Annotated in this window: 117 protein-coding genes and 5 tRNA genes (1 of these 122 cut by a window edge); 60 read left to right on the top strand and 62 right to left on the bottom strand. The window is 67.4% G+C overall.

Features of this window, described 5'->3' with window-relative positions:
• The first annotated feature begins 87 nt into the window (after positions 1–87).
• Positions 88–2,004, top strand: coding sequence for a methyl-accepting chemotaxis protein (locus MUG96_RS03250; protein WP_246986445.1), 1,917 nt, complete (start codon positions 88–90; stop codon positions 2,002–2,004).
• Between the two features lie 11 nt (positions 2,005–2,015).
• On the opposite strand, the gene MUG96_RS03245 is transcribed toward MUG96_RS03250, so the two are convergent.
• From MUG96_RS03245 to MUG96_RS03235, 3 genes are all read right to left on the bottom strand, one after another.
• A complete protein-coding gene (locus MUG96_RS03245; RefSeq protein ID WP_256465425.1) occupies positions 2,016–2,363 on the bottom strand; it encodes a fluoride efflux transporter FluC in 348 nt (115 codons plus the stop codon).
• The gene (locus MUG96_RS03240; protein WP_246986443.1) at positions 2,360–2,767 is read right to left on the bottom strand and encodes a fluoride efflux transporter FluC; all 408 of its coding nucleotides are present in this window, start codon (positions 2,765–2,767) and stop codon (positions 2,360–2,362) included. Before MUG96_RS03240 ends, MUG96_RS03245 begins: the two co-directional genes overlap by 4 nt.
• A 76-nt stretch (positions 2,768–2,843) precedes the next feature.
• Positions 2,844–4,022 carry an acyl-CoA dehydrogenase family protein gene (locus MUG96_RS03235; RefSeq protein ID WP_246986440.1) on the bottom strand — a complete coding sequence of 393 codons (1,179 nt, stop codon included), beginning with the start codon at positions 4,020–4,022 and terminating at the stop codon, positions 2,844–2,846.
• A 91-nt stretch (positions 4,023–4,113) separates the two neighbouring features.
• Here MUG96_RS03235 and MUG96_RS03230 point away from each other — a divergent pair, with 91 nt between their 5' ends.
• On the top strand, positions 4,114–4,548 hold the full coding sequence (locus MUG96_RS03230; protein ID WP_246986438.1) for a DUF7382 domain-containing protein: 435 nt from the start codon (positions 4,114–4,116) through the stop codon (positions 4,546–4,548).
• A 1-nt stretch (position 4,549) separates the two neighbouring features.
• On the opposite strand, the gene MUG96_RS03225 is transcribed toward MUG96_RS03230, so the two are convergent.
• The 4 genes from MUG96_RS03225 to MUG96_RS03210 all read right to left on the bottom strand — a co-directional run bounded on the left by MUG96_RS03225 (position 4,550) and on the right by MUG96_RS03210 (position 7,649).
• A complete protein-coding gene (locus tag MUG96_RS03225; protein WP_246986436.1) occupies positions 4,550–5,290 on the bottom strand; it encodes a protein-L-isoaspartate O-methyltransferase family protein in 741 nt (246 codons plus the stop codon).
• A 38-nt stretch (positions 5,291–5,328) separates the two neighbouring features.
• Positions 5,329–5,955 carry a protein-L-isoaspartate(D-aspartate) O-methyltransferase gene (locus MUG96_RS03220; RefSeq protein ID WP_246986434.1) on the bottom strand — a complete coding sequence of 209 codons (627 nt, stop codon included), beginning with the start codon at positions 5,953–5,955 and terminating at the stop codon, positions 5,329–5,331.
• A 1-nt stretch (position 5,956) separates the two neighbouring features.
• Positions 5,957–6,616: an HVO_0476 family zinc finger protein gene (locus MUG96_RS03215; protein ID WP_246986432.1), complete on the bottom strand. Its 660-nt coding sequence runs from the start codon at positions 6,614–6,616 to the stop codon at positions 5,957–5,959.
• A 79-nt stretch (positions 6,617–6,695) separates the two neighbouring features.
• The gene (locus tag MUG96_RS03210; RefSeq protein WP_246986430.1) at positions 6,696–7,649 is read right to left on the bottom strand and encodes an aminopeptidase; all 954 of its coding nucleotides are present in this window, start codon (positions 7,647–7,649) and stop codon (positions 6,696–6,698) included.
• A 100-nt stretch (positions 7,650–7,749) separates the two neighbouring features.
• Here MUG96_RS03210 and MUG96_RS03205 point away from each other — a divergent pair, with 100 nt between their 5' ends.
• Complete coding sequence (locus MUG96_RS03205; RefSeq protein ID WP_246986429.1) at positions 7,750–9,060, top strand: outer membrane protein assembly factor BamB family protein; 1,311 nt, start codon at positions 7,750–7,752, stop codon at positions 9,058–9,060.
• 9 nt (positions 9,061–9,069) lie between these two features.
• Here MUG96_RS03205 and MUG96_RS03200 read toward each other — a convergent pair whose 3' ends face one another.
• A complete protein-coding gene (locus tag MUG96_RS03200) occupies positions 9,070–10,605 on the bottom strand; it encodes a long-chain-fatty-acid--CoA ligase (RefSeq protein WP_246986427.1) in 1,536 nt (511 codons plus the stop codon).
• A gap of 145 nt (positions 10,606–10,750) precedes the next feature.
• Between MUG96_RS03200 and MUG96_RS03195 the strand changes: the two genes are divergently transcribed.
• The gene (locus tag MUG96_RS03195) at positions 10,751–11,773 is read left to right on the top strand and encodes a type II glyceraldehyde-3-phosphate dehydrogenase (RefSeq protein ID WP_246986425.1); all 1,023 of its coding nucleotides are present in this window, start codon (positions 10,751–10,753) and stop codon (positions 11,771–11,773) included.
• A gap of 97 nt (positions 11,774–11,870) precedes the next feature.
• Positions 11,871–12,257, top strand: coding sequence for an Hsp20/alpha crystallin family protein (locus MUG96_RS03190; RefSeq protein WP_246986423.1), 387 nt, complete (start codon positions 11,871–11,873; stop codon positions 12,255–12,257).
• A 220-nt stretch (positions 12,258–12,477) separates the two neighbouring features.
• Here MUG96_RS03190 and MUG96_RS03185 read toward each other — a convergent pair whose 3' ends face one another.
• The 3 genes from MUG96_RS03185 to MUG96_RS03175 all read right to left on the bottom strand — a co-directional run bounded on the left by MUG96_RS03185 (position 12,478) and on the right by MUG96_RS03175 (position 14,404).
• Complete coding sequence (locus MUG96_RS03185) at positions 12,478–12,843, bottom strand: hypothetical protein (protein ID WP_246986421.1); 366 nt, start codon at positions 12,841–12,843, stop codon at positions 12,478–12,480.
• Between the two features lie 118 nt (positions 12,844–12,961).
• A complete protein-coding gene (locus MUG96_RS03180; protein WP_246986419.1) occupies positions 12,962–13,828 on the bottom strand; it encodes an ATP-grasp domain-containing protein in 867 nt (288 codons plus the stop codon).
• Positions 13,829–13,873: 45 nt separating this feature from the next.
• Complete coding sequence (locus tag MUG96_RS03175; RefSeq protein WP_246986417.1) at positions 13,874–14,404, bottom strand: 50S ribosomal protein L16; 531 nt, start codon at positions 14,402–14,404, stop codon at positions 13,874–13,876.
• 162 nt (positions 14,405–14,566) lie between these two features.
• Here MUG96_RS03175 and MUG96_RS03170 point away from each other — a divergent pair, with 162 nt between their 5' ends.
• Entirely contained in the window at positions 14,567–15,565 is a 999-nt protein-coding gene (locus tag MUG96_RS03170; RefSeq protein ID WP_246986415.1) for a glutathione S-transferase family protein, read from the top strand.
• A gap of 311 nt (positions 15,566–15,876) precedes the next feature.
• Here the strand turns inward: MUG96_RS03170 and MUG96_RS24095 are convergent, their stop codons facing one another.
• Entirely contained in the window at positions 15,877–16,005 is a 129-nt protein-coding gene (locus MUG96_RS24095; RefSeq protein WP_256465424.1) for a hypothetical protein, read from the bottom strand.
• 202 nt (positions 16,006–16,207) lie between these two features.
• On the opposite strand from MUG96_RS24095, the gene MUG96_RS03165 reads away from it, so the two are divergent.
• Genes MUG96_RS03165 through MUG96_RS03155 form a run of 3 tightly spaced genes read left to right on the top strand, consistent with a single transcriptional unit; the run spans position 16,208 to position 17,810 of the window.
• On the top strand, positions 16,208–16,720 hold the full coding sequence (locus tag MUG96_RS03165; RefSeq protein ID WP_246986413.1) for a hypothetical protein: 513 nt from the start codon (positions 16,208–16,210) through the stop codon (positions 16,718–16,720).
• Between the two features lie 47 nt (positions 16,721–16,767).
• Positions 16,768–16,929 (top strand): hypothetical protein, encoded by a 162-nt coding sequence (locus MUG96_RS03160; RefSeq protein WP_246986411.1) that lies wholly within the window; start codon positions 16,768–16,770, stop codon positions 16,927–16,929.
• 41 nt (positions 16,930–16,970) lie between these two features.
• A complete protein-coding gene (locus tag MUG96_RS03155) occupies positions 16,971–17,810 on the top strand; it encodes an aldo/keto reductase (RefSeq protein ID WP_246986409.1) in 840 nt (279 codons plus the stop codon).
• 2 nt (positions 17,811–17,812) lie between these two features.
• Here MUG96_RS03155 and MUG96_RS03150 read toward each other — a convergent pair whose 3' ends face one another.
• The gene (locus tag MUG96_RS03150) at positions 17,813–18,217 is read right to left on the bottom strand and encodes a hypothetical protein (protein ID WP_246986407.1); all 405 of its coding nucleotides are present in this window, start codon (positions 18,215–18,217) and stop codon (positions 17,813–17,815) included.
• Between the two features lie 99 nt (positions 18,218–18,316).
• Between MUG96_RS03150 and MUG96_RS03145 the strand changes: the two genes are divergently transcribed.
• A complete protein-coding gene (locus MUG96_RS03145) occupies positions 18,317–18,502 on the top strand; it encodes a hypothetical protein (protein WP_246986405.1) in 186 nt (61 codons plus the stop codon).
• A gap of 56 nt (positions 18,503–18,558) precedes the next feature.
• Here the strand turns inward: MUG96_RS03145 and MUG96_RS03140 are convergent, their stop codons facing one another.
• Positions 18,559–18,906 (bottom strand): cupin domain-containing protein, encoded by a 348-nt coding sequence (locus MUG96_RS03140; protein ID WP_246986403.1) that lies wholly within the window; start codon positions 18,904–18,906, stop codon positions 18,559–18,561.
• 155 nt (positions 18,907–19,061) lie between these two features.
• Between MUG96_RS03140 and MUG96_RS03135 the strand changes: the two genes are divergently transcribed.
• Positions 19,062–19,802 (top strand): DUF429 domain-containing protein, encoded by a 741-nt coding sequence (locus MUG96_RS03135; RefSeq protein ID WP_246986401.1) that lies wholly within the window; start codon positions 19,062–19,064, stop codon positions 19,800–19,802.
• A gap of 233 nt (positions 19,803–20,035) precedes the next feature.
• On the opposite strand, the gene MUG96_RS03130 is transcribed toward MUG96_RS03135, so the two are convergent.
• Positions 20,036–20,109, bottom strand: a tRNA-Phe gene (locus tag MUG96_RS03130).
• Positions 20,110–20,176: 67 nt separating this feature from the next.
• The gene (locus MUG96_RS03125) at positions 20,177–20,911 is read right to left on the bottom strand and encodes a sporulation protein (protein WP_246986399.1); all 735 of its coding nucleotides are present in this window, start codon (positions 20,909–20,911) and stop codon (positions 20,177–20,179) included.
• Between the two features lie 82 nt (positions 20,912–20,993).
• On the opposite strand from MUG96_RS03125, the gene MUG96_RS03120 reads away from it, so the two are divergent.
• On the top strand, positions 20,994–21,311 hold the full coding sequence (locus tag MUG96_RS03120; protein ID WP_246986397.1) for a DUF8152 family protein: 318 nt from the start codon (positions 20,994–20,996) through the stop codon (positions 21,309–21,311).
• A gap of 292 nt (positions 21,312–21,603) precedes the next feature.
• Here the strand turns inward: MUG96_RS03120 and MUG96_RS03115 are convergent.
• Positions 21,604–21,677 (bottom strand) — tRNA-Val (locus MUG96_RS03115).
• An 83-nt stretch (positions 21,678–21,760) separates the two neighbouring features.
• Here MUG96_RS03115 and MUG96_RS03110 point away from each other — a divergent pair.
• Both MUG96_RS03110 and MUG96_RS03105 read left to right on the top strand, forming a co-directional pair.
• Positions 21,761–22,270: a DUF192 domain-containing protein gene (locus MUG96_RS03110; protein ID WP_246986395.1), complete on the top strand. Its 510-nt coding sequence runs from the start codon at positions 21,761–21,763 to the stop codon at positions 22,268–22,270.
• A gap of 63 nt (positions 22,271–22,333) precedes the next feature.
• Positions 22,334–24,280, top strand: a complete 1,947-nt coding sequence (locus MUG96_RS03105; RefSeq protein WP_246986392.1) for an ABC transporter ATP-binding protein — start codon at positions 22,334–22,336, stop codon at positions 24,278–24,280.
• A gap of 156 nt (positions 24,281–24,436) precedes the next feature.
• On the opposite strand, the gene MUG96_RS03100 is transcribed toward MUG96_RS03105, so the two are convergent.
• Positions 24,437–24,637 (bottom strand): DUF7511 domain-containing protein, encoded by a 201-nt coding sequence (locus MUG96_RS03100; RefSeq protein WP_246986390.1) that lies wholly within the window; start codon positions 24,635–24,637, stop codon positions 24,437–24,439.
• A gap of 100 nt (positions 24,638–24,737) precedes the next feature.
• Entirely contained in the window at positions 24,738–25,088 is a 351-nt protein-coding gene (locus MUG96_RS03095; protein WP_246986388.1) for a hypothetical protein, read from the bottom strand.
• 82 nt (positions 25,089–25,170) lie between these two features.
• On the opposite strand from MUG96_RS03095, the gene MUG96_RS03090 reads away from it, so the two are divergent.
• On the top strand, positions 25,171–25,917 hold the full coding sequence (locus MUG96_RS03090) for a creatininase family protein (RefSeq protein ID WP_246986386.1): 747 nt from the start codon (positions 25,171–25,173) through the stop codon (positions 25,915–25,917).
• On the opposite strand, the gene MUG96_RS03085 is transcribed toward MUG96_RS03090, so the two are convergent.
• The 3 genes from MUG96_RS03085 to MUG96_RS03075 form a co-directional block, all read right to left on the bottom strand.
• A complete protein-coding gene (locus tag MUG96_RS03085) occupies positions 25,918–26,367 on the bottom strand; it encodes a DUF5790 family protein (RefSeq protein ID WP_246986384.1) in 450 nt (149 codons plus the stop codon).
• 138 nt (positions 26,368–26,505) lie between these two features.
• The gene (locus tag MUG96_RS03080; RefSeq protein WP_246986382.1) at positions 26,506–27,567 is read right to left on the bottom strand and encodes a DUF7544 domain-containing protein; all 1,062 of its coding nucleotides are present in this window, start codon (positions 27,565–27,567) and stop codon (positions 26,506–26,508) included.
• A gap of 56 nt (positions 27,568–27,623) precedes the next feature.
• The gene (locus tag MUG96_RS03075) at positions 27,624–27,971 is read right to left on the bottom strand and encodes a dihydroneopterin aldolase family protein (RefSeq protein WP_246986380.1); all 348 of its coding nucleotides are present in this window, start codon (positions 27,969–27,971) and stop codon (positions 27,624–27,626) included.
• Positions 27,972–28,059: 88 nt separating this feature from the next.
• Here MUG96_RS03075 and MUG96_RS03070 point away from each other — a divergent pair, with 88 nt between their 5' ends.
• Together MUG96_RS03070 and azf are read left to right on the top strand one after the other, a co-directional pair.
• Positions 28,060–28,677, top strand: a complete 618-nt coding sequence (locus tag MUG96_RS03070) for a translation initiation factor IF-2 subunit beta (RefSeq protein WP_246986378.1) — start codon at positions 28,060–28,062, stop codon at positions 28,675–28,677.
• A gap of 102 nt (positions 28,678–28,779) precedes the next feature.
• Positions 28,780–29,562 (top strand): NAD-dependent glucose-6-phosphate dehydrogenase Azf, encoded by a 783-nt coding sequence (gene azf, locus MUG96_RS03065; protein ID WP_246986376.1) that lies wholly within the window; start codon positions 28,780–28,782, stop codon positions 29,560–29,562.
• Between the two features lies 1 nt (position 29,563).
• On the opposite strand, the gene MUG96_RS03060 is transcribed toward azf, so the two are convergent.
• From MUG96_RS03060 to MUG96_RS03040, 5 genes are all read right to left on the bottom strand, one after another.
• Positions 29,564–30,181, bottom strand: coding sequence for a DUF309 domain-containing protein (locus MUG96_RS03060; protein WP_246986374.1), 618 nt, complete (start codon positions 30,179–30,181; stop codon positions 29,564–29,566).
• Positions 30,182–30,286: 105 nt separating this feature from the next.
• Entirely contained in the window at positions 30,287–30,976 is a 690-nt protein-coding gene (locus tag MUG96_RS03055) for a DUF7260 family protein (protein ID WP_246986372.1), read from the bottom strand.
• Entirely contained in the window at positions 30,976–31,956 is a 981-nt protein-coding gene (locus MUG96_RS03050; RefSeq protein WP_246986370.1) for a metallophosphoesterase family protein, read from the bottom strand. Before MUG96_RS03050 ends, MUG96_RS03055 begins: the two co-directional genes overlap by 1 nt.
• Positions 31,957–32,058: 102 nt before the next feature.
• Positions 32,059–32,889, bottom strand: a complete 831-nt coding sequence (locus MUG96_RS03045; protein WP_246986368.1) for a YihY/virulence factor BrkB family protein — start codon at positions 32,887–32,889, stop codon at positions 32,059–32,061.
• The gene (locus MUG96_RS03040; RefSeq protein ID WP_246986366.1) at positions 32,886–33,098 is read right to left on the bottom strand and encodes a hypothetical protein; all 213 of its coding nucleotides are present in this window, start codon (positions 33,096–33,098) and stop codon (positions 32,886–32,888) included. Before MUG96_RS03040 ends, MUG96_RS03045 begins: the two co-directional genes overlap by 4 nt.
• A gap of 241 nt (positions 33,099–33,339) precedes the next feature.
• On the opposite strand from MUG96_RS03040, the gene MUG96_RS03035 reads away from it, so the two are divergent.
• Together MUG96_RS03035 and MUG96_RS03030 are read left to right on the top strand one after the other, a co-directional pair.
• Positions 33,340–33,546 (top strand): pro-sigmaK processing inhibitor BofA family protein, encoded by a 207-nt coding sequence (locus MUG96_RS03035; RefSeq protein ID WP_246986364.1) that lies wholly within the window; start codon positions 33,340–33,342, stop codon positions 33,544–33,546.
• Between the two features lie 662 nt (positions 33,547–34,208).
• Positions 34,209–35,294 (top strand): type I restriction enzyme HsdR N-terminal domain-containing protein, encoded by a 1,086-nt coding sequence (locus tag MUG96_RS03030; RefSeq protein WP_246986362.1) that lies wholly within the window; start codon positions 34,209–34,211, stop codon positions 35,292–35,294.
• 13 nt (positions 35,295–35,307) lie between these two features.
• Here MUG96_RS03030 and MUG96_RS03025 read toward each other — a convergent pair whose 3' ends face one another.
• Positions 35,308–38,337 carry an Eco57I restriction-modification methylase domain-containing protein gene (locus MUG96_RS03025; protein WP_246986360.1) on the bottom strand — a complete coding sequence of 1,010 codons (3,030 nt, stop codon included), beginning with the start codon at positions 38,335–38,337 and terminating at the stop codon, positions 35,308–35,310.
• An 89-nt stretch (positions 38,338–38,426) separates the two neighbouring features.
• The gene (locus MUG96_RS03020) at positions 38,427–38,900 is read right to left on the bottom strand and encodes a hypothetical protein (protein WP_246986358.1); all 474 of its coding nucleotides are present in this window, start codon (positions 38,898–38,900) and stop codon (positions 38,427–38,429) included.
• 175 nt (positions 38,901–39,075) lie between these two features.
• On the opposite strand from MUG96_RS03020, the gene MUG96_RS03015 reads away from it, so the two are divergent.
• A complete protein-coding gene (locus MUG96_RS03015) occupies positions 39,076–39,342 on the top strand; it encodes a helix-turn-helix domain-containing protein (protein ID WP_246986356.1) in 267 nt (88 codons plus the stop codon).
• 2,909 nt (positions 39,343–42,251) lie between these two features.
• On the opposite strand, the gene MUG96_RS03010 is transcribed toward MUG96_RS03015, so the two are convergent.
• From MUG96_RS03010 to MUG96_RS03000, 3 genes are all read right to left on the bottom strand, one after another.
• Positions 42,252–42,512, bottom strand: a complete 261-nt coding sequence (locus tag MUG96_RS03010) for a hypothetical protein (protein ID WP_246986354.1) — start codon at positions 42,510–42,512, stop codon at positions 42,252–42,254.
• 10 nt (positions 42,513–42,522) lie between these two features.
• Complete coding sequence (locus MUG96_RS03005) at positions 42,523–43,629, bottom strand: tyrosine-type recombinase/integrase (protein WP_246986352.1); 1,107 nt, start codon at positions 43,627–43,629, stop codon at positions 42,523–42,525.
• Positions 43,630–43,841: 212 nt separating this feature from the next.
• Positions 43,842–43,914 (bottom strand) — tRNA-Arg (locus tag MUG96_RS03000).
• Between the two features lie 152 nt (positions 43,915–44,066).
• Here MUG96_RS03000 and MUG96_RS02995 point away from each other — a divergent pair.
• The 5 genes from MUG96_RS02995 to MUG96_RS02975 all read left to right on the top strand — a co-directional run bounded on the left by MUG96_RS02995 (position 44,067) and on the right by MUG96_RS02975 (position 48,564).
• Complete coding sequence (locus tag MUG96_RS02995) at positions 44,067–44,687, top strand: DUF7504 family protein (RefSeq protein WP_246986350.1); 621 nt, start codon at positions 44,067–44,069, stop codon at positions 44,685–44,687.
• Positions 44,688–44,746: 59 nt separating this feature from the next.
• Positions 44,747–45,415: a hypothetical protein gene (locus MUG96_RS02990; protein WP_246986348.1), complete on the top strand. Its 669-nt coding sequence runs from the start codon at positions 44,747–44,749 to the stop codon at positions 45,413–45,415.
• A gap of 147 nt (positions 45,416–45,562) precedes the next feature.
• Positions 45,563–47,014: a single-stranded DNA binding protein gene (locus tag MUG96_RS02985; RefSeq protein ID WP_246986346.1), complete on the top strand. Its 1,452-nt coding sequence runs from the start codon at positions 45,563–45,565 to the stop codon at positions 47,012–47,014.
• Positions 47,015–47,110: 96 nt separating this feature from the next.
• On the top strand, positions 47,111–47,551 hold the full coding sequence (locus tag MUG96_RS02980; protein WP_246986344.1) for a histone: 441 nt from the start codon (positions 47,111–47,113) through the stop codon (positions 47,549–47,551).
• Positions 47,548–48,564, top strand: coding sequence for a histone deacetylase family protein (locus MUG96_RS02975; protein WP_246986342.1), 1,017 nt, complete (start codon positions 47,548–47,550; stop codon positions 48,562–48,564). The genes MUG96_RS02980 and MUG96_RS02975 overlap by 4 nt, the downstream gene beginning before the upstream one ends.
• Positions 48,565–48,582: 18 nt before the next feature.
• On the opposite strand, the gene cca is transcribed toward MUG96_RS02975, so the two are convergent.
• The gene (gene cca, locus MUG96_RS02970; RefSeq protein WP_246986341.1) at positions 48,583–49,938 is read right to left on the bottom strand and encodes a CCA tRNA nucleotidyltransferase; all 1,356 of its coding nucleotides are present in this window, start codon (positions 49,936–49,938) and stop codon (positions 48,583–48,585) included.
• A 100-nt stretch (positions 49,939–50,038) separates the two neighbouring features.
• Here cca and MUG96_RS02965 point away from each other — a divergent pair.
• From MUG96_RS02965 to MUG96_RS02955, 3 genes are all read left to right on the top strand, one after another.
• A tRNA-Asn gene (locus MUG96_RS02965) sits at positions 50,039–50,143 on the top strand.
• A gap of 64 nt (positions 50,144–50,207) precedes the next feature.
• Positions 50,208–50,315 (top strand) — tRNA-Ile (locus MUG96_RS02960).
• A 429-nt stretch (positions 50,316–50,744) separates the two neighbouring features.
• The gene (locus MUG96_RS02955) at positions 50,745–51,836 is read left to right on the top strand and encodes a bactofilin family protein (RefSeq protein ID WP_246988605.1); all 1,092 of its coding nucleotides are present in this window, start codon (positions 50,745–50,747) and stop codon (positions 51,834–51,836) included.
• Positions 51,837–51,930: 94 nt separating this feature from the next.
• Here the strand turns inward: MUG96_RS02955 and MUG96_RS02950 are convergent, their stop codons facing one another.
• A complete protein-coding gene (locus MUG96_RS02950) occupies positions 51,931–52,245 on the bottom strand; it encodes an ArsR/SmtB family transcription factor (RefSeq protein ID WP_246986340.1) in 315 nt (104 codons plus the stop codon).
• A 153-nt stretch (positions 52,246–52,398) separates the two neighbouring features.
• Here MUG96_RS02950 and MUG96_RS02945 point away from each other — a divergent pair, with 153 nt between their 5' ends.
• Positions 52,399–52,608, top strand: coding sequence for a hypothetical protein (locus MUG96_RS02945; RefSeq protein WP_246986339.1), 210 nt, complete (start codon positions 52,399–52,401; stop codon positions 52,606–52,608).
• 181 nt (positions 52,609–52,789) lie between these two features.
• On the opposite strand, the gene MUG96_RS02940 is transcribed toward MUG96_RS02945, so the two are convergent.
• Together MUG96_RS02940 and MUG96_RS02935 are read right to left on the bottom strand one after the other, a co-directional pair.
• Positions 52,790–53,521: a putative universal stress family protein gene (locus tag MUG96_RS02940; protein ID WP_246986338.1), complete on the bottom strand. Its 732-nt coding sequence runs from the start codon at positions 53,519–53,521 to the stop codon at positions 52,790–52,792.
• Positions 53,522–53,523: 2 nt separating this feature from the next.
• Entirely contained in the window at positions 53,524–54,954 is a 1,431-nt protein-coding gene (locus MUG96_RS02935; RefSeq protein ID WP_246986337.1) for an APC family permease, read from the bottom strand.
• 804 nt (positions 54,955–55,758) lie between these two features.
• Here MUG96_RS02935 and MUG96_RS02930 point away from each other — a divergent pair.
• From MUG96_RS02930 to MUG96_RS02910, 5 genes are all read left to right on the top strand, one after another.
• Positions 55,759–56,160 (top strand): ArsR/SmtB family transcription factor, encoded by a 402-nt coding sequence (locus MUG96_RS02930; RefSeq protein ID WP_246986336.1) that lies wholly within the window; start codon positions 55,759–55,761, stop codon positions 56,158–56,160.
• Positions 56,153–57,349, top strand: coding sequence for an ACR3 family arsenite efflux transporter (gene arsB, locus MUG96_RS02925; protein WP_308220115.1), 1,197 nt, complete (start codon positions 56,153–56,155; stop codon positions 57,347–57,349). Before MUG96_RS02930 ends, arsB begins: the two co-directional genes overlap by 8 nt.
• A gap of 208 nt (positions 57,350–57,557) precedes the next feature.
• Positions 57,558–57,920: a hypothetical protein gene (locus MUG96_RS02920; RefSeq protein WP_246986335.1), complete on the top strand. Its 363-nt coding sequence runs from the start codon at positions 57,558–57,560 to the stop codon at positions 57,918–57,920.
• A gap of 57 nt (positions 57,921–57,977) precedes the next feature.
• Positions 57,978–58,556: a hypothetical protein gene (locus tag MUG96_RS02915; protein ID WP_246986333.1), complete on the top strand. Its 579-nt coding sequence runs from the start codon at positions 57,978–57,980 to the stop codon at positions 58,554–58,556.
• A 79-nt stretch (positions 58,557–58,635) separates the two neighbouring features.
• On the top strand, positions 58,636–60,426 hold the full coding sequence (locus MUG96_RS02910) for an L-aspartate oxidase (protein WP_246986331.1): 1,791 nt from the start codon (positions 58,636–58,638) through the stop codon (positions 60,424–60,426).
• Positions 60,427–60,631: 205 nt separating this feature from the next.
• Here MUG96_RS02910 and MUG96_RS02905 read toward each other — a convergent pair whose 3' ends face one another.
• A complete protein-coding gene (locus MUG96_RS02905) occupies positions 60,632–62,176 on the bottom strand; it encodes an alkaline phosphatase family protein (protein ID WP_246986329.1) in 1,545 nt (514 codons plus the stop codon).
• Between the two features lie 82 nt (positions 62,177–62,258).
• Between MUG96_RS02905 and MUG96_RS02900 the strand changes: the two genes are divergently transcribed.
• From MUG96_RS02900 to MUG96_RS02885, 4 genes are read left to right on the top strand one after another with little or no spacing between them, the layout of a single operon-like run.
• Complete coding sequence (locus tag MUG96_RS02900) at positions 62,259–62,933, top strand: glycosyltransferase family 2 protein (RefSeq protein WP_246986327.1); 675 nt, start codon at positions 62,259–62,261, stop codon at positions 62,931–62,933.
• A 2-nt stretch (positions 62,934–62,935) separates the two neighbouring features.
• Complete coding sequence (locus MUG96_RS02895; protein WP_246986325.1) at positions 62,936–63,286, top strand: DUF2304 domain-containing protein; 351 nt, start codon at positions 62,936–62,938, stop codon at positions 63,284–63,286.
• A complete protein-coding gene (locus tag MUG96_RS02890; RefSeq protein WP_246986323.1) occupies positions 63,279–64,202 on the top strand; it encodes a polysaccharide deacetylase family protein in 924 nt (307 codons plus the stop codon). The genes MUG96_RS02895 and MUG96_RS02890 overlap by 8 nt, the downstream gene beginning before the upstream one ends.
• Positions 64,202–65,227, top strand: coding sequence for a lysylphosphatidylglycerol synthase transmembrane domain-containing protein (locus MUG96_RS02885; protein ID WP_246986321.1), 1,026 nt, complete (start codon positions 64,202–64,204; stop codon positions 65,225–65,227). Before MUG96_RS02890 ends, MUG96_RS02885 begins: the two co-directional genes overlap by 1 nt.
• Before the next feature lie 47 nt (positions 65,228–65,274).
• On the opposite strand, the gene agl22 is transcribed toward MUG96_RS02885, so the two are convergent.
• Positions 65,275–67,059, bottom strand: coding sequence for a glycosyltransferase family 39 protein (agl22, locus tag MUG96_RS02880; protein WP_246986320.1), 1,785 nt, complete (start codon positions 67,057–67,059; stop codon positions 65,275–65,277).
• Positions 67,060–67,200: 141 nt separating this feature from the next.
• Between agl22 and msrA the strand changes: the two genes are divergently transcribed.
• Positions 67,201–67,731: a peptide-methionine (S)-S-oxide reductase MsrA gene (gene msrA / locus MUG96_RS02875; RefSeq protein WP_246986319.1), complete on the top strand. Its 531-nt coding sequence runs from the start codon at positions 67,201–67,203 to the stop codon at positions 67,729–67,731.
• 32 nt (positions 67,732–67,763) lie between these two features.
• Here the strand turns inward: msrA and MUG96_RS02870 are convergent, their stop codons facing one another.
• The 4 genes from MUG96_RS02870 to MUG96_RS02855 form a co-directional block, all read right to left on the bottom strand.
• Positions 67,764–69,389 (bottom strand): DUF7282 domain-containing protein, encoded by a 1,626-nt coding sequence (locus MUG96_RS02870; RefSeq protein WP_246986318.1) that lies wholly within the window; start codon positions 69,387–69,389, stop codon positions 67,764–67,766.
• A 120-nt stretch (positions 69,390–69,509) separates the two neighbouring features.
• Positions 69,510–70,466 carry a hypothetical protein gene (locus MUG96_RS02865; RefSeq protein ID WP_246986317.1) on the bottom strand — a complete coding sequence of 319 codons (957 nt, stop codon included), beginning with the start codon at positions 70,464–70,466 and terminating at the stop codon, positions 69,510–69,512.
• A 127-nt stretch (positions 70,467–70,593) separates the two neighbouring features.
• Complete coding sequence (locus MUG96_RS02860) at positions 70,594–73,236, bottom strand: PAS domain S-box protein (RefSeq protein WP_246986316.1); 2,643 nt, start codon at positions 73,234–73,236, stop codon at positions 70,594–70,596.
• A 44-nt stretch (positions 73,237–73,280) separates the two neighbouring features.
• Positions 73,281–73,790: a deoxyuridine 5'-triphosphate nucleotidohydrolase gene (locus MUG96_RS02855; RefSeq protein ID WP_256465422.1), complete on the bottom strand. Its 510-nt coding sequence runs from the start codon at positions 73,788–73,790 to the stop codon at positions 73,281–73,283.
• A gap of 155 nt (positions 73,791–73,945) precedes the next feature.
• Between MUG96_RS02855 and MUG96_RS02850 the strand changes: the two genes are divergently transcribed.
• The gene (locus tag MUG96_RS02850; RefSeq protein ID WP_246986313.1) at positions 73,946–75,919 is read left to right on the top strand and encodes an aconitate hydratase; all 1,974 of its coding nucleotides are present in this window, start codon (positions 73,946–73,948) and stop codon (positions 75,917–75,919) included.
• Positions 75,920–76,140: 221 nt separating this feature from the next.
• Entirely contained in the window at positions 76,141–76,578 is a 438-nt protein-coding gene (locus MUG96_RS02845; RefSeq protein ID WP_246986311.1) for a hypothetical protein, read from the top strand.
• A 9-nt stretch (positions 76,579–76,587) separates the two neighbouring features.
• Here MUG96_RS02845 and MUG96_RS02840 read toward each other — a convergent pair whose 3' ends face one another.
• The 8 genes from MUG96_RS02840 to MUG96_RS02805 form a co-directional block, all read right to left on the bottom strand.
• The gene (locus MUG96_RS02840) at positions 76,588–77,430 is read right to left on the bottom strand and encodes a DUF3179 domain-containing (seleno)protein (RefSeq protein ID WP_246986309.1); all 843 of its coding nucleotides are present in this window, start codon (positions 77,428–77,430) and stop codon (positions 76,588–76,590) included.
• Positions 77,431–77,539: 109 nt separating this feature from the next.
• A complete protein-coding gene (locus MUG96_RS02835) occupies positions 77,540–77,698 on the bottom strand; it encodes a hypothetical protein (protein WP_246986307.1) in 159 nt (52 codons plus the stop codon).
• Between the two features lie 316 nt (positions 77,699–78,014).
• On the bottom strand, positions 78,015–78,713 hold the full coding sequence (locus MUG96_RS02830; RefSeq protein WP_246986305.1) for an ABC transporter ATP-binding protein: 699 nt from the start codon (positions 78,711–78,713) through the stop codon (positions 78,015–78,017).
• The gene (locus tag MUG96_RS02825; protein WP_246986303.1) at positions 78,713–79,501 is read right to left on the bottom strand and encodes an ABC transporter ATP-binding protein; all 789 of its coding nucleotides are present in this window, start codon (positions 79,499–79,501) and stop codon (positions 78,713–78,715) included. Before MUG96_RS02825 ends, MUG96_RS02830 begins: the two co-directional genes overlap by 1 nt.
• Complete coding sequence (locus tag MUG96_RS02820) at positions 79,498–80,625, bottom strand: ABC transporter permease subunit (RefSeq protein ID WP_246986302.1); 1,128 nt, start codon at positions 80,623–80,625, stop codon at positions 79,498–79,500. Before MUG96_RS02820 ends, MUG96_RS02825 begins: the two co-directional genes overlap by 4 nt.
• Positions 80,625–81,599 (bottom strand): urea ABC transporter, permease protein UrtB, encoded by a 975-nt coding sequence (gene urtB, locus MUG96_RS02815; protein ID WP_246986300.1) that lies wholly within the window; start codon positions 81,597–81,599, stop codon positions 80,625–80,627. The genes MUG96_RS02820 and urtB overlap by 1 nt, the downstream gene beginning before the upstream one ends.
• 1 nt (position 81,600) lies before the next feature.
• Positions 81,601–82,875: an urea ABC transporter substrate-binding protein gene (locus MUG96_RS02810; RefSeq protein ID WP_246986298.1), complete on the bottom strand. Its 1,275-nt coding sequence runs from the start codon at positions 82,873–82,875 to the stop codon at positions 81,601–81,603.
• A 486-nt stretch (positions 82,876–83,361) separates the two neighbouring features.
• Positions 83,362–84,105, bottom strand: a complete 744-nt coding sequence (locus tag MUG96_RS02805) for a hypothetical protein (RefSeq protein ID WP_246986296.1) — start codon at positions 84,103–84,105, stop codon at positions 83,362–83,364.
• A 203-nt stretch (positions 84,106–84,308) separates the two neighbouring features.
• On the opposite strand from MUG96_RS02805, the gene MUG96_RS02800 reads away from it, so the two are divergent.
• From MUG96_RS02800 to MUG96_RS02765, 8 genes are all read left to right on the top strand, one after another.
• Entirely contained in the window at positions 84,309–84,746 is a 438-nt protein-coding gene (locus MUG96_RS02800; protein WP_246986294.1) for an urease subunit beta, read from the top strand.
• On the top strand, positions 84,743–86,446 hold the full coding sequence (gene ureC / locus MUG96_RS02795; RefSeq protein WP_246986292.1) for an urease subunit alpha: 1,704 nt from the start codon (positions 84,743–84,745) through the stop codon (positions 86,444–86,446). The genes MUG96_RS02800 and ureC overlap by 4 nt, the downstream gene beginning before the upstream one ends.
• Complete coding sequence (locus MUG96_RS02790) at positions 86,443–86,811, top strand: urease subunit gamma (protein ID WP_246986290.1); 369 nt, start codon at positions 86,443–86,445, stop codon at positions 86,809–86,811. The genes ureC and MUG96_RS02790 overlap by 4 nt, the downstream gene beginning before the upstream one ends.
• The gene (gene ureG / locus MUG96_RS02785; protein ID WP_246986288.1) at positions 86,808–87,419 is read left to right on the top strand and encodes an urease accessory protein UreG; all 612 of its coding nucleotides are present in this window, start codon (positions 86,808–86,810) and stop codon (positions 87,417–87,419) included. Before MUG96_RS02790 ends, ureG begins: the two co-directional genes overlap by 4 nt.
• Entirely contained in the window at positions 87,420–88,391 is a 972-nt protein-coding gene (locus MUG96_RS02780) for an urease accessory protein UreD (RefSeq protein ID WP_246986286.1), read from the top strand.
• Positions 88,391–89,035 (top strand): urease accessory protein UreE, encoded by a 645-nt coding sequence (locus MUG96_RS02775; RefSeq protein ID WP_246986284.1) that lies wholly within the window; start codon positions 88,391–88,393, stop codon positions 89,033–89,035. Before MUG96_RS02780 ends, MUG96_RS02775 begins: the two co-directional genes overlap by 1 nt.
• Before the next feature lie 86 nt (positions 89,036–89,121).
• Complete coding sequence (locus MUG96_RS02770; protein WP_246988601.1) at positions 89,122–89,784, top strand: urease accessory protein UreF; 663 nt, start codon at positions 89,122–89,124, stop codon at positions 89,782–89,784.
• Positions 89,785–89,830: 46 nt separating this feature from the next.
• Complete coding sequence (locus MUG96_RS02765) at positions 89,831–90,580, top strand: MBL fold metallo-hydrolase (protein ID WP_246986282.1); 750 nt, start codon at positions 89,831–89,833, stop codon at positions 90,578–90,580.
• Between the two features lie 15 nt (positions 90,581–90,595).
• Here the strand turns inward: MUG96_RS02765 and MUG96_RS02760 are convergent, their stop codons facing one another.
• Positions 90,596–91,879 carry an eIF2B alpha/beta/delta subunit family protein gene (locus tag MUG96_RS02760; RefSeq protein ID WP_246986280.1) on the bottom strand — a complete coding sequence of 428 codons (1,284 nt, stop codon included), beginning with the start codon at positions 91,877–91,879 and terminating at the stop codon, positions 90,596–90,598.
• Between the two features lie 72 nt (positions 91,880–91,951).
• Here MUG96_RS02760 and MUG96_RS02755 point away from each other — a divergent pair, with 72 nt between their 5' ends.
• A complete protein-coding gene (locus tag MUG96_RS02755; RefSeq protein WP_246986278.1) occupies positions 91,952–92,446 on the top strand; it encodes a metallophosphoesterase family protein in 495 nt (164 codons plus the stop codon).
• A gap of 75 nt (positions 92,447–92,521) precedes the next feature.
• Here MUG96_RS02755 and MUG96_RS02750 read toward each other — a convergent pair whose 3' ends face one another.
• Positions 92,522–92,899: a hypothetical protein gene (locus MUG96_RS02750; RefSeq protein ID WP_246986276.1), complete on the bottom strand. Its 378-nt coding sequence runs from the start codon at positions 92,897–92,899 to the stop codon at positions 92,522–92,524.
• A 333-nt stretch (positions 92,900–93,232) separates the two neighbouring features.
• On the opposite strand from MUG96_RS02750, the gene MUG96_RS02745 reads away from it, so the two are divergent.
• Complete coding sequence (locus MUG96_RS02745; RefSeq protein ID WP_246986274.1) at positions 93,233–93,982, top strand: coenzyme F420-0:L-glutamate ligase; 750 nt, start codon at positions 93,233–93,235, stop codon at positions 93,980–93,982.
• Positions 93,979–94,950 carry a 5,10-methylenetetrahydromethanopterin reductase gene (locus MUG96_RS02740; protein WP_246986272.1) on the top strand — a complete coding sequence of 324 codons (972 nt, stop codon included), beginning with the start codon at positions 93,979–93,981 and terminating at the stop codon, positions 94,948–94,950. The genes MUG96_RS02745 and MUG96_RS02740 overlap by 4 nt, the downstream gene beginning before the upstream one ends.
• Here the strand turns inward: MUG96_RS02740 and MUG96_RS02735 are convergent.
• Positions 94,916–95,125: a DUF8024 family protein gene (locus MUG96_RS02735; RefSeq protein WP_246986270.1), complete on the bottom strand. Its 210-nt coding sequence runs from the start codon at positions 95,123–95,125 to the stop codon at positions 94,916–94,918. The two genes, MUG96_RS02740 and MUG96_RS02735, sit on opposite strands and share 35 nt — an antisense overlap.
• 82 nt (positions 95,126–95,207) lie before the next feature.
• On the opposite strand from MUG96_RS02735, the gene MUG96_RS02730 reads away from it, so the two are divergent.
• The 5 genes from MUG96_RS02730 (at position 95,208) to yciH (ending at position 100,485) form a co-directional block, all read left to right on the top strand.
• Complete coding sequence (locus MUG96_RS02730) at positions 95,208–95,558, top strand: DUF7573 domain-containing protein (RefSeq protein WP_246986268.1); 351 nt, start codon at positions 95,208–95,210, stop codon at positions 95,556–95,558.
• Between the two features lie 197 nt (positions 95,559–95,755).
• Complete coding sequence (locus MUG96_RS02725; RefSeq protein ID WP_246986266.1) at positions 95,756–96,715, top strand: AAA family ATPase; 960 nt, start codon at positions 95,756–95,758, stop codon at positions 96,713–96,715.
• Positions 96,712–97,848 (top strand): DUF58 domain-containing protein, encoded by a 1,137-nt coding sequence (locus MUG96_RS02720; RefSeq protein WP_246986264.1) that lies wholly within the window; start codon positions 96,712–96,714, stop codon positions 97,846–97,848. Before MUG96_RS02725 ends, MUG96_RS02720 begins: the two co-directional genes overlap by 4 nt.
• Positions 97,845–100,088, top strand: coding sequence for a transglutaminase TgpA family protein (locus MUG96_RS02715; RefSeq protein WP_246986263.1), 2,244 nt, complete (start codon positions 97,845–97,847; stop codon positions 100,086–100,088). The genes MUG96_RS02720 and MUG96_RS02715 overlap by 4 nt, the downstream gene beginning before the upstream one ends.
• 103 nt (positions 100,089–100,191) lie before the next feature.
• Positions 100,192–100,485, top strand: coding sequence for a stress response translation initiation inhibitor YciH (yciH, locus tag MUG96_RS02710; RefSeq protein WP_246986261.1), 294 nt, complete (start codon positions 100,192–100,194; stop codon positions 100,483–100,485).
• A gap of 50 nt (positions 100,486–100,535) precedes the next feature.
• Here the strand turns inward: yciH and MUG96_RS02705 are convergent, their stop codons facing one another.
• The 7 genes from MUG96_RS02705 to engB all read right to left on the bottom strand — a co-directional run bounded on the left by MUG96_RS02705 (position 100,536) and on the right by engB (position 104,546).
• Positions 100,536–100,898 carry a rhodanese-like domain-containing protein gene (locus MUG96_RS02705; RefSeq protein ID WP_246986260.1) on the bottom strand — a complete coding sequence of 121 codons (363 nt, stop codon included), beginning with the start codon at positions 100,896–100,898 and terminating at the stop codon, positions 100,536–100,538.
• 65 nt (positions 100,899–100,963) lie between these two features.
• Positions 100,964–101,614, bottom strand: coding sequence for an NUDIX hydrolase (locus tag MUG96_RS02700; RefSeq protein ID WP_246986258.1), 651 nt, complete (start codon positions 101,612–101,614; stop codon positions 100,964–100,966).
• Positions 101,611–102,036 carry a hypothetical protein gene (locus MUG96_RS02695; protein WP_246986256.1) on the bottom strand — a complete coding sequence of 142 codons (426 nt, stop codon included), beginning with the start codon at positions 102,034–102,036 and terminating at the stop codon, positions 101,611–101,613. The genes MUG96_RS02700 and MUG96_RS02695 overlap by 4 nt, the downstream gene beginning before the upstream one ends.
• Before the next feature lie 102 nt (positions 102,037–102,138).
• Complete coding sequence (locus MUG96_RS02690; protein WP_246986254.1) at positions 102,139–102,561, bottom strand: DUF5809 family protein; 423 nt, start codon at positions 102,559–102,561, stop codon at positions 102,139–102,141.
• A 24-nt stretch (positions 102,562–102,585) separates the two neighbouring features.
• Complete coding sequence (locus MUG96_RS02685) at positions 102,586–103,065, bottom strand: DUF5810 domain-containing protein (RefSeq protein ID WP_246986252.1); 480 nt, start codon at positions 103,063–103,065, stop codon at positions 102,586–102,588.
• A gap of 31 nt (positions 103,066–103,096) precedes the next feature.
• Complete coding sequence (rimI, locus tag MUG96_RS02680; protein WP_246986250.1) at positions 103,097–103,603, bottom strand: ribosomal protein S18-alanine N-acetyltransferase; 507 nt, start codon at positions 103,601–103,603, stop codon at positions 103,097–103,099.
• Positions 103,604–103,928: 325 nt separating this feature from the next.
• The gene (engB, locus tag MUG96_RS02675; RefSeq protein WP_246986249.1) at positions 103,929–104,546 is read right to left on the bottom strand and encodes a GTP-binding protein EngB; all 618 of its coding nucleotides are present in this window, start codon (positions 104,544–104,546) and stop codon (positions 103,929–103,931) included.
• 257 nt (positions 104,547–104,803) lie between these two features.
• Between engB and MUG96_RS02670 the strand changes: the two genes are divergently transcribed.
• The gene (locus MUG96_RS02670) at positions 104,804–106,093 is read left to right on the top strand and encodes a TIGR00341 family protein (RefSeq protein WP_246986247.1); all 1,290 of its coding nucleotides are present in this window, start codon (positions 104,804–104,806) and stop codon (positions 106,091–106,093) included.
• Positions 106,094–106,192: 99 nt separating this feature from the next.
• Positions 106,193–106,927, top strand: coding sequence for an SIMPL domain-containing protein (locus MUG96_RS02665; protein ID WP_246986246.1), 735 nt, complete (start codon positions 106,193–106,195; stop codon positions 106,925–106,927).
• A 10-nt stretch (positions 106,928–106,937) separates the two neighbouring features.
• On the opposite strand, the gene MUG96_RS02660 is transcribed toward MUG96_RS02665, so the two are convergent.
• Positions 106,938–107,903 (bottom strand): NOG1 family protein, encoded by a 966-nt coding sequence (locus MUG96_RS02660; protein WP_246986244.1) that lies wholly within the window; start codon positions 107,901–107,903, stop codon positions 106,938–106,940.
• 131 nt (positions 107,904–108,034) lie between these two features.
• Here MUG96_RS02660 and MUG96_RS02655 point away from each other — a divergent pair, with 131 nt between their 5' ends.
• Positions 108,035–108,397, top strand: a complete 363-nt coding sequence (locus MUG96_RS02655; protein WP_246986242.1) for a DUF5518 domain-containing protein — start codon at positions 108,035–108,037, stop codon at positions 108,395–108,397.
• Positions 108,398–108,615: 218 nt separating this feature from the next.
• Here the strand turns inward: MUG96_RS02655 and hisE are convergent, their stop codons facing one another.
• Positions 108,616–108,718, bottom strand: partial view of a phosphoribosyl-ATP diphosphatase gene (hisE, locus tag MUG96_RS02650; RefSeq protein WP_246986240.1) — the 3' end only. Its footprint extends 191 nt past the window's final position; the window shows 103 of its 294 coding nt (coding positions 192–294); its start codon lies beyond the right edge, outside the window; it ends in the stop codon at positions 108,616–108,618.

Here is a 108,718-nt window from a genome sequence, read left to right as displayed (position 1 = left end):
GCGGCCCGTATAGTTTTGCCCACTGCCCGACTTCCATTTTTGATAATGCGCGGAAATATTCAACCCACATCAGCGTGACCGCGACATATGGACCTCGGACAGTTCGCTGCACTCACCGCGAGCGTTGGAGGGAGAGACGGAGAAACCGACGCCGCGACCGGGAGCCTCGGACCGGTCACGGTCGAGCCAGCGGCCGTCGGGGCCGCGACCGAGGAGCTAGATGCACGCCATCGGAGCGAACTCGCGACGACGCTATCGGCGTTGCCCGACGACGGACTCGGCTCCGACCGGGCCGAGCGTGTGACGGCGACCGCCTCGACGCTCGCCGCCGACGGCGTGGCGCCGTCGACGTTCGTCGCGGCGTACGCCCCGCTGCTGGACGAACTCGTCGACGCGGCCCTCGACGACGTGGAAGACGGCGACGACGCCGCGGCGGAACTCAAGCGAAATCTGCGAGCGGCACTCGAAGACGTGACGTACGGCGTCGACGCGGTCGCGGGCGGCGCTGACGCGACCGCCGACGAGGGCGCGACCGGCGACGCCGCGCCGGTCGAGAGCGGGTTCGACGTCATGGACCTCGTCGGTGCCATGCCGTTCTCGACGTTCCTCCTCGACGACGAACACACCGTCCTCGCCTACAACGAGGCGACCGCCGACCAGCTCGGGATCGACGAGACCGATGCGCTCGGTGAGGACTGTCGGGAGAGCATCGCAGCCGCGACGTACTCCGACGGACGGCGTCACGACACGCTGGCGGACAAGGTCGTGGAAGCGCCCCGGACTGCCCACGAGGAGTACGACGTGGCACGGATCGACGACGAGTTCAACTTCGGCTCACGGATCGTCTACGAGGACCGGAGCGTGATGCACAACACCGAGGGCGAGGAACTGCACATCTCCTTCCAGGCGATACCGCTGTTCGACGACGCGGGCGGCTGCACGGGCGTGCTCGAACTCGTCGAGGACCAGTCCGAGGAGATCAAGCGCCAACAGAGCATGGCAGCACTCGTCGAGGAAGTCTGTTCGACCCTCGAAGCGCTCGGCGACGGCGACGTCACTGCCCGGGCCGAGTTCGAGGACGACGAGGGCATCATCGACACCGAACTGCTCCGGATCGTCGCCGAGGTGAACGAGACGATAGAGGACTTCGGCGCGCTGGTGCGCCAAGTGAGCGAACAGGCCGAGACGCTGTCGGACTCGATCGACGAGACGGCCGCGGCCGCGGGCGACATCGACGAACAGGTAACCGAGCAAAACGAGGCCCTGACGCGGGTCGCCACCGAAATGGAGGACTTCAGCGCGACGATGGAGGAGGTCGCGGCGAGCGCAGACCAGGTGGCCGATGCGGCCAACGAGGCGCTCTCGGAGGCCGACGACGGTAAGCATGCCGGCATCGAGGCCCGGGACTCGACCGAGGACGTACTGGAGACGAGCCAGAAACTCGTCGAGACGGTCGCCGAACTCGACGAGTACATGGACGAGATCGAAGCGGTGACCGACGTCATCGCCGACATCGCGGACCAGACGAACATCCTCGCGCTCAACGCGAACATCGAGGCCGCCCGCGCGGGCGAGGACGGGGAGGGGTTCGCCGTCGTCGCCAACGAGGTCAAGCAACTGGCCGACGAGACGCAGTCCCACACCGAGGACATCGCCCGGCAGGTGGGGACCGTCCAGGAACAGACGGCCACCACCGTCCGGGAGGTCGAGGAGAGCTACGAGCGCATCATGGAGGCCGACGAGCGCATCGAGGCGGCCGTCGAGTCGCTCCGGCGGATCGCCGACGCGGTCGAGGAGGCGACGAACGGCATCGACGAGGTCGCCGACGCCAACGACCAGCAGGCGGCGACCGTCGAGGAGGTCCTCTCGGTGGTCGAGGAGACCAGAGAGACCGCCGAAACCGTCGAATCGACCGCCGAGCGAATCGTCACCGAGACCGACCGCCAGCAGGACGCGGTCGCCGACCTCTCCCAGCACGTCGACTCGCTGACCGACGAGCGGTGAGCGCCGACCGGTCACGCGAGCGCGGCGAGTGCCCCCCCGAGCGCGACCGCCGCCAGCGCGGCCACGAGATTGACCGCCGCGTTGACCGCGGCCCGCCGGCGCTCGCCGGTCTCGAACAGCCGCACCGTCTCGAAGGCGAACGAGGAGAACGTCGTGAACGCGCCACAGAAGCCCGTCCCGACGACGAGCGCGAGGCCGCCGTCGACGGGCGCGGCGACGAGGGCGCCGAGAACGAAGCTCCCGAGGACGTTCACCGCGAGCGTGCCGTGGACGCCATCCTCGAAGCGCGCGCCGACGAGATGCCGGGCGAGCGCGCCCGCCATTCCGCCGAGGCCGACGAGCAGGGCGGGGCTGGTCACGGCGCCATCACCCGGGCGACCCAGCGCCCGCAGACGACCGCGGCGAACCCGAGGACGTAGTTCGCGGCGACGTTCGCGGCCGCGAACCCGGGCGCCAGTCCCGCCGTCTCGACCGCGAACGTGCTGTAGGTGGTGAACGAGGAGAGGAAGCCGGTACCGACGACGAGCCGCGTCTCCGGCGAGAGGACGCCCGAAAGCCGCGCCTCGTAGAGCAGGACCCCGAGCGCGAAGGCACCGAGGACGTTCGCGGCGAGCGTGCCCCACGGGAGCGTCGCAGTCGGCAGCGAGACGGCGAGGACGTGGCGTGCGATGGCGCCGACGAAGCCGCCGACGGCGATGAGTACCAGTGGTTCCGCGCGTTCCAGCGGCCGCGACCGCGCGTCCTCGGTGGTGTCCGACCCCATCCGTCGTGCGGAGGGAGTCGGAGCGACCACTCGGTCCTTTCGATGGCGTCGGCCCTGCTCGACCCGAAACGGGGGGTCAGTCCCCGACGACTTCGGCCGCGAGCGTGTCGCGGTGGCCCTCGTTGGGGCCGCCGGCGAGGGTCAGCAGGCGGGCATCCCGGAGGTACCGCTCGACGTCGTGTTCGCGGGTGTAGCCGACGCCGCCGTGGAACTGCATCGCCTCGTTTGCGTTCTCGACGGCCGCCTCCGTGGCGTGGACCTTCGCCATGCTGTGTTCGCGGGCGTTCGACAGTCCCCGGTCGGCGCGGTCGGCCGCCCGGAGCGTCAGGAGGCGGGCGGTGTCGACCCGCTCGGCCATCTCGCCGATGCGCCAGCGCACGCCCTGGAAGTCGCCGATGTGCTGCCCGAACTGTTCGCGGCCGCTCGTGTAGGCCACCGTGTCTTCGAGCGCGGCGCGGGCGATGCCGACCGCGCGGGCGGGGACGTTCACGCCCGTCGCCACCTCGCCGCGCTCGACGTAGGCCTCGCCCTCCTCGCCGACCATCGCGTCGTCCGGTACGCGGGCGTTCGAGATGGTCACGCGGGGCGACTTGACGCTCCGCGCGCCCAGCGTGTCCCAGACCCGCTCCACCTCGAAGGCCTCGGTCGGGACGAGGAAGGCGCTCACGTTGTGTGGCGCCGCCTCGTCGGGGCCGGTCTTGGCGTATGTCAGCACCACGTCGGCGTGTTTGAAGTTCGTCACCCACTGCTTGTGGCCGTCGATGACCCACTCGTCGCCATCGCGTTCGGCGGTGGTCTCGCGAGCCTGCGAGCGGGACGTCGCCGAGCTCCGCTCGGCGGTAGTCTCCATCGCCAGTTTGTCGCTGCCGGCGTCGGCCTCGCTGAGGCCGAGCGCGCCCACCGTCTCGAAGCGGGCCATCTCGGGGACGTATGCCTCGCGCTGAGCCTCGGTGCCGAACCGCTCGATCACCGTGGCGACGCCGAGGTTGAGCGCGAGCGCGCTCGCGACGGGCATCATCGCCGCCGCCAGTTCCTCGATGGCGATCACGAGTTCGACCAGTCCCTCGCCGCGCCCGCCCACGTCCTCGGGCAGGGTCAGGCCGGTGATGCCGCGCTCGCCCAGGTCGGCGAGGATCTCGCCGGGGTAGGTCTCCGTCCGGTCCAGTTCGCCCGCGACCGGTTCGATCCGCTCGCTCGCGAACTCGCGGACCTCCTCGCGAAGCGCCTGCTGTGAGTCGGTCGGCTGGAAGCGCATACGGTCCCCTCGCGGCCGGAACCCTTCAAACGCCGGGCGACCGGTCACCTGCGACGAAGGTTTATGACCCAGACCGGGGCCACCGGGGACCGTGTTCCGAACCGACGAACGCGGGATCGAAGGACTGCCAGTCAGACTCGTCATCGCCCTCGTCGTGGGCGTCGCCAGCCTCTCAGTGATGATGAACACCCTCTCGGGGTTGAGCACGCTCGGCGTGAGCGAACTGAACACCCAGCCCGAGCCGGAGGTGATCGAGCCGGGCGAGCAGGACGTCACCGTTCGCGTCGTCGACCCCGACGGCGAGCCGGTCTCGAACGCCACGGTCGTCGCACAGGGCGGCACGGCGACGCTTTCGGAGATGCGAACCGCGACCACCGGCGAGAACGGGCGGGCCGAGTTGACGCTCGACCCGAGCCTCGGCCCGAATCAGGACGAGGGGACGGTCACGCTCGACATCAAGCCGCCGGCTAGCGGGGGCTACACGGACGAACGCGAGAACACGGAGATACTGGTGGTCGCCGAGTAGCTCAGAGCTGGTCGTCCCAGTCGATCCAGTCCTGTTGCCAGCCGCGGCGCCGTTCCGACTCCCGGCGCGCGAACTCGCGGTCCTCGCGGCGGGTCCGGTTGCGCTCGACGGTGTCGGCCTGTTCGCCCTCGACGAGCATCGGCCGGAAGGCGACGCTCCCGAGCCGGTCGGCGACCGCGCCGTCCTCGACGGTCACGAGCGTCTGCTCGCGGCCGCCGAGGGGCAGGACCAGCCGGCCGCCGTCGGCGAGCTGGTCGACGAGCGCCCGCGGCGGGTCGATGGCCGCGGCCTCGACGAGGATGCGGTCGTAGGGCGCGTACTCCGGGAGGCCGTCGGCGCCGTCCCGGCAGTCGACGAGTACCGCCTCGTGATCCGTGCTGGCGAGGTTCTGCCGGGCGTCGTAGACGAGCCGGCGGGTGATGTCGATGGCGTGGACGTTCCGGGGACCGACGATCTCGGCGAGGACGGCGACGGTGTAGCCGACGCCGGCGCCGACGACGAGCACGGAGTCGTCCTCGCGCGGCGCGAGGGCTTCGAGCAGCCGTGCGGCAGTGCTGGGTGCGAGGACGCGCGTCCCGAGTCGCTCGAAGGCGCGGTCGGCGTAGGCGGCGCGGTCGTCCTCGACGAACTCGTGTCGGGGGACGGACCGCATCGCCTCGCTGACGGCGTCGCTGTGGACACAGCCTTTGCTCTCGTGTTGCAGGCTGTCGACCATGTCGTCCCGCAGCACCGCCGGTTCCATATCGGAGCGACGACGCGCAGACTATTGAATGGCGCGCCTCACTGCAGTTCGACGAACCGGACGCCGCCGTGGTCCTCGCGGTCGAGCGAGCCGTCGGCGCGGCGGCGGGCGCGGATCAGCGTCTGCCGGCCGGTACCGATGGGCGCGAGAAGCAAGCCGCCGGGCCGGACCTGCTCGACGACCGCGTCGGGGAAGTCCGGCGCGGCACAGGTGAGATACGCCCGGTCGTAGGGGGCGTTCTCGGGCCAGCCCTCCTTGCCGTCGCCGGTTCGCACCGAGACGTCGCCGTAGCCCAGTTCGTCGAGCCGGCGGCGGGCGTCGCGGGCCAGCGACTCCTGGTACTCGACGCTGTAGACGTGGTCGGCACCGACGACCTCGGCGGTGACGGCGGCGTGGTAGCCACAGCCGGTGCCGATCTCCAGCACGTCGTCGCCGGGTTCGAGGTCGAGGAGGTCGGTCATGATGCCGACCATGTGGGGGGCGCTGATGGTCTGGCCCTCGCCGATGGGGAGCGGGCGGTCCTCGTAGGCCGACCCGCGTTTGGATTCGGGGACGAACTCGTGGCGGGGGACGGCCCGGAGCGCGTCGAGGGTAGCCTCGTCTGTGACGCGGCCGTGGGTTTCGAGCCGGTCGATCAGCTCCTCGCGCCGGGCATCCAGGTCCATCCTACCACGCCGACCAGGCGGTGGTCGACTCGTCGCGCACCAGCAGGCGTTTGACGTCCTTGGCGACGGCGCGGTCCCCGTCGTAGTCGAGTTTGTCGAAGTCGTAACCCGACGCGTCGTCGCGGATGTGGATGCCCTCGACGGTGAACTCGTACTCGCCGAGCGCGTCGGTCTCGCCGACCTCGAACTCGTAGTCGCCGGGCACCTGGAACTGGACGGCTTTCGTCTCGTCGCGGCGGCCGTCCTTCGGGTGGACGGTCGCGTCGACGGTGACGTTGCCGACGGCGCGGGTCCAGGCGGTCGCCACGTCCTCGGCGGGGGCCGAGTCGACGCGTTCGCCGTCGTCGAGTTCGAGGCTCGTGATGCGGACGGTCATGATGGCGTCGTCGGTCTCGGCGACGAACTCCTCGCCGACCGACAGCGCCTCCTCGGCGGGCGCGTCGACGCTCGCGTTGAACGAGTCGCCGTCCTGCGAGATGACGGTGCGCATGTCGACGGTTCGCTCCTCGGGCAGCGTCGTCTTGTGGACGTGGTCACACTCGGTACAGCGGACGGTCACCTGCCCGCCACCGGTACTCAGCGTCTCGTGGACGGTCTCGAACGCGGGCGAACAGGAGGGACAGGCGAGCGCCACCCGGTCCGGGACCTGCGTATCACTCATACCGAAGGATATTCGGTGCGAACGTAAAAGAGCGCCGTCCGCCGGGGCCGCACGCGGCCTGCGAACGGTGCTCGGGAACTCAGACCCCCGAGGGCAGGTCCAGTTCCTCCCCCTCCACGTAGACGGTCGGGTCGCGGAGCACGCCGTCGAGGTGGATCGGCGCCTCCACGTCGCCGCCGATGGCGTGGTCGTCGCCGATGGCGATGTGGACGGTCCCGGCGGCCTTCTCGTCGAGCAGGACCGACCCGACGAGGTCGGTCACGCCGACGTTGGTCCCGATGCCGAGTTCCGCGAGGTTGTAGGCGGCGTCGCCGACCGACTCGGCGGCGGCCTCGATCTCCTCGCGGACGGCGTCGTCGCCGATCTCGACCACCTGGCCGTCTTCCACCTCGAAGTCGAGGGTCTGTCCGTCGTCGAGCAGGCCGTGGGGCATCATCGTGCCGTCGACGACGAAGGTGCCGTCGGCGGTTTCCGGACTCAGGAACACCTCGCCCGCGGGGAGGTTCGACATCTCGCCGGCCTCGTGGACGATACCGGTGTCCTGGCGCCACTCCCGGTCGCCGGGGCGGAACACGATGTCGGTCCCCCGGTCCGTCTGCACGCGGACGTGCTCGGCGCCGCTGACCGCCGAGTGGATGCGCTTACAGTGTTTCTTGATATCGGAGTAGTTGGCGTCGAGGCCGGTGACGAACACCGCCTCGGTGATGCCCGGGAGGGTCGCGACGCGGGCGCCGGCGGCGTTGGCCTCCGAGCGGGCCTTGGTGTGACTGAGGCTCTTGGTCGTCGGCGCGAGGACGACGTCGTGGGCCCCCATCGCGGCGGCGACCTGCTGGGGCGGCTCCTCGCCGTGCTGGTCGCCGGGCGGGTACTGCATCAACAGGGCGTCGTCGGTGCGTTCGGCGGCGACCTCGTAGAGGGCCTCGCCGATGGCCTTGCGCTTGTCGTCGGTGACGATCAGGCAGGACTCGCCGGCCTGCAGTCGCATGCACTTCCGGACGGCCGTTTCCGCCGGCGCGCGGAGGCGGTCTGTCATACCGAAGTCTGGGGCCGGCGGCGGAATAGTCGTTGCGCCGGACACCTCACGCGCTCACATCGAGCGGAGAACTAATTTCACCCCGTCCGAACGTCCGCGCATGACGCGGCGGACGCGGCGCGAGTGGTTGCGGACGGTCGCCGTCGCCGGCGGTGCCGGTCTCGCGGGCTGTACGGGCGGTGAGGACGGCGGCGACGGAGACGGTGCCACCCCGAAATCGGAAACGACGGGCGCAATGACACCGGACGGCGCGACGGGGACGACGGAAAGCGACCGAACGGCGGCCGAGGAGCGCGCGACGGACGACGGCGGTGGGACCGCCGAGAGCGGGACGTTCGCGGACCTGTCGGGGTTCCCGATGTTCAGCCGGGACCGGGCGAACAGCGGCCACGTTCCGGACGCCACCGGGCCGGTCGATGGCGCAACGGCGGCGTGGTCCTACCAGACCGGCGACGAAATCCGCGGCCCGGTCGTCGCGACCGGCGGGACGGTCTACTTCGGGTCGTGGGACGACACGCTGTACGCCCTCGACGCGGCGACCGGTGACGAGCAGTGGACGGTCGATATCGATGCCGGCGACACAGCGCCGGCAGTCGTCGACGGGACCGTCTACTTCGGCGGCGCGAACGGACTGTACGCCTTCGACGCCGCGACCGGGGAGCGCGAATGGGCGCTCGAAACCGGCTACACCACGAACTCCGCAGTCGTCGGCGGTGGCGTGGTCTACGTCAGCGATTTCGAGGGGTGGGTGCGGGCCGTGGACGCGGCCACCGGCGAGGAGATCTGGAAAGACGAGCGCGGGTTCCGGATGACATCCGACCCAGCGCTCGTCGACGATACGATCTACGTCGGCACGGGGTACGTGGGTAACGTGCAGGCGCTCGACGCGGCCACCGGCGAGGTCCGCTGGGAACACGACGCCAACGGCGACGTGGAATCGTCACCGGCCGTGGTCGACGGCACGGTCTACTACGGGACGACGGACGGCGACCTCGCCGCGGTCGACGCGAGCGACGGCACCGAGGAGTGGGTCTTCGAGGCTGACGACGCCTACGTGAGTTCGCCGGCGGTGGCCGACGGCACCGTGTACGCCCTGGGTAACTACGGCACCGTCGCGTCCGGCGGTGAGACGCTCAGCGCGGTCGACGCGGCCGATGGGACCAGAGCGTGGGGCGTGCAGATCGAATCGTCCGACGTCTCCCCGACGGTCGCGGGGGACACGGTGTACGCCTGCGGTAATGGGACTGTCATGGGGTTCGACACGGCGACCGGCGAGGAGCGATGGCGCTTCGAGACGGCCGAAGAGCGACCGGTCACGTCACAGCCCGCCGTGGTCGACGGGACCCTGTACGTGGGGACCCACGGGACGGCCACCGAAGGCGGGCGCGTCTACGCGCTGACGGAGCCGTGAGCGGGCGCCCTACTCCTCCCGGAGCTTGAACTTCTGGACTTTGCCGGAGGGGTTCTTCGGGAGTTCCTCGACGAAGTGGTACTCCCGGGGCCGTTTGAAGTCTGCCAGGGCGTCGCTGTCGCGGACGTACGCCTCCAGCGTCTCCGCGTCGGTGTCGCCGACGACGTAGGCGACGACGGCCTGGCCCCACTCCTCGTGATCTTCGCCGACGACGGCCGCCTCGACCACGTCGGGATGGGCGAAGAGCACGTCCTCGACCTCCGTGGGGTAGATGTTCTCCCCGCCGGAGATGATCATGTCGTCCTTCCGGTCGACGACCCACAGGAAGCTATCGTCGTCGAGATAGCCAAGGTCGCCGGTGTAGTACCACTCCGTCCCGCCGTCCTCGCGGAGCGAGTCGGCGGTCGCCTCCGGCCGGTTCCAGTACTCCCGCATCGTACAGGGGCCGGCGATGAGGATTTCGCCGATTTCACCGGTGTCGACCTCGTCGTCGGGAGCGCCGTCGGGTTCGACCACCCGGAGGTCGTGGTTGAGCGCGGCGACGCCGGCCGAGCCCTGCTTTGGGATCTGTTCCTCGGGGTGCTGGAAGACCCCGCAGGGACCGATCTCGGTCATGCCGTAGGCCTGGAGGTAGTCGTCGCAGAACTGCTCCATGCAGGCGTCCAGGACCTCCTCGGGCATCGGCGAGGCGCCGTACATCCCGAGCCGGAGCGAGGACACGTCGGCGTCGACCTCCCGTGCGGCGTGGGCCATCCCGTTCCACGCGGTCGGCGCGGCGAACATCACCGACACGTCGTGCTCTTCGATGGCCTGCAGGACGGCGGCGGGGTCGAACTCGTGGTGGATGACGCTCGTGGCGCCGACCTGAATCCGCGGGAACAGCGCGGCGTGCAACTCGGCGCAGTGATACAGTGGGAGCGCCGATAGCCCCACGTCGTTCTTCCGGAGGCCCCCTTCCGCGACGCAGATCAGGTTGTGCTCGACCATGTCACGGTGCTCGTGGACGACGCCTTTCGGCCGGCCGGTCGTCCCCGACGTGTAGATGAAGGCGTACACGTCGTCCTCCTCGACGACGGTGTCGGGCCGCTCCGGCGAAGCCGCATCGAGCAGGCCGTAGAAGTCGTGGGCGACGTCCGGCACGTCGTCGTCGATATAGATGTACTCCTCGACGGTATCGAGGGCGTCACGGGCGCCGTGGACCGCGTCTCGGGTGTCGTCCTCGTAGAGCAAGACCCGCGATTCGGCGTCGTTCAGGATGTACTCGACTTCGCCGGCCGGGAGGCGGTAGTTCAGGGGGTTGAACACCGCACCGAGTTTCGCGCAGGCGAACACCGTGAGGACGATCTCGGAGCCGTTGTACAGCATCGTCGAGACGCGGTCGCCCTTCTCGACGCCGAGGTCCGCCAGCGCGTTCGCCAGGCGGTTGGCCTTCCGGTCGAACTCCGCGTAGGTCCACCGCTGGTCGCGGCGTGGATACACGATTGCGTCCCGCTCCGGGTACTTTTCGGCGGTGAGTTCGAGCGTCTCCCGCAGTGTGGGATACATACCCGCGTGAACTCCCCACCCGTACTTAATTTTGTGTGTTATGTACACACACAGTGGAAGGAATCCGGCGGGGGAACTCGGTGGCGAGTAAATCCGAGCGGCGAACCTCGAAACCGTTATCCCCGTCGCTGTGGCATTCCCGAACATGACAATTCGGGTCGGAATCAACGGCTACGGAACCATCGGCAAGCGGGTGGCGGACGCGGTCCGCGCGCAACCGGACATGGAAGTCCTCGGGGTGGCGAAGACCCGCCCGAACTTCGAGGCCGAGCGCGCGGTCGCGGAGGGCTATCCCCTCTATGCCGCCGTCGAGGAGCGGGTCGACCAGTTCGCCGAGGCCGGCATCGACCTCGCCGGCGAGGTCGAGGAACTGGTCGACGCGGCCGACGTGGTCGTCGACGCCTGCCCCTCGGGCATCGGCGCCGAGAACAAGTCGATGTACGAGGCCCACGACACGCCCGCGCTCTACCAGGGCGGCGAGGACGCCGACCTCGTGGACGTGAGTTTCAACGCCCGCTCGAACTTCAGTGACGCCGAGGGCGCCGACCACGTCCGTGTCGTCTCCTGTAACACGACCGGTCTCTCGCGACTGCTCGCGCCCCTCCGCGAGGAGTACGGCGTCGAGAAGGTCCGCGCGACGCTCGTCCGCCGCGGCGGCGACCCCGCCCAGTCCTCGCGTGGCCCCATCAACGACACCCTCCCGGACCCAGTGACCATCCCCTCCCACCACGGCCCCGACGTGAACACCATCTTCCCCGACCTCGACATCGACACGCTCGGGATGAAGGTGCCCGCGACGCTGACCCACACCCACAGCGTCAACGTCGAACTCGCATCCGACGCCGACACCGAAGGCGTCCGCGAACTGCTCGAAGCCGAGTCGCGGCTGTTCGTCGTCCCCGAGCGCCTGGCTATCGACGGCTCCGGGAAGCTCAAGGAGTTCGCGCTGGACGCGGGCCGTCCCCGCGGCGACGTGTGGGAGAACGCGATCTGGGGCGAGTCGATTACCGTCGAAGGAAACGATCTCTACCTGTTCCAGGCGATCCACCAGGAGTCCGACGTGGTGCCCGAGAACGTCGACGCCATCCGGGCCGTCACCGGCGCCGCCGACCGCGCGGAGAGCACGGCGACGACCGACGAGTCGATGGGCGTCGGCTTCGATATCTGACCGTCGAGGGAATCGGCCGCTGTCGCCCGCCTTCGGCCCGTTACGAGAACTGACGAGGTGGGAAACCTTTTCCGACGGCCACACCTTACCGGCAGGTATGAAGGACGACCGCGACGACCACGACCCCATCGACGACATCCTGCGGGAGATCGAGCGGGTGATGAACGAGATGATGGGCGAGGACGTGCACATGGACCGTGGTGGTCCCGCGGGGTTCGGGTCCGACCTCCACCTCGACGTTCACGAGGACGACGAGGAGATCCGTGTCGTCGCGGACATGCCCGGCGTCGAGAAGGAAGCCATCGACCTCAAGTGCGACGGCGAAATCCTCACCGTCAGCGCCGCCTCCGACCGCCGCGACTACGAGGAACGGGTCCGCCTCCCCGTCCGCGTCGACGAACACTCCGCCGCCGCCACCTACAACAACGGCGTCCTCGAGGTCTCGTTCGACCGCGCCGACGACTCCGCGGACATCGACCTCTAACCACCTTTTTATTTCGCGGGTGCGCTCTGCGCACCCCGTCTGCTCACGGGCACGGAGTGCCCGTTCACATGGTATGCGGGACCTCCGGTCCCGCACTAGTCGCAAAAACGTGGGCGAAAAACGTCTGCTGGCTCACTTCGTTCGCCAGCAGTGAACCGCGCTCACTCCGTTCGCACGGATGCTTGGTCAACGAAACCGCAACAGCGCCGCCGCGAAACCGTTACGACGCCGCCCCGCGCCAAACACCGCTCCCGAACTTGTACAGTTCGTGGCAGAAGGCGAGCAGCGCGATGCCGAAGAGGCCGAGCGTCAGGACCGGGGCCCGACCGGTCTGCTGGTAGTGAAACAGGGCGAACAGCATCAGAAACGCCGCACTCAGTAGCTGGCCGATCCCGGACTCCCGGAGCGGCCGATAGCTGTACGCGAGCGCGAACGCGACCAGGAGGCCACCGTACGCGACCGCCAGTTGCCGGTCGACGCCGAGCGTCGCCGGGTAGACGACGTACCCGATGGCGACGGCAGCGGCGAGGACGAGAGCCAACCCCAGGAACGGCCAGCTCACGTCATCTCGCTGTGACGCGGACATACTCTCCGCGTTTGCCGATCCCCTTATATATAGATTCGTGTCGTTTCGGGTGAGAATGCGCCGTCCGTCCGACGTCCCCGGGGTCGAATCGGTCATTCGTGGGAATCCGCGACCGACGCTAGTCCGCCGTCCGTCGGACCAGCCCCGCCACCTCGTCCCAGAAGCCGTCCTCGTACTTCGTCGCGCTATCGATCGTCGGGCGGGCGTTCGTCTCGTTGACGACCGCCCGGTCCTCGGTGACGAGGAGATCGACGCCGAGCCAGGGCACGCCGAGCGCGTCGGCCGCTCGCTCGGCCAGGTCGCGGAGGCCGTCGGGGAGGTCGACGCCGGTTGCCTCGGCCCCGCGGTGGACGTTGTGCTTCCACTGGCCGGCGGCCAGGGCGTCGTCGGGGAGGCGGCGCTGGACGGCCCCGACGTACTCGCCGTCGACGACCATCACCCGGTAGTCGCGGGCGTCGGGCAGGTACTCCTGGACGAGAAACGAGCGGTCCCCCGTGGCCCGGTAGTCGTGCACCAGGTCGAGGTAGTCGACGATGCCGAGAAAGGAGTCGAGATCGGTCGCCTTGGCGACGCCGACCCCGCGGGTCGCCGAGTTGGGTTTGACGACGACCGGCGGCTCGAACCGCTCGAAAGCGTCGATCAGGTCGGCCTCGTCGGCGGGATTGGAGACGACGACCGTGTCGGGCACGGGCAGGTCCGCGCGGCCGAGACGGGCGAGGGCACCGCCCTTGTTCCGGGAGCGGAGGACGGCCTCGCGGTCGTTGACCCAGGGGACGGCGAGCAGGGCGTCGGCGACGCCACCCTCCATCAGCCGCGAGGGGAAGACGAAGCCGGCGTCGAACCCGTCCCACTCCTCGCCGGCGTCGGCGATGGGAACGGTTCGCCGTGCGGTTTGCACGTACTCGGCGTCGATCCCGCGGTCGGCGAGCGGCCCCTGCATGCGCTCGTAGGTCTCGGCGTCGGTCGCGACCGCGAGCCGGAGCATACGCTCGGGGTAGGAGCGCGGAACCAAAAAAGCGTGGAGAGCGGTCTACGCGATCAGCAGTTCCTGCCCGCGTTCGACCGTGATCCGGCAGGGCGGGGAGATCTTGTTGTAGGCGCGGCGGAACGCTTCCTTGACGGCCTCGGCCTGGTCGACCTCGCAGTAGGCGGTAAAGAGGCGCTCGCCCTTCTGGATGCGGGCGGCGGTGCCGACGATCTTCCCGAAGGACTGGCGCATCCCGTCGGAGACACGGTCGGCGCCGGCCCCGGTCGCCTGCTTGTTCTCCCGGATGACGTGGTGGGGGAACTTCCGCAGGACCATCTTGTAGTTGTTCTCGCCGAGTTCCTTGATGAGGTGGCGGTTGGCCGACAGGCGGGAGGCCTCCATCGAGCCGTGCCGGAGCTGGACCTCCTCCTCGACGAGGAGGCTGATCTGGACCGGGTAGTCTTCGGGCTCTCTGTGCTTGTCGCCCATCTTGTGCTGTGCGATCTTCGAACCGGGGATCCCCGTGATGTACTCGCGTCGCGTGTACGCGGGCTTGGAGATCTGCCGGTACATCGAGGCAGGCTTGTCCGACATGGGAGTCTCTTGGCGAAAGCGTGGCCGAGCGCGTACAAAAACCCGTCGAACCGTCGCGGGGGCGCCGTCGGCGAGCGAATCCGCGGTCCAGTGACCGTCCCACCAGTCGGTGACACCCGTGTCACTGCCCACCTTTTGGGTGTGGCGCTCCAACGTAATGATATGAATCAACTCGTCGACGGCGAGTGGCGGACCGACACCTACGAATCGACCAACGAGGACGGCGAGTTCGAGCGCCAGTCCACCACCTTCCGGAACGAAATCGAGGACGACCCCGATGCGGAGTTCCCCGCGGAGGCGGGCCGCTATCACCTCTACGTCTGTTACGCCTGTCCGTGGGCCCACCGGACGTTGCTCGTCCGCGCGCTGAAGGGCCTCGAGGACGCCATCACCGTCGACTACGTCGACCCCTACCGCGGCGAGGACGGCTGGCAGTTCACCCCCGAGAAGGAGGGCTGTACCCCCGACTCCGTCAACGGCTTCGACTACCTCCGGGAAGCCTACGTCGCGGCCGATCCCGACGCCACCTGCCGCGTGACCGTCCCCGTGCTGTGGGACAAGAAGCAGGACACCGTCGTCAACAACGAGTCGGCGGAGATCATCCGGATGCTCGATACCGAGATGGATTCGGTGGCCGAGCGCGACGTGGACCTCTACCCCGAGGGCTACCAGGAGGAGGTCGACCGCATCATCGAGGACATCTACGAGCCCATCAACAACGGCGTCTACCGCGCCGGCTTCGCCACGAGCCAGGAGGCATACGACCAGGCCATCGACGACCTGTTCGGCGCGCTCGACCACTGGGACGAGGTGCTCGAAGACCAGCGCTACCTCGCCGGCGACCGCCTGACCGAGGCCGATATCTGCATGTACACCACGCTGGTCCGGTTCGACCAGGTGTACCACACCCACTTCATGTGCAACGTCAGGCAGATTCAGCAGTACGACAACCTCTGGCCGTACCTGCGTGACCTCTTCCAGACGCCGGGTGTCGCCGGGACGGTGAACATGGACCACATCAAGGAACACTACTACACGACCCACCCGGACGTGACGCCCTCGCGCATCGTCGCCCGCGGACCCGACCTGGACTTCGAGGCGCCCCACGACCGCGACGACCTCCCCGGTGAACCGCCAGAGGACCTGCTCGCGCTGGCCTGACCAAACGTCGGTCGGAATCGCGGTCGGCGGCCGGACGGCCACTCACTCGGTGACGACCGGGGGCGTCGACCGCCGGCCCGTCGCACGCCTGCGCTCGACCATTCGTTCTCTGTACTCCCGGCAGCGCTCGACCGACAGGTCCGCGTCGATGGCGTCGATCCGGTCCCGGCGCGCGGCCCGCTCGTCGTCGGCGAGCGTGCACCCGTAGACCGTCCCGAGTGCCGCGTCGTCCCGGCCGGCGACCGTGTCGGCGAGGGCGGCGAGCCGGTGGCGCCGCTCTGGGCGGGAGTATCGAACCGAAAAGACGGGCGTTATACTTCGCTACGGTGGCTGTAGACCTGCTCGTCGAGGTCGACAGCCGGGTCCGCGGTGGTTCGTCCCGACAGCATCGGAACGACCGGCACGCCCGTGTTCTCCGCGTCGGTGTAGCGTCGTCTCATGTGTGTTCGCGGCGAACTGCAAGGCGATCCCCTCACCCCTGCGAACGCTCGCCGTAATCTATCACGGTCGTTCATCCCATATAAACGCTACTCTTCGTGCCCGCCGGGGACCGGACGAGCGGCGGCGTGTGGCGGTTTCGATCAGACACACGGACGAGTCAGTCCCGGAATACCTTTTAGCAGCGATGTGTGGAACATAGGTATGCGTCGACGTGCAGTCCTCGCGACACTGGGGACGGGGGTATTCGCTGGGTGTAGTTCGATAAACGCGCTCGGTGGGCAGAAATTCGAGAAGGCACCACGGGGCGAGGCGGTCTCGAACGTCAAAGAGCTCAACCTCAACGACGAGACCGCAGGGGGACAGAGCGCAAGGGTCACGCTGGAGAAAGGGCAGTACCTGGCCGCCGGCTTCGCCTGGGATACGCCCTTCACCATGGAAATCACGGGCCAGGTCGTCGAGAACGGCCCGATAGACCTGTACGTCATGACGACCGGCCAGCTCAACAAGTTCCAGCGGGAGCCGAACCTCATCAACGCAGCACACGAGGCGCCCCGCGTCGAGAGCCTCGACGTGAACACCGATATGCAACCGGGGCAGTACCACATCGTGTTCGACAACACGCACCTCGGCGACACCGAGCCGTCGGGCACCGCCGAGATCGATTTCAGCGCCGAGTTCATCGGGCAAGAGCCGACGCCGACCCCGAGCGAGTAGGAGTCCCGCGCGGTCGGTTTTTGTGCCTTCGGCGCCGAGAGCGGAGTGTGAGCGACGACACCCTCCACTGTGAACTGTGCGAGCGGGCCGTCGACCGCGAGGCGGCGATTCGGACGGAGACGATGGGGGACCTCGACCCGACGACGTGGCAGACGCTGTGCTGTCCGTCCTGTGGCCGCCGGCTCAAGACCGTCCTCGTCCGGGACTGAGTCCACCCAAGGGCTATCCGTCGGCCGGCCGATGCCCGGCTATGGGCACGGACGCCAGTGACACATTCGACATCGGCGGCGAACTGACGGTCCACCGACTCGGGTTCGGCGCGATGCGGCTCTGTGGCCCCGACATCGTCGGCCCGCCCGACGACGAGGCCGAGGCCCGCGGGGTCCTCCAGCGTGCGGTCGAACTGGGCGTCGACCTCGTCGACACCGCGGACTCCTACGGCCCGGGCGTGAGCGAGCGCCTGATCCGGGAGGCCATCGACCCCTCGGAGATCGTCGTCGCGACGAAGGGGGGCCTCCTCCGGAACCGCGACGGCGACTGGCTGCCCCACGGCGACCCCGACTACATCCGCAATCAGGCGCTGGTCAGCCGCGACCGTCTCGGCGTCGACAGCATCGACCTCTACCAGTTCCACCGCCCCGACCCCGACACGCCCTTCGAGGACTCCGTGACCGCCTTCGCGGAGCTGAAAGACGAGGGGCTGGTCGACCACGTCGGCCTCAGCAACGTGAGCGTCGAGCAACTGGAAACCGCTCGCGAGATCGTCGAGGTCGCGACGGTCCAGAACCAGTACCACCCCGCCGACCGGGACGCCGCCGACGTGCTGGCGGCCTGTGAGGAGTACGACATCGGTTTCATCCCGTGGTTCCCGCTCGGCGCCGGCGACCTCGGGGGGAAAGCCGGGGTCATCGACGAGATCGCCGAGCACCACGACGCGACGCCACAGCAGGTGACGCTAGCCTGGCACCTCCAGCACTCGCCGGTGACGCTCCCCATTCCGGGCACGTCCAGCGTCGCCCACCTCGAAGCGAACGTGGCGGCCGCCGATCTCGACCTGACTGACGAGGAACTCGCGCGCATCGGGGAGTGAAGTCAGAGCCGGTCGAGTCGCGCGGCCGCGGCCCGACGCCGGCGTCCGAGGCGGTCGCGACAGACGGTCGCGACGGCGAGGACAGCACCCGCGAGCACCGATATCCCGAGATTGAACGCGGCCACCAGCGACGGGTCGGCGGCGACGGCGGCCACGAACAGCCAGGTCAGGCCGAGTCGTCCGGCCAGCAGGGCACCGAGGACCGCGAGGAGCGCTGCCGCGGCCCGCGTCAGCCGGTAGGCCCGGCGCATATCGCCGCGGTCGTAGTGGACCGGCGAGACGCCGACGAGCAGTCGCCAGGGGGCCGCCCGACAGCACCCCAGCCACTCGCGCACTCGCTGTCCCGGTGACCGACCGTAGCCGCCGGACAGCGACCGCGGGTCCCGGCGACCGACACGCCTGCCCATGGAGTGTCAACCTTTGCCACGGGTAGGCTTGAAACCCCGTCAGACGGGCGACCGACGGCGGCAGGAAGGGTTAGGAGGGTGGAATCACGTCTTTCGAGCATGGAAGGCGAGGCCTGGCGATCCATCGACGTGATCCGGAACAAGGAGGGGAAACCGCACGTCCTCCAGCAGAAAGTCGAGGTCTACACCGCGGGGATGGACGAGGAGTCGGCGGGCTACACGAAGCCGACGGTCCAGCACCGACTCGTCCCGCTGGCGGAGTTGACGAAGTTCGGCTCGTCCTGAGGGGTCGTCGGGATCGACAGCCCGGCGTCTGCCCGTGACCGTCGCCCCGGCCCCAGTCACTCCTCGCGGTCGGTCCAGAAGTCGAACGAGCGCCCGGGGACGAAGATGTCGAGGCCGACGGCGGTCTCGTCGCCGGTGTTCTCGACGCGGTGGGACTCCCAGGGAGCGAGCCACACGGAGTCGTACTGGCCGAGCGTCTCGCTGTCGCCCTCGGTGTGGACGGTGAGTTCGCCGTCGAGGACGAGACAGACCTGGCCGTTCTCGTGGTCGTGCATCGGGGAGGAGTGGCCCGGCGGCTTCTCGAACCACTCCAGGCTCGCGTCCTCGCTGCCGGCCAGCGCGACCCGGCGCCAGCCCGCGTCCGGTTCGTAGCTCTCGGCGTCGTCGAAGGAGACGCGTTCCATGCGGGCACCGTGGCGCGCCCCGCCGAAGAAGCTCCCGTTTCGGCGTGCGCGGCCGGACTGATGTGGGCGCCGACGGTGAAGTACCGGACGAGACCGCCACGGCGTCACGCGGGCGTCGGACGAGGGTTTTTGTCCGGGGGGACGTAGCGTTCCGTATGAGCGAAGAACCCCTGTTCGTCGGCGTCTCGAAGGGGAACGGGGGGTGGGTCGCGGTGCTGTTCACCGCGGACGGCTTCGAGGGCGCCGAGGTGTTCGACGGAATCGGCGGCGTCTGGGCAGCCTACGAGGAGGTCGCCGAGCGGATTCTCGTCGACGTCCCAATCGGGCTGCTCGAAGAGGGCGAGGACGAACGACCCTGCGACGAGGCGGCGCGGGCCGTCCTCGGGCCGCGTGCGCCGGCGGTGATTACGCCGCCGACCCGGGAAGCGGCCCGGAAGCGGCGCTTCCCAGCAGCGACACGGGCCCAGCAGCGCAATACCGGGCGCGAACTCTCGCGGGAGGCCTTCGAGCGCAGCGACAGCATCGTCACCGTCGACGAACTCCTCCAGGAGGTGACGGAAGCGCGGCCGGTGTTCGCGGAGGCCCACCCCGAAGTCTGTTTCAGGGCGTTCGCGGGGACGACGCTCGACCACGAGCCGGCCCTCGCGGCGGGCTACGCCGAGCGGATGCGAGCGCTCGCCACCTTCGACCGGGACGCACCGCCGGTCGTCCAGGAGTGTGCGGAAGCGACCGCGGGCCATACCGTCGCGGTCCACACCGTCGTCGACGCGGTGGCGCTCGGATACACCGCCCGCCCCGGTCCTGGCGAACTCCACACGCTCCCGCGGGAGCCGCCGACCGACGCGACCGGGCTCCCGATGGAGATGGTCTACCGCGCGCCGGAACCGCTGGCGTGAGCGTTACTCCGTGTCGTCGTGGTCGGGCCCGGTCGTAGTGCAGTCACCATCGGACGTTGGAGCCACCCGCGAGGAACCAGAGGGCGACGCACGAAACAACGAACGGTGTCAGCGTACCGCGACGAGCGAAGCGAGTCGCGGTTTCACCGGACGCGAGCGGGAGCGAGCGTCCGGCTTTTTCGCCCACGTCCGCGAGTGGTGCGCGGAGCGCACCCGAGCGGAAAAAGGTGGTATGCCGCCTCCCGGATTTGAACCGGGGACAGCTCGATCTTCAGTCGAGTGCTCTCCCAGTCTGAGCTAAGGCGGCGCGCCGTCGGTCGCGTCTCATCCTGCGATGGTAGGGGAAAAAAGGATTTCGAAGGGCGGCCGCGGGGTTACAGCGACCGCTCGAGGAGCCGCCGGAACTCCGTCGCCAGGTCGTCGGCCGGCTCCTCCCGCACTACGACCTCGTGGATCCGCTCCGGGACGTCGTTCGTCAGTTCCGCCGTGATGCTCTCGCGGGGATCGACTTCGAGGTAGACCGCTAGTTCTTCGGCGGTCGGCTGGACGAGCAGGTCGATCTCGTCGAGGTCGCCGCGGAAGGGACCCTCGGTCGGGACGAAATCGAGTTCCTGGACGAACGGACGGTTACCGGTCGCGAAGTCGGTCGGCACTGCCTCGGGCTCGGCGGTTTTCAGCTCGAACCCCAGTTCGGCGACGGCGTCGAACACGCGCGCCAGCCGGTCGGTGGGTGCGACGTCGATATAGTCGGTATCGTCGGGGTCGAGCGCCCAGTCGATGTCCAGCCCCGTCTCGATCCACACCTCGGTCCGGCCGCGCGTGACCGGCGTCCACCGTGGAATCTCGATCTCGACCGCCATCGTCCGTTCGGCGCCGGCGTCGATGGTGAACGAGTCGGTCAGCTGGAAGCGGTCGATGACGGCCTCGGAACTGCCCTCGTCGCGGCGATAGCGCGTCTCCAGCGCGAAGTAAACGCCGTCGATCTCCTGGGCCGACGACCCGCCCTCGACCTCGACCGTCGCCGGCACCGTCTCGCCGGCCTGGACCCGCTCGGGCACCTCGGTATCGACCGTCGCCGAGCCGATACCGACGCGTGAAAGGATGCTCATGTCCACCCCCATCGGCGTCCGCCGACAAGTGATTTTTCCAATACAACGGTGTCGTTTTCCCGCTACCAGCCCACGAGTCGGTATGGCCCACGATGCGGACGAAGCCGACGACACGGCCCCCAGCGACGGCCGCGTGGCCGCCCTTTACGACCATCTCGCCGCCACCGAGGCCCTCCCCATCGACCACCGGGCGAACCGCTGGCTCGGCGAGGCCGAGGCCGTCGCCGCGGACCTCCACCACAACGACGCGTCCCCCGAGGTCGTCCGCGAGCGCGCCAGCCACGTCGTCCACCTGCTCGAAAGCGCCGGCGACACCGGCAGCGACGAGGCCGACGAGCACGTCGCCGCCGCGCTCACACTCGCGCGGGAACTCGCCGACCACGAGGCGAGTTCGAAGTGAAACGGGGGGGGGTTCGGCCGTGGCGCGCGGAAACGAGCGACCGGCGGGAGCGAGTGGCGCGCGAGGGATGAGCGAGCGAATCGGCTGGGGAGGGCGCGGTTCGGGCGGGATAGACAGGGGGCTGTCGAAGCGTCGTCGACCGCGTTCGACGCGAAACGGTGGTCGGCACAGAAGCAGTGGGTTCGGGCGGATTCGAACCACGCGAAATTCGCTCGCGCCGCTCGCTCGTTTCTCCCGTTCGAACCGCCCTCACGGCACTTGCTGCTGCTCACGCGGTGTTCGCAGCAGCAAGTGGGTTCGGGCGGATTCGAACCACCGATCTCGGCCTTGTAAAGGCCGCGTCATAACCGACTAGACCACGAACCCTCACCCACAGGGAATCACCTGACCGGAATAATCCTTATCCTTCGACCCGACACGCTTACCCACCGCGGCCACCACCACCGGACATGGCCTCGAAGGCAGTTAACGCCCTCACTGCCATCCTCGTCCTCCTGCTCGCCGTCGCCGGCATCGTCTACCTCCGGACCGGCCCCTGTGTCGGGACGCCGAGTGACTACGACCGGACCAACGTCACCCTCGAAGACCGCAACGGCTCCGCCCTCGCCACCGTCGCGGTCCGGGTCGCCGACACGAACACCAAACGCTGTGTCGGCCTCTCGAACACCGAATCGCTGGCCGACGGCGAGGGCATGCTGTTCGTCCACGAGAACGCCGACACCCACGCCTACGTGATGCGGGACATGGCGTTCCCGCTCGACATCGTCTTCGTCGCGGGCAACGGCACCGTCACGGAGGTCCACCACGCCGCGACCGAACCCGGCGAGAGCGGGGACGACCTCACGCGCTATCGCGGGACCGGGAAGTACGTTCTCGAAGTCCCGCGGGGGTACGCGAACGCGACGGGACTGGACGTTGGCGACCGGGTCGTCGTCCCGAGCTCGGTCACCGAAGACTGATCGCGGCCGGAGCAGGGACGGCGGTGCGACGCGTTTTTGCGGATTCAGCCCTTCGTATGGATGATGGATATCGACGCGGGCGCGGACGGAGACGCGTTCGAGGACGAGCGCGAGCGGGTCGACGCCCCCATGCGGCGGCTGTTCGGCGAGTACGGCCGCGAACAGGCGCCGCAGTTCGCGGTCGGGCTGTTCGGGAGCGTCGTGGCCCGGTTGCTCGACCTCCTCCCGCCGGTCCTGCTCGGACTGGCTCTCGACGCGATCCTCCGCAACGACAAGGCCTTCACCCTGCTTCTGGTCCCGGACGGCTGGCTCCCGACGACGGGGACCGGCCAGCTCGCCCTGACGGTCGGCCTGATCGCCGGTGCCTTCCTGCTCGGGGCGGGCTTTCACTGGGTTCGCAACTGGGGCTGGAACGCCTTCGCCCAGCACATCCAGCACGAGGTCCGGACCGACACCTACGACAAGATGCAGCGGCTGAACATGGACTTCTTCGCCGACCGCCAGACCGGCGAGATGATGTCGATCCTCTCGAACGACGTCAACCGCCTGGAGAAGTTCCTCAACGACGGCATGAACTCCGCGTTCCGGCTGTCGATCATGGTCCTCGGCATCGCGGCCATCCTGCTGTGGATCAACTGGCAGCTGGCCCTGGTCGCCCTCGTCCCGGTCCCGCTCATCGCCTACTTCACCTACCGGTTCATCGAAATCATCCAGCCGAAGTACGCCGAGGTGCGTTCCTCCGTGGGCCAGGTCAACTCCCGGCTGGAGAACAACCTCGGCGGCATCCAGGTCATCAAGACCGCCAACGCCGAGTCCTACGAGTCCGAGCGCGTCGAGGACGCCTCCCGTGACTACTTCGACGCCAACTGGGACGCCATCGAGACGCGGATCAAGTTCTTCCCGGCCCTGCGTGTCATCTCCGGGATCGGGTTCGTCCTCACCTTCGCCATCGGCGGCTTCTGGGTGCTGAGCGTCGAGACGACCGGCGTCGCGCCGTGGTTCTTCACCGAACCGCTCTACACCGGCGAGTTCGTCACCTTCATCCTGCTCACTCAGCGGTTCACGTGGCCGATGGCCCAGTTCGGGCAGATCATCAACATGTACCAGCGGGCCTACGCCTCCGCCGAGCGCATCTTCGGCCTGATGGAGACCCCCTCCCGGATCGCCGAGGACCCCGACGCCGACCCGCTGACGGTCACGGACGGCCGCGTCACCTACGAGGACGTCTCCTTCGGCTACGGCGACGAGCGCGTCCTCGACGACGTGTCCTTCGAGGTCGACGGCGGCAAGACGTTCGCGCTGGTCGGCCCCACGGGCGCGGGCAAGTCGACGGTCCTGAAACTCCTGATGCGGATGTACGACGTCGACGAGGGGACCGTTGCAGTCGACGGCCAGGACGTCCGTGACGTGACCATCCCGAGTCTCCGGCGGTCGGTCGGCTACGTCAGCCAGGAGACGTTCCTCTTCTACGGCTCCGTGGCCGAGAACATCCAGTACGGCGTCTTCGACGCCGACCGCGAGGACGTGGTCGAAGCCGCGAAGATGGCCGAAGCCCACGAGTTCATCACCAACCTCCCGGACGGCTACGATACCGAGGTCGGCGAGCGCGGCGTCAAGCTCTCGGGCGGCCAGCGTCAGCGCATCGCCATCGCCCGCGCCATCCTCAAAGACCCCGAGATACTGATCCTCGACGAGGCCACGAGCGACGTCGACACCGAGACGGAGATGCTCATCCAGCGCTCGCTCGACCGCCTCACCGAGGACCGCACGACCTTCGTCATCGCCCACCGCCTCTCGACGGTCAAGGACGCCGACGAAATCGCCGTCCTCGAGGACGGCCGCGTCGTCGAGCAGGGCACCCACGAGGACCTGCTCGCCGAGGACGGCCTCTACGCCAATCTCTGGGCCGTCCAGGCCGGCGAGATCGACGAACTCCCCGAGGAGTTCGTCCAGCGCGCGACCGAACGCCGCGCCCGCACCGACGCCGTGGACGCCGCAGACGACGACTAACAACCACCTTTTTCCCGCTCGGGTTCGCGCTCCGCGCGAACCACTCGCGGCAAAAACGTGGGCGAAAAAGTGCTTCACGCTCGGCTCTCCGAGCCTCGCGTGAAGAGAACCGCGCTCCCGGACGGTCGCGCGGATGCTCGGCGGAAAGAAAGACGCTCACCGCCACTCGCGCAGGGAGACGTACGCGCCCTCCTGTGCGGTGATCCAGGTAGTCGTGATCTCGTCTTCGGCCACGTCGGCCGGGTAGAGCGTCAGTTCGTCCGGCGCGTCAGCATGCGACACCAGCAGGTGCTCCAACCGATGTTCGGTATCCGGCTCCGGCAGTCGTCGCCGACCGTCGTTCTGGCTGGATTCCATGGGTATCACCTCGCGCGTCACGCACGGTGACGCCTCGATCGAACGTTCGATACGGGCAAATAAAACCCCGACAGGGGATTCCCGGCGGGCGGGAACGGCCTCACGCCCGCGCGACGAACGTCGCGTCGGCGGAGGTCCGCCCCTCGTTGAACGAGAGTACCTTCGCGCGGATCACGTCGCCCTCCGAGAGCGAGTCGGGCACGTCCTCCGTGAACAGGACGAACCCCTCGACTTTCCCGACGGCGACGCGGTCGCCGGAGTGGTGGTCCGTGAACTCCGTGACGCCGAACTCGTAGGCCTGGCCGATCTCGACCGGCGGCTCGCGCTCCTGTGCGGCGTCGTGGGCGCGTTTCGACTCGCGTGCGGACGACGAGGACCGCCGGCGGAGCAGGAGAACGACGCCGAGCAGGACGACGGCCGCGGCGGCGCCACCGAGCAGCAGGTGTTGCATACCGACCACTGCACGCGGGAGCGGTTTCAGCCTGCTGGCTCGGGCGAGGGGCTTACGTGCCGGCCGGCCGACGACTCCGACGATGCACCTCACGGACGCGACCTGGACCGACGCCGACGCCGTCGACGCCGACCTCGCGCTGCTGCCAGTCGGCTCGACCGAACAGCACGGCCCCCACGCCCCGCTCGGCACCGACGCGCTCACCGCAGAAGCCATCGCCGAGGCCGGCGCCGACGACTACACCGACGAGACGGGCGACGAAGTCGTCGTCGCCCCCGCCGTCCCCGTCGGCGTCGCCGAGGAACACCGCCAGTTCACGGGCACGCTCTGGGTGAGCGAGGACACCTTCCGGGACTACGTCCGCGAGACCGTCACCAGCCTCGCCAGCCACGGCTGGGACCGCGTCGTCGTCGTCAACGGCCACGGCGGCAACACCGGCCCGCTCCGGGAGGTCTGTGGCCGGATCACCCGCCACGACGACGCCTACGCCGTCCCCTACACCTGGTTCAATGCCGTCGACCCCGCGGTCCCGTTCGGCCACGGCGGCCCCGTCGAGACGAGCGTCGTCCGCCACCTCCGCCCGGAACTGATCCGCGAGGACCGACTGGACGAAGCCGGCGGGGGCGCTGCCGACGGCTGGGGGGAGTTCGAGGGCGGGACGAACCTCGCGTACGACTCGGCGGCGTTCAGCGAGAACGGTGCCGTGGGCGACCCACGGGCGGGGGGCGGCGAGCTGGGCGAGACGGCGTTCGACGAGGCGGTCGCGGCGCTGGTCGGGCTACTGGGCCGCGTCGCGGAGCGGGACGTGACGGTGCCCGACCACCGCTGATCAGTCCGCGGCTTCCGCTTCCTCGGCGTCTGCGTCCGCGTCCGCGTCGGCCTCGGCGTCCTCGTGAGCGTCTTCGAGCGCGCCGCGGAGTTCCGGAATCGTGCTCGCGAGGTCGCTGACCTCCTCGTGGGCCGCCGTGATCTGACCCATCAGGTCCTCGACCTCCTCGATTGCCTCGGCGAGGTCGTCGGCGTCCTCGAAGGCGTCGGCGCGCTCGCCCATCGTGTACCACTTCTTGGCGTCCCGGAGGTGTTCCTCGGCGTCCCCGACGTCCAGCGCCGAGCGGAGACCGTTGAGCACGCCCAGGGTGTTGTCCGCGTCGACCTCCCAGATGGCGTCGGCCTCGGGGAGGGCCCCGCGGGCCGCAGCGAGGGATTCCTCGACGTCCTCGCGCATCTCCGAGGTCGCCTCGTCGAACAGTTCGTCGTCGTCCAGTGTCGCCTGGCTCATGCCAGCCACTACCACCGGCGGAAACATAAAGGCCGGCCCGGCGGAGTGAAAGTGAAAACCGCCGGACTTGACCGAGGTCGCACAGCCACCGTGGCGTGGCTGGGACGCCGTGGGCGGGCCGCGCAAAGAGCGGACGGCTCAGCCCGCGGTCGGTGGCGTCGGGTCGCGCTCACGGATGCGGGCCCGGACCTCGGGGATGGGGTCGAGCGACTCGTTCGTGCCCCCGAGGACGAGCAGGGCGTAGTACCGGAGGAACGTCTGGAAGGGGACGGCCACGAGGGCGGCGAGAGTGAGGACGGCGGCCAGGTAGCACAGCGCGAGGACACCGAGGACGGCGAGCACCGGCGTCGTGAGCGCGCCGCCGGTCGCGACGAAGACGATGCCGCCGACGATGGCGAAGGGGATCAGGACGGCGACGGCACCGATGCCGACGATGGTGCCGGTGGCGAGGCCGACGCCGAGGCTCAGCAGGAAGCCGAGGACCGCGTAGACGGCGTACTCGTCCAGGTTCCCGCGCAGGGTCGGCCAGAACCGGCGCCAGGCGCTCAGGACGCCACGGTCCTCGACGAGCATGACCGGCACCACGAAGACCGTCGTGAACCCCAGTACGAGGCCGTTGACGAACACCACGACGGCGAGCACGGGGAGCATGACGGCGGCGAACGCGAACGCCTGGGCGCCGCTCCAGGACAGCGGCGACCCGCCGACGACGCCGAACGCGACGGCGGCACCGACGGCTCCGAGGGCCGCGAGCGAGAGGAGGGAAACGCCGAGCCGGAAGCCGAACAGGCGCAGGCCGGCGCCGAGATACCGCCGGAACGGCCGGCGGATGCGGACGGTCTCCGAGCGCAGGGCCTCGACGAAGACGAACTCCATCACCGACCCGACGGCCCAGACGACGAGCCCGAGACCCACGAGAGCGGCGACGACGGCGGCGACGAGCACCAGCACGTCCGCCAGCGCCGGGAGGTCGACGTTCGAGACGGGGCCGGTGCCGGGGCCAGCGCCCGGTTGGCCGCCCGGTGGTCCGCCACCGGTCGCACTCGTTCCGGCGTTGAACGGGAGGCTGAGACCGCCCCCGCCGGCGACGAAGAAGACGACGACGGCCAGCCGGAGCCAGCGGCCGGCGTCGACGGGGCGGAGGAAGTCGGTCGTCGCCTCGATGGCGTCGGTGACGGCTTCCAGGGCAGCGAGAGCCATACGCGATGCTCCGACGGCCACTCACAAAACGGTACGGTGCGTCGGGACGGCACCGCTCACTCGCGCACGTCCGCGAGGCGCATCAGCGGGTAGCCGTCTTCCATCTCCATGCGGGCGACGACCTCGTGGCCCTCGTAGTCGATCACGATCTCGACGTCGATGAAGCGGCCGGTGAGTTCGGTGTAGTCGGCGGATCCATCGGCGATGGCGTCGGCGAGTTCGTCCTCGCGGACGGAAACGGTGACCGCCCGACAGTGTGGCTGGTTCTCGATGGATTCCTCCATGGCGGCCGAAAGCGAGTCGGCGCTGTCCGGGCTGACCGGCGTCCCGGCGAACTGGTGGTACAGCGAGCCGAACTTGATCCCCGCCTCGAAACAGGCGGTCTGGGCGTCGGTCGGGTCCATACCGGTTCCTGGGGCGGCCGGGGGATGTGCGTTCGGGTCCGCGGTAGCACCACGGAACCGGTTTACGTGTCGGGCGTCTCGATGACGTATGGACTACACCGCGAGCCTCGACCGCGCGTACGAGGACCTCCCGACGCTGAGCGAGAAGCAGGACCGACTGGACGTCCCCGACCCGGAGGCACAGAAGGACGGCGCCTTCACGCGCCTGACCAACCTGAAGGCCATCGCGGACGCCCTCTCGCGGGACGCCGAACACGTCCACCGGTTCATCCAGCGGGACTTCGGGACCAACGGCTCCTTCGACGGCGACCGCAGCCGGTACAACGGCTCCTTCGCCGCCCACGACTTCCAGGAGGTCATCGACCGCTACGTCGAGGAGTACGTCCTCTGTTCGGAGTGTGGCCTGCCGGACACGAAGCTCACCACCGAGGACCGCACGAAGATGCTCCGGTGTGAGGCCTGTGGGGCCTTCCGCCCCGTCCAGAAGGCCACGAGCAAGACCCAGACCCAATCGAGCACGCCGGACCTCAAGGAGGGCGAGACCTACCGCGTGAAGATCACCGGAATGGGCCGGAAAGGCGACGGCGTCGCCGAGAAAGGCAAGTACCGCATCTTCGTTCCCGGCACCAGCGAGGGCGACGAACTGGAGGTCTACATCGACAACATCAGCGGCACGCTCGCGTTCGCCCGCCCGGTCACGAACTGATCCCGGTCGGCCGATTTCGACGACGGCGGCTGAACAAGTTACTCGGATCATAGGTTTCGAATCGTATCTTACTTACTGACGCCGGTGTTCAGGTGTACCTGAATGGACGACCCGGTGTTACTCACGGGTGCGGGCGGGCGCGTCGGCGAGGCGATCCTGCAGGGCCTCGGTGACGAGTACGACTGGCGGCTCATGTACCACAATCCGCCGGCCGAAGAGCCGGCCCACGAGTACCTCGTCGGCGACGTGATCGACGACGAGACGGTCCGGGAGGCCGTCGACGGCGTCGGCGCGATCATCCACCTCGCGGGCGATCCGCGCCCCTCGGCACCCTGGAAGAGCGTCCTGTCGAACAACATCGACGGGACCCAGAAGATGTACGAAGCCGCGGTCGAGGCCGGCGTCGACCGGCTCGTCTACGCTTCCTCGAACCACGCCGTCGGCGCCTTCGAGACCGACGCGCGTACCCCCGAGATGTACCGCACCGACGACGACTACCGGCTGGACGGCTCGGAACTCCCCCGCCCCGGCAACCTATACGGCGTCTCGAAGGCCACCGGCGAGATCCTCGGGCGCTACTACCACGACGAACACGGCATCACGGTGTGTAACGTCCGCATCGGCAACCTCACGGAGGGCCACCCGCCCATCGACTACGAGCGCGGACAGGCCATGTGGCTCTCCTACCCCGACTGCGCCCACCTCCACCAGCGCACCCTCGAAGCCGACTACGACTACGAGATCGTCTACGGCATCTCCGACAACGACCGGAAGTACTACTCCCTGGAGCGCGCCAAGGAAGTGCTCGGCTACGACCCACAGGACAACTCCGCCGAGTGGGACGGCGACGACCACGTCGCCGACCGCGAACGGAAGACGGTCTGACTCAGTCGAACAGGCCGTCCACGTCCGACTCGCGCTGTTCTCTGCGCGCCACCCGTTCCGAGAGCCGCTGGGCGACGATACCCCTGTTCTCCGGCTCGCGGGCGAAGTCCATGACGAAGGTCACGAAGTCGCTCGTCTCCTCGCCGGCGTCGAGGTCGGCACGGGCGTAGTCGATAGCCTGTTCGATCATCGCCTCGTCGTACGGGCCTTCCTCGGCGTAGACGTCGGCGGCGGCGGCGCTCGACGCGAACCCGAGGTCGTCGAGGTGGAGGACCGCACCCTCGTACGTCAGCGCGAGCGGTCGGCGGCGCTCGATGACTTCGGGGTCGTCGTGGAGGGCCCCGAGGTACGTCCGGACGCTCGCCACGTCGACGCCGCGGTAGGTGTCGGAGAGGCCGGCGAGATACTCGCGGGCGCTCTCGGCGAGGCCGGTCGCCCCGCCCCAGTTGCGCTCGGTGGCGTGATAGACGGCGGCGGTGAACTGGATGAGGCCGTGCAGGAACTGCTCGTCGTCACCCCCTCGTTCGAGGTCGAGCCAGTGGTCCTCCCAGGCGTCGTGGGCGGCGTGGTAATTGCCGGCGTTGTAGATCGCGATGCCCGCCCGGAGCGGCGCCTCCATACCCCGCGGTTGGCCGGCCGGCCGGATAGCGGTTGTGCTGTGTCGTGTCCGGCGAGGGCGGTCGCCCGTGGCGTCGGGCGGCGAACCCACCGGCCAGGGGCAGTCTCAGGCGTCGGCGCGGTACACCGTCGCCAGCTGGACGACGCTCTCGACGGTCGCCACGACCGGGTCGTCGACCGGGCAGTCCGCGTACACGTCGGCCAGCAGGCAGTCGGTCGCGTCGTCGGCCCGAATCGCGCGTCGGTCGGCCAGCAGCGACTCGCAGCGCCGCTCGACCCTGGTCAGTTTCGGGTCCGTGCCGGCGTCGCCGTCGACGGCACCGAGCGTCGTCAGGAGGTCGTGAACCGCCCGCTCGGTGCGGTCCAGCCGCGTCCGCTCCTCGTCGAGTGCCGCGATCCGGGTCGTCCGGCGCTCGTGGGCGACACTCACCGCGTCGAGAACGCGCGTTTTGAGCGAGGCCGTCAGCCCCGTCGTCCGGTCGAGCGCGGCCGCGAGGTCGGGGCCGAGTTCGGCGGCCAGCCGCTCGGCCGCGGGGTCGCCGTACCGCTCGCGGTAGTGCGGGGCGGCCAGGACGGTTCGCTCGAACGCACGGTGGATGGCCCGGCGCGGGTCGGCGGTCCGGACGGTCGCGGCACGGTCGGACGCCGCGGCAGTCCCGCTGTCGGTTACCGGGAGGCGTTCGACGTGCTGGCAGAACTGGTCGAAAGCGTCGCGTTCGTCGACGAGTTCGCGCCGACGACCCCGGACGCGGTCGCGAGCGGTGTCGAGGTGTGCGGTCGGTGTCTCCCGTGGCATCAGTGTTCGGAGCGGAGCGGGTCGCCGCGGTCGGCGCTCGCGTTCGGACCCTCGTCGACGAGCGGCAGGCGGTGCAGATACCCGTCGTCGACGCAGTCCGCGAGCCGCTGGCCGCGGCCGTCGCCGTTCCGGGCGTGTGCGTACGCCTCCTCGAATCCCGCCCTGTCGGCGAGCGGTCGGAGGGAGACGGTCGTGCCCGTGGCGTCGATTTCGACGAGCAGGAACGCCTGGGGCAGCGAGCAGGTCGCCGGCGCGAGCACCTCCCGGAGGCCCGAGAGCGACGCCGCCGCCGGCCAGTGGGCGTGCCCCGAGAGCACGAGGTCGACGCCGCCGTCGGCCAGCACGGCGGCGAGTTCGTCCGCGTTCGCGACGCGGTAGTCGTGCGCGGCGGGCAGCCCCGCGACCCGCGTCGCCGCGTGCGAGACGGTGTGGTGACAGACGAGTACCGGGTTCGACAGCCCGGGGAGGATGGCCGCGAGCCAGTCGAGCTGGGAAGCCGAGACCGCGCCGCCGTGCCCGTCGGCGAGCCGCCCGTCGGGCGCGGTCGCCGTGTCGATTCCCACCAGGTCGACGCCACCGACGCGCTCAACGAACGGATACGTCCCGTCGGCGTACCGCTCGGCGAACACCTCGACCGGTGGCGTCCGGTGACCGTCGGCCGCCTTCGGCACGTCGCGGTCGCCCGGCACGGCCAGGACCGGCGTGTCGCAGTCCGCGAGCAGTTCGTCGACGCGGTCGAACGCGACCGGCCGCCCGTCCTTCGTCAGGTCGCCGAGAACGACGGCCGCGTCGACGTTCGCCCGGTCGATGTCCGCGACGGCAGTCGCGAGGCGCTGTTCCGTCCGGTGGAACACCTGCCATGTCCCCGTCGCCCAGGGAGTCACGTGCGGGTCCGCGACGACCGCCAACCGCGTCGGCCTGGCCGCCGTCGGCCGGCGGAACCGTGCCAGCGTCGGCCCCGGAGCACTCCGATAGAGCATCACGCGACACTCCCTCGTCACCCCGCATAAACTGTCGTAATTGTAATACGTCCCGGGTCGGACCCGTACTGTGAGAGACGTTGGCACGAACTCGCGGCGGCGTCAGGGGTCGGTCGGGGCCGCGTTCCCGTGGACGGCGTTGACCGCCCCGCCGACGAGCACGATGATACTGGCGAAGTAGAGCCACGTCACGAACAGCAGGACCGCACCGATGATGCCGTAGGCGCCGTAGCGACCGGCGTTGGTCGCGTAGACGCCGAATCCGGCCTGGAGGAGGACCCAGCCGACGGCGGCGACGAGTGCGCCGGGGAGGACCTCCCGGATCGACACGTCGGTCGGCGGGAGCACGTAGTACACCGGGAGGAGCGCGAGGGCGAGCACGGCGACCAGTACGGCCGTCCCGAGCGGGCCGTCGAGCGGTGTCGCCAAGGGGAGCACCGAGGCGACGAGGCCGGCAACGACGGCGAGGGCGACGGCGAATCCGATACCGGCCACGACGACGAGGGCGTTCCGTGTCTGTTCGAGGAGGGACGTCCTGACGTCGTCAGCGTACATTTCGTCGAAGGCAATGTCGAGTGCGCGGAAGAGTCGCGACCCGGTCCAGGCCAGCGTGGCGACCCCGACGACCGACGCGGCCCCGTGCCCGGTGGTGTCGGTCAGCAGCCGTGACACGCCCGCCTGCCCGGACGCCGAGAGCTGGCGGTTGAACACGGCAGTGACGTAGTCGACGAGTGCCGCGCCGCCGACGAACGACGCGACCGCGACGGCCAGGAGCAAGAGCGGGATCAGTGACACGAACGCGTAGTAGGCGACCCCCGCGGCCAGATACGTGAGACGGCGGTCGTGAACGAGCGAGCCCACGGCCCAGACGAACGACAGCACGTCCCGCAGTCCGGTTCTGACGGCCCGTTCGCTCCCCGATTTCCCGCTCATCGTCGGCTCCACACGGCGTTGCGGACGTACCCGAGGATGACGCCGGCAGAGAGGAGCAGTGCCCCGCCGTCGACCTTGTCGATGGCGACGGGATAGGCGGGGCCGACGAAGGTGGTGAGGACGACGAGGGCGGCGATCCCGCGGAGCGCCGTCGTGTGGACCCGGTCGCTCGTCGCGCGTGCGCGCTCCCGGGCTGTCCGTTCCGTCATGTGTCCCGAAGTCGCTCCCCGCGGTTAGTTATTCCATACGTACTAGCAGGGCGCTCTCGCGCTCGTAAACGTCCGTTTCGTAAGCCAGACTTATCGCCGGGCCTGGCCGGTCCACGGCGTTCCGCGATCCGTTTAGGCGCCGGGGTTCCGACGCTCCTCGGTCGACCGCTCTTCCACGGAGCGCCCCGTCCGCGCTCGAACGGGACAGCTAACAAAGGACCCGGAGCGCGTCGTCGGAGTAATGGTCTCACTGAGAGCGCTGGCGGTCAACGCCGTGATCGGCCTGTTGATTCTGCTCCTGGCGAACGTGGTAGGTCTCGGCATCCAGATTTCGATACTCACCCTACTCATCTGCGCGGTCTTCGGCGTCCCGGGTGCGATACTGGTCATCCTGCTCGCCGTCCTCGACGTCGCGTTCACCGCGTCGATGGTGCCGCTGCTCGTGTGAGGACGCGGTGCTCGCTGAGTTGCTTCGTGAAACCGTCCTGACGGAGTTCCCGCTCGCGGTGTCGTGCTGAGAGAAACGTCCTGACGGAGTCCCCGCGAGCGACAGCGAGCGGGGGCCCGTCAGGACGTGAACGACGCACCGAGTGCTGAGCGAAGCGAAGCACTCGGAAGGAGTGAACGTCCTGACGGAGATTTGAACTCCGGTCCCTGGCTCCGCAAGCCTCGCCGCCCGTTGGTTGGCGAGAATAGTAGTAGAGGCAGTATCCTCCCGGTATTGCGGTTATGCCGGGCACTTCTTCGGTGTGACAACCTATAGGATGAGTCGAGAGTATATAAACCCCATGTCCCTGGCGGGGGCGACAGTTCCGGAGAGAATCCGTCCTCAGAATTCGGATACAACAAGAAGCACCGTAGTCCCGACAACCTCCACACATCGCACGAATATCTCCCGTTTCAGTTAGAGACCCCCCGCACGTTCTCGTTGGTTTCGGCTTCCCGGTTGCGACACCAATCTGGCTGGGAAAGAGTAAACAGAAAGTTGGTCATTCAGAAAATATCTGATTTTAGACTGGCTTCTTGGAACTGATTCTCGACAGGATATGACGGAATAGTACCATCTGGACTTACACTTTCCCGCCCAGACTACTGGCGACGATGCTGTAAGTGGGGTACATTGATATTATAGGGCTGAACATTCCGATGATAGCTATGGATAAGTCAGCGGTGAGAGAGTACGTTGAGCAGGCCCAGTCTGTTATCGAAGCCTCACCGCAGATGGACGAAGCCAACACGAAGGCTGCGGTCCTCCGGGACTTTCTCGACCTTCTTGGCTGGGAAATTCCGACTAACACCCAACTTGAGTATTCGGTGAAAGCATTCGGTAAGACATATAAAGTAGATTATGCCCTGGTGTTAGAGGGTGTCCCGGTTGCTTTTGTTGAGGCCAAGGGTGTAGACACGTCTCTTACTGAGAACCACCGTGAACAGCTTCGGGCGTACCTGAAGAACGAAGACGTGAATCTGGGGATTCTAACGAACGGTGAAGAGTACGAATTCTTCCGGCGGCGGGTCATTGATTCGAAAGTAGAGGTGAACACTCTCGGGGAGACGAATCTTGAAGAGTTGCCTGAGAGAGTGACTATCCTTCGAGCGTTTACCAAAGATGCAATACAGAATGATGAGTGGAAGAAGATTCTCGATAGGATTAACGAGCTGAAAAACGCCAGAGATACGCTGGAAAATGAAAAAGATGACTTGGCCGAAGATATTGTTGAGCTGTTGACTGAAAACGTCTCAGAGGTCATCTCTTCCCACGCCGAGTCTCAGTCCAAGGAGCTGATTGACCGGCTTGTCGAGAATATAGAGGACGAAATAGAGGTTGATTCTAATGGCCCATCCCCACCTCCGGTAGACGGTTATATTGTCAATATTTTGGAGGATGGAGCGACAATTCAGTCTTTCTCTGATAGCCAGCAACGAGAGGTAATGGCAGAGGTAGTAGATTATCTCGTTGCTGAACATGGACTGATTTCTGAGATAGAACCTCTACCGTACATTCCGGGCCGAAAGAAGGTTATCATCAACGACCAACGAAGCTACCCTGATGAAGAAAGAGAAATGAGGGCACCCAAAGAGTTGACCAATGGATATTATCTCGAAACCCACGACAATAAAAAAGGCAAAAAGCGAGAAATCAGACGGTTAGCTAAACGATGTGGGCTTGAAGTCGATTTTGATGGCGGTTGGTAATTCTCTGAGTGACCTATTCGTCTGCTTCGTCCGGGAACAGCTCACGGACAATCCGTAGCCGTTGGAGTTTCTTCAACTCATTCCAAATCCGGGGCCTCTTCTCATCTGGAATCCCATACAAGTCCAACGCAGAACGCTCAATTTCCCAATCCAAGTCCTCGTCAATCTGCTCATCGTCACTCGTGGCTTCTTTCACCAGCTCTACAAACTCGTCGTAGGCTTCCTTCTCGTCAGGGTCGTCAAAGTCAACTGTCGGGACTGGAAGAGTCATAATATCTGTTTGGGTGTGTCTTGGATATGATTGCCATTCGACAATCCCCTCTGTCTTTGAGTAGTAGTATAGCATAGCACGTGAATTCAGGAATCCTAAGAAGTATTCGAGGTCGTAGTTATCAAACGGGTCCTGTCGGTCCTCTTTGGGTCTAAATGAAAATACTGCTTGAAGACAGCGAGCTTCAGAGTAGTCAACTGTTGTGAAGAATCCAACACTTGCTTGTCTAATTAGCAGTTTCGGAGGTTCGTATCTCCAATCATCTTTTAGACCAACACCGTCTACATCTGCGTCAATATACGCTTCGTTGCTCATCCGGTAGCGGTTGACGTGTTCACCGAAATAGACCGGCGTGTCGCAGTCTTCAGTCGGCTCTTCTTGGATGATTTTCCGAGTGCTGATTGCGTCCTCAAACTCATATTCTTCGCCACAATGGGAACAGGTCTTATCGTAGTAGCCGCCCCCTTTGCTTTCCGCCCGTTTACGCGGGAACGTGTCCCATTCCATGCAATAAGGGCACTTCATGACGTTCCCCTCCCGACCGATTTCGTCGCCCCGACCGTTGTCGATTACATTATTCCATGCAACAGTATCAGCTTCCATCACATCCAAGATTTCATAATCCTGCTCGCCTGCCCATACCGCGATTTGAAATTCATCATCTTCTGCAAATCGTCCCTGCTTTGTGACATTCTTTTTATCGTTCAATATACTCGAAAGAGCTTCTCCTCCACTCCCCATCATCCTCTTCCGGTCAGATTTCTGTATCAGACCGACCTCTACCTCATTGTCGGGTGCTGGAGACCTATTCGTATATTGGACGATAGCTGTTCCTGCATAGACACTATCGAAAATACCTTCCCCGAGCTTGAAAATCCGATTCAGTTGCTGGTTCTCAATTAGCCACCGACGAAGTGGGACGGTGTTCTTGTTCAAAACACTATCTGGAATAATGAATCCCAGCGTTCCCCCTTCCCTCAGAATGTCGTCGCCCAATTCCAACAGCAACTCATAGGAGTCATACTGACCTTCCGCTAACTCATACCCGTAATCACTTTCCAACCATTCCTCGTATGCGCTCATGTCAGCCCCCCACGGCGGGTTTCCGACAATCACATCAAAGCCACCCCGTTCCTCGAAAATATGTGCAAATTCTTCTTCCCACTCGAACGCGCCCATCTCTTCGGCTTCTTCAACGGTTACGTCCAGAACGTCAGCCACCTCTTCGGGTGAGCCGTTCAGTAGACTGTTGCCAGATTTAATGTTGTCTTCAAGGATGGCGGGCAGCTTCTCGTCCTTCTCTAACGCTTTCAATAGCAGGTTGACTGTGGCAATCTCTGTAGCCTGATAGTCAAGGTCAACCCCGAAGATATTGTTTCGGAGGATGTGGCGTTTGTAGTCGTTCGGGATGGTAAGAGCAGATGAATACTCCTGAACATTCATCCCACCGTTGATGGACCGTACCAACTCCTGATATTCTTCGTAGGCATCAACGAGCAAATCGAACGCTTTGATTAGGAAACTCCCACTCCCACACGTCACGTCCAAGATGGAAATTTTCTCAATTTCATCGAATTCTCGACGGGCGGCTTCAAAGTCCGGGCTTTCGGCTTCTAACTCCTCCCGGACGCTCTCCATGATTCCATCAACCCGCTCTCCGACCGTGCTTTCAACGATGTATTCGACAACGGGGACGGGTGTGTAGTAGATACCCTCTTCACGCCGCTCGTCTGGCTGCTGGACTAATTCGAGGTCATCGGCCTTGTCATCTATCGCGTGTCCGAGATAGTCTTCGTAGATGCTTCCCAGTACGTCTGCGTCGATGTAGGCGAAATTGTAGTCGTAGAGAGAGTCAATAATATCCAGCAGCACATCATTTGAAATGTCGTAGTCTTCGCAGGGATGTTCAGCAAACAACTCCGAGTTGTAAACCGAATCGAAGTCCCTGAATGCGTTTTTTAGGTCACGAACCAGCGTCCGAACGTCTGGGTTGATGGTCGTTTGCTCCCACGATTCGGACATATGCAGGAGAGTATCCGCCGGAATTACATCTCGGTCTTCTGCAACCCGCATTACGACTACACGGTCTAAGATTCGCTGGACGCCGTCCCGAAGTTCATCAAGTGAAAGCTCCGGGTGGGAATCGTGTACGTCCTGCGTTAGTTGCATTCGTGCTTCGGACAGCACATTCAGAATCTCGACCGTGACAGAATCGCGCTCCCGAACCCGCTCTAATCGTTCGAGTGCCCCATCCTCAACTGCTGGCTTCGACAGGTTGGCTAACTGCTCTAATCCTTCTTCAGTTGCGTAATCGTCAACAGAGAGGGTGAAGACGAGACCTTTTTCCAGGTTATCCTTGTTGACGTGGGTGAAATAGAGGCGAAGTTCCTCGAAATTCGTGAGAACGGCCCAGTCACAACCTTGATGCCACGCATAATCAATCGCCTGCTCGACGTAGGACTGCTTTTTGTCACTACTAATCCGGCGTGTCCCGTCCAAGTCTTTGGAGAAGGCTTTTGCCTCGATAAAGAACTGCTCTCGCCCGTTCAGACTCAGCGCGTAGTCTGCATCACCCACCAGCGTTCTCTGCTCGGGTTTCACTTGGTCCGTAGTCGTATCCCATCCAAGTGCCCGGAGAAGCGGATTGATGAATTGCTGTCGAACTGCCGCCTCTTTCATTTGCTTCCGTTCGTGAGCCGAATGAGACTGATAACTATCGACTAAATCTTGAATTGCATCAACATCAATATCTTCAGTTATCTGAACACTCATAGCTCGCGGTTACGAGAAGTCCACAGTCCGACCATATCAAAGCACCGTGTAGTGAAGCGATTCCGAAGGCAACGAGAAGGTCTGGTATCCTACTCGGGAAGCTCGCGCCGGTCGGTTCTCACACACTCCCAGCAGGGAAAGTCGTCGCTGTCACACTCACACCCGCCGTCAGCCCGCAACTTGTCAGCCGCAGTCGTCGCTTCTGGGGTATCGTCATAGTCAGACGGAGATTCGTAGTTGACCGCCGCGTTCAGGACGGTCGGCCCGCCCACGGTTGCCAGCGCGACTTTGTGCTTACAATCGTAGTTCTCGTTGTATCTGTCAGCGGGACACCCGCACTCAACAGGAACGACCACGCCGTCTCTCTCCCCGACCCCGACCACGTAGCTGTGGTCATCTTTTAGGAATCCGTAGCTCGCGTTCGTGACCTCAACTTGGTGGGGGCCGACAATCGTGAATTCCCACGCTTCCCACGTAACGCGGAGTGACGTTTTCTTCCCGAAATTCAGGTGTTCAACAGCGTTGTCGATACGCTTTTCAGCCGTCTCGGTGTTAGTTGCCATTGGCTTTCAGTCCATAGAAGGCCACCGTCCGGCGCTCCAACGCCGGGCGTTTTCCGCGAGTTACGCCCCCTGGGACGGCTACCTTCTACCAGTAACCACGTGGTTATAGGATATAAGTCTGCCCATTAACTTTGTAGTCAATGGAGTTAAGCGGGGGTATGGCTTCTATTGACGTATGCAACGAGAACGCGCCGCCGACGGGACCTACGTGGAGGAAGTAACGCTTGATACTGTGCTATCCGTGTTTGAGCAGGCTGATATTCCTGTCCTGACTGCCAGCGAAGTGGCCGAAAAACTGGATTGCTCTCGCCCGTCTGCCTACAACAAGCTCGAAACACTCACCGAGAATGGCGAGCTACACAAAAAGAAGGTCGGCGCACGGGCAGTTGTCTACATTCGGCTGTCGAAACCAACGAGAAGCGCCGCGCCACCTGAGGAATAAGTGATACAATCCAAATCCCTTCTAAACATACCCAAAATATAGTATATCCACATAATTATCAGAATTTTGGTTAGTTGAGAGGCCCCAAACCTCATCTACTCGATTTATCCAAAATCCGTGCTACTCTCTGTCTCGCCAAAACACGCATACGGGAGTCAATTTCAAATCAGGGGCCACAGGAGGCCCGTGGTAAGGTTTCTGACCGGGTATGACGCTAACCATTCAGACCATATAAAAACCTCACCACGGGCTTGCTGGGGGCCTTAAAAACGAACTGAGACCTATAGCAGTGACTCCCACCCTCAGCCAGCCCAGACTGAGTCGGTCTGAGGCTCGCGTGAACAGAGGGGACAGAGTAGCTTGTAGCTGCTGGTAGAACACGGTTCAAGGAGCCAGACAACCATGTAGCTGGTATCTGTGTCCTATGAGCCGGATACTCGGAGCAGTACCCTGTAGTAGCAAACAGAGACCATCAAAGAAACCCTGTAACAGCTGTAATCTATCCATCTTAACTACAGCTACAGCTACCGTACCGCACCGCAGACGTTCTTGTTGTTAACATCCTCCACTACCTATCCTCTCTTACTACCTCTCCTATAGTCCTCTCCTTCATCTCTCCTTCCCTTCGCCTCCTTCGACACAGGCTACCATGCCAACGATTCTATGCCTCTGTTCGAGGTCGCCCAGACAGTATTACAGCCCATATGACTGATTCTATACTATAAAAGAATTCAATTATAATCGGGCCAATCGTAGAGGGAGAAGTGATACTGACTGATGAATTACTATTAGATTCGGTTGCGACACCAATCTTCGTGCTGTGTCTCGTAAATAAAGTTGCCTGCTCGCAGAATTTCTGAATTTGGCCGGATTCAACGGGAAGCGCCGCGCCACCTTCTCGTTGCTCTTGGGCCGCTGAGGACTAATTTGGCTGATTTACGACCCATTCCTTGACCGGGAAAGGAAACGGTACTGGGGGAATGGAGTGAGCTTGTAGGGGTAGCCGGCGAGGTCCGGAACGGGACCCAGAGGAGATTAGCGTTGGTAATAATATTGGCGAGTTTGCTGAACATCGGTAACAGAGAAGTATATAAATAAAACAATATATGAGATTTCCAACAGTTGTTAGACACCCCGAGCCACGTAACTGGGCTTGGACAGAGTATTGCCGATATTTCGGGATTCCTCCCGTTGACTACCAGAACTACCAAAACGCGCGCGAGAAACAGGAACAGGAGGTTCGTAGCGCCGGAATATGCCAGATGAGTCGAAATTGAGTCGAAATTGGTCCAAATCTCGGCGCTTGATTTTTCTCGAATTCGGGCACTTCAAGCCCTCTACCCGCCCCACAGCCATCCTATATATACCCTCCTGTATTACTAAGGTTGAGGCGAACTACTCAGCGCTCCCTCACGGCGCGAGTTGCGGCAATCAGTCGATGGCTGATAGGTGAGGAAGTATGGCTACCCGCTTGACGTTAAGGGGACTTTCCAATGGTTGGTCCTCTCGCACACTATGTCTGGACGGTGGGGGGCCTTGCACCGAGAGCAAATCAGGGGAATAACCTGTGGCGCTTGACGATGGTGTAAGGCGACTAACACCCCTTAGGTACGACAGTTCTGCTCTTCTCTGGGAGAGTGATAAAATGGTCGTTGTGGTCCGAAGTAAGAGCGGCGGAGGGGTAGCACCTGAAATTGTAGGGTCGTGTATTCAACAGATATGATAAATATTTGCCATTTCTGGCTGTGTTGGTTCTACCTCTTCCTGAAACTTCGCTTTCAATCTCGATGAGTGGGTACTGGCGTTGTGCGGAGGTAGGGGACAGCGTCCATTCACAACGTGAACGCCCGCCTTCTATGGCGTTACTGGCCGGTAGCGGTGGCGGTAGTTGCGGTTGTAGTGGTAGTGGGCGTTCGTGTTGTTAACGTCCTCCCGTGGACTGGCTTCAATCTGCTACATGCGGCTATCCTCATGCTGGTCCGTCTGCTGTCTATGAAACGGTATCACGGTCGCTATCATTGTGTTTGTAGAACGAGTAGGAACAGCCCGACCCCTGTTCTGTGAGGGGGCTGTAAGCGGTGGTGGGGTGTGGCGAGGGTTCTCGTTGGTTACGTCCTCAAATTCCCTGACTGGCACAAACCTGTTTTCGTAGAAGCATACTTCACCCGTGAGTGAGTAGGTTACTGCTCATGGTGGGGCAACTCCTGATACTTGCGTTAGAGGTAGGTACTATCGTGATGACTGGCCTCCTGCTACTGGCAGTCGTGTTCAACCGAGTCGATGACAGGCGCGGCGAACGGCTATCTCCACGGGGAAGGGGAAAGTAGGGGTGTGGCGGGCGTTCTCGTTGGATACAACCTCAGAGTCCCGACCTGCGCGGTAGATATGTGAATAGAGACTGTCTGTGTTTTACCACCCAAGTAATTATTTTTTAGAAATTATAATAAATACCATGTGTTTATATAGGTGTGGGACGTACTCTCAAGATGATGGGGATGGATAAACAACTACAGTTAACCGACCAAGATAGCTGCGCAGAGCGTATAGAGGGCTGTCTCAGCGAAGCACTCGCAGCAGATACTCCGAACATGAAAAACTACCATACTCGGAGAGCATTTCAGTATTTTATTATCCTGACTGATAACTGGTGAGAATCCTATGCTGAACAACGAATAGAGCGATAACCGATGGTAAAAGTGATTGGCCTCTCACATTCTCGTTGTGTACGGCCTCCGAATGTGGCACATCCTGATGATGGGTCTGGTTTCTGGTCATGAAACGGCATTAGGGTCGCTATCATCCCGTTGTAGAACGGGTAGGAACAGCCCAATCTCTGTTCTGTAAGCGGGGCTGTAAGCGGTGGTTGGGTGTGGCGGGGCTTCTCGTTGGATTCTGCCCCGGTTACAGCCCTACAGGTTTACAAAATAGGGCCTCCGCAGTTGTGCTTCAATCTCCTTGACGTTGTCAACGACTTCGACAGCGTCACAGATTGCGTCCCATTCCTCTTTCGAGAACGTGGCAAATGCCGGGTCATCTTCTCTGTCTGGTTGCTCGCCCCACACCGTGAGTTCGAGAATGTCGTTCTCTATCTCCCGCTGCTCTCGTCGGGTTTCTGCCGCGTGGTAGTCGCTCATCAGTTCCTCAATCTGCCGGGTATTGATGGTCGTCATTGTGTCTGTGTTAGCCCATACGGTCGAGCGCCTTTCGTCGGTCTTCTGGTGGCGCATTGTCATACCGAACGGTAGTCCGAACCGATTTGTGCCTCAGTTGTGCTCGCGCCGCCGCCAACCCATCCTCGCGGGTCATGTAAGTACCGACGCTGTGCCTGATGATATACCACGAGACTTGGCGGTTCTCGGTCGGGATTCCCGCAATCTCGAATAGTCGCTCAAGCACCTGCCGGAGTGCTTTCGACCGATATGGATTCCCGAAGCGCGTCAACCAGAGGGCGTCTGTCCCGTCGTAGAGGTCGTATTGTTCGCGTTCTTCCAGCCACCGGGACAGAGAGTTTGCAGTTCGCTCCGTCAGGCTCACCGTCCAATTGCCTTCGTTCTTGGAACTCTCCGCACGCGGGATACGAAGCACAGCGTTTTCAACGTCAACCCACGAGGTCTTCGCACGTTCAACTTCGATGGGGCGCAACCCAGCGTCAAGACTGACCCACACGAGGCTTGGGAACTTCCAACTGTTCGCTGCGTCCCAATCGTCGGGGCCAATGTCCTTCTTGTGCTTACTCAGGCGTTGCGCGAGGTACACTTTCCACCTGTCGCGGTCTTCGGAAGAAAGTTGGTTGTAGGAGGGGATGGACCCGTATTCGAGGGCAGCTTCTCTGACTTTGCGGCGTTCCTCTCGTGTCAGGAAGTCACGGGGTTCCCCTGCGCCCGAGGATTCGGTAAACGTAATCTCGGGTTCCCACAGCTCGCCCCCGTACTGATGGTGTCGCCATTTGAACAGGCGCTTGATTGATTTTTGCGTGTTGCTCCGGGACGTGTTCGTTTCCTCCCGCATTGCGAGGTTCTGCATGTAGGCGTCGGCTTGCGAGTGCGTTATATCGGTCGTGTAGCCCCCGAACTCGTCCCATGCCCATCGGTAGAAGCGGTCGAGTCGTTCGGCGGTGTTGTTGACTGTCGCGTGCGCGTAGCCGTCTGCCATCTCGGGGTTCTTTCCCAAGTTGAGCAACCAGCGAATCAGGTTCTCGCGGTGGTCGGCGTAATCTTCGAGTTGCCTTTCTCTCAGCCACTCGCGGGAGGGTTTCGGGACGATTTTGATGTTCTCGATTTCTGTCATGGGACCCCCCTCCATTCCGGGCGCGTATGCCAGTTACCCTGTTTCTGGCTCAAAATCGCCAGACGGCGGGGTTTACTGAACTTGGCCTGACAGGTATTCGTAATCGCTATACTGCGGTCGTTTCGGGTACTGTAACCCTGGTACTTGGCTTTCCACATAGGCGTCTCTCATGTGTAGTCACCCGAAAAAGTGGGACACGGCGAAGCCGTGTACGTCCTGACGGAGATTTGAACTCCGGTCCCTGGCTCCGCAAGCCAAGAGGATAGTCCACTACCCTATCAGGACTCACCCTCACGTTTCGCGGTGCCGGATAAAGGGGTTACGATTCGGGGGGAGCCGGCGGTCGGTTGCGTCTCGGTTGCATAGTACCGAGGATTGGTAGTTAGTTCCTTCTGAGAATCAGCAATCTTATGCGCCATGACTCCGGGAATAGAGGTATGGTAAAGCAGGTCAAACACCGGGCATCGGAGACGCTATCGGCGGAACTCGAGGGGTACGGAAGCGTACTCGTACTCACACCGTCGTTCGGCAGCACCGGTGTCGAGGTCTGTACCGACCTGCTCGCGGGCGATGATCCGGGGGAGAGGACGGTCCTCGCGGTCACGTACCGACAGTCCGCACAGGAATGGGTCGAGCGGTGGTACGACAACACCGTCCAGCCGCCGAAGCGCGGAATCGTCGTCGGCGTCGGCGACGGGACGGCGGCGGACCTGGAGGACCTCGAGGTCCACGGAGCCAGCCGGTGGTCGGCGGAGTCGGTGGACAGCCCCGCCGACCTGACCGGACTTGGGATTCGTCTCAGCGACCACCTCGACTCGACGGCCGGCCCGGTCCGGCTCTGCTTCGACTCCTTGACCGCCCTGTTGCAGTACACCGATCTCAAGCCGGCGTTCCAGTTCTGTCACGCTCTCACCGGCCGCGTGAAGGGTGCCGACGCCGCCGGCCACTACCACCTCGACCCCGCCGCGCACGACGACCGGACGCTCGCGACGATCATGGGCCTGTTCGACGCGAGCGTCGAGTACGGCGACGACGAGTGGACCATCCGAACTCGATGAGTCAAACCCCGGTTTGACTCTTCACAAGAGGCTTTTTTTAGGGGGCTGTTGCCGGGAATATGCACAGACGCAGATTCCTCGCAGTCGCGGCCAGCGCGGGCGCGGTCGGCGCCCTCGCCGGCTGTACGCAGAATCAGGGGGCGAACAACAGCAGCGACCCGGCGGGCGCCGACGAGACTCCGAGCACGAACGAGTCGACGCCGCCCGGGACGGCCTCGGACCAGGTCACGACGGCGGACGGTACGACGGGGACCGCCACGCCGGGCACGCCGCCGAGCGATCCGATGGCGCGGACCGGAACGATTGACGGCGTCGACTACACGGTCAGCGTCACCGACGCGGGGTGTGGCACCGGCCCGAGCGACAACACGGTCGACGACGTCGAGTTCGCGGAAGACGAGCGGACGCTGGTCGTGACGGGGACGGTCGACGCGGCGAACCCCTGCAGGGTGGTCGACGTGAGTGTGATCGACCACGACGAGGACGGCGGGAGCGTCACGGTGACGATCACGACCGCCGACCCCGAGGACGGCCCCGACGTGTGCCAGCAGTGCCTCGGTGCCATCGGGTACGAGGCTCGCTTCGAGTTCGCGGACGCGTTCCCGAGCAACGCGTCGGTCGTCCACGACGGACGGAGCGGCCGGCGACCGATGGCCAGCGCCGGCTACGCGAGTTCGAGCGCGAGCGCACCCACGTCGCCGACGCCGACGACGACCGCCGGGGAGTAGCGCCGTCCGCCCCGAGATTTAAATCCGAACGGGCGACCAGCGAGTCCTATGACCGACCGGCCGAGTACGGAGAAACCACCGGAGAGCGGTGCCGGCGGGTGCCGACGGCAACGCTTAAGCGGAGCGGAACCCACCACGGACACTAGTATGGGTGCGATAGCAGACATCTACGCGGATCTCGATACCGACGTCTCCGAGGAGGAGTTCCGCGAGGCCGTCGAGGAGAAGATCGACCAGATGGGCGGGCTCGCGGACGAGGAGACGGCGGCGATGCTCATCGCGCACGAGCTCAAGGACGGCGAGGTGGAGGGCATCGCCGACGTCGAACCCGGGATGGACGAGGTGAAGTTCCTCGCGAAGGTCGTTCGGGTCGGCGAGGTCCGGACCTTCGAGCGCGACGGCGAGGACGAGGACGGCCGCGTCGTCAACGTCGAGGCCGCCGACGAGACCGGCAGCATCACCCTCTCGTTCTGGGACGAGCAGGCCGCGGCCGTCGCGGACGGCGGGCTCGAACCCGGTGCCGTACTCCGGGTGAAAGGGCGGCCGAAGGACGGCTACAACGGCCTCGAGGTCAGCGTCGACAAGGCCGAACCGGACGAGGAGGTCGAGATCGACGTCCAGATCGGGGCGACGACGAGCATCGACGACCTCGTGCTCGGTCGCTCCGACGTGAACGTCCGCGGGCTGGTGCTCGACACCGACTCGGTGCGGACCTTCGACCGCGACGACGGCTCCGAGGGACGGGTGTCGAATCTCACCCTCGGCGACGAGACCGGCCGCGTCCGCGTGACGATGTGGGACGAGCGCGCGGAACGCGCCGAGGAACTGTCGCCGGGGACGCCCGTCGAGGTGGTCGACGGCTACGTCCGCGAGCGCGACGGCGACCTCGAACTCCACGTCGGGGAAGCGGGCGCCATCGAGGAGATCGAGGAATCGGTCGAGTTCACGCCGGAGACGGCGGCCATCGACGCCGTCGAGATCGGCCAGACCGTCGACATCGGCGGGGTAGTCCGGTCGGCGGACCCGAAGCGGACCTTCGACCGCGACGACGGCTCCGAGGGGCAGGTCCGGAACGTCCGCATCCAGGACGAGACGGGCGACATTCGCGTCGCGCTGTGGGGCGACAAGGCCGACAAGGAGATCGAGCCGGGCGACGAGGTGTTCGTCGCGGACGTGGAGATCAAGGACGGCTGGCAGGACGACCTCGAAGCCTCGGCGAACTGGCGCTCGACGGTCGTCGTCCTCGAGGACGGGGACACGACGGTCGGACCAGGCGCCGGGGGCGGGTCGGCGGGCACGGACGACAGCGGAAACGCCGGGCTGGACGCGTTCGCGGGCGACGACGGCGCGACCGCCGACGCGGAAGCCGCGAGCGACGGCGGCAGTGGCGCCGGGACGGCGGTGGCGGCCGCCGAGAGCGACGAGGACGACGTGGTGGAGTTCACGGGGACGGTCGTCCAGACCGGCGAGCCGGTGGTGCTCGACGACGGCGAGGAGACGATGAGCGTCGAGACGGACGCGACGGTCCAGTTGGGCCAGGAGATCACCGCACGCGGGCAGTTACGGGACGACAGGCTCGACGCCGAGGACGTGTTCTGACGGGGTGGCGAGAGCGCTGGAGGCGGGTTTGCGGGCCGAGCGGGCGCGAGCGCGGCCACCGAAAGTTGTAAGACCGCGTCCCTCCCGGTATGGTCTATGAGCGTCGAGCTTCCGTTCGCGCCGGTCGATACGGTCATCCGACGGAACGCCGGGAACCTCAGGGTCAGCGCGGAGGCGGCGGAGGAACTCGCACGCCGGATTCAAAAGCGGGGGGCAGCGCTGGCAATCGACGCCGCCGAGGAGGCGACGGCGGACGGACGGAAGACGTTGATGGCGTCGGACTTCGGCGTTGAGACGGTCCCGGACAAGGACCGGCTCGAACTGCCCGTCGCGCCGGTCGACCGCATCGCGCGGCTGGACATCGACGACAGCTACCGGGTAGCGATGGACGCACGGATCGCACTGGCGGACATACTCGAATCGTACGCCGACAACGTGGCCGCGGCAGCAGCGGACCTGGCACGCCACGCCGACCGGCGGACCGTCAAAGCCGAAGACGTCCAGGCGTACTTCGAGCTCGCGCAGTACTTCGAATGAAATTCGGGTATCACGAGGACTGCCTCGCTCACACGACCGGGTACCGACACCCGGAGAGTGCCGACCGGCTCCGGGCGATCCGGCAGGCACTCGCCAAGAAACACGGCGTCGAGTACGTCGCCGCCGACCCCGCCACCGACGAGATGGTCCGGGCGGTCCACACCGACGCCTACGTCGAATCCATCAAAGAGTTCTGCGCAGAAGGGGGCGGTGACTGGGACTCCGACACCGTCGCCGTCGAGGCCACCTGGGACGCGGCGCTCGCGGCCGCCGGCCAGACCGTCTGGGCCGCCGAGCGCGCGCTGGCCGGCGACGACGGCCGGCAGACCCCCTTCGCGCTCGGCCGCCCGCCGGGCCACCACGCCGTCGCCGACGACGCGATGGGCTTCTGTTTCATCAACAACGCCGCCGTCGCCGCCCGTCACGTCATCGACGAGGGCGACGCCGAGCGGGTCGCGATCTTCGACTGGGACGTCCACCACGGCAACGGCATCAACGACATCTTCTACGGGGACGACGACGTGTTCTACGTCTCCACGCACGAGGAGGGGCTCTACCCCGGCAGCGGCGACATCGACGAGACCGGCACGGGCGACGGCGAGGCGTACACGATGAACGTCCCGTTCCCGGCGGGGTGTGGCGACGCCGAGTACCTGGCGGCCATCGACGAACTCATCGCGCCGGCACTGACCGCCTTCGACCCCGACCTGCTGCTCGTCAGCGCGGGGTTCGACGCCCACCGTCACGACCCCATCTCGCGGATGCGCGTCTCCACGGAAGGGTACGGGGTCCTGACCGATCGGCTCCGGGAGTTCGCCGACCGCGCCGACGCCGGCCTCGGCTTCCTGCTCGAAGGCGGCTACGGCCTCGACACCCTCGCAGAGAGCGTCAGCATGGTCCACGAGGTGTTCGACGGCCGGGAACCGGTCATGCCCGAGGAAGAGCCCAACGACCGCGCGCTCGACGTGATCGCCGAGGTCCGGGACCAGGGGTTCGCCGGCGTCGAGGAGTAGGGGCGGAGCGGCCGACGGTCAGGGCCGCGGAGCGAAGTAGCGGGCCAGTTCCGTCCCGAACGACTCGGCCAGCGTCGCCGTCTCCTCGCCCACCAGCAGGTCGTACCCGTTTTCGAGGGCCGTCTCGACGTGCGCGCCGAGCGCCACGTCGAGGAGGGCGTCGCTGTCGAGGAACGCGCGGGCGGTCGCGAACTCGCGGTCGCGCTCGACGACGTAGCGGGCGTCGTCGACGAACGGCCCGTAGACCGCGTCGGCGGCGTCGTACTTCTCGTAGAAGCCGGTCGCGTGGTCGCGGACGTGGACCGGCGGCCCCGCGTGCCGCTCGACGGCCGGCCGCTCGGCCACCGCGAGTTCGGCGAACAGGACCGCCGACTCGTCGGCGAAGGCCTCGGCACGGAACACGTCGAAGCCCCGCCGGTCGAGTTCGTCGGTCAACCCGCCCAGCGACTTGCGCAACTGGGGCCAGAGCTGATCCTCGACGACGTCGGGTGCCTCGAACCGGACGGCGACCGGCGTCGTCCCGCGGTCGGCGAGCGCGGCCCGTAGGTCCGCCGGCGAGAGCGGGTCGAGCTCCGGCGGCTCGAAGAGGTCCGTCCGGGGGTCGGCGAGCAGGTCGCGGGCGTAGTGCTGGAGGCGGGCGACGTTCTCGGCCGCACAGACCGCCGCGACATTGCGCTCGGGGTCGGTCGGGTCGATCACCACGAGCGGGGCGTCGAACGACTCCGCGGCGTGGTCCTCCGGGTCGAGTTCGACCGGCGGGTGCCAGTCGGCGGCCGCCTCGAGGAGCGGTCGGAAGCCGCCGTATTCGAGCACGAGCAGCTCCGTCAGATACCCCGAGAAGCCCCGCGTCTTGAGGTCACTCCCGTAGACGCCGATGCCCTTCAGGAAGGCCTTACAGACCCGGACTTCTGCGGCCAGGTCGTCGTCGAGGCGGTCCTCGAGGTAGGTGGTGTGGAAGGGCGTCCGGTCGACGGCCGACTGGATCGCCGTCGCGTCGGCCACGTCGTAACACGGCACGAGGTCGACGGTGAACCCCTCGAACTCCCCGACGACGTAGGGGTGTTCCGCGTACTCCTCGCGCCCGTCCGGGAGGACCGCCCAGCCGACGTCCATGCCGTAGGTTTCGAGGGCTTCGCGGTCGAGATCGGGGGGAAACCGCACGAACAGGTCGATGTCGCGGTCGCCGGTGAGCCACGTCCCCCGGGCCGTGCTGCCAACCAGAATCACGTCGGCGTCGACCGAGAGGTCCGCGACGGCGGCCTCGGTCCGCTCGACCAGCCGGTCGGTCGCGGCCCGGAGCCGCTCGCGTTCGTCGGCGTCGGGCGTCACCCGCTCGCGAACGCGGTCGACGACGGCAGCGAACTCCTCGCTCATATCCCCGTCCTGGCGTGGGCCGCGTGAAAGCGTGTCGGTGCCAGCCGAAAGCGAAAGTCCTTTCTTACAACTCGGATTATCTCGGAGTGCGTCACGGAGAGCCGCCGTAGCTCAGTTGGTAGAGCACCTCGCTGTTACGGTGAAGAGGGATACCCTGTTCACCGCAGAGACGAGGTAGTCCCAGGTTCGAGCCCTGGCGGTGGCGTCCCCGTTTTCGAGTTCCCCATGCCGACAGGCTAAAGTCCAGCCGTCGAGAACGAATTCACAGAGGGCCCTTAGCTTAGTCTGGTATAGCACCCGGCTCATACTTTCGCGCTGGCAGCGGCCAGGCGAAATGGGACACCGGGCGGTCGGTGGTTCGAATCCGCCAGGGCCCACTTCTCGTCGCGAACAGACCGTGAGCGACGAGACCGTGCCGCCCGCGGATTCGAAGCAGGGAGCAGCTCTGCTGCGACCGCGGTTCGAATCCGCCAGGGCCCACTCGTTGCGCTCCCGGTTTCCGGCCGAAGTGAAAACAAGCATCTTAGAGGTTTTATCCCGCGTTCTCGCCGGTACTCCCAGGGCCAGAACACCCCCGTTCTGAATCATTTCGAGTACTCGGTAATCGGGGTCTGCGAATCGAGGAGGTGTGTCGGCGTGATCGACGCCGGCGACGGTCCGTGGCTCGTTCGTCCGTGCCTCCCAGTTAGTCAACGACGGCACGACGCTCCCGATGGACGATAGTTCGATAAGCACCGTTCTCGGCCGGTGAGAATGGCGGTACGAGGTTATTTCGCTCCCTGCCGTCTCTCCAGTTGGTGAGCGATATGCGAAAATCCGCCGTATCACGACTACTCACATTCCTGCTGAGCGTCGTCGTCGTTCTGTCCGTTCTGCCGGGTGTCGCCGTTGCCGAGTCACGTGCTGGCGGCGTCGTCGTCGTCCACGAGAACGAAACAGTCACGGGTGACCTCGAGGCATTCGCGGGGTCCGTCGTCGTCCGGGGGACAGTCACGGGTGACCTCGACGCCTTCGCGGGGAGTGTCGAAGTCACGGGGCGGGTCGGCGGAGACGTCGACGCCGCAGCCGGCGACGTCGAGGTCGGACCCAACGCGACCGTCGGCGGGAGCCTCGACGCGGCCGCGGGGAACGTTTTGATCGCCGGGACCGTCGACGGTGACGTGTCCGCCTCCGGCGAGGTCATCCGGATCGCGCCGGGCGGCAGCGTCGGGGGTGACCTCCAGGCAACCGGCCGGAGCATCACACTCGCAGCTGGATCGTCAGTGGGTGGTGACGTCACCTACGACGGGCTGCTCAAGCGCAACCCGGACGCAGCCGTCGGCGGGTCGATCACCAAGACCGACCTCGGTGGGGCAGTAACTGACGAGCCACCGTTCCTTCCGGACTGGCTGACGACCGGCTACGGGTTCGCCGCGAACTTTCTGCTGGGTGCCCTCCTCCTGCTTGCGTTCCCCGCGTTCTCGCGTGCCGCGACCGACCGGATGATCGAGTCGCCGCTCCGAACGACCGGTGTCGGCCTGCTGGCGCTGCTCGCGATTCCGGTCGTGCTCGTCCTGCTGGCGCTCACTATCGTCGGTATCCCGCTGTCGGTCGTCGGGGTAGTGCTGCTCGTGTTCGGTGCCTGGACCGGCGCTGTCTACGGGCGAATCGCTGTGGGGACGTGGCTGGTCGGGCTGGCCGGCGTCGAGAACAGGTGGGCCGCGCTCCTCGCCGGACTGGTCGCACTCGCGATCGCGTCCCGCCTTCCCGTGGTCGGCGGACTCGTCGAACTGGGCGTGGTGCTGCTCGGTGTCGGCGCACTCGCGGTCCTGCTGAGCCGCCGGTACCGCGGCGTCGAACCCGACGCCCAGGAAACGCCAGCGGAGTCGGGTGACGATACCGGACCGATGTCCGTCTGAACAGGATTCGGTCCCGTCCACCGGAACCGGCTCCGACCGGTCTCGCAGCCGTTCGTCGGCGTTTAGCCGACGGTCGCTCCGCGGCCTTCGTTCATCACGGTCCGTCGCTTATCCGTACGAAGATTCCGTCGTCGCCAAGATCGATCTCCACCGAATCGAAGGTTCGCTCGTAGCGTGTGGCGTGGTGACCCTGGGAGTCGAATCCGCTCGACTCCGAGAGCAGGCCCGCCCGTTCGAGTTGCTTGACCTTCCGATATGCCGTCGAGAGCGGGACGTCACAGGTGTCGCTGAGTTCCGGGACTGTCATCGGTTCCGTCGCTTCGACGAGGAGGCGACTGGCTCGTGGATTCCCGAGGGCAGTTACCAAACGGTCGCTGTCGATCTCTGTCTCGTTTCGGGTGAGGAGCACGGGAACCCCCGTCAGGGAGTTCCATGACGCCACTCAAGAAAGTTTGTGCCGCCCAGGTATTTCCGACACGGGGTGCTCGGTCCGGCGATCCCCGCTTCCCACCGCGCGAGTACCGACGATACGGCTATGGTTCGCTGCAACGCACTCACTCGCATGCGAACGTTACATCTCGTCGTCGCCGCGCCGCTGGTTCTTCTCGCTGGCTGTGCCGCGTTCGTCCCGGGAACGCCGACGGCAGCTGACGACTCGCCGACGGGAACGCGGGCCGGACCGGATACGCGTGCGGGGACTGCGACGCCCACCCCCAGCGCGTCACGGATATCCGGTACGACGAGTGACGAGTACCCGCCAGCAACTCCGTGACTGTCGCAGTCGACACGTCCGATTGGTCCGCCCCGCAGCGATCGGACTCACTGCGGGCGTGTTCGGCCTGATCCACGTCTCGAAGTGCATCACAGCCGCGGATCGATATCATTGAACTCGGGGGAGAGACAGCAGCCCGGACGAACGGCGCGTACTACCCGGCCGGTTCACGGTGGGTAACTCAGTCGTCCGTCTCTCGGGGAGGTTCCCGCTGCACCACGAGGACGGGGCCGAGAAACCGGTCAGCCACCTGGTCGGCCGGTAACCCGAACACGAACGTCGTCAGGGAGGGGTCGGATTCACCCATGACGACGGTGTCGAACTCGTCGGCCACCCCGACGATCGCATCGAGTGCCCCCTGATCGCGGTCGACACGTGTCCCGATCGTCGACGTGTCCATCCCCAGGTCCCCCAGTCGATCCACCAGTCCATCGAGGAGAGTCTGCACGTCGTCGTCGGTTTCGTCCTCCTCGGCAACGTGGTACAGCGTCACCGAGACGTCCATGTCGCCGAACACGCCCGCGACGACACGGGCGAGGCGGTCGATGCCCACGGCACCACGAACGGCGACGAGGACGTCCTCGACGGCCCCCGTGGCGTTCGGGACGAGCACGGCCATGCAGTCGTGCTCGGTCGTCAGCCGGTCGATCGTCTTCTGTCCGTTGTGGGTGAACACCAGCTGGCGCTCGACGGTCGCACCCGACTTCTCGAACATCGCCTCGTACTCGTCGAGTCGGTCGTTGGCGCGGTCCTCGAACTGCAGCTGCGCCTGTCCGGGGGCTGTCTGCTCCGGGATGACGTGGTACCCGAGCAGGACGACGTGGGTGTCGGCGAGGAGTCCGGGAACCCCCTCGGGGACCGATTCGCCTTGGAGCACGCGAATCGGGACGAGGATCGATGGTCGGTCCGTCATGGTCAGATGTCTCCTTTGAGTGTGACGTCTCCAGCGTAATAACGATACCAGAGGTACGACACGAACATGACCACGATGCCGATACCGATCGACGCGAGTTGCATGAAAGCAATCAGTCCGAAACTCGCCAGCGCACCGACGACCGGGACCAGCGGATATCCCGGGACACGGTAGCTCGGGGTGTACCACTCGGGGTCTCGCCGTCGTAACACGAGCAGGGCGACGCACATCAGCCCGTACATGATCAGATGGAGGAAGGAAGCGACCTCCGCGAGGAGTTCGACCTGCCCGGTCGCGACGAGGACGAGGATCGGACCACCGGCGGCGAGCAGTGCGACGTGTGGCGTGCCGTACCGGAGGTTGACCTCGCTCGCCTTTCTGGGAAGCAGAGCATCACGGCTCAGTGCGTACACCGCCCGCGAGGCGCTGAGAATCGACGCGTTCGCACTCGAGAACGTCGCCAGCAGCCCGGCACCCAGGATCGCGACCGCACCGGGCAGCCCGAGGAAGTCACGGGCTACTTCGACCATCGCCGTCTCCCCGAACTCTCCCAGCCGTTCGGCACCGAACGCGCTGGTCGCGACGAAGATGGTCACGACGTAGAAGACGGTGACGATCAGGACCGAGCCGACCATCGCCAGCGGGAGGTTTCGACCCGGCTGTTTGATCTCGCCCGCGACGGTCGCGACCTGGGCGAACCCCAGATACGACGTGAACACGAGCGCCGCGGTCGTCAACACCGGAAAGTACCCTCTGGAGAAGAACTGCTCCGGCGCGCTTCCACCGCCGAACACGCCCACAGCGTCGAGGACACCGTACGAGAGAAAAGCCGTGAGCACCACGAGAAGGATCCCCACGACCGCGTTCTGAATCTTCGCGGTGTTCTCCGTCCCCCCGATACTCAGTGCCGTCAGTGCGACGCCAAACAGCAGTCCGATTCCGATGACGGGACTGAAGGGGAGTCCGATGCCGAGTTCGGCGAACACGGCGCTCGCGTAGTGACCGAGCCCGACCAGGTAGAACGCGGACGCGAACATCAGCCCCAGCCACAGCCCCAGCCCGACGATTGCACCGTACGCCGTCCCCATCCCCCGCGAGATGAAGTAGTAGCCACCACCGCTCCGGGGCATCGCCGTGGCGAGTTCGGAGGTCGGCAGCGCCACGAGCAACGCGATCAGGCCGCCGATCGCAAAGGAGAGGGTCGCTGCGAGGCCAGCATTGGACGCCGCCAGCCCCGGAAAGACGAAGATTCCCGCCCCGATCATGGTCCCGATCCCGATCGCCAGCCCGCCGACCAGCCCGATGGTCCGTTCGAGTTCGACGTCGTCGTCGTGGACTGTCGTGTCGTCGGTGACGGCTTCCGGTTCAGCCGCGGGTGTCTCACCGGCGACGTTCTCGCCCGCCGGTTCGACATCGACAGGCCGTTCAGGCATATCGACGAATGGTTTCAGCAGCCGGATAAAGCCGCCGGACAGCTGTACCGACCCCCAATCACGGCAGGATCGAGCGGTTCAGCGGTCGCCTGGGCCGAGATCGCTCCGGACGGGAGGCAGCCCCAGGGGGTCGTGGAGTGCCCCCACGACCGAATCCGGGAACGCGTCTGGCGTCGAATCGCGCGCCCGATGGGGGTGGGTGCTGGACGTTCCCCCGGGCCCAGACACCGGCGATGGCAGCTCCCGCCCGCTCGACCACGTTGCTCTCCGCGATATCGAATCCCTCGCCGATCTACGTCGATGGGCCCCGGGTCGAACGCGTCGACTGCTTTGCTCACGGGCTGTTCGCCGAGGATTGGTTCGGGTGAGAGCACGTGATCGGCCCCCGCGTTCCGGTGATAGTCGCCAGCGTTCGGGGTCTCGGTCAGGCCCACCGTCCGGACGGCGAGATTGACCGCCCGGGCCGAGAGGGGGGCATGGGGTTCGTTTCGTCGCCGACGTTTTCGGTCAGGGCAGTCGTCGCGGACGCGACAGTACTGCCGCGGGAGACGGACGCGTGCGACTGTGCGGAGTCCGGGGCCGTCCCGACTGGCGCCCACTCGCCGGCGACTGACGTCGTCGATATTCGATTGAATGTGCAGACAACTGTCCCGGGGCGCGTTTCATTCCGTGGCGTCCACTGGATGCTAGACACCCGCCTCTCGTGCCCATTCCTAAACGAGTGCCGAATATATCGCATCCCCGGTCCAGGACATCGGTCTTCGAACGAAACGATTAATTGAGCTACTGCTCAAGTGTTTCGCGATGTCACAAGCGACGGAACGGCTTCGGCGATATCTCGACGACGAACTCGGGGAGTGTCGCACCGAGGACGTCGAGCGCCGGCTCGACGAACTCTCCACGCTCGAGGCCGGGCTCGGGACGGCACAGGCGGCGGCCGAACTCGACGTCCTCTCTGCACTCGCCAACGAGACGCGGTACACGCTCGTTCGCGCCCTCGTCGCAGCCGAGGAAGAACTCTGTGTCTGTGAGCTGCACGCCGTCGTCGACGTGACCGAGAGCGGACTCAGCCACGCCCTCTCGGCGCTCGTCGACGCGGGGCTCGTCGAGGGCTGGAAGGACGGCCGCTGGAAGAAGTACCGGGCGACGAACCGCGCGGTAGCGCTGGTGACGGTCCTCGAAGGGAGTGTGAGCGCCGATGAGTAACGTCGAACACGAACACGGGCCGAACTGTGACTGTCCGAACTGTGGCGACCCGCGGTCGATGGACTTCCTGGACAAGTACCTCACCGTCTGGATCTTCGGTGCGATGTTCGTCGGTGTCGGGCTCGGCTACGTCGCGCCCTCGGTGACCCAGCCCATCCAGGACCTCCATCTCGTGGAGATCGGACTCATCCTGATGATGTACCCGCCGCTGGCGAAGGTGAACTACGGCCAGCTCCCGACCGTCTTCAAGAACGTGAAGGTCCTGGGATTGAGCCTCGTCCAGAACTGGCTCATCGGCCCGACGCTGATGTTCGCGCTGGCGCTCGTTTTCTTCAGCGGGCTCGTCCCCGGCCTGCCGGCGCGACCGGAGTTTTTCCTCGGACTCGTGTTCATCGGGATGGCCCGCTGTATCGCGATGGTGCTCGTCTGGAACGAACTCGCCGAGGGCTCTAGCGAGTACGCCGCCGGTCTGGTCGCGTTCAACAGCGTCTTCCAGATCCTCACGTACGGCGTGTACATCTGGTTTTTCGCACTGTTCGTCCCCGACCTGCTCGGCCTCGAGGCGCTGGCGGCCGAGATCGACGCGTTCGGCATCACGCCTACCCAGGTGTTCGAGGCCATCGCGATCTTCCTCGGCATCCCGTTCGCGGCGGGCATCCTCTCGCGGTACGTCGGCACGAGAGCGAAAAGCGTCGAGTGGTACGAGGAGTCCTTCGAGCCGACGATCAGCCCGCTGACGCTGATCGCGCTGCTTTTCACTGTGATCGTGATGTTCGCGATGCAGGGCGAGCGCATCGTCGGCCAGCCCACTGACGTCCTGCTGATCGCCGTCCCCCTGACGATCTACTTCGTCGTGATGTTCTTCGTGAGCTTCGGGATGGGGCGCGGCATCGGCGCCGACTACACGACGACGACTGCCATCGGGTTCACCGCCGCGAGCAACAATTTCGAGCTGGCAATCGCGGTCGCCGTCGCCGTCTTCGGCGTCGGCTCCGGCGTCGCGTTCGCGACCGTCGTCGGCCCGCTCATCGAGGTGCCCGTCCTCCTGGCGCTGGTCAACGTCGCACTGTACTTCCAGCGCCGCTACGACTGGCGCGGCTACACGACCGGCAGTCTCGAGAACTCGACGGCCGACACGACCGACCAGGCGACGGCCGACACGACCGACCAGGCGACGGACGACGACTGAGCCGCCGCGACCGGCGGCGTGTCCCTGCCACCGACCGACGGCAGCGACCCGACGGACGTATCGGACCCGCCGGGACCCGCGTCCCCGATGCGTTCGCGCGCCCCGACGACGAACCCGTCGTTGCCAGTAGGCCGGACGGTGGGCACCCCCCGTCCGGTCCCCGGCCGGCGCCGCCAACCGTATCAGGCCGACGTCCCTCCACGCGACCGTGCAGCCGCGCCACCGTGACGGTCTGCTGGCCGTCCTCGGGCTCGTCGTGCTCGCGGCCCTCACGCTCGCGACCGCCGGCCCGGCCGCGTTGCTGGCCCCGGTTGCGGTCCTCGCGGGCGCCGCCGGCGCCCTCGCGCTCGAACTCGTCTTCCTCCGGTATCCCGACCGGGCGCTCGGCCTCTGGGAGCGACGCGGCGTGCCGGGGGTCGCGCTCGTGGGCCTGCTCGCCGGCGCGGTCCTCGCCGTCCGGGCGGCGCCGTGGCTCGCCGGCGCGGCAGTCTGGGGCCTGCTCACGTACCTCGGTCTGCTGGCCTGTGTGCTCGCCGGCGTCGGGAACCCGCTCGCGGCGCTCGCGAAGTGAGCCACGGCCGGGGCGCCGGACGACATATGACGGGGCAGTCCTAACGACCCGCATCCCATGTCCGAGGACCACACCGACCGCCTGCCGGTGGACTCGGAGTACGAGCTGATCCGGTTACAGCACGGCTTTCTCACTCGCTGGTCGCTCCCGGCGAAGGTCCGACGCTGTGGCTACCTCCTCGTGACCGCCTCGGCGGCGCTCCCACTCGTGACGTTTCTGCCCGCGGCGGTCCGGTCGACCTACCTCGGGACGGGGCCCCAGGTCGCACGGCTGACGGTGACGACGCTGATGCTCGGGAGTATCTTCCTGCTCGGGACCGGCGGCCTCGGCCTCCTCGCGCTCGTCACGTACCGGTCGCGGTTCGAGACGGTTCCCGAACGCGTCGCCTGGAGCCTCGTCGGTCTGGAGACCGTCTTCAGCGGGATGGGGCTCGTCACGGGTACGCTGACCGTCGTCGTGACCCTCGGGCTGGTGAGCGTCGGCTACGCGGGCCCGGGCGTCGTCGAGTCGCTCCGTGCCGCCGGGATCGACCCCTACCGGACCGGAGCGCTCGTCTCCGTGGCGGCGAGCAGTACGGCGACCTTCTGTGCCGGGATCGTCCTCTCCTTTCTCGGGTTCGCACCGACAGTGCGGTGACGCCCCGGCCGCCGTCGGCCGCCCCCTATCGCGCGCACGCGCGCGACGGGTTCATCCGTATCCAGCCCTTGTTATAGGTATGAGCAAGCACGACGGTACGAACGACGCAGGAACCCCGGCGTACGACGAGGTCGACGTCTCCGTGCTGGTGGTCGGCGCCGGCGCAGCCGGTGCTCGGACGGCAATCGAACTGGCCGAGCGCGGCGTCGACGACGTCCTCGTGCTCGGGAAGCGGAGTCACGGCGACGCCCACACGACGTGGGCCCGTGGCGGGATCAACGGTGCCCTCGGCACTCGCGATCCGGAGGACAGCTGGGCGATCCACGCCGCGGACACGCTCAACGAGGGCCACTTCGTCAACGACCCCGCGAAGGTCGAGACCGTGACCCAGCAGATGCCCGAACGGCTCCGGGAACTGGACGAGTGGGGCATGGACTACTCCCGGACCGACGACGGCGAAATCGACCAGCGGTACTTCGGTGCCCAGTCGTTCCGTCGGACCGCCTTCGCCGGCGACCACACCGGCGAGTCGATGCTGGATGCGCTGATCGAGAAGGCGCAGTCACTCGACGTGCCGTACCGCGAGAACGTGATGATCACGAAACTCGTCTCGGACGGCGAGTCCGTCTACGGGGCCGTCGGGTTCGACATGGACAGCGGCGAGTTCGTCCTGTTCAACGCCGGGACGGTCGTGCTCGCGGCCGGCGGGCACGCGGCGATCTACAACCGCCACACTTCCCGGGACGACGAGAACAACGGCGACGGCGCGGCGCTGGCCTACGACGCCGGGGCCGCGCTGATGGACATGGAGTTCGTCCAGTTCCACCCGACCGGAATGGCCGTCGACGAGGACGACCCCGAGTGGGCGCCCTGGAGCGGACGGCTCGTCACCGAGGCCGTCCGTGGCGAGGGCGGACGGCTGTTCAACAGTGACGGCGAGCGGTTCATGGAGCGGTACTCCCCGGATCAGATGGAGCTGGACGCCCGCGACGTGGTCGCCCGCGCCATCGCCAAGGAGGTCGCGGAGGGCCGCGGCACGGAAAACGGCGGCGTCTACCTCGACATCTCCCACCGTGACGAGGCGTTCATCCGGGAACGGCTCCCGCGGATGTACGCGCGGTTCGAGGAGCTCGGCGTCGACATGGCCGAGGAACCGGTCGAGGTCGCGCCGACCTCCCACTACGGGATGGGCGGCGTCGCGGTCGACGACCACGGCGAGACGGCCGTCGACGGCCTGTTCGCCATCGGGGAGACGATGGCCGGCGTCCACGGCGCGAACCGGCTGGGCGGCAACTCGCTGGCCGAGACGGTCGCCTACGGCGTCGTCGCCGGCGAGCGGATCGCCGAGCGCGTCGACGGTCCCGGCGCCGTACCGGCGCGACTGGTCGAGACGCTCGTCGAGTCGCACGTCGCCGACCTCGCCGCGACGGCCGACAGCGACGGCACCTACGCGGTCGAGACCGTCTTCGAGGAACTGCAGGACCTCATGTGGGAACACGCCGGAATCCTCCGCGACGAGGAATCCCTGGCGGCCGGCCTCGACGCCCTCGACCGCGTCCGCGAGAAGGCGAGCGACATGGCCGTCGGCCCGATCACGAGCCAGTCGTTCGAGTACGCCGTCGACGTCGGATTCATGCTGACGGCGGCCGAGGCCGTCCTCCGCGGGGCACGCGAGCGCACCGAGTCGCGCGGCGCCCACTACCGGACGGACTACACGGACACCGACGAGACCTGGCGGCGGAACATCTACTTCGAGCGGGCGGATCTCGGCGGCATGACCAGCCGGGTCGAGCCCGTCGACAGCCCGAGCGAGGTCGTACAGGACGCCCTCGACGAGGGGCACGAACTCGACTACCACCAGCTCGAGTGATCGGGCCCGGCAGTCGCTGACCGAGGAACTCGTCGCCCCGTGTCACACCGCGAACCGATGACCCACATCACGACAGGCCATGTACTGCACCAACTGTGGTGACCTGGTCCCGATCCGCGAGGGCATCTGTACGGACGAGACCGGCCGGCGCTGTGCCGCCTGCGCGGAGACGGACGGCGACTGATGACGGGCGGGCCGCCGCGCGTCACTCCATGTAGCCGAGTTGTTCGAGGCGGTCGGCCACGTCCTCGCCCACGTCGCTGCCGCGCCCGTCGGCGATCTCTAACGATTCGCGCCGGTCCCAGTCGCGCTCGGTCGCGAAGATCGGGAGGACCTCGCCCGTCATGTCCGTGGGCACGTCACAGCCGGCGGCGACCAGCAGCGTCGGCGCCATATCGAGGATGCTGATGCGGTCGAGTTCGCCGTGGCCGGCGAAGTCGGGGCCGCTGGCGAGGAAGATGCCGTGGCGCGTGTTCTCGGCCGCCCAGCGATCCGGCCCGGCCATCACCGTCCCACCGCCGACGCCGTCGTTGACGTGGACGCCCGGCCGCTGGTCGACCACGACTTCGGGACCCTCCGAGACGTAGGGGCCGGAGTAGACGTCCTCGCCGGGTGAGACGCCGTCGAACAGCGGCCCGTGTTCGTCTTCGAGGCCCCGGAGGTCGGCGATCAGCGAGTCCCGGACCGATTCGGTGTCGAAGGCGGGGTTGAGGTAGATCGGGCCCTGCCCGCTCGCGACCGCCTTCGTCCGGGGGAGGTCGATGGCTTCGAGTTTGCGGTCGCGTTTCAGCCCCGCCTCCTGGGGAACCAACTGTTGAACCCGCTCGGGGACGACGCGGGCGAGGATGTCGACGATGCCGAGTCGCTTCGCGACGCCGAGAACGGTCTCGCGGTCGATGCCGAGCCGCTGGAGGCGTTCGTCGACCGTCCGGGTGCGCTCCTGGTAGCCGTTCTCGGCGAGCCACTCGTTGACGTAGAACTCGGTGGTCGTCGGCGCGCTCCCGTGGTCGGACATCAGGACGAGGTTGCAGTCCTCGCGGTCGGCGATCCGGCCCAGCCACTCGTCGACCAGCTGCCAGGCGCGGTGGGTCGGCTCCGCGTCCCAGAAGAAGTGATGGAGGACGTTCAGGTAGAAGAGGGTGACGTGGACGAAATCGAGATCGCGCTCGTCGAGCAGCCACAGCGCGACCTCGAACCGACTCTCGAGGGCGTCGAGGATGGCGTCGACCTCGGCCCCGCGTTCCTCGTTCGAGGACAGAAGCGGGTCGGGGTGGACGCGGTAGTCGAACCGGGATTCGAGTTCCTCGGTTAGTTCGGGCGGGTGGGTGTAGCCGCCGGAGATCGAGCGATACTCACCCTCGACGGCGTCGGGGCCGCCGGCGACGATGGCGCCGTCGATCTCCCGCGGGGGGTACATCGTCGGCATGTTGACGACGCCCGCGGACTGGCCGGCGTCGTTGAGGTAGTCCCACAGTTCGGCGGTGTGGAAGTCGCTGCCGTCGGCGACGGTGATCTCCCCCGCTGCGAGGTCGATGTGCTCGAACCAGAAGACGCCGAAGCCGCCGGGGTCCTTCCCTGCCGAGTAGCACTTCCAGTTGGGGAAGGTCACGGGCGGCAGACAGCTCTCGGTTTCGGCCCACGACCCCGTCTCGCGGAGGGCGGCGAGGTTCGGGAGGTCGCCGGCCTCGATCCAGGGGTCGAGCAGGCGCCAACTCGCACCGTCGAGGCCGACGACGACGGTCTCGGTCATTGGTTCGGGGGAGGCAACCGACCCACTAGTGGGTTTCGGCTCGAAGGACACGCATAAGTAAGCGAGCGGTGTTCGCCTATACGTGCGAACGGTTGCAGTCATCCCCGCGTACAACGAGCGCGAGACCGTCGGGTCGGTGATCGACGGGACGCGCGAGTACGTCGACGAGGTGGTCGTCGTCGACGACGGCTCGGTGGACGGGACGCCGGCCCTCGCCCGCGATCACGGCGCGACGGTGATCGAGCACACCTTCAACACGGGAGTCGGGGGCGCCGTCCGGACCGGCTACCAGTACGCCATCCGGAACGACTTCGACTTCGTGATCCAGGTCGACGCCGACGGCCAGCACGACCCCGCGGCCATCCCCGACCTGCTCGCGGCCGCCGAGGACGCCGACATGGTGATCGGCAGTCGCTACCTCAACGAGAGCCACCGCGAGTACTCGCTGCTGCGGAACCTCGGCATCCGCTCCTTTACCGCCGTCGTGAACGTCCTCGGCGGCGTGGACGTGACCGACGTGACCAGCGGCTTCCGGATCTACCGCGTCTCGGCACTTTCGACCATCCTGCATCGCTCCGACAAACACTGGGCGGTCGAGCAGACCCTCGAAGCGGCCAGGCGCGACCTCCGCATCCGCGAGGTCTCCATCGAGATGCCCACCCGGGAGGCCGGCGAGTCGCAGTTCACGGTCCGGACGTTCGCGCTCTACCCGCTCCGCATGACCGACGCCATCCTCCGGGTGCTCCTCTTTCGCTAACCATGGAATACAGCCTCGTCAACGCCCTCTCGGTGCTCGTCGGCGTCGTGTTCCTCTGGAACGGCTACGCCATCGTCGCCCGCGGCCGCGAGGACCTCGTTTTGCTGGGGATGTCGCTGATCGTCGGCGCCGGCATGATATTCGTCGGTATCTTCCCGAACGTCTTCGAGGTGATCGCCGGCCTGCTCGGGCTGGAACTGAAGGCGCGGGCGATCCTCGTCGTCTCGAACCTCGTGTTGTTCGTCGTCGTGACCTACCTCTTCAACCGCATCGGCCAGCTCGCCGACCGGGTGTCCCGGCTCAACGAGGACGTGAGCCTCCTCCGGGCCGAACTCGACGAACGCGATGAGTGACCGGACCGCGGTCCTCTCCGTCGACGTGGAGCTATTCTCCCAGACGCCCGCCTACCGGGCCGCCGACGGCGAGACCGACCGGACCGGCGTCGGCCTCGACGGCCTGACGTTCCTCCGGGAGGCCTTCCGCGAGCACGGCGCGACGACGACCGGCTTCGTCGTCTCGTCGCTCGCCGAGCAACATCCCGACGCCGTCCACGCGCTCGCCGACGACGGCCACGAGATCGCTTCCCACACCCACAACCACCGCCTGCTCTCGGAGCTGGACGCCGAGACGCGCCGCGAGGAGCTGACCCGCTCCCGGCGCGTGCTGGCGGACGTGACCGGCGCGACCGTGACGGGCTTCCGCGCGCCGGCGTTCGACCGCGGCGAGGGCCACTTCGCCGCCCTCGCGGACGCGGGCTACGACTACGACTCGAGCGTCGTCCCCAGCCGGCGGATTCCGGGCTGGTACGGCGGCGACCCCGACTGCCACCGGCCGACGGCGGCGAAGGCCATCGACCCCGCGGCACCGGCCGGCCTCCGTGAGTTACCGGTCAGCGTCATGCCCGGCCTCAAACTGCCCCTGACCGGGACCTGGCTGCGGTTTTTCGGCCCCCGGTACACCATCACGGGGATGCGCCTGCTGGCCCGGCGCGGCATCACGCCGGTCCTGTACGTCCACCCCTGGGAACTCGTCGACCTCCCCGAGGTCGAGGGCGTCCCGGCGCGAGTCTACTGGCACACGGGCGCGTGGATGCGCCGCGCCGTCGAGCGGATCCTCGCGACCGACTTCACGTTCGTCTCCGCCGCCGAGGCCCTCGACGCGGATCTTGGCGACGAGGGCGTCGACAGGGGCCCTGCCCACGACGAGCGAACACCGGTCGACGGCCCAAACCCGACGCGGGAAGGGGGAAAAGAGGAGGAGACCGACTGATGGTCTCCGAGCGCGTTCGCGACGCCGCAGTGACGGGCGCCCAGTACGCCATCGCGGTCGTGGCGCTGGCGTGGGCGCTCTCACAGACGGACCCGGCGGCCGCGGTCCGGCTGGTCGCGGGCCTCGACGCGGGGACCGCCGTCGCGGTCCTCGCGGTGACGGTCGCCGGCCTGCTCGCGCGGTTCTCCACCTGGCAGGCGACGCTCCGCCCGGTCGCGCCGACGGACATCCGGACGGCCGGGAGCGTCGACCTCGTCGTCAATTTCGTCAACCAGTTGCTCCCCTCGCGGCTGACCGGGCGGCTCGCCGCGCCCTTCGTCCTCCGGAGCAAAGTGGGGATCTCCTACGCCGACGCGACCGCCGTCTCCGGTGTCCACACCGCGCTCTACGCCCTGCTGTACGGGGTGGTCGCGCTCGTCGGCCTCGCCGTCGCCGTCGGGCGGCTCCCGCCGGGGCTCGCCGTCCTGCTCGGCCTCTCCATCGCCCTCTATCTCGCCGCCGGGACGGCGGTGCTCGCCTTCGGGACGAACCTCGACCGGCTGAACTGGCTGTTCGCGGTGCTGACCGGCCTGCTCGCCCGGATGCCCCGGATCGGCGAGCCGCTGGCCGAGCGGGCGACGACGGCGGTGAGCTTCACCGAGGACTCGCGGGACGCCTTCCGGGCGCTCGCGGGCGACCCCGGTGTCTGGGCGCGGTACGCCGTCGGCTGGATCGGGGCGCTCGTGCTCGCGCCGGGCGTCCGCGTCGCGCTCCTGCTGTCGGCCTTCGGCGCCCCATTCGAGCCGGTCGCGCTCCTGCCGCTCTATCTCGTCGCGGCCTACAGCGTGACGCTGCTGCCGCTGACGCCCGGCGGCCTGGGCGTGACGGAGGCGACGACGACGGCCGTCTTCGTCGCGCTGGGCGTCCCGAGCGCGGTGATCGTCCCCGTCGTGTTCGTCGACCGCTTCCTCGGTGTCTACCTCCCGGCGCTCGCGGGCTGGTACCCCTCGCTGGGGATCGACCGGGCGTCGCTCCGGACCGACTGAATCACGGGGCCGCCGCCCGGCCGGCGGCCGCGAGCGAGCGGCCGCGCTCAGAACGGCGGCGTCGGCCGGCAGTTCTCCTCGCCGGTCGCTTCGAGGATCACGGTGTACTGGTTTGCCGCGAGCTCCTGCTCGTCGGCGTACTGGTCGGTGTGTGGGACCACGCCGAGCCGGACGAGGTCCGTCACCGACCCGGGCGTCGGCCGCTGTGGGACGTAGTCCGGCGGCCGAGGGCCGAACTCGGCGGCGATCTCGTAGTCGTACTCGCCGTCCAGCAGCGCCCGGACGTACTCGGCCTCGGCCGCCCCGCTCCGGTAGTACGACCCCTCGACGAAGTAGAGCAGGTCGCGGTACCCCAGCTGGACGTACTCGGGACAGGTCCCGAGTTCCTCCCCGTTTTCCTCCGGGCCGAAGGCGTGGGCCACGTCCATCCCGTGTGGCACCGCCGTGTCCTGGAAGTGCCGGCGGTACACCTCGACGGTGTCGCCCGCGTCGGCCTCCGATTCGAGCCACCGGACGGCCTCGTCGCGGGGCATACTGGCGAACTCGGCGGCACCGACGCCGGCGTAGACGGCCGAACTCACCACGAGCGCACCCGTCACGACGCGGCCGACCGTCTCCCGCCGGTCCCGGAGGTTCCCGAGCGCCGTCGCCACCAGCAGGGCGAGGAGCGGGAACGTCGGCAGGAGGTGGTGGACCCGGAAGTCGTGCCATGGGGCGAACAGCCCGATATAGAGGACGAGGGCGGTAATCACGAGCAACGTCCCGGCGTTGGCACGCCCGCGACCGGCCCGGACGAACGCCGCGACGACGCCACCGACGCTGGCGAGCAGCAGCGGGAGGCCGAGCCCGCTGAAGTACCCGCGAAGGAACCACCACCAGATAGGGGCGTCGGGGCCGGTGGGATGGGTCGCTCGGCCGACCCCACCGCCGACGATCCGCTGGACGACGGGCTCGACCGCGCCGACGAGCAGCGTCGGGAACCCCAGCGCGATGGTCACGATGCCGATGCTCGCGCCGGTCACGAGCAGTCGCGGCCGGTACAGCGACGCCGGCCAGCCGTCACCGCCCAGCGCCCGCAGGAGGTGGGCGGCACCGATCAGGAGCACGACCGGGACGGCGGTGAGCTTGAACGCGATGGCGACGCCGCCGGCCGCGCTCGCGGCGGAGAATCGCCAGGACTCGCCCGTTCGGACGTACCGGAGCAGGAGATAGAGCGCGAGCAGGACGAAAAAGAGCGCGGGCATGTCCTCGCCGCCTTCGTGGGCGATGGTCAGGAAGCCGAAGGTGAGGGTCAGAATGAGGGCGGCGAGGCGGCCGGTCGTCCGGTCGGCGGTCGCCACGCCGATCCGGTAGGTGAGATAGACCGAGCCGACGGCGGTCGCGACCGAGAACAGGCGCACGAGCGCGAGGCTCCCGGTCCAGAACCAGGCCGGCGTCCCGGCCCAGATCTCGTGGCGGCCGAACTCCCAGGCCGGGAACGCCGGCCCCGCGGTGATCGCGTCGAGTTGCCCCGTCAGGACCGCGACGGCGATCATCGGCAGGAGCGCGAGCCCGAACACGTAGAAGGTCGCGCCGAAGGGAACACGACCCCAGGCGACGCCCTCCTGGAGCCCCGCGAAACTCGGGTCGGCGACGACCGACCGGAACGCCACGACGGGGTCGAGAATCCGGCTCCACTCGTCCCGCGTGGCGGTGTTCGGAAGGCGGTGCCAGAACCAGAACCCACAGAGGAGCGTCGCCAGCGCGAGCAGCCAGGGGAGGTACGGGTCCGCCCGCAGGTCGTCGCGAACGCGCGTTCGCGCTCGACCGAGGAGTGAGCGTCCGGGGACCATCTACCCGGGCCATACCCCGAGGTGTTTCAAAAGCTCTCTCCTTCTGACGCGTGGCGACCGGTCGTGGCGTCCCGCTCGCGTGCCCGACGCCGCCACCGCGCCCGGCGAGAGAGGTAAGTCGCTGGCGCCCCAACGGGAGGTATGGCCGACACGAACACGGCGACGGTCGCGGGCGGCTGTTTCTGGTGTATCGAGGCGGCGTTCAAGGAACTCGACGGCGTCGTCGAGGCCGTCTCGGGGTACGCCGGCGGCCACGTCGACGACCCGAGCTACGAGGCGGTCTGCCGGGAGGAGACCGGCCACGCCGAGGCGGTCCAGGTGACCTACGACACCGACGTCCTGGACTACGAGGACGTCCTGGAGGTCTTTTTCAGCGTCCACGACCCGACGACGGAGAACCGCGAGGGGCCGGACGTGGGCACCCAGTACCGCTCTGCGGTCTACTACCACGACGACGCCCAGCGCGAGACGGTCGAGCGCTTCGTCGACGAACTGGAGTCCGAGGGCGTCTACGAGGGCATCGTCACCGAGATCGAACCCCTCGACCGGTTCTGGCGGGCCGAGGAGTACCACCAGGACTACTTCGAGAAGAACCCCGACAAGCCCTACTGCGTGGCACAGGTCCGGCCGAAGGTCAAGAAGGTTCGCGAGAAGTTCGCGGCCGCCGACTGAGTCCGGGGCATCGGAACGGCCGCGAGCGCCCGTCAGGGCGACCGGCGCCGGGCGAGCAGGCCGAGCGCGACGAGGGCCGCGAGCGCGGCGGCGACCCCGAAGCCGGGGCCGCTCTCGACGGTGAACGTGTAAGGGGTGAACGTCGTGGGAACGTTCGTCTCCGGGCCGGCGACGGGGTCGACAGTAGTGCCGGACGGCGGCGTCGTGCCCGTGGTGGGCGGCCGGGTGGTCGTCGGCAGCGGTGTCGCGCTCGTCGTGGGCGGTCGGGTGGTCGTCGTCGGTGGCGGCGAGGTCGGGACGGGCGTCGACGGCGCTTCGAGGCTCACGATGGTGGAGACGGTGCCGATGGGCCGGCGGTAGGGGCGGTCGGTCCCGTCGCCGTCGAACCGGCGGTCGCCGTCGAAGTCGACGTAGAGCGTGGTGTTGAGCGCGTCGGCCTGAATCCCCGGGACGAGCGAGACCGAGACGTCCTCGTGAACCCCGGGAGAGAGGTACTGCTTGCCGACGATCCGGTCGGACCCGACCGGCCGAACGATGACGAACCCACCCTGTGAGAGGTTGGCGCGCGGAATCCGGAGTATCTCTCGGCTCTCGCTCCGGTCCGGGGCGTCGAGCGTCGCCGACAGGTCGAGGATGCGACCGTCGGCCCCGCCGATGGGGTCGCCGTCGAGGCGGGCCACGACGCTGATGTTGCGCGCGCCGACCGCGTCCTGGAGGTCGAAGGTGGCCGTGAACTCCGACAGCGAGCGGTTCGTGACGGTGACGGTCCGTTGCTGTGAGAAGCCACTCTCACCGCGGACGACGAGTTCGATGTCCAGTCGGGTCCCGGGCGCGACCGTCGTCGTCCCGCCGATGGACTGGTTCGCGGCGGGGAACACCTGCGGCGTGTCGTTGGGCTGGTCGGCCGCGACCGTGGCGACGGTCGGGAACACCGAGATGGCGGTCGTCTCCGACTGCCCCTCGAACGTGAGATTGAACTGATAGGTGTCGAACGATTCGATCCCGACCGGGGCACCGCCCGGGTCGGGACGGTCGTCGCCGTTCCGGTCGAGCGTGCCGTTCAGTGCCGCCGGATCGGTCACGAGATCGAACCGGTCGCCCTCGCCGGGCACGACCGTCACTGCCTCGGGGTCGGTCACGTCGATGGCCTTGAACGGCCCCTGCTCGCTCGGGGCGACCTCGTACATCCGGAGGCTCGCGCGGTCGTCGTCGAGGAGCGCGAAGAATCGGTCCGTGGTGGTGTTGCCGGGCTGGCTGTCCACCGCGTCGGCCAGTCCCGGCGCCGAGACGCGCACGACCATGGCGTCGGCGAGCGTCGGTCGCGGCCGTAGCGTCAGGACCTCCGAATAGTTGCTCGCCGCCGACGCATTCCGGAGGGTCGACAGCGACCCCCCGGGCGCGACGAGAACGGAGAGGTTCGTGTGGCTCGTGGCCGCCGGGACGGTCACGTTCGCCGCGGCCGCCGGGCCAGTCTCGTTCGCCGCGGCCGCCCCGACAGGAACTGCACCCGACACGGTCGCCCCGACCGAACCGTCCGATCCGGCGGCGTCGGTCGGTCCCGCGGCTACCGACTGCGCGGCGCTCGCTCCGCCGACGACCGCGAGCAGCGCGACCGTCGCCACGGCCCCCACCGCGGCCACCTGCCCAACACGTTTCATCTGTCCCGGTTTTTCACGAGGGAGTATATCAGTCTGTGGGGAACCCCGGGCCAGTTGGACGCGGTTTCTCGGCCGCACGACCGCTACGTCGGCGCGGCGGGACCGGGCACGGCCGGGCCCTCACTGCGGCGTTACCCGGACGTAGTCGTGGTCGACGCTGTACGGGAACGAACCCGGCTCTTCGGTCGGGTCGCGGGTCCCGGTGGTGTCGGAGCTGAACACCTCCACCGAGAGCTGGACCGACTCGCCGGGCGCCTCGAAGTCGACGGTGAGTTCCGACCCGCCGTCGCGGCTCCCGTCCGCCGGCCAGCGGCGGCCGGTGTACCCGCCCGTGCCGTCGTGGACGAGTTCCCAGCGGTACCAGGTGTCGGTGTCGAGCGTGGCGGCGTCCGTGTCGGTCGTCGACCACTCCCTGTTCTCCTGGGGCTGCGTGCGGAACTGGAGCTGCTGGCCGTCCACGTCGTCGGTCGTCTCCGTGAAGCGAAACTCCACGACGGCCCGGTTACCGAAGTTCGCGTCCGGCGGCCAGTAGAAGGAGACCATGTTGTGCCGGCGGATCACGCCGTCGGCAATCTCCGCGGGGGAGAACAGCCCCGTCATCGTCCAGGCGCCGTCGACGCCGGACAGCGGATCCGCGAGCCGGAGGGCGGTCGGGCCCGGCACCCGGCCGTCGCTGCGGTCGGTTATCCGGGCCGCGTTGCTCCCCTCCCCGGGCGCCGAACTGTCGACGATCTCCACCGAGCCGACCGTCAAGTCGTCGTTCGGCACCGTCAACTCCTCCCAGGCCGGGTCCGCCGTGTAGTCGCCGTCCTCGAAGTCGTCGTCGAGCAACGGCGTCGGTGCCGGGTCCGCCGGCCCGCTCTCGGTCGTGTCCATCCCGGTGTCGGTACCGTCGCTCGGTTCAGAGGTGGCCGTCGAGCGGTCCGTCGCCGTCGAGTCGTCTCCCTCGTCCTCGGCGTCGGTGTCGGTCCCGTCGCCGCCACCGCCGCTACAGCCGGCGACGAGTGCGGTTCCAGCGACCAGTCCGGCGCGCAACACGGCGCGCCTGTTCCGTCGGTTCGTTGATTCGTCGGACATACGACCGGACATGAATCCGACATTACCTAATAGTTACCACTAGGTATCAAGCCATCCGGCTTCAGACGCCGCTAGCGGCCCTCAGACCCGCTCGGAGCCAGTACGTCCCGGCCGCGTGGGCCGCCCGTCACTCCTCGTCGGCGACGGTCGTCTCGGCGCCGGTGAACACGAAGGCCGCGCCCGAACGGTCGGGGGCCGCGACGGCGTCGAGGTCGGCGGTGTCGACGAGGAACACCGCCCAGCCGTGGGCCTCGGCGATGGTCTCGACGATGTTCAGTCCGAATCCGGTCCCCTCGTCGGCCGTGGAGTGCCCCGCCTCGAAGACGGCCTGGCGCTCGTCTTCGGGGATCCCGGGGCCGTCGTCGGCGACGAAGAAGCCGCCGCCGGCGGACCCGTCCTCGAAGAGGCCGACGGTCACCGTCACGTCCGTCCCACCGTGGTCGACCGCGTTGTGAAAGAGGTTCTCGAACAGCGCCTGGAGGCGGCCCTCGTCGGCGTCGACCGTGCCCGGGAGGCTGACTGTGAGGGTGGCGTCCTCGGCAGTCGTGAGGCCCCAGGCGGCCGAGGCGGTCCGCTCGACCGAAACCGGCTCCGGGTCGTCGACCGTCCGCCCGCGGCGCGCGAGTTCGAGCACGTCCTCGATGATGGTGTCGAGGCGGTCGTGAGCCTCGCTGGCCTTCCGGTAGTGTTCCTCGTCGCCGGTCCGGTAGAGGAGTTCGAGCCGCGTCTCGGCGACGCTCAGCGGATTGCGCAGGTCGTGTGAGACGAGGCGGGCGAACTGTTCGAGCCGTTCGTTCTGCCGTTCGAGCTGGCTCTCACGCTCCCGGCGGTCGGAGACGTCGCGGGCGACGCCGGCGGTCCCGCGGTACTCGTCGTCCTCGCCGAGCAACTGTCGGAAGCGGACCTCACAGGGGATCGAGCCGCCGTCCTTTCGCTGGAGCGTGAGGTCCATCGTCACCACGTCGGTGTCGGTTTCCTGGAGTTCCCGGCGCAGTTCCTTGGCGCGCTCGGCGTCGCGTTCGGGGATGACCAGGTCGGCGGAGGCCCCGAGCAGTTCCTCGCGGTCGTGGCCGGTCATCTCCGTCAGCGTCTCGTTGACGGCGATGAACTCGCGATGCTCGTCGAGGGCATAGACGCCGTCGCCGACGGTGTCGAGCATCTCCTCGGACCGTTCGAGTTCCCGCTCGCGGGCCTTGCGGTCGGAGATGTCCTGGAGCGCACCCAGCAGCGCTGGCTCGCCCTCGTACTCGATGACGGCGCTGTGGAACTCGAAGTCGAAGGTGGTACCGTCCTTCCGGACGCCGGTGTGTTCGTCGTGGAGTTCCTCGACCTCGCCGGCCCGGACCCGTTCGATGTTGCGCCGCAGGGTGTCGTGATCGGACTCGGCGACCACGTCGAGTGCCCGTCGCCCCTCCATCCCGTCAGGCTCGTACCCGAAAATCTCGGCCGCCCGTGGGTTCGCGTACTCGATGATTCCGTCCCGGAGGATGTAGATGCCGAAGAGGTTCTGTTCGACGACGCGGCGGTAGCGCTGTTTCGTCTGCCGGAGCGCCGCCTCGCGTTCCCGCTGTTCGGTCACGTCGGTGTAGACCGCCCACCCCTCGTCGCTCTCTTTCCCGGGATGGATCGGGATGGCGCGGATTTGGAAATCGCGGCGGCCGTCGACGGTCTCGCGTTCGCTCTCGACGACGACGTGTTCGCCCGCCTGTGCGCGCTCGTTTATCGAGGCCCCCTCGTCGCGGCGGTCCTCGGGGACGATCAGGTCGTCGACGAACTCGCCGACGGCCTGGTCGCGATCGTAGCCGAACACGTCCTCGAAGGCCGGGTTGGCGTCGCGGACGATGGGGTCGCCGTCCTCGAACTCGCAGTAGACGATGGGCGCGCCGCTGTTCTCGAACAGCGCCGAGAGGCGGTCGCGCTCGGTCGCCAGTTCCTGCTCCTGTGCTTTCCGCTCGGTGATGTCGGTGACGACGCCCTCCAGTACCGCGGTATCGCCGTCTCGGTCGACCGCGCGTCCCTGTTCGCGGACCCACCGCGTCTCGTCGTGTTTCGTGCGGACGCGGTACTCCAGTTTGTAGGGCACCCCCTCGTCGATGGCCGCCTGGATGGCGTCCCAGACGTCCTCGCGGTCCTCCGGGTGGATCACGTCCGCGCCGAAGGACACGTCGCCGTCGACCAGCGCCGCCGGTCGGTACCCGATCACGTCGATAGCCCCGTCGCTGACGAACGCCATCGACCGGCCACGCTCGTTGCGACAGCGGTAGACCATGCCCGGGATGTTGCTCATCAGCGTCGAGAGCACGCGCTCGCTCTCGGCGAGCGCGCTCTCGGTCCGGCGCTCGGAGACCGCCCGCTCGATGCGGTTCGCCAGGAGCGTGTACTGGTCGGTCCCGACCTCCTTCTGGAGGTAGTCGGTCACGCCGGCCGAGATTGCCTCGCTCGCGATCTCCTCGCTACCCTTGCCAGTAAAGAGGATAAAGGGGAGGTCGGGGTAGCGGTTCCGGACGGCCTCCAGCAACTCCAGTCCGTTGGTCCCGGGCATATCGTAATCGCTGACGATACAGTCGATTCGCGCCTCCTCGAGCCGTTCGAGCGCCGCCTCGGCGCCCGCCGCCGTCCGGACGTCGAACCGGTCGTTGACCCGCTCCAGCCACATCGACGTGGTCTCACGCATCCCCGACTCGTCGTCCACGTGGAGGACGTGGATCGTCCGCTCGCCCGCCGAGACGACCGAGTCCCTGCCCTCGGTGTCGCCAGCCCCGTCGCTCATAGACTGTCACCTGCGCCGCCGCGACCATAAACCGTCGCCTCGTTTCAGTCGGTCGACAGGCCCTCGCCCTGGTACGCCCCGTCGTAGGTGCCCTCGTGGTCGGCCGCGGCGATCACGAGCTGGGCGATGCGGGCGCCGCGTTCGAGTTCGAGTTCGTGGTGAACCTCCAGCAGCCCCTCCCCGCGGCCCTCGTAGCCGGCGTCCCAGACCGCCGTGTCGACGGTACAGGAGTTACGCAGCAGCGACGACCGCGGGTAGAGGAAGCCGACGTGTTCTTCGGGGATGACGACGCGCTCGCCGTACTGGACGATATACCCGCCAGGGTCGAGCCGGTAGACGGGAGCGCCGTCGCCGTCGTCGTCCGGTTCGATCTCCCGGCGGTCGCCGACCGATTTGCCGTCACGGGCGATCCGACCGGCGGCCGTCTGCTCGAAGACGGCACCGAGCGTGAGGTCGACGCCGTTGGGCTGGACCTGTGCGTCGCCGAGGTCGCCGAGGTGGTCGGCGAGGAAGGCGCCACTGCGGAACATATCCCGAAGGCGGCGAGCGACCACAAAACCGTGCCGGTCGTCGGGGGCGGATTCCGTGGTCCCACCGTCGACGGATTGGAGGGGAACAGAGGTCTACTAGGACGTGGGTAGCGTTGGGGGGAGTGTAAGAGCAGAGACTCGCATGATTTATATCCGCGGATAGTCGAGAAAGAGACGTTATGGGACAGACGCTTACGGAAAAAATCCTTGACGACCACCTCGTCGAGGGCGAACTCGAGACCGGCGAGGAGATCGGGATCGAGATCGACCAGGTCCTCACACAGGACACGACCGGCACGCTGGTATGGCTGCAGTTCGAGGCGCTGGGCCTCGACGAAGTCCAGACGGAGCTCGCGGCACAGTACTGCGACCACCAGACGTACCAGTTCGACTTCAAGAACACCGACGACCACCGCTTCCTGCGCTCGGCGGCTGGCACGTTCGGCGCGTACTTCTCGCGACCGGGCAACGGTATCTGTCACAACGTCCACAAGGAGAACTTCGCCGCCCCCGGCAAGACGCTCCTGGGCAGTGACTCCCACACCCCGACCCCCGGCGGCCTCGGTCAGCTCGCCATCGGTTCGGGCGGCCTCGACGTGGCGGTCGCCATGGGTGGCGGCCCCTACTACATCGAGATGCCCGAAGTCGTCAACGTCCGCCTCGAGGGCGAACTGCCCGAGTGGGCGACCGCGAAAGACGTCATCCTCGAGATGCTCCGTCGCCTCTCCGTGAAGGGCGGCGTCGGCAAGATCTTCGAGTACACCGGCCCCGGCGTCGAGAGCCTCTCGGTGCCCGAGCGGACGACGATCACGAACATGGGCACGGAACTCGGTGCCACGTCCTCCGTCTTCCCGACCGACGAGAAGACCGAGGATTACCTCGCCCGCCAGGGTCGCGAGGACGAGTACGTCGAGATCGGCCCCGACGAGGACGCCGAGTACGACGACCAGATCACCATCGACCTGTCGGACCTGGAGCCGCTCATCTCCGAGCCGTCCATGCCCGACAACGTCGTCCCCGTCCGCGAGGTCGAGGGCGTCGACGTCGACCAGGTCATCATCGGCTCCTGTACCAACGGCGGCTACGAGGATATCCTCCCGTCGGCGAAGATGCTGGAAGGCCGCTCCATCCAGCCGGACACCGAGATGATCGTCGCGCCCGGCTCGAAGAAGGCCAGCGAGATGCTCGCCCGCGAGGGCTGGACGGCCGAAATGATGGCCGCTGGCGTCAACTACTCCGAGGCCACCTGCGGTGCCTGTATCGGCATCGGCCACGTGCCCGGCAGTGACTCCGTCTCGCTGCGGACGTTCAACCGCAACTTCGAGGGCCGCTCCGGCATCGAGGACGACAACGTCTACCTCTGCTCGCCGGAAGTCGCCACCGCGGCGGCCATCAAAGGCGAGATCGTCGACCCGCGTAACCTGGCCGACGAGCTGGGCGACCTCGAGGACCCCGGCTTCGAGCTGCCCGACGAGTACGCGGGCGCCGAGAACGACATCATCACGCCGGACGACCCCGTCGACGACGAGCTCGTCAAGGGGCCGAACATCGGCGACGTCCCGCTGAAGGACCCGCTCGGCGCCGACATCGGTGGCCCGGCGCTCCTGAAGATGGACGACAACATCACGACCGACCACATCATCCCTGCAACGCAGGACATCCTGATGTACCGGTCGAACATCCCGAAGCTCTCGGAGTTCACGCTCTCGCGTGTCGACGAGGACTTCGCACAGCGCGCACTCGACAGCGACGGCGGCTTCCTCGTCGCCGGCGAGAACTACGGCCAGGGCTCCTCGCGTGAGCACGCGGCGCTCTGCCCGATGTTCCTCGGTGTCGAGGGCGTCCTCGCCCAGAGCTTCGCCCGCATCCACAAGGCGAACCTGTTCAACTTCGGTATCGTCCCGCTGGAGATCGACGCGGACGACTACGAGCAGATCGAGCAGGGCGACGACATCGAGATCGTCGACGACGTCGCCGACGCCGTCCGCTCCGGGCAGGAGGAGTTCACCGTCCGCGTGAACGACGACTGGGAACTGACGGCCGCGCTCGACGCCTCCGAGCGCGAGCGCCGCATCCTCGCCGACGGTGGGAAGCTCACCCACACGAAAAAGCAGGCCGAGAGCAGCGGTTCGGACGCGCCCGCCGACGACTAACCACCTTTTTGCCGTTCGGGTTCGCGCTTCGCGCGAACCGCTCACGGCAAAAACGTGGGCGAAAAAGCCGGATTCGCGCCGACGGCGCGAATCCGGTAAACGGGCTTGCGGGCCGCACCGCGACCGCTCACACCGAACTTCTCCGTTCTTTCACCGTTCCAGCGAGAGCGTTACAGCCAGACAGCCCGTAATTAAGTAGCTCAAGGGGGAACGACGGAACGGTGCCCTCCGTATCCGTCTCCGACCACCTCCGACCGACGGACGGCGACGTTCCGGCCGGGATTTACCGCGTCGTCGGCGTCGGCGCGGAGTCGGTGACGCTGTTGCGCGTCGGTGACGCCGACGGGACCCGTGTCCACACCGGCGAGGTCGTCACCGTCACGCGCGAGGACCTCGACGCCTTCGAGACGGCCGCGAACCCGGACGGGAGCCGCTCGGTTGCTGCGGCCCTGGTCCGGGGGCCCGAACACCTCTACTGGTCGGTCCGCGCGTTCGCCGGGCAACTGGCCGCCAGCCCGCTCCTCTCGGCTGGCACCCTCGCAGTCGTCGTCGCGGGGGCGTTCGGTGAAGGGGTCCTGCCGCTCTCCGAGGCGGGGCTGGACGCGCTGGTCGTCGCCGGCGCCCTCGGCCTCGCGCTCGTCGGGAGCGGACGGCTCTGACAGGTGGTGTTAGCGGTCCGGTCCCGGCGTTCGCCCCGCCACGTCGTCGGCGGGCCGGAACGTCTCCGAGTACGGTGGCGGGAGGAGCACGTCGGTCTCGGGGTGGTCGGCGCGCCACTCGCCCCACGTCGTGACGGTCGAGGGGCGGATGGACAGCGCCGTGCCGGTCGCCGGCCCGCAGATGGCCCGCCCAAGGATCTGGCTCCAGTAGCTCCGCGTCGCGCGGTCGTACAGCACGAGGTTGCCGTTGACCCCGACCTCGGCGTCCGCGCCCGCGCTCCCGGAGGCCCCGAACGCGCGCCCGTCCGCGACGCTGTCGGCGGCCTGGATGCGCTCGGGCCGCCAGAGCAGGCCGGAGACGCCGAACGTCGTCGGCGTCCCGTCCACGACCCGCTCCGCGACGAGCCCGCTCCGGCAGAGCGGGCAGTAGGTGACCAGCACCGGCCCGCCGAACGCGTCGTTGACGCTTTCGTGAATCGTCAAGACCGAGAGGGGGTACGCCCGCGCGCGCCCGTCTGCGGTCAGCCCGACGACCGTCTCGTCGGCAGGGAGGCGCCCGTCGCGGCGGTACTCGGGGGCGATGTCGCGGCCCGTCCAGTCGCTAGCGAACGCCGGGTCGTCGACGGCGTAGATGCCCGGGTCGGCCTGGACCGGTTCCGAGCAGATCGTCGCCGGGATCCCCTGTGCGGCGAGCCCGCTGGTCGCGGCGTTGTCGGCCGCGCCGGCGGCACCGGACGGTGACGACTCGGATCGAGTCGAGGTCGGCGCGTCGCCGCCGTCCCCCGACCCGCCCGAACACCCGGCGACGCCCGCGGCCGTCGCGAGCGCGGCGAGGAAGCGTCTGCGCTCCACGGCGGGAGTACGTACCGAGCACTCGTAAGCACGGGAGTAACCCACACGTTACCGTGTAGCGAGCGGAGAGCGGAGAGACAGTGTCGGCGGATCGGAAAACGGGAGCCCGTTAGGCGACGAGGGCCGTCCAGTCGCAGTCGGTGCAGGCGAGCAGACCCTGTCCGTCGACGACCGTCTCGGCGCAGTCCGGGCACGTCTCGACGTGGTTGGCGACCGGCGCGTATTCAGTGGGTTCGTTCGCTGTCTGCTTGGGTTTCTGTTTGAGCATGGGAGACACCTCCGGTCGAGCCACACAGGGTTCCCCTCCCTCGCTTCTCGACCGTACCAGTTAGTACGGAGACATCACATATAGGTGTAGCCGTTTATGCCACCGAAACCGCCGGACGTGAACGGGGCACACGCTCGACCTTGTATGAGTATAAGCACCACTCCAACCCGGACGCGTCGCTCGGCGTTCGCGGCGGGTGGCTCGGGCGAACGTCTCGTCACAAGGGGCTCAGCGGGGGTAACGTCTCGTCATCGCCACCCGACGGTGGTTGGCCGAGGGCGGTGAAAAAGGGCTCGCTGTGTGGCCGCCGGCCGTCTCAGACCGCGAGGTACTCGGCGATGGCGTCCTCGTCGGACAGGGCGTCACCGTCGAGCTGGTCGACGAGCGTCCCGCGCTCCATGGCGTAACAGCGGTCGGCCATGTCGCGGATGACCTGGAGGTTCTGCTCGACGAAGAGGATGGTCGTCCCGAGTTCCTCGTTGATCGTCCGCATATCCTCGCTGATCTGTTCGACGATGGAAGGCTGGATGCCCTCCGAGGGCTCGTCCAGCAGCAGCAGGTCGGGGTTGGCGACCAGCGCGCGGGCGATGGCGAGCATCTGCTGTTGCCCGCCGGACATCGTCCCGCCGTCCTGGTCTCGCCGCTCCGCGAGGATGGGGAAGTACTCGAACACCTCGTCGTACAGCAGGCGGTCGCCGCCCTCGTTGACAGTCTCGCCCATCCGGAGGTTCTGCTCGACGGTGAGGTCCGGGAATATCTCCCGCGCCTGCGGGATGTAGCCCATCCCGAGGCGGGCGCGCTCGTGTGGCGGGCGGTCGGTCACGTCCTCGCCGTCGAAGGTCACCGTCCCCTCGGTCGGTTCGAGCTGTCCCATCACCGTCCTGATGAGTGTCGTCTTCCCGACGCCGTTTTTGCCCATGACGCCGACGATCTCGCCCTCCGTGACCGAGAGGTCCACGTCCCGGAGGATCGGCGTCGAGCCGTAGCCGGCCCGGACACCGTCGAGTTCCAGCATCACTCCTCACCTCCGAGGTAGATGCGGCGGACCTCGGGATCGTCGCGGATCTCCTCGATGGATCCCTCACGGAAGATCTGCCCCTGATCCAGGACCGTCACGTGGTCGGCGATGCGAGCGACGAAGTCGATATCGTGTTCGATGACGACGAACGCGAGGTCGAGGTCGGCGTTCATCGACGTGATGCGGTCGGCGACCTCGGCGCGCTCGTCGACGGCCATCCCGGCGACGGGCTCGTCCAGCAGGAGCAGGTCGGGGTCCAGCGCCGCGGCCATCGCGATCTCCAGTTGTTGTTGCTCGCCGTGGGAGAGGACGCCGGCGGTCACGTCGGCCTTGTCCGCGAGCCCCGCGGTCGCGAGAGTCTCTTCGATGCGGCGGTCCCGGTCGTCGCCGGACGCGAGCCGCTGGACCGGCAGACGGACGTTCTCCCGGACGCTGAGGTCCTCGTAGACGCTCGGGACCTGGAACTTGATGCTGAGCCCGCGGCGGATGCGCTCGTGGGGGTCCATCCGGGTGATGTCGTGGCCCTGGAAGTAGACCGACCCTTCCGAGGGGGTGAGCGCCCCCGTGACGAGGTTCAGCATCGTCGACTTGCCGGCGCCGTTGGGGCCGATGAGACAGCGCAGTTCGCCGGCCTCGATACCGAGGTCCACGTCGTCGATGGCCGTCAGGCCGCCGAAGCGCTTGGTCAGGCCCTCGGTCTTGAGGATGGTGTCGGTGTCGACCCCGGTCGCGCGCTCGGCGGCGGTCTGCTTGACCGCGGGGTCCATCCCCTCGGCGTCGCTCATTCCGCCACCTCCCCGGTCGCGGTCGCATCGTCGGTCTCGCCGCCGCTCCGGCGCGAACTGATCCAGTCCGCGAGATCGCGGACGCCCGGAATCAGCCCCTCCGGGAGGAGGAGGATGATGACGAGCAGGAGGATCCCGTTGATGACGAAGGCCCAGTCGCCGACGTTCACCGAGAGGGCGAGGCCGAGCCGCTCGATGAGGATGGTCGCGACGATGGGGCCGAGCAGGGTCTTGCGGCCGCCGACCGCGACCCAGATGACCGGCAGCGACGCCGCCGTGAGGCTCAGCTCCGACGGGCTGATGTAGTTGAACCAGGTGACGTAGAAGACCCCGGCCAGCCCGGCGAGGGCACCGCCGAACGTGAACACCGTCAGTTTCACGCGCTTGACGTTGTACCCGAGCATCTCGGTCCGCTCCGGGTCCTCGCGGATCGCGACCATCACGCGGCCGTAGTCGCTGTTGAGCAGCGCCCTGAGGCCGAGGTAGGTGACGAGCAGGGTCACCAGGGCGGCGTAGAACAGCGTCGGCCCTTCGAGGACGAGCGCCGTCTCCCCGAGGCCGAACGCGAGGTTGGGGATGCCGGGCATCCCGTTGAAGCCGCCGAGGGCGGCCTCGCCGATGGTCCACTGGTCCCCGGCGGTCTGGTCGAGGAAGGTCTTGAGGACGAGCACGACGACGAGCGTCATGATGGTCACGTACACGTCGCTGACCCCGCCGTAGAACATGAAGTACCCGAGCACGAACGCGAACAGCGCCGCGAGCGCGACGGCGACCAGCAGGCCCGCCATCGTCCCGAGCGGACTGGCGACGTTGATACCGACGACGCCGTACGTGTAGCCGGCGACGCCGAAGAAGGCCACCTGCCCGAAGCTCAGGATGCCGGTAAAGCCCCAGACGACCGCCAGGCTCAGCGCGAGCAGGGCGAGCGCCAGGAACTGCGACATGTTCGTCACCGCGGATTCGAGCATGTACACCGGGTAGCCGGCCAAAAGGAGCGTCGCCACGGCGAAGCCGATCCAGAACCGCCGGGACTTCCCCAGCGTGTTGGGGCCGTGGAGCGCGCCGACGAGTCGGTCCCGGAGGCCCGTCGAGTCGGCGGTCGCGTCGGCGTCCTCGACGGCCATCATTGCACCTCCATGCGGCGTTCACGGAGTCGCTCGACGAGACTGCTCAGCCCCTGCGGGAGGAACCGGATCGTGACGATTGCCACCAGCAGGAGCGCGATACGACCGAAGAACGTCCCGTAGAGGTTCGAGAACAGGGCGTTGACGAACCCGAGCAGGCCGCCCGCGAGCGTGGTGCCGACGACGACCGAGGAGCCGCCGACGACGACCGCGACGAAGGCATCGACGAGGAACGTCGAGCCGAGCCCGGGTTCGATGCTCAGCAGCGGGGCGTACAGCGCCCCGGTCAGCCCGGCGAGGCCGGACCCGAGCGCGAACGTCGCGACGTAGGTCCGTTCGGTGTTGACGCCGAGGGCCTGTGCCATGTCCTCGTTTTGAATCGTCGCGCGGGCGCGCATCCCGTAGTCGGTCCGGACGAACACGACGTACAGCGCCAGGAGCACGAACAGCGCGATGCCGGCGAGAAGGACCTGGTAGGTCGAGATCGACAGCCCGGCGCCGTAGTTGACCTGACCGAACGGGATTGGGATGCCCCCGAGGGCGTTCCCGAAGACGTTTCGGAACGTCTGGACCATGATGAGACTCAGGCCCCAGGTCGCGACCATCGAGTCGAGCAGGCGGTCGTACAGCGGCGTGATGACCGGCCGGTCGATGGTCCACTGGGTGAAGCGGTTCGGCCACGCCCCGGAGATGATGGTCCGCTCGACGACGAAGCCGAAAAACGCCGTGACGAGCGCGCCCACGAGCATCGCGACCGGGAGCCGGACGACCCCGGGGACGGCCCCGATGGGGAAGTACGGGATCGACCCGTTGTAGGCCAGCGTCGTCGTGAAGGCCCCGACCATGATGAACTCGCCGTGAGCGAGGTTGATGACGCCCATGATCCCGAAGATGATCGCCAGTCCGGTCGCTGCGAGGACGACCGAGGCGAAACTCGGGAAAAACTGGACGAGTAGATCGAGACCGACGGCCATCCTACCCGGCCTCCTCGTAGTAGTCCTGTGGGGTGTACTGCGTCTCCTCGTCCTCCTCCGTCAGGTCACAGCCGACCGTGTTCGAGAGGAACTGCTCCTCGATGACGCGGTTCTCGACGGCTTCGAGTTCGTGGTTCTCGTCGGCCCGCATCACCCACATGTGGTGGTCGACGTGGTGGGTCTCCGGGTCGAGGTTGATCTCCTCGCCCTCCGGCGCTTCGGGGGCGGGGTAGGAGATGCCCGACTCCAGGGCCTCCTTGACCTCGGCCTGGTCGGTGGTGCCGGCCTGTTCGACGGCCTGTTTGTACATGTAGATCGAGAAGTAGTTGTTCTCGGCCTCCTCGTTGAGGTAGGGGGCGTCGGGGAACTTCTCGTAGTAGCGGTCGACGAAGCCACCGTCGCTCGTGTTGCGCTCGGTCGGAATCTCCTCCATGTAGTTGACCCCGGCGTAGATGTTCGCCATCGCGGGCGGGTCCAGGCGCAGGTGCTCGTACCCCTGGGCCATCGCCGTCGAGGTGCCGATGGGCACGTCGAGTCCCGAGGACGCCTTCTGCTCGTAGAAGGAGGTGTGGTTTGCCCCGACCAGCATCGACATCACGAAGTCCGGGTCGGCGTCCTGGATGCGGTTGATCGTCGAGGAGAACTGCGACTCCGAGAGGGGGATGAACTCCTCGCCGATGACTTCGGCGTCGTTCTCGTTCGCCAGCACCTTCACCCAGTCCGCCGAGAGCTGCCCGAAGTTGTAGTCGGCGGCGATGGTGTAGATCTCCGAACCGTACTCCTCGACGAGGTAGGGCAGGACGCTCCCGAGCTGCTGGCGGGCGGTCGGCCCGACCGCGAAGACGTTCTTGTCACACACGCCACCCTCGTACTGGGTCGTGTAGAAGTACAGCTGGTCGTTCTGGTCGATGGTCGGGCGGATGGTCTCCCGCGTCGCGCTGGAGTAGCCGGCCCACAGCGCGTCGACCTCGCGCTGATTGATCATCTGCCGGGTCAGCTCGAGGTAGCGGTCGTTGTTCGACTGCGGGTCGGGATCGAAGTACTCGATCTCCTGGCCGTCGATACCACCCTGTTCGTTGATCTCCTCGATCGCCAGGAGGCTCGCCTTGTGCTTTGGCGACCCCACGAGCGCGAAGTTGCCCGACTGGTCCTCCAGCACCCCGAGCTTGATCGTGTCACTGCCGCCGCCACCACCGAGCGCACAGCCGGCCAACGACGTCGTGACCGCCGCGCCCGCTCCAGCGAGCAGCGACCGACGACTGTACTGCCGCGTCATACGCGATCACCGTTCCGCGGACGAGTGTCCAGTTGCGAAACGAACAATTGCGTATTCTCCCAACTACGTATCGATTTCGGCGAATGCGCGTTCATATATTCTCGACGTTATCTTCCGTTCGGTGGGCACTAATAACGTTTTTCAAAGAAGTATTAATTCGACCTGATTTGGTGGTAATGTGTATAAGGTTGATCCAATACTGTCGCAATACCTGCACCGAAGTGAGAGAAATTGGTATATTCGTCTATTTCCTGCGGAGATTCGTTCCGTCTCTCCAGCGGCGGGTGTCGGTCCGGCGCCGGCAGCGCGACCGACCGGCGATGCTGAATGAAAAACACCGATTCCCCCGGCGGATAGTGGACGTTCGTCCCGGAATCGGGCGATGTTCGTGTTAACTACCCGCATGGGTGTGCGAACGCGTGGGAGGAAAAGCAGCAAACGGACGTTCGAAAAGGATGGCGAGAACTGTGGGAACGGAACTGCCGGTCAGGCGAGGGGGAGCGTCGAGGCGAGCATGCCGCCCGCGAGGGCGACGACGGCGGCGCCCGCGACCGTCCGCACGGCCCCGTACGCGCGGGCATCGAGCGTCCTGGCGGTGCCGAAGGCCGTGCCGACGCCGGCGCCGATGGCGCTCATCGTCGCCGTGATGGCGACGGCGTAGACGACGACCGCGAGCGAGACGGCGCTGAGGCCGTACTGCGGGAACAGCGTCCCGGCGAACGCGATCATGCTGAGCGGCGGCGAGAGGGTAAAGAGCGCACCCAGCAGGCCGGTCTTGAGGTAGGCGGCGATTCCGTGGTCGTGGCCGCCGTGGTCGTGGCCGCCGTCGCCGTGCCCCCCGACACCGGGCAGGGGAAGGTGGAGGTGTGGGTGTTCGTGGGTCACGTCGCCGTGGCTGTGCTCGTCGGTCCGAACGACCGTCCGGAGGCCGCCGACGGCCATGAGGGTCCCGAGACCGCCGAGCAGGAGCGCGGCACCGACGGTCCCGACCGCGTCGAGCCCGCTCGGCAGGGCCCCCTGGCCGCTGAGGACGGCCATGACGCCGAGCCAGACGACGACCAGTGCGACGTGGCCGAGACTGAAACAGGCCCCGACGACCGCCGAGAGCCGGGAGTCGCCGGCCTCGCCAGCCAGCGAGGAGATGCCCGCGACGTGGTCCGGTTCGATGGCGTGTGTGAATCCGAGCACGCCCGCGGTCGCGAGCGCGCCCAGCAGCGTCGCCGAAGTCATGCGACCGTCACCGATTCGAGCTCGTTCATCACACCCACGTTACGAAATGACTCGTATATCCGTTTTCGACTGAGCAAGTATTGACGATTCGAGGGGGACTTACCACAACAAGACACTGATACCCCCTGTGAGTACATGAACGTCCGCGAATTTGGAAAATTCGAGTTCGAGGCGTATATTTTCGAAGGTCGGAGGGGTCGTCGATGACGGACCGGCTCGTCCCGGGCGAGGTGGATCCGGGCGAGGGGTCGGTCGTGATCAACGAGGGCCGGGAGACGGCGTCCGTATCGGTGGCGAACACGGGCGACCGGCCGATCCAGGTCGGGTCTCACTTCCACTTCTTCGAGGCCAATCGTGCACTCGCCTTCGACCGGGCGGCGGCCTACGGGATGCGGCTCGACATCCCGGCTGGCACGGCCGTCCGGTTCGAACCCGGCGACGAGCGCGAAGTCGACCTCGTGGCCTACGGCGGGAAACAGCGTGTGACCGGCATGAACGGGCTCACGAACGGGGCGACCAGCGACGGCGACCCCGGCGAGGCGCTCGCGCGAGCACGGGAAGGTGGGTTCGCCGACACGGGCGCGACCGGGGACACCCACGCCGGCGACGACACTCCCGGAGACGGGGAGGACGAGGAATGAGAGACGTCTCGCGACGGCAGTACACCGACCTGTACGGACCGACTGAAGGCTCACGCATCAGGCTGGGCGACACGGAACTGTTCGCGGAAGTCACGGAGGACCTCGGCACGCCGGGCGACGAGGCGGTCTTCGGCGGCGGGAAGACGCTCCGTGACGGCCTCGGGATGGCCCCCGGCGTCACCGCCGAGGCGGGCGCGCTGGACTGGGTCATCACGAACGCCGTCGTCATTGACCCCATCGCCGGGGTCGTCAAGGGCGACATCGGCATCCGCGATGGGGAGGTCGCCGGCATCGGCAAGGCCGGCAACCCCGACACGATGGACGGCGTGGACATGATCGTCGGCCCGGCGACGGACGTGTACAACGCCGAGGGGATGATCGCCACCCCCGGTGGGCTGGACATCCACATCCACTTCAACAGCGAACAACTGGCCGAGCACGCGCTCGCCTCGGGCATCACGACGATGTTCGGCGGCGGCTACGGCGGCGGCGCGACCACCTGCACCACCGGCCCGACGAACATCCGGCGCTTTCTGGAGGCAGCCGACGAATGGCCCGTCAACGTCGGGTTCTACGGGAAGGGCAACGCCAGCGAACCCGAACCGCTCCGCGAGCAGGTCGAAGCCGGCGCCTGCGGCCTGAAGATGCACGAGGACTGGGGCTCGACCCCGGAGGTCATCGACACCTGCCTCACGGTGGCCGAGGAGATGGACATCCAGACGGCCATCCACACGGACACGCTCAACGAGTCCGGCTTCGTCGAGGACACGTTCGACGCCATCGACGGCCGGACGATGCACATGTTCCACATCGAAGGGGCCGGCGGCGGCCACGCCCCCGACATCATCGAACTCGTCGGGGAACCCAACGCCCTGCCTTCCTCGACCAACCCCTCGATGCCCTACACCGACAACACCGTCGACGAACATCTCGATATGGTGATGGTCTGTCACCACCTCGACGACGACGTGCCCGAGGACGTGGCCTTCGCCGAGTCGCGTATCCGCGCGGAGACGCTCGCCGCCGAGGACGTGCTCCACGACACCGGCGCGGTGTCCATCATGACCTCCGACTCCCAGGCGATGGGCCGGATGGCCGAGGTCATCTGTCGCACCTGGCAGACTGCCGATAAGATGAAACGCCAGCGCGGCCCGCTGCCCGGCGACGAGGGGACCGACAACGACAACGAGCGCATCCTGCGCTACGTCGCGAAGTACACCATCAACCCCGCCATCACGGCCGGTATCGACGAGTACGTCGGCAGTCTCGAACCCGGCAAGCTGGCCGACATCGCGCTCTGGGAGCCCGACTTTTTCGGCATCAAACCCTCGATGGTGTTCAAGGGCGGCTTCCCCGCGATGTCGAGCATGGGCGAGGCCAACGGCTCGCTGATGACCTGCGAACCGATCCTCCAGCGCCAGCGGGCGGGTGCGGTCGGGAAGGCCAAACACGCCACGAGCATCTCCTTCGTCAGCCAGGCCGCCGCCGACCGCGGCGTGAAGGACGAATACGGCCTCGACAGCCGGGTCGAACCGATCGAGGGGACCCGGACGAACGAGAAGGCCGACATGGTGCGCAACGACCACTGCCCGGACGACATCGACGTGGACCCGGAGACGTTCGAGGTGACCGTCGACGGCGAGGTAATCACCTGCGAGCCGGCCAGCGAAATCCCGCTGGCACAGCGGTACATGCTATGAAACTCACACCGAAAGAACGCGAACGACTGACGATCTTCATGGCCGCGGAGCTCGCGCGCCGCCGCCGGGAGCGCGGCGTCGCGCTGAACCACCCCGAGTCCGTCGCGCTCATCTCCGACTGGGCCTGCGAGCGCGCCCGCGAGGGGCTGTCCGTCGCGGAGATCCGCTCGGAGGCACAGACCTTGCTTACCCGCGAGGACGTGATGGAGGGCGTCCCGGAGATGATCGACATGGTGCAGGTCGAACCCACCTTCCCCGACGGGACGAAGCTCGTGACCATCCACGACCCCATCCGCTTCGACTCGCCCGAGGAGATCGACGGGGAGGGCGCGACCGCAACCGACGGTGGGAGGGACGAACCATGACCCGCGACGTGCCCACGGTCGGCATCGGCGGTCCCGTCGGTTCCGGAAAGACCTCGCTCGTCCAGGAACTCGTCCCCCGACTCGGCGCGGACCTGGAGATCGGCGTCATCGCCAACGACATCCTCACGCAGGAGGACGCCGAGGTACTGGAGGCTTCCTTCGAGGGCGAAGTCCCGTCGGACCTCGTCGCCGGCGTCGAGACCGGTGCCTGCCCGCACACGGGCATTCGCGAGGACCCCTCGATGAACCTCGAACAGATCGACCGCTTCCTGGAGCGGGAACCGGACCTCGACCTCGTGCTCCTGGAGAGCGGCGGCGACAACCTCGCCGCGACGTTCAACCCCGAACTCGCCGACTACTTCCTCTACGTCATCTCGGTGGCGGAGGGCGACGACATCCCTCGCAAGCGTGGGCCGGGCGTCGTCGACGCCGACCTGCTCGTCATCAACAAGACCGACCTCGCGCCCCACGTCGGCGCGGACCTGGACGTGATGGAACGGGACGCCCGCGCGGTCCGGGACGGTCCCTTCGAGTTCACGAACTGCAAGGAGAGCGACGGCGTCGACGCCGTGGCCGACCACATCGAGCGCCAGCTCCTGTTCGCATAGATGGCGACCGAGAATCAGCCGGACGAGCCACCGGACGACGCCGGCGATGTCCGTTCCGCGGCCGCCGTCGCCGCCGACCCGACGGTCGGTCCCGAGGCGGCCTTCGAGGCGTACGGCGCGGAGCCGATCCCGGCGGCCGCGGCCGGCGCGGTCGGGAAGGACGGTCGCGTCGCCGTCCGGTTTTCGGCCGATGCCGACGGCCAGACCCGCCTCGTCAATGACTTCGCGAAAGTCCCCTTCCACCTCACGGGCGGGCTGACACACGACGAGGCGCTCCCGGAGGCCGCGACGGTCTACGTCCAGACGCCGACGGCGGGGATCGCGCAGGGCGACCGCCACGGAATCGAGGTGACGGTCGACCCGGACGCGGTCGCGCACGTCACCGGACAGAGCGCGACGAAGGTCCTCCGGATGGAGCGCAACTACGGCGCGGCGACGGTCGACCTCTCGGTCGGCGCGGGCGGCTACCTGGAGTACCTGCCCGAGCCGACCATCGTCCACCGCGACGCCCGTTACCGGCAGGACCTCACGCTGTCGCTCGGGCCCGACGCCGCCGCGGTCGTCGGCGAGGTCCTCGTTCCGGGCCGGCTCGCCCGCGACGAGGCCTTCGACTTCGACCACGCCTACCTCCGGACGGAGGCGACCGGTCCCGACGGCCGCCTGTTCGCCGACGCGAACGACCTCCGGCCGGCGGCCACCGACCCCCGGCGACCCGGCGTGCTGGGCGACCACCGCGTCCTCGGGACGCTCTACGCGGTCGGCGACCCCGGCCTCTCGGACGCGCTCCACGAGCGGGTCGCCGACCGCGAGGGCGTCCGGGCGGGCGCAACCGAGCTCCCGAACGACGCGGGCGCGATGGTTCGCGTCCTCGGCGAGGACACGGCCCCGGTCCGCGCGGCGATGCGGGCCGCCTGGGACGAGGCGCGGCGGGAACTCGTCGGGGCGCCGGCCCCGACACGGAGGAAGGACTGATGCTCGTCGTCGACTCGATACTGGGGAACGCCGACGACGACCCCGACCTCGCAGCCCGCGTCGCGGAGCGACCCGACGACGAGGTCGAGCGGGTCGTCCTCGACGAACGGGATCGCCGGCGCGCCCGCCTGCGGACGACGACCGAGGCCGGCACCGAACTCGGTATCGTCGCTCCCGAGGACGGCCTCCGGCCGGGCGACGTGCTGGTGGCCGACGACGAGCGCGCGGTCGTCGTCGCGTTCGCCGACCGGGACGCGCTCGTGGTGGACTTCGCGGGGGTCCCCGGGTCTGCCGACGCGCTCGCGGGGGCGGCCGCGCTCGGCCACCGACTCGGGAACCGCCACCGCGACCTCGCGGTTCGCGACGGGGAAATCCTGGTCGCGCTCGACGCCGACGAAGACCAGGTCCGGGAGACGGTCGCCGAGGCCGCACCGCCCGGCGCGACCGTGCGGGAGGAAACCGTCGACCCCGCGCTGTTCGACGGGACCGACCCTCACTCCCACGGCGACGGGAGCGGACACGCCCACCCGCACGACGACCACACCCACAGCCACGGCGGCGACCACACCCACGACCACTCGGGCGAGGAACACACTCACGGCGGCGTCCACACCGTCGACGACCCCGAGGAGGGATCGTCGTGAGCGACGACAGCCCCAGGGACGACGGCCGGGCCGCGGACGAAAGACGAGCGGCGGGCGACGAAGCCGGCGAGTCGGTCCTGGCGGCCATGCAGTTCGCCGATTCGTTCCTCCCCGCCGGATCGTTCACGACCTCCTACGGGCTGGAGGGGTTCGTCGCCGCCGACGACGTGGAAGACGGCGACGATCTCCGGGCGCTGCTGTCGACGTACCTCGACGGGCAGATCGGGCCCTGCGAGATGGTGGCGCTCCGGGCCGCTCACGAGGCCGCGACGGCCGGGGACCTCGACGAGGTCGTCGCCGTCGACGAGCGGCTTCGAGCGGTGCAACTGCCTGCCGAGTTCCGCGAGAGTTCCACCCGGACGGGTTCGCAACTCTGTTCGCTGGTCGCCGAGACGGAGAACGATCCCCTGCTTTCGGCCTACGACGAGCGGATCGACGCCGGCGAAGCGCCGGGCAACTACGCCGTCGTCATGGGCGTCGTCGGCGCGCGGACGGGGATGAGCGCCCGCGAGGCCGGGCTCGTGCTCGGCTACTCCTTCCTGACGGACCTGCTCGGGGCCGCCCAGCGCCTGCTCCGGGTCGGCCACACCGAGATTCAGGCGGTCCTGACCGACTGCCGGCCGCTGGTCGCGCGGGCGTGGGACCGCCACGCCGACCGGTCAATCGAGGCGATGACGCCGTTCGCGCCGCTCGTGGACGTGGTCGCCGCCGAGCACGAGCGCGCCGAGCGGCGACTCTTCCTCAGTTGACCGAGACCAGCGCCCTTCATTTGGCTGGCCCGCGTACCCACACGTGATGACGGTTCGACACGACGGGCTCACCGTCGACTGGCTGGGTTACGCCACCCTCCGCGTCACCGACGGCGAGACCGTCGTCTACCTCGACCCCGGTCGCCACGGCGTCCTCACCGGCGAGTGGGAGCCCCACGCCGAGAACGTGGGCCACCCACCCTCGCAGGACTACCGGGCGCAGGACGGCGACGTGGTCTGTGTCAGCCACGTCCACCACTACGACCCCGACGGCATCGACCGCGTCGCGAAAGCGGATGCGACAGTTATTGCCTTCGAAGGTATCGAGGGTCGCGACGTGGACCGCGACCTCCCGCCCATCGGCGACCTCACCTACGACATCCTGGAGGTGGGAATGAAGGACACGCTGTCGGTCGGCCCCGTGGACGTCTGGACGACGCCGGCGTACAACGAGCCGGACGGGCCACACACCCGCCCGGACGGGACGCCGTACCACCCGGAAGGGTTCGGGTGTGGCTTCCTGGTCGAACTCGACGGGACGGACGTGTTCTGGCCCGGCGACACCGACGTGCTGCCCGGCCACCGGACCATCGACGTGTCGCTGTTGTGTCCACCAATCGGCCGGAGCAACCACACGATGGACCGCCACGAGGCCGCGGCACTCGCCGCCCGCACCGAACCCGGGCTCGTGCTCCCCGTCCACTACAACACCTTCTCGAACCTCGAAGCCGATTCGCGGGCCTTCGCCGCAGACGTGGCCGCGGCCGGCGTCCCCGTCGTCCTCGACGAGAACTGAGGCGGGGCCGGCGAGCTACCACTCGGCCCGGTCCCGATGGGCCGCGGCGACCGCCGCCACGTCGTCCGCGTCGAGGACGCCCTGCTCCGTACAGAAGCCCGCGACGAGGTCCGCAGGCGTCACGTCGAACAGCGGCGCGGCCACGTCGATGGCGGCGTCGTCGTCGTACACGTCGGTCGGATCGGCGCGTTCGAGGGACGGAGTCGCGTCCGTGCTGACCTTGGCGGCGGCCGCGACGACGAACAGCGGCACGTCCTCGCGAGCGGCCGCGAGCGCGACCGCTCGGGTACCGACCTTGTTGACGGCGCGACCGTCCGGCAGGACCGCGTCGGCACCGACCAGTACCGCGTCGTAGTCGCCGCCGGCGAGTTCGTGCGCGAGGGCGGCGTCGGCGGTGAGCGTGACTGCGGTCCCGTCGGCGGACAGCGACTCGGCGACGCCGACACCCTCGCCGCCGGGCCGGGACTCGGCCACGAGGACGCCGTCGGGGTCGGCCCGCCGGAGGGCCTCGCGAACGGTGCCCGAGCGCGAGAGCGTGACGAGTCGGCCGCCGTCGACCTCGTCGGCGGCGACGGCGGCGGCCGCGTCGTCCGCATCGAGGGCGTCCGCGATTGTGTCCTCCGCGGCCCGTTCGACGGCGGCGGGCGTGCGGTCGTCGGCCGCCACGTGCATTGCCCGGTTCACGCGGTTCGCGACGACGGCCATCGACGGGCGCGCCGCCCGGAGGTCGCGGGCGAGCGTCGCGAGAGCGTCCCAGTCGCCGGCGTCGCGTTCGACGGCGAGGGCCGCCTCGTCCCGGAGCGTTTCGAGCGCGCGGACGGAGAGGTACGTCGACCCGTGGTCGCGGTCGTCGGCGACCGTGTCGGCACCGGGGCGGACCCGGTCGTAGGACGTCCACAGGTCCGGGACGGTCTCGCGGCGCAGTATCTCGGTCGGCGGGACCCACTCGGACTCCGTCGCCTCCTCGTCGAGACGTACGTCACGGGAATCGCAGTCGAACAGGTAGGGGTGGACCACCCAGCGCGTGTCGAGGTCGTCGTCCGCGACGGGGAAAGAATTGCCGCGGCGGACGAGCGTGACGGCGTCGGCGAGGCCGGTTTCCTCGGCGATCTCGCGGCGGGCGGCGGCGTCGGGGTCGGTGGCGGCGTCCGACTCGTCGGGGTCGTCGGGGTCGGGCGCGACGTGGCCGGCGACGGCCCCCCACTGGCCCGAGTAGGAGCCGACCGCGTCACTCCGGCGGACGAGGAGGACCGCGGCCCGGTTGCGGAGGAAGCAGGTGACGACGTGTGTCTCCTCCATGGGTCGGCCACGGAGGGCCACGGGCAAAAACCCGGGGACCGACTTTTGTGAGCGGCCGTCCTGCTCCCGGATATGGAGATCGCGATCCTCGCGGACACGCACGTCCCCTCGCGGGAGCCCCGGATTCCCGACTGGGTGCGCGAGCGAATCCGGACGGCGGACCACACCATCCACGCCGGCGACTTCGACTCCGCGGCGGCACTGGCGACCGTCCGAGACGTCGCCGCGGAGCTGACGGCCGTCTCGGGGAACATCGACCCCGGTCTCGACCTGCCGCAGGTGGCGACGGTGACCCTCGGCGGCGTCACGTTCGTCGTCACCCACGGGACGGGGAGTCCTGCCGGGTTCGAGGAGCGCGTCCGGGCGACGGTCCGCGACCACGCCGGGTCGTCGGCGGTCGGCATCTGCGGGCACACACACCGGGTGCTCGACACGGTCGTCGACGGCGTCCGCCTGCTGAACCCCGGGAGCGCGACGGGGGCCGACCCGGCGGCCCAGGCCACGATGCTGATCGTCCGGGTCAGAGAGGGTCAGTTCACCGTCTCCGTCGAGCGGGGCGAGGTGTGAGCACGGAGAGAGCTCGAAGCAAAGAGAACGGTAGGAGCGGAGAGGATGGGGAGACTGGGTCGGCGGTGAACGCAGTCAGACGGCGCGTGCGGCGTCGAAGACGGTCCGGCCGGCGTGGTGGATCGCGTACCCCACAATCAGGACGTCGACGGGTGCCATGAAGAGCCCGTAGAACACCAGCAGGTCGTCCATCGGCGAGAGAAAGAGGTACGGGAGGTAGAGCAGCCGGCCGAAAAACAGGACCAGCGCCACCTCCGACAGCGCGAGGGACTCGTCGAGGGCGTAGGCCAGGAGGAACAGGTCCATCGGCGCCATCCACATCAGCGGCAACAGCCACGCCTCCGCCTGGGTCGTCAGGTACCAGGCCTCGGCCCCAATGAGCAGGAGCGTCGGCACCAGCAGTTTCAGATCGACCCCCGGAATCCCGAACCGTCTATGTTGTCTCGTTGCCATCGACCGTCACCGCCCACCTTTCTCTCACCCGTCACCCCACTTCAATTATTTCCCTGCAAGTGATATATACACGTGCGGCTATCGCCGGTAGTTTATACGTTAATATAAAATACGGCCGGATATATACGAATGATAGAAATTTGGTAGTTCGGGCCGAATCGATCCGGTAGTTTTTACGTCAGGACGGTTCCGGCGGTCGGTATCGGGGGTGGTTTCGGGTGCGTTTCGCTCGCGCGCGCCGCCGACACCCGGCAGCAAGCGGCATCGATTGCCGGTGTTGGCCGTTGTTGCGAGTTTCGCGCCCCTTTTTTCCGGGCGCGCCCTGGTGGGGGTATGGAAGTCGTTGCGGTCCCAGGTCTGCCGGAAGTGCGCCCGGGTGCGGACCTCGCGGCGCTGATCGACGAGCGGGTCGCGCTCCGGCCCGACGACGTGGTGCTCGTCGCGAGCACCGTCGTCTCGAAGGCCGAGGGCCGGACGGCCGACCTCGCCGACTTCCCGGCGGGCGAGCGCGCCCGCGAGGTCGCCGCGACGGTCGAGCGGGCGACCGGCGATAAGAAGGACCCCCGATTCGCGCAGGCCGTCCTCGCGGAGAGCGAGGAACTGCTCATCGAGGCTCCCTTCCTGCTCGCCGTGACGCGGTTCGGCCACATCACCGTGAACGCCGGCATCGACCGCTCGAACGTGCCCGGCGCCGACCTCCTGCTGTTGCCCGAGGACCCCGGTGCGAGCGCGGCCGCCCTCTCGGAGCGACTGGGGGTGCCGGTCGTCGTAACCGACACCTCCGGGCGGCCCTTCCGGCACGGCCAGCGCGGCGTCGCGCTCGGCTGGGCGGGGTTGCCCGCGAACCGCGACTGGCGCGGCGAGCACGACCGCGACGGGCGCGAACTCGGCGTGACGGTGCAGTCGGTCGTCGACGAACTCGCCGCGGCGGGCAACCTCGTCGCGGGCGAGGGCGCGGGCGGGACGCCCGTGACGGTCGTCCGCGACTGGCAGTTCGGCGACCACGCCGGTGACGACGACCTCTTTCGCGAGATCGATTCGGACTACGTGCGGCAGGCGCTCCGCGAGTGGACATACGAATGAAAGCAATCGAACTCACCCCCGAGCATCCGGTCGACGAGATCACTGAACTGGCAGTGCAGGCCGAGGAGACGGGCTTCGACGCCGTCTTCGCCGCCTGTCACTACTTCAACCGCGACCCGTTCGTGACGCTGTCACGGATCGCGGCCGCGACCGACGAGATCGAACTGGGGCCGGCCGCGGCCAACCCCTACGAGACACACCCGCTGAAACTGGCCTCGCAGGTCGCCACGGTGCAGGAGGTCAGCGACGGCCGCGCCGTCTTCGGCGTCGGCCCCGGTGACCGCTCGACGCTCCAGTCGATGGGCGTCGAGCGCGACAGTCCCCTCCGGCGCGTGCTGGAGACGTTCAAGATCGCACAGGACCTCTGGGCCGGCGAGACCGTCGACGCCGACGGCACCTTCACCGCACAGGACGCCGCCCTGGAGTTCCCCGTCGAGGGCGAGATTCCGGTCTACGTCGGCGCGCAGGGCCCGCACATGCTGCGGATGAGCGCGAAACACGCCGACGGCGTCCTCTACAACGCCGCTCACCCGAGGGACTTCGCGTGGGCGGAGGGCCAGATCGAGCAGGGGCTCGACGAGCGCCCGGCGGACCGCGGTGACTTCGAGTTCGCGGCCTACGCGAGCGTCAGCGTCGCCGAGGACGAAGCGGCGGCCCGGGCGGCCGCGCGACCGCCGGTGGCGTTCATCGTCGGCGGCGCGGCCCCGCCCGTACTCGACCGACACGACATCGACGAGGCGGCCGCACAGGCCGTCGGCGAGGCTATCGAGGCGGGCGAGTTCACCGACGCGTTCGGGCAGGTGACCGAGGAGATGATCGACGTCTTCAGTATCGCGGGGACGCCCGAACAGGTGCGCGAGGGAGTCGACGCCGTCATGGAGTACGCCGACGGGTTCGTGGCCGGCTCGCCGCTCGGGCCGGACCTCGAAGACGCTATTCGGCTTGCTGGGGCGGCTCTCGACTGCTGAAGTCGGGCACCACGGTATCGGCGACGGCGCCGAGGGCCAGGTACCCGAACGCGAGCACGGCCAGGCCGATGAAGGCGCTGCCGAACGCCACGCTGATCGCCGAGAGGGGATCACTGAGTGCGACGCGTGATATTTCGGTGACGAGCTTCGGGATGCTCCCGAGCAGGCTTGACATACCGTCTCGTTGTGACCCGTCCTATTTGTGCCTGTCGTGGTCGTCTCGCGAGAACTATAGGGGCCGACCGCCTACCGTGGGTATGGACGACGCCTCGCTCGACGACTTCCTCGACGGCGGGAGCGACGACCCGGGCGCGGAGTCAGGGGAGGAAGCGAGCGGCGGGAGCGAGTCCCCGAGCGCCGAGGCCGACGAGACGGCGGACGAGGGGCCGAGTCAGACACCGAGCGAGACGGCCGACGAGACGGCGGACGGGGAGGACGCCGCGGTCGGCGACGGGACTGTGGCGACCGAGTCCGACGGGGTCCCACCGGCCGAGTCCACGTTCGCGTGGTCGTCGGAGCCGGTCGCGTGTGCGGCCTGTGGCGAGGCGGTGCAGCGTCGCTGGCGCGGCGACGGCGAACTGGTCTGTCGCGCGTGTAAATCGTGGTAGGTCGGCGGAGCGAGCGCGGACGTGTACGGCACCTGAAAAGCCGGCAGAGTTACTTTCCTCGCGCCCGTGCGTGGAGGTGTGATTCACGCAGACGGGCCGCGTAGCGCCGCGTCGCCAGGTGTCGGCCGGGACGAGACACTGTGTGCCGGCACCGAGAGACGAGGACGCTCGCCCCCGCTTGCCCTCCACTCGTAGCTATGACAGACGCAGATACGTCACAGGCCGGTCGAAGAACCGACGCCGCAGAGGACCCGGGTGCGCTCGCACGCCGGGTCGCCGAGAACGTCGAACGGGTCATCGTCGGCCACCACGACGAGATCGAACACATCCTCACCGCACTGCTCGGCCGCGGCCACGTCCTGCTCGAGGACGTGCCCGGAGTCGGGAAGACGATGCTCGCCCGCGCCGTCGCCCAGTCGTTCGACGGCACGTTCAAGCGCGTCCAGTTCACGCCGGACCTGTTGCCCTCCGACATCACCGGCGTCAACGTGTTCAACCAGAAGACCCAGGAGTTCGACTTCCGCCCCGGGCCGGTGTTCGCGAACGTGGTCCTGGGCGACGAGATCAACCGCGCGCCGCCGAAGACCCAGTCCTCGTTGCTGGAGGCGATGGAGGAAGGACAGGTGACCGTCGACGGGACGACCCACGAGGTCCCCCAGCCCTTCACCGTCATCGCGACCCAGAACACCGTCGAGCACGATCGGACCTACGACCTGCCGATGGCCGAACTCGACCGGTTCATGAAGAAACTCCACCTCGGCTACCCCGAACCCGACGACGAGTCGGACATGCTCGAACGCGTCGTCGGCAACCACCCCATCGAGGAACTCTCACCAGTGGCGACCCTCGCGGACCTCCGGGACGCCCGCGACGCGGTCGCGGACATCACCGTCGAGGAGCCGATCCGCGACTACGTGACGCGGCTGGCCGGCTTCACCCGCGAGGGAGCCGAACTCGGCGTCAGTCCCCGTGGTTCCATCGCTCTCCTGCGGGCCGCCCAGGCCCGGGCGGTGTTGAACGGCCGCGACTACGTCGTCCCGGACGACATCCAGACGGAGGCGTGGGTAGTCATGCCACACCGCGTCCGGACGGGGACGCCCGACCGGACCGGACAGGACGTCGTCAGGGAGGCGCTGAACACGGTCGCGGTAGAATGAGGCCGACACTCCGTGGCGTCGGCGTCGCCCTGGTCGCCGGGGGCGCGTTCGGCATGGCCGCGACCGGCGGCGCCCGCGCGCTCAACGCTATCGCCGCACCGGCCGTCGTGGTGCTCGCTATCGGTGCCATCCAGATCGTCCGCGTGAACGCGCCGACCGTCGAGCGCCCCGATCCCCGCGCGGGCTTCCCCGGCGAACACCGCGAGATCGAACTCGACGTACAGGGAAGCGGCGTCGCCCGCCTCGCGGACTCGCTGCCCGGCGCGGAGAGCGGGAGATACGAGATTCACACGACGCTCCCCGACAGCGTGGCGTACGAACTGACGCTGACGAACCGCGGCGAGTGGACGGTCGGGCCCGCGCGGCTGGTCGTGACCGACACGCTCGGCCTCTTCCGGACGACGGTCACCACCGAGGCGACCGCGACGCTACTCGTCTACCCGGAAGTCAAGGACCTGAGCGGTGACGAGGCCTTCGCCGGCTTCTTCGAGCAGACGCGCGTCCCGGACCGGCAGGCCTTCGACACGCTCCGGGAGTACGCGCCCGGTGACCCGCTCCGTGACGTCCACTGGAAGTCGAGCGCGAAACGCGGAGAGGGCGACCTGGTCGTCAAGGAGTTCGTCGGCGAGACGACGCGGGGGACGATCGACATCGCCGCGAGCGCGGCCTCCGGCCACGCGGACGCGATGGCGTCGGCGGCCGCCAGCGTGGCGGTCCTCGCGCTGGAGGCGGGCTACTCGGTCCGGGTCACCTGTCCCGACGGAGAACTGCCCGCGGGCCACGGCGACGAACACCGGCGACACCTCCTCGAACTGCTCGCACGGACGGGAGCCGGCTACCCCGACGAGCGGGCCCGCGAAGGCGCCGACGTGCTGATCGAGGCCGACGGGGACGGCGTCGCGGCGACCGTCGGCGGCCGCCGTCACCGACTCGCCGTGGACGGCGAGGGACGGGCCGTCGCGGCGGACGGGGGTCCCGTGAGTGACGCGAACGGGACGATGGCAGACCGCAGGTCTGGCGGTGGTGCCGCGAGCGATGCGAGCGGCGGCACGTCGAACGCGCAGTTCGACGGGGGTCCCGTGAGCGACGCGAACGGGACGGCAGACCACCGGTCTGCTGGAGGTGAGCGATGAGCGACGCAGGACCCGGCACGGCCGAACGCCTCCGCAACCGCCTCGACGAGGACGGCGGCCTCTTGAGCACGCGCCGACTCGCGCTCGTGTCGATCCTGTTGCTCGTGTTCTCCTTCACGTTCGCGCTGTACGAGATCATCGACGTGGTCGGGAACCCGGACACGTTCCTGCTGGTCGTGGCGGCGTCACTGGCGGCGGCGTCGGTGCTCTCGCGGGTGCTCCCGGTACGGGTCGCCGTCCCCATCGGCGCCTTCCTGCTCGCGTTCGGGCTGTACTCCTACGCGACGGCCCTGCCCGCGGACGTCGTGGCGAACCAGGACCGCGTGCTGGGGGACGTGATCTCGCTTTTGAACGGGCTGTCGGTCCTCCGCTTGCAGAAGATCGAGCTGTGGGCGCTCGGCTTCACGCCGACGCCGGTGTTCCTGGCGTGGTACTTCGCCCTGCGTCGCCACTACGTCGCGGCGGTGACCGCCGGCGGTGCCGCCCTGACGTTCTTCGTCCTGACGGGCGATATGAACACGACCGTCGCCCTGCTCGGGGCCATCGGGGCCGTCGGCGCGGTCGGGTTCGGGCGGCTGGAGCGGTTCGACAGCGCGGACCGTCCCGCGGTCGTCGACGGCGACGCCGGGGCCGCGCTCGACACGCAACGGCGGACGGTGTTGATGGAGCTGGGCGCAATCGTCGCGGTGTCGAGCACGGTCAGCGTGGTGCCCGGCGCGGGGACGCAACTGCTCAAACCGTTCGGGAAGGGGCGGGCCAACACGGTGGAGGCGAGCCTGATCAACGCCGACCAGCGCATCAGGATTCAGGGGAGCATCGAACTCTCCCCGGCGGTCAGGTTCACCGTCGACGCCACCAGACAGGCGTACTGGCGGGTCGCGGCCTACGACCGCTACACCGGCGACGGCTGGGTCAGGACCGGGTCGACGCGGGCGTTCGACGACCGGCTCCGGGGCCCGCCGGGCGCGAGCGAGCGGGTCGAACAGCGCTACGATATCGAATCGACGCTCCGGACGATGCCGGCCGTCTGGCGCCCCATCGCGGTCGAGGGCGACGAGGGCGACATCGCGACGGTCACCGACGCCGGCGGGCTCCAGCCCGAGCAGGGGGAGCAACTCGAACCGGGCGACAGCTACGAGGTGACCAGCCGCCGGCCCGTCGCCAGGCCGAGAGAGCTGGCAAGCGCCGGCGACGACTACCCCGACGGCGTCGAGGACCGGTACACACAGCGGCCGTCGAGCCTCCCCGAGCGGATCGAGGAGCGGACCGAGCGCATCACCGCGAACGCGAGCAATCCCTACGAGGCCGCTCGCGTGATCGAGCGCTGGCTGGAGAACAACCGGGCGTACTCGCTGGACGTGGAGCGCCCGGACGGCAACATCGCGGACTCGTTTCTGTTCGAGATGGAGCGGGGCTACTGCACCTACTACGCGACGACGATGGCGGTCATGCTCCGAACCCTCGACGTCCCGGCGCGGTTCGTCGTCGGCTACACGCCCGGCGAACGGGTCGGTAACGACCGCTGGGTCGTCCGCGGCTTCGACTCCCACGCGTGGACCGAGGTCTACTTCCCCGATGTCGGCTGGGTCCGGTTCGACCCGACGCCGGCCGGCCCGCGGTCGGCCGCGGAGGGCGAGCGCCTGGAGCAGGCCCGCGAGAACGGCAATCCCAACGTCGACACCGACGACACCGACGAGGACGACACCCCGACCCCCGACGACCCGGACGACCCGCGGACGGAGGGACCCGACACCCCGACGCCACCACCGACGCCCGAGACGCCGACGCCGGCCGGCGGGGAGACGACGACGGGCGGCAGCAGTGTCGACGGGGCCGTCGACGACGGCGGCGGGTTCGAGATCGACCTCCCCTCGCGCGAGGAAGCGGCACTCGGGGCGGTCCTGGTGGGAGGTGTCGTCGCCGGTCTCCGGCAGACGGACGCGACCGAGCGGGCCTACCGGGCGGTCTGGGCCCGCTGGCAGCCCCGCGAGTCACCGGCCGTCGACGTCGAGCGGGCGTTCGACCGTCTCCAGTACGCCCTCGAACGGACGGAACGGGCCCGGGAACCGGGGGAGACGCCGCGGCAGTACCTCGACGCCGTCGACGCCGGGGAGGCGGCCCATCGGGTGTGTGACTACTACGAGCGCTCGCGGTACGGCGGTCGCGTCACGGAGGCAGACGCCGACGAGGCGGTGGCGCTGGTCGGCGAAATCGTCTCGGAACGACTCGGTCCGTTCTGACGGCCGACCGCGTCGCGGCCGCTCGTGGGCGAGAGCGGGCCTGTGGCGCCTGCCCGCAATTCCCGAAGGTGTTTAATACGTCGATTTCGTACGTCCCGCTGTAATGTCGGAAACCTGCTCGACGTGTGGGCTGCCCCAGGAACTCTGCGTCTGCGAGGACGTCGCCAAGGAGTCCCAGGAGATCAGCATCCGCATCGACGAGCGCCGATACGGGAAAGAGGTAACGGTCATCGAGGGGTTCGACCCCAAAGACGTCGACATGGACAGCTTGTCCTCCGATCTGAAATCCAAGTTCGCCTGCGGGGGGACCGTCGAGGACGGCTCCATCGAGCTCCAGGGCAACCACACCGGGCGGGTCGAGGACTTCCTCCGCGAGAAGGGGTTCAACGTCGCCTGATCGGTCTGTTCTTCGGGCGGTCGGCGTGACGCCACACGTCGAGCGACAGCTCAGAACGGCGCCGCGGGGCCCTCGCTCCCTCGGTCGCGTTCGCTGTCGGTCGCGACCGGTCCGTCCCAGCCGACCAGCCCACAGGCGAGACTCTCGACCGGGGTCTCCCCGTCGATACCTTCGTAGGAGGTGATGATGTCGGCGGCCCGGCGGCTGTCGTGGCCGTGGGGACAGACGGTGACGATCCGGTCGGCGTCGGTGAGGTCACCGACCCGGGTCGGCAGTTGTGGGAGTGGAACGTTCACGCTGCCCGGGATGCGCTCGCGGTCGAAGGCCACGGGCGAGCGGATGTCCACGACCCGGACGTCGGCGTCGGCATCGAGGAGGTCGGCGAAGTCGTCGGCTGAAATCTCTGCAGCCATGTACCAGTAACCAGCGGCGCCGTCCCCAAAAGCGTCGCGGACGACTCGACGGGCGAGGGGGCGGGCTACAGGAGGCCGTCCTCTTTCGCCAGCAGGATGCCTTCGATGGTGGCGTCGTTCGCGGGCTCGGCGCGGGCGCGCTCCAGCGCCTCGTCGACGGGGACGCTCCTGACCCGGAGGAACTCGTTGTCGTCGAGGTCCGGTTCGACGGGCGTGAGGCCCTCGGCGAAGACGATCCCCCGGCGGTGCCGGAGCACGCCGGTCGAACACCAGAACTCCTCGACCAGGGAGACGCCGGCGGCCTCGAAGCCGGTCTCCTCCCGGAGTTCGCGGGCGCCGGCGGTCGTGTAGGACTCGCCGGCCTCGACGATGCCGGCGGGGAGTTCGAGGCACTGCTCGCGGATGGTCGGGCGGTACTGGTCGACCATCACGAGGGCATCCTCGCCGTCGGCTGCATCGGCAGTGAGGGCGACGACGACGACCGCCGGCGGGAGGTCGGCCCAGTAGTAGTCCTTGGTCGTCCCGTTCGGCTGTTCGACACGGTCGTAGCCGCCGGTGTACCAGCCGGTCTCGTACTCCGCGTTCGATTCGAGGACCGACCAGTCGTGGTCCGGCGGTGTGCGAGCGGGCGTCCGGTCGGGATCGAACTCGCCGGGAACGCGGGGCTGTGGGTCCGAAGCTGCCGATTCCTCGGCGGCGTCGTCGCGCTCGGTCATGGGTCCTGTGCCACCGCCAGGCGGTAAAGCGTGCCGTTGTAGGTGGCGTAGACGGTCTCGCCCTCGGCGGCGCTCTCGTTCTGGATCCGCAGGGCGTCCATCTCGTCGAACGGGGAGTTGGTGAACGACTCCTTGAGACCGATGGGGCCCTTCCAGTAGGGGTCCGAGCGGCCCGTGACGTTCGTCTCGGTGACGTTCACGCCGGTTTCTGCCTCCGCGTCCCGAACCGCGCCGATGGCGTACTCGTAGCGGCGCTCGGAGGCGTTGGACAGATCGACCGCGCTGTGGTTGCCGTCGGCGGGCGTCGCGGTCAGGTAGTAGGGGTCGCCGCTCTTGAGATAGCTGGGGAGCGCACCCAGCGCGAGCAACAGGGCGAGCACGACCAGGATGGCGACGGTGACCCGACGGGTGATCTGCCGCATACCACGTCTTGGTCGCGGCCGCCGAAAACCGCATCGGAACGCGCCGCGCGGTGGCGGAGTGCTCCCCGGACTCCGCTGCCCCCGTACCACGACCGCGGCCGCTCACTCGGTCACGAGCTCGCGGTAGACCTCGCCGAAGGCCTGCCGGCGGAGGGTGCCGACGGCCGCCGCCTCCTTGTCCTCGAAGGTCGCGGCGACGACGGTTTCGGTCGCGGGCGCGGCGTGCCAGGCGACGTTCGAGACGTGCTCGCTCCCGATATCCGCCCGGTCGTACGCGGGGTGGTCGGCCAGCCAGTCCTCGTACTCCTCGCGGGTGCCGACCGTGACCGCCAGTAGGGAGGCGAAGATGGCCTCGCGTGCGGTCTCGACGACGGCGCCGGTGACGCGCTCGTCGTACTCCTCGCGGTCGAAGTCCATCGCCTTCGCGACCTCGCGGACGGTCGTCTGGGCCGTCGGCCCGACCGCCTCGTAGCGCTCGCGGGCCTCGGCCGCCGTCTCGGGAGTGAAAATGCCCTCGGTGTGCATATACAGTGCTGAGTGCCCGCGCGGTTACTCGGTTTCGGCTTCGTCCGCGTCGGCGTCGTCGGTGGCGCCGGTCTCGATCTCGTCGTCCCCGTCGTCGGCCTCCTCGCGCATCCGCTCGGTCAGCTCGCGGGCCTCCGCCATGATGTCCTCGGCTTCGGCTTCGAGCTCGGGGTTTCGGCCCTGGCTGGCGCGGTCGCGGGCGGCCGCGGCGTCGAACCCGCCGCCTGTTCGGGCCTCGTCGTCGAAGAGCGCGCCGGAGCGGTCGTCGTCGTGGTCGTGGTCCGACGTGGTGTCCTCGAAGACCTGCGGGAAGTCGACTTCCTCGGCGTGGTCGGCGGCGGTCGCGGCGAGGCGGTCGGCGTCGTGCTCGTCCCAGTCGGGGGCGTGCTCGGCCAGCCACTCCTCGTGAGCCTCGTCACCGAGCATGGCGGTGAACGCGAGGTGGTTGGCGAGGTGTTCGTCGTCGGCCTGTGGGTCGCCACACACCGGGCAGGCGTATCCCATGCGCGGGCAAAGCGGGTCCAGAAGGATATGGTCACCGGTCGTCGAGGTCGACGACCATCACGAGGGCGTCCTCGCCGTCGTCGTAGTAGCGGGGGACGGTCCGGCGGTGGACGAAGCCGAAGTCACGGTAGAGGGCTTTGGCGGGCTCGTTCGAGGCCCGGACTTCGAGCTTGACCGAACCGACCCCGCGGGCGCGCAGGACCGAGAGGACTCGCTCCAGGAGCGCAGTGGCGATGCCCTCGCCGCGGCGGTCGGGGTGGACTGCCAGGTCCTTGACGTGGCCGATGGCCCGGCCGTGATTGGGCACCGAATCGGCGACGACGTAGCCGGCGACGCCGGCCCCGACCTCGGCGACGAGAAAGCCCGGGCGGCCCACGAACCGCTCGAACGCCGAGAAGGGCCACGGCTGTGGGAAGGCAGCCTTCTCGATCCGATAGACCGCGAGCAGGTCCGCGTCGCCGGCCTGCCGGACCGTCGGGCGCTCGCGGTCGGTGCTGGACGCGGGCGTGGTCACACCCGTACGTAGGCGGGCGGCCATCAAGAGCCTTTCACCATCCCGCCCGCAACCACTCGGCGACATTTCGAAGCGTTTCGGTCCGAAAGTAGCCGGAAGGTTCATTGCTATCAGGCTCGAAGATCCGGACGCACCCACTTCGGGTGCCACCCCCAACACCCCCCCTCTACCCCCGTTTTCGAGGACTAAACGTTCGAGCGGCGCGTCTTCGACCCATCCTGACAGCGAGAAATGAGGATTGGATGGAAATGATTTCTCACAAAAAATAATGCGGTGGGGACAAGAGTGGCCGACTCTGTGAGAACAAGGGTGGCTGGCTGTGAGTTCCGCGTGTCGAGCGGGCGCCGGGTCAGAAAAACTGGAAGAGGTCGTCGCGTTGCTGGTCGTGAAGGTGGGTCCGGACGGCCTCGGTGAGAGGGTCGATGGTTCCTCGTTTGGCGCTGATGGGGGCAATGGTGTCCTGCCACTGTTTCCAGGGCGGGTAGAGGCCGAGTCGGTCACAGAGTTCGTTCAGGCGCTCGTCGCGGTCGTCGACCTTGTCCATCTTGTTGACGGCGACGACGACGGGGATCTCCAGTTCCCGGAGGAAGTGGAACATCTCCACGTCGTGGGGGATTTCGTCGGGGCCGGAGTGGCGGTCGATGATATCGATGACGGCCTTCCCGTCGACGACGAGGACGGCAGCGAGGATGTTTTCGGCGTACCGTTCGAGATAGTGAACGATATCGTCCTTGATTTCCTCGCGCACGTCGTCGGGGACGCCGGACATGAAGCCGAAGCCGGGGAGGTCGGTGAGCACGAAGTCGGGACCGGTCCAGTCGTAGTGGTTGGGCTGGCGCGTGACGCCCGGGCGCTGGCCGGTGTCGAAGGTGTGGCCCGTCAGCTCCCGCATCAGGGTGGATTTACCGACGTTCGACCGGCCGACGAGTACCACCTCGGCGCTCCGGTCCGGTCGCGACTCGAACATGGCCGTCGGTAAGCTACTGGGGCGGATAAGGGTGGCGAGCCACGGATGCTTCGAGCGGAGCGAGAAGCATCGAATGTGCGAGCGGGGAGGAACGACCCGCGAGCGAACGGGGTGCCGTGCGACCCGTGAGCCGGACGCTCCGAGCGGAGCGAGAAGCATCGAATGTGCGAGCGGGGAGGAACGACCCACCCTCGACGACCGTCGTGGGACCCGAACGGACCCACACGGCTTTTGGACGCCGCGTGTGAGAGGCGTGTGTGCGGCTCGTTCAGGTAACGATCCCGGCTGGAAAACGCGAGGCGGTACTCGCCGCGCTCGACGACGAAGGCGTCGACTACGTCGTGACCGAGGAGACGAGCAGCCGTGAGTACACCGACGTCGTGTACGTCCCGCTGCCGACCGCCGCCGTCGAGCCCGTCCTCGAACAGCTCCGCGATGCCGGCCTCGACGACGAGGCCTACACCGTCGTCCTCGACGCCAGTACCGTCGTCTCCCGTCAGTTCGAGGCCCTCCAGGATCGCTACGAAGAGGAGGAGGACAGCGACCGAATCGCCCGCGAGGAACTCCGCTCGCGGGCGGCGGACCTGGCACCGTCGACACGAATCTACGTCGTGATGACGATCATCAGTGCCGTCATCGCGACGGCCGGCCTCCTGCTGGACTCGCCGGCGGTCGTCGTCGGCTCGATGGTTATCGCGCCGCTGATCGGTCCCGCGATGGCCGCAAGCGTCGGGACGGTCATCGACGACCAGGAGCTGTTCGAGCGCGGCGTCGTCCTCCAGGTCTGGGGGATGGGTATCGCGGTCCTCAGTGCCGCCGCGTTCGCCGCCCTCGTGCGGTACGCCCACCTGGTCTCGTTCGCCCCACCCGAAATCACGGCCATCCCGGAGGTCCGGGAGCGCCTCGCGCCCGACTTCCTCTCGCTGGCGGTGGCGCTGGGCGCCGGGGTGGCCGGTGCCCTGAGCCTCGCCTCCGGCGTCTCCTCGGCCATCGTCGGCGTCATGATCGCGGTGGCGCTGATCCCGCCGGCCGCGACGGTCGGCATCGGCCTCGCGTGGGGCCTGCCGATGGTCAGCCTCGGCTCGGGCGTGCTCGCGCTCGTCAATCTCCTGTCGATCAACCTCGCCGCGCTGACCGTCCTCTGGTACACCGGGTACCGGCCCGATCGGTGGTTCAGGCTCGACGAGGTCCGGTCGGTCACACTCAAGCGCGTCGTCGCGCTCGGCGTCGCCATCGCGCTGCTGTCGGTCTTTCTCGGCGGAGTCACGTACGACTCCTTCGAGAACTCCGAGACGGAGGACGCCCTGCGCGACGACGTGGCCGCCGTCGTCGACGCCGAGGCCGAGGCGACCATCCTCGAAACCGACATCCAGTACGGCGATTCGATAGTCCTGCGCGAGCCCGACAGCGTGGTCGTCACCGTCGGCGTCCCGCCCGGCGCGAACGTCAGCGGGCTCGCGACACGGCTGGACCGGCGGCTCGACCGGACCGCCGGCCGCGACATCGACACGCAGGTCCGGTACGTGACGACCGAACGCGCCGCCTGACTGTCGCCGGACCGTCGACAGCAGCGAGGCCGTGGTAGCGTGCTGTTAGCGAGCACGTCGCCCGTCGCTATTGATATGGACTGCCGTCGTACCGGTAGTATGACATCCAGACCGTTACTGGCAGTCGCGCTCGTCGTCACGCTCGTGACTGCCGGCTGTCTCGGCAGTGTCCAGACACAGCAGGAAGCCGGTAGCGCGACCGACACCGACGCCGGCGGCCCGGCGATCAGCGTCACTGCGACCGCCGACGTGGAAGCCGAACCGGACCTCGCTGTCGTGCGGGTGGCCGTCGAAGCGACCGCCGACAGCGCGGCGGCCGCACGCGAGCAGGTGGCGACCGACACCGACGCCGTCCGGACGGCGCTCGAAAACGCCTCGCTCTCCGAGGAAGCGGTCACGACCGCTGGCTTCACCGTCCAGCCACAGTACGACTACAGCGGTGACACGCCCGAACTCGTCGGCTACCGCGCCACGCACGCGATCCGGATCGAGGTCGCCGACGTGGACCGCGCCGGCGAAATCGTCGATCTCGCCGTCGAGAACGGTGCGACGAACGTCAACGGCGTCCAGTTCACGCTGGCGGAGGACACTCGCGCCGAACTGCGCTCGGAGGCACTGACAGACGCGATGGACGCCGCCCGGACCGACGCCGAGACGATCGCGAGCGCGGCCGGCCTCACCGTCACCGGCGTCCAGCAGGCCGAGACGAGCCGCGACCGCACGACGCCCGGACCCGTCCGCGAGGCGGCCAGGAGCGACCGGACGACGTTCAGCCCCGGCCCGGTGACCGTCTCGGCGACGGTCTCGGTCACCTACGGAGCCACAGCGGAGTAAGCGGCAGGCGTCAGTCCTCGTCGAAGGGCAGTTCGGGCTCGTACCCGACCGCTTCGACGGCGGCGTCCAGCACGGTGTCGACGTTCTCGCCCTCCGTGACGCTCATGTAGTAGTCGGCCTCGACGTCCCGCGAGCGGTCGCTCTTGTTACAGACCGTGAGGACCGGCACGTCGTCGAACCGCGCGAGGAGAGCGTCCCGGAGTTCCAGCTGGACGTCGATGGGATAGCCACACTCCCCGCTGGCGTCGAGGAAGACGAGGACGGCGTCGGCGAGGTGTTCGACCGCGCTGACGGCCTGTGACTCGATCTCGTTGCGGTCCTCCGGCGGGCGGTCGAGCAGGCCCGGCGTGTCGACGAGCTGGTAGCGGATGTGGTCGCGCTCGATGTGGCCCACCCGGATCTCGGTGGTCGTGAACGGATAGGACGCGGTTTCGTTACGGGCGTTGGTGACGCGGTTGACGAAGGAGGACTTGCCGACGTTGGGGTAGCCCGCGACGACGATGGTTGGCTCGTCGGGCCGGATGTCCGGGAGGCTCCGGAGGTCCTGGTGGGCATCGTTGATGGCCGCGAGGTCGTCCTCGACCTCCTCGACGACGTCCGCGATGCGGGCGAAGGCCTGCTTGCGGAGTTTCTTCGCGCCCTCGGCGTCGACGTTGCGAAAGCGGGCCTGGTACTCCTCGCGGATATCGCCCGTCTTGCGACTAGCCCAGGAGACCTCCGAGAGGTGCTGGCGGAGGGTGTCGACCCCGACGATGGCGTCGACGAGTTCGTAATAGAATGGGTCGAGGTCGTCGAAGTCCGGCCAGGCGGTGACGACGTTCTCGAGGTTGTCCGAAACGATGTTCGCGGCCGTCTGGAGCATCGACTGCTGGGCCTCGAACCCCGACTTCGCCCGCCCGGAGCGGGCGGCCCGGGAGAAGGCCTTGTCGAGTAGCTCCTCCGACGTGGGCGTCGTCGGCAGGTCCTCGAGAATCATGTTGCCGTTCGTACCACGTTCGCGCATAAAAGACCCACCTTTTGGTCGCGAGCGGCGGCCACAGGACCCCGCAACCGACCGGCAAGGGAGTGGGGCGATTCGTTATGTCCCCGTACGTGGATGGTCATCGCATGACAGACTGGCGTGCGGTCGGCATCGGCTTTCTCGTCAGCCTCGTGGCCGGCATCGTCGCGTTCATACTCCCGGTGATCGGTCACGTCGGCGCGGGCCTGATCGGCGGCGGCGTCGCGGGCTACCTCGCCGACAGCGGCATCGGGAGCGGTGCCTGGCACGGCCTGCTCGCCGGTGCCATCGGGGGCATCGTCCTCGCCGTCATATTCGGAGTCGGCGCCGGAGCCGTCGGGGGCGCCGCCGCCGGCCCCGTCGGCGGCCTGCTCGGCGTCGGTGTCCTCGTCATCGGCGTCGTCATCGCACTCGTGCTCGCCATCGACAGCGCCATCGGCGGCGCCGTCGGCGGCCTGCTCGCGGGCTGAGAACGCGGTCGCTCGCGGACTACCGGCGGTCGGCCAGCTCCGCCCGCAGGTCCCCCACCACCTTTTTCGACTCGAGTGGCTCGTTTCACTCGCCACCACTCGTCGAAAAACGTGGTTCCCGTGAGTGACCGCAGGGAACGAACGGGTGCTCGGAAGACGAACGCAGTGAGTCTTCCGGTGGCCAAAAAGCCGCTCGCTCCTCCCGTCGCTCGCGGTCGCTATCGTCGGTCGGCCAGCTCCGCCCGCAGGTCTTCGATGTCCATGTCCTTCATCGCCAGCAGGACGAGCAGGTGGTAGACGATGTCGGCGGACTCGTGGGCG

Origin of the sequence: Halorientalis marina, from assembly GCF_023028345.1 — an archaeon.
Taxonomy (GTDB): domain Archaea; phylum Halobacteriota; class Halobacteria; order Halobacteriales; family Haloarculaceae; genus Halorientalis; species Halorientalis marina.
Note: the sequence above shows the minus strand (reverse complement) of the source record. Positions and strands in the feature narration are given on the sequence as shown.

Coding starts and splice junctions, on each gene's coding strand:
- MUG96_RS03250 (WP_246986445.1), top strand. CDS start 88: ATGGACCTCGGACAGTTCGCTGCACTCACCGCGAGCGTTGGAGGGAGA.
- MUG96_RS03240 (WP_246986443.1), bottom strand. CDS start 2,767: ATGGGGTCGGACACCACCGAGGACGCGCGGTCGCGGCCGCTGGAACGC.
- MUG96_RS03235 (WP_246986440.1), bottom strand. CDS start 4,022: ATGCGCTTCCAGCCGACCGACTCACAGCAGGCGCTTCGCGAGGAGGTC.
- MUG96_RS03225 (WP_246986436.1), bottom strand. CDS start 5,290: ATGGAACCGGCGGTGCTGCGGGACGACATGGTCGACAGCCTGCAACAC.
- MUG96_RS03220 (WP_246986434.1), bottom strand. CDS start 5,955: ATGGACCTGGATGCCCGGCGCGAGGAGCTGATCGACCGGCTCGAAACC.
- MUG96_RS03215 (WP_246986432.1), bottom strand. CDS start 6,616: ATGAGTGATACGCAGGTCCCGGACCGGGTGGCGCTCGCCTGTCCCTCC.
- MUG96_RS03210 (WP_246986430.1), bottom strand. CDS start 7,649: ATGACAGACCGCCTCCGCGCGCCGGCGGAAACGGCCGTCCGGAAGTGC.
- MUG96_RS03205 (WP_246986429.1), top strand. CDS start 7,750: ATGACGCGGCGGACGCGGCGCGAGTGGTTGCGGACGGTCGCCGTCGCC.
- MUG96_RS03200 (WP_246986427.1), bottom strand. CDS start 10,605: ATGTATCCCACACTGCGGGAGACGCTCGAACTCACCGCCGAAAAGTAC.
- MUG96_RS03195 (WP_246986425.1), top strand. CDS start 10,751: ATGACAATTCGGGTCGGAATCAACGGCTACGGAACCATCGGCAAGCGG.
- MUG96_RS03190 (WP_246986423.1), top strand. CDS start 11,871: ATGAAGGACGACCGCGACGACCACGACCCCATCGACGACATCCTGCGG.
- MUG96_RS03185 (WP_246986421.1), bottom strand. CDS start 12,843: ATGTCCGCGTCACAGCGAGATGACGTGAGCTGGCCGTTCCTGGGGTTG.
- MUG96_RS03180 (WP_246986419.1), bottom strand. CDS start 13,828: ATGCTCCGGCTCGCGGTCGCGACCGACGCCGAGACCTACGAGCGCATG.
- MUG96_RS03175 (WP_246986417.1), bottom strand. CDS start 14,404: ATGTCGGACAAGCCTGCCTCGATGTACCGGCAGATCTCCAAGCCCGCG.
- MUG96_RS03170 (WP_246986415.1), top strand. CDS start 14,567: ATGAATCAACTCGTCGACGGCGAGTGGCGGACCGACACCTACGAATCG.
- MUG96_RS24095 (WP_256465424.1), bottom strand. CDS start 16,005: ATGAGACGACGCTACACCGACGCGGAGAACACGGGCGTGCCGGTCGTT.
- MUG96_RS03165 (WP_246986413.1), top strand. CDS start 16,208: ATGCGTCGACGTGCAGTCCTCGCGACACTGGGGACGGGGGTATTCGCT.
- MUG96_RS03155 (WP_246986409.1), top strand. CDS start 16,971: ATGGGCACGGACGCCAGTGACACATTCGACATCGGCGGCGAACTGACG.
- MUG96_RS03150 (WP_246986407.1), bottom strand. CDS start 18,217: ATGGGCAGGCGTGTCGGTCGCCGGGACCCGCGGTCGCTGTCCGGCGGC.
- MUG96_RS03145 (WP_246986405.1), top strand. CDS start 18,317: ATGGAAGGCGAGGCCTGGCGATCCATCGACGTGATCCGGAACAAGGAG.
- MUG96_RS03140 (WP_246986403.1), bottom strand. CDS start 18,906: ATGGAACGCGTCTCCTTCGACGACGCCGAGAGCTACGAACCGGACGCG.
- MUG96_RS03135 (WP_246986401.1), top strand. CDS start 19,062: ATGAGCGAAGAACCCCTGTTCGTCGGCGTCTCGAAGGGGAACGGGGGG.
- MUG96_RS03125 (WP_246986399.1), bottom strand. CDS start 20,911: ATGAGCATCCTTTCACGCGTCGGTATCGGCTCGGCGACGGTCGATACC.
- MUG96_RS03120 (WP_246986397.1), top strand. CDS start 20,994: ATGGCCCACGATGCGGACGAAGCCGACGACACGGCCCCCAGCGACGGC.
- MUG96_RS03110 (WP_246986395.1), top strand. CDS start 21,761: ATGGCCTCGAAGGCAGTTAACGCCCTCACTGCCATCCTCGTCCTCCTG.
- MUG96_RS03105 (WP_246986392.1), top strand. CDS start 22,334: ATGGATATCGACGCGGGCGCGGACGGAGACGCGTTCGAGGACGAGCGC.
- MUG96_RS03100 (WP_246986390.1), bottom strand. CDS start 24,637: ATGGAATCCAGCCAGAACGACGGTCGGCGACGACTGCCGGAGCCGGAT.
- MUG96_RS03095 (WP_246986388.1), bottom strand. CDS start 25,088: ATGCAACACCTGCTGCTCGGTGGCGCCGCCGCGGCCGTCGTCCTGCTC.
- MUG96_RS03090 (WP_246986386.1), top strand. CDS start 25,171: ATGCACCTCACGGACGCGACCTGGACCGACGCCGACGCCGTCGACGCC.
- MUG96_RS03085 (WP_246986384.1), bottom strand. CDS start 26,367: ATGAGCCAGGCGACACTGGACGACGACGAACTGTTCGACGAGGCGACC.
- MUG96_RS03080 (WP_246986382.1), bottom strand. CDS start 27,567: ATGGCTCTCGCTGCCCTGGAAGCCGTCACCGACGCCATCGAGGCGACG.
- MUG96_RS03075 (WP_246986380.1), bottom strand. CDS start 27,971: ATGGACCCGACCGACGCCCAGACCGCCTGTTTCGAGGCGGGGATCAAG.
- MUG96_RS03070 (WP_246986378.1), top strand. CDS start 28,060: ATGGACTACACCGCGAGCCTCGACCGCGCGTACGAGGACCTCCCGACG.
- azf (WP_246986376.1), top strand. CDS start 28,780: ATGGACGACCCGGTGTTACTCACGGGTGCGGGCGGGCGCGTCGGCGAG.
- MUG96_RS03060 (WP_246986374.1), bottom strand. CDS start 30,181: ATGGAGGCGCCGCTCCGGGCGGGCATCGCGATCTACAACGCCGGCAAT.
- MUG96_RS03055 (WP_246986372.1), bottom strand. CDS start 30,976: ATGCCACGGGAGACACCGACCGCACACCTCGACACCGCTCGCGACCGC.
- MUG96_RS03050 (WP_246986370.1), bottom strand. CDS start 31,956: ATGCTCTATCGGAGTGCTCCGGGGCCGACGCTGGCACGGTTCCGCCGG.
- MUG96_RS03045 (WP_246986368.1), bottom strand. CDS start 32,889: ATGAGCGGGAAATCGGGGAGCGAACGGGCCGTCAGAACCGGACTGCGG.
- MUG96_RS03040 (WP_246986366.1), bottom strand. CDS start 33,098: ATGACGGAACGGACAGCCCGGGAGCGCGCACGCGCGACGAGCGACCGG.
- MUG96_RS03035 (WP_246986364.1), top strand. CDS start 33,340: ATGGTCTCACTGAGAGCGCTGGCGGTCAACGCCGTGATCGGCCTGTTG.
- MUG96_RS03025 (WP_246986360.1), bottom strand. CDS start 38,337: ATGAGTGTTCAGATAACTGAAGATATTGATGTTGATGCAATTCAAGAT.
- MUG96_RS03020 (WP_246986358.1), bottom strand. CDS start 38,900: ATGGCAACTAACACCGAGACGGCTGAAAAGCGTATCGACAACGCTGTT.
- MUG96_RS03015 (WP_246986356.1), top strand. CDS start 39,076: ATGCAACGAGAACGCGCCGCCGACGGGACCTACGTGGAGGAAGTAACG.
- MUG96_RS03010 (WP_246986354.1), bottom strand. CDS start 42,512: ATGACGACCATCAATACCCGGCAGATTGAGGAACTGATGAGCGACTAC.
- MUG96_RS03005 (WP_246986352.1), bottom strand. CDS start 43,629: ATGACAGAAATCGAGAACATCAAAATCGTCCCGAAACCCTCCCGCGAG.
- MUG96_RS02995 (WP_246986350.1), top strand. CDS start 44,067: ATGGTAAAGCAGGTCAAACACCGGGCATCGGAGACGCTATCGGCGGAA.
- MUG96_RS02990 (WP_246986348.1), top strand. CDS start 44,747: ATGCACAGACGCAGATTCCTCGCAGTCGCGGCCAGCGCGGGCGCGGTC.
- MUG96_RS02985 (WP_246986346.1), top strand. CDS start 45,563: ATGGGTGCGATAGCAGACATCTACGCGGATCTCGATACCGACGTCTCC.
- MUG96_RS02980 (WP_246986344.1), top strand. CDS start 47,111: ATGAGCGTCGAGCTTCCGTTCGCGCCGGTCGATACGGTCATCCGACGG.
- MUG96_RS02975 (WP_246986342.1), top strand. CDS start 47,548: ATGAAATTCGGGTATCACGAGGACTGCCTCGCTCACACGACCGGGTAC.
- cca (WP_246986341.1), bottom strand. CDS start 49,938: ATGAGCGAGGAGTTCGCTGCCGTCGTCGACCGCGTTCGCGAGCGGGTG.
- MUG96_RS02955 (WP_246988605.1), top strand. CDS start 50,745: ATGCGAAAATCCGCCGTATCACGACTACTCACATTCCTGCTGAGCGTC.
- MUG96_RS02945 (WP_246986339.1), top strand. CDS start 52,399: ATGCGAACGTTACATCTCGTCGTCGCCGCGCCGCTGGTTCTTCTCGCT.
- MUG96_RS02940 (WP_246986338.1), bottom strand. CDS start 53,521: ATGACGGACCGACCATCGATCCTCGTCCCGATTCGCGTGCTCCAAGGC.
- MUG96_RS02935 (WP_246986337.1), bottom strand. CDS start 54,954: ATGCCTGAACGGCCTGTCGATGTCGAACCGGCGGGCGAGAACGTCGCC.
- MUG96_RS02930 (WP_246986336.1), top strand. CDS start 55,759: ATGTCACAAGCGACGGAACGGCTTCGGCGATATCTCGACGACGAACTC.
- arsB (WP_308220115.1), top strand. CDS start 56,153: ATGAGTAACGTCGAACACGAACACGGGCCGAACTGTGACTGTCCGAAC.
- MUG96_RS02915 (WP_246986333.1), top strand. CDS start 57,978: ATGTCCGAGGACCACACCGACCGCCTGCCGGTGGACTCGGAGTACGAG.
- MUG96_RS02910 (WP_246986331.1), top strand. CDS start 58,636: ATGAGCAAGCACGACGGTACGAACGACGCAGGAACCCCGGCGTACGAC.
- MUG96_RS02905 (WP_246986329.1), bottom strand. CDS start 62,176: ATGACCGAGACCGTCGTCGTCGGCCTCGACGGTGCGAGTTGGCGCCTG.
- MUG96_RS02895 (WP_246986325.1), top strand. CDS start 62,936: ATGGAATACAGCCTCGTCAACGCCCTCTCGGTGCTCGTCGGCGTCGTG.
- MUG96_RS02890 (WP_246986323.1), top strand. CDS start 63,279: ATGAGTGACCGGACCGCGGTCCTCTCCGTCGACGTGGAGCTATTCTCC.
- MUG96_RS02885 (WP_246986321.1), top strand. CDS start 64,202: ATGGTCTCCGAGCGCGTTCGCGACGCCGCAGTGACGGGCGCCCAGTAC.
- agl22 (WP_246986320.1), bottom strand. CDS start 67,059: ATGGTCCCCGGACGCTCACTCCTCGGTCGAGCGCGAACGCGCGTTCGC.
- msrA (WP_246986319.1), top strand. CDS start 67,201: ATGGCCGACACGAACACGGCGACGGTCGCGGGCGGCTGTTTCTGGTGT.
- MUG96_RS02870 (WP_246986318.1), bottom strand. CDS start 69,389: ATGAAACGTGTTGGGCAGGTGGCCGCGGTGGGGGCCGTGGCGACGGTC.
- MUG96_RS02865 (WP_246986317.1), bottom strand. CDS start 70,466: ATGTCCGACGAATCAACGAACCGACGGAACAGGCGCGCCGTGTTGCGC.
- MUG96_RS02860 (WP_246986316.1), bottom strand. CDS start 73,236: ATGAGCGACGGGGCTGGCGACACCGAGGGCAGGGACTCGGTCGTCTCG.
- MUG96_RS02850 (WP_246986313.1), top strand. CDS start 73,946: ATGGGACAGACGCTTACGGAAAAAATCCTTGACGACCACCTCGTCGAG.
- MUG96_RS02835 (WP_246986307.1), bottom strand. CDS start 77,698: ATGCTCAAACAGAAACCCAAGCAGACAGCGAACGAACCCACTGAATAC.
- MUG96_RS02830 (WP_246986305.1), bottom strand. CDS start 78,713: ATGCTGGAACTCGACGGTGTCCGGGCCGGCTACGGCTCGACGCCGATC.
- MUG96_RS02825 (WP_246986303.1), bottom strand. CDS start 79,501: ATGAGCGACGCCGAGGGGATGGACCCCGCGGTCAAGCAGACCGCCGCC.
- MUG96_RS02820 (WP_246986302.1), bottom strand. CDS start 80,625: ATGGCCGTCGAGGACGCCGACGCGACCGCCGACTCGACGGGCCTCCGG.
- urtB (WP_246986300.1), bottom strand. CDS start 81,599: ATGGCCGTCGGTCTCGATCTACTCGTCCAGTTTTTCCCGAGTTTCGCC.
- MUG96_RS02810 (WP_246986298.1), bottom strand. CDS start 82,875: ATGACGCGGCAGTACAGTCGTCGGTCGCTGCTCGCTGGAGCGGGCGCG.
- MUG96_RS02805 (WP_246986296.1), bottom strand. CDS start 84,105: ATGACTTCGGCGACGCTGCTGGGCGCGCTCGCGACCGCGGGCGTGCTC.
- MUG96_RS02800 (WP_246986294.1), top strand. CDS start 84,309: ATGACGGACCGGCTCGTCCCGGGCGAGGTGGATCCGGGCGAGGGGTCG.
- ureC (WP_246986292.1), top strand. CDS start 84,743: ATGAGAGACGTCTCGCGACGGCAGTACACCGACCTGTACGGACCGACT.
- MUG96_RS02790 (WP_246986290.1), top strand. CDS start 86,443: ATGAAACTCACACCGAAAGAACGCGAACGACTGACGATCTTCATGGCC.
- ureG (WP_246986288.1), top strand. CDS start 86,808: ATGACCCGCGACGTGCCCACGGTCGGCATCGGCGGTCCCGTCGGTTCC.
- MUG96_RS02780 (WP_246986286.1), top strand. CDS start 87,420: ATGGCGACCGAGAATCAGCCGGACGAGCCACCGGACGACGCCGGCGAT.
- MUG96_RS02775 (WP_246986284.1), top strand. CDS start 88,391: ATGCTCGTCGTCGACTCGATACTGGGGAACGCCGACGACGACCCCGAC.
- MUG96_RS02770 (WP_246988601.1), top strand. CDS start 89,122: ATGCAGTTCGCCGATTCGTTCCTCCCCGCCGGATCGTTCACGACCTCC.
- MUG96_RS02765 (WP_246986282.1), top strand. CDS start 89,831: ATGACGGTTCGACACGACGGGCTCACCGTCGACTGGCTGGGTTACGCC.
- MUG96_RS02760 (WP_246986280.1), bottom strand. CDS start 91,879: ATGGAGGAGACACACGTCGTCACCTGCTTCCTCCGCAACCGGGCCGCG.
- MUG96_RS02755 (WP_246986278.1), top strand. CDS start 91,952: ATGGAGATCGCGATCCTCGCGGACACGCACGTCCCCTCGCGGGAGCCC.
- MUG96_RS02750 (WP_246986276.1), bottom strand. CDS start 92,899: ATGGCAACGAGACAACATAGACGGTTCGGGATTCCGGGGGTCGATCTG.
- MUG96_RS02745 (WP_246986274.1), top strand. CDS start 93,233: ATGGAAGTCGTTGCGGTCCCAGGTCTGCCGGAAGTGCGCCCGGGTGCG.
- MUG96_RS02740 (WP_246986272.1), top strand. CDS start 93,979: ATGAAAGCAATCGAACTCACCCCCGAGCATCCGGTCGACGAGATCACT.
- MUG96_RS02735 (WP_246986270.1), bottom strand. CDS start 95,125: ATGTCAAGCCTGCTCGGGAGCATCCCGAAGCTCGTCACCGAAATATCA.
- MUG96_RS02730 (WP_246986268.1), top strand. CDS start 95,208: ATGGACGACGCCTCGCTCGACGACTTCCTCGACGGCGGGAGCGACGAC.
- MUG96_RS02725 (WP_246986266.1), top strand. CDS start 95,756: ATGACAGACGCAGATACGTCACAGGCCGGTCGAAGAACCGACGCCGCA.
- MUG96_RS02720 (WP_246986264.1), top strand. CDS start 96,712: ATGAGGCCGACACTCCGTGGCGTCGGCGTCGCCCTGGTCGCCGGGGGC.
- MUG96_RS02715 (WP_246986263.1), top strand. CDS start 97,845: ATGAGCGACGCAGGACCCGGCACGGCCGAACGCCTCCGCAACCGCCTC.
- yciH (WP_246986261.1), top strand. CDS start 100,192: ATGTCGGAAACCTGCTCGACGTGTGGGCTGCCCCAGGAACTCTGCGTC.
- MUG96_RS02705 (WP_246986260.1), bottom strand. CDS start 100,898: ATGGCTGCAGAGATTTCAGCCGACGACTTCGCCGACCTCCTCGATGCC.
- MUG96_RS02700 (WP_246986258.1), bottom strand. CDS start 101,614: ATGACCGAGCGCGACGACGCCGCCGAGGAATCGGCAGCTTCGGACCCA.
- MUG96_RS02695 (WP_246986256.1), bottom strand. CDS start 102,036: ATGCGGCAGATCACCCGTCGGGTCACCGTCGCCATCCTGGTCGTGCTC.
- MUG96_RS02690 (WP_246986254.1), bottom strand. CDS start 102,561: ATGCACACCGAGGGCATTTTCACTCCCGAGACGGCGGCCGAGGCCCGC.
- MUG96_RS02685 (WP_246986252.1), bottom strand. CDS start 103,065: ATGGGATACGCCTGCCCGGTGTGTGGCGACCCACAGGCCGACGACGAA.
- rimI (WP_246986250.1), bottom strand. CDS start 103,603: ATGGCCGCCCGCCTACGTACGGGTGTGACCACGCCCGCGTCCAGCACC.
- engB (WP_246986249.1), bottom strand. CDS start 104,546: ATGTTCGAGTCGCGACCGGACCGGAGCGCCGAGGTGGTACTCGTCGGC.
- MUG96_RS02665 (WP_246986246.1), top strand. CDS start 106,193: ATGACATCCAGACCGTTACTGGCAGTCGCGCTCGTCGTCACGCTCGTG.
- MUG96_RS02660 (WP_246986244.1), bottom strand. CDS start 107,903: ATGATTCTCGAGGACCTGCCGACGACGCCCACGTCGGAGGAGCTACTC.
- MUG96_RS02655 (WP_246986242.1), top strand. CDS start 108,035: ATGACAGACTGGCGTGCGGTCGGCATCGGCTTTCTCGTCAGCCTCGTG.